The sequence below is a fragment of the Streptomyces sp. NBC_01446 genome (genome assembly GCF_026340095.1).
GTDB classification, from domain to species: Bacteria; Actinomycetota; Actinomycetes; order Streptomycetales; family Streptomycetaceae; genus Streptomyces; species Streptomyces aureus.
Genome location: NZ_JAPEPO010000001.1, coordinates 7,465,306 through 7,580,648, shown reverse-complemented (window position 1 = coordinate 7,580,648; position 115,343 = coordinate 7,465,306). Strand labels below are relative to the sequence as shown.

95 protein-coding genes and 12 pseudogenes (2 of these 107 only partly in view) are annotated in these 115,343 nt (G+C 68.6%); 56 read left to right on the top strand and 51 right to left on the bottom strand.

Features of this window, described 5'->3' with window-relative positions:
* From OG456_RS34225 to OG456_RS34205, 5 genes are all read left to right on the top strand, one after another.
* Positions 1 to 175, top strand: partial view of an ABC transporter permease gene (locus OG456_RS34225; protein WP_266567874.1) — the end only. It extends 821 nt beyond the left edge of the window; the window shows 175 of its 996 coding nt (coding positions 822-996); the start codon falls outside the window, past its left edge; its stop codon occupies positions 173 to 175.
* Positions 172 to 1,008: an ATP-binding cassette domain-containing protein gene (locus OG456_RS34220; protein WP_266567872.1), complete on the top strand. Its 837-nt coding sequence runs from the start codon at positions 172 to 174 to the stop codon at positions 1,006 to 1,008. Before OG456_RS34225 ends, OG456_RS34220 begins: the two co-directional genes overlap by 4 nt.
* Before the next feature lie 76 nt (positions 1,009 to 1,084).
* Positions 1,085 to 2,110 carry a LacI family DNA-binding transcriptional regulator gene (locus tag OG456_RS34215; RefSeq protein ID WP_266567870.1) on the top strand — a complete coding sequence of 342 codons (1,026 nt, stop codon included), beginning with the start codon at positions 1,085 to 1,087 and terminating at the stop codon, positions 2,108 to 2,110.
* A 364-nt stretch (positions 2,111 to 2,474) separates the two neighbouring features.
* Positions 2,475 to 2,903 carry an IS200/IS605 family transposase gene (gene tnpA / locus OG456_RS34210; RefSeq protein WP_266569521.1) on the top strand — a complete coding sequence of 143 codons (429 nt, stop codon included), beginning with the start codon at positions 2,475 to 2,477 and terminating at the stop codon, positions 2,901 to 2,903.
* Positions 2,900 to 4,159: a transposase gene (locus tag OG456_RS34205; RefSeq protein WP_266567868.1), complete on the top strand. Its 1,260-nt coding sequence runs from the start codon at positions 2,900 to 2,902 to the stop codon at positions 4,157 to 4,159. Before tnpA ends, OG456_RS34205 begins: the two co-directional genes overlap by 4 nt.
* Positions 4,160 to 4,230: 71 nt before the next feature.
* Here OG456_RS34205 and OG456_RS34200 read toward each other — a convergent pair whose 3' ends face one another.
* The 4 genes from OG456_RS34200 to OG456_RS34185 form a co-directional block, all read right to left on the bottom strand.
* Positions 4,231 to 4,407 (bottom strand): hypothetical protein, encoded by a 177-nt coding sequence (locus OG456_RS34200; protein WP_266567866.1) that lies wholly within the window; start codon positions 4,405 to 4,407, stop codon positions 4,231 to 4,233.
* An 83-nt stretch (positions 4,408 to 4,490) separates the two neighbouring features.
* Positions 4,491 to 4,934: a hypothetical protein gene (locus OG456_RS34195; protein ID WP_266567864.1), complete on the bottom strand. Its 444-nt coding sequence runs from the start codon at positions 4,932 to 4,934 to the stop codon at positions 4,491 to 4,493.
* 739 nt (positions 4,935 to 5,673) lie between these two features.
* On the bottom strand, positions 5,674 to 6,159 hold the full coding sequence (locus OG456_RS34190; protein WP_266567862.1) for a DUF6114 domain-containing protein: 486 nt from the start codon (positions 6,157 to 6,159) through the stop codon (positions 5,674 to 5,676).
* Positions 6,160 to 6,273: 114 nt separating this feature from the next.
* Positions 6,274 to 6,888: a DUF6230 family protein gene (locus OG456_RS34185; protein ID WP_266567860.1), complete on the bottom strand. Its 615-nt coding sequence runs from the start codon at positions 6,886 to 6,888 to the stop codon at positions 6,274 to 6,276.
* Positions 6,889 to 7,161: 273 nt separating this feature from the next.
* Between OG456_RS34185 and OG456_RS34180 the strand changes: the two genes are divergently transcribed.
* Positions 7,162 to 7,866: a MerR family transcriptional regulator gene (locus OG456_RS34180; RefSeq protein WP_266567858.1), complete on the top strand. Its 705-nt coding sequence runs from the start codon at positions 7,162 to 7,164 to the stop codon at positions 7,864 to 7,866.
* 120 nt (positions 7,867 to 7,986) lie between these two features.
* Here the strand turns inward: OG456_RS34180 and OG456_RS50560 are convergent.
* Both OG456_RS50560 and OG456_RS34175 read right to left on the bottom strand, forming a co-directional pair.
* Positions 7,987 to 8,172 (bottom strand): annotated as a pseudogene (locus tag OG456_RS50560) (IS630 family transposase); the annotation flags it as partial.
* Between the two features lie 65 nt (positions 8,173 to 8,237).
* On the bottom strand, positions 8,238 to 8,969 hold the full coding sequence (locus OG456_RS34175; RefSeq protein WP_266567856.1) for a dienelactone hydrolase family protein: 732 nt from the start codon (positions 8,967 to 8,969) through the stop codon (positions 8,238 to 8,240).
* Between the two features lie 197 nt (positions 8,970 to 9,166).
* Here OG456_RS34175 and OG456_RS34170 point away from each other — a divergent pair.
* The 6 genes and pseudogenes from OG456_RS34170 to OG456_RS34145 form a co-directional block, all read left to right on the top strand.
* Positions 9,167 to 9,741, top strand: a pseudogene (locus tag OG456_RS34170) (DUF3533 domain-containing protein); the annotation flags it as partial.
* A gap of 233 nt (positions 9,742 to 9,974) precedes the next feature.
* On the top strand, positions 9,975 to 10,544 hold the full coding sequence (locus OG456_RS34165) for a TetR/AcrR family transcriptional regulator (protein ID WP_266567854.1): 570 nt from the start codon (positions 9,975 to 9,977) through the stop codon (positions 10,542 to 10,544).
* 658 nt (positions 10,545 to 11,202) lie between these two features.
* A complete protein-coding gene (locus tag OG456_RS34160; RefSeq protein WP_266569520.1) occupies positions 11,203 to 12,018 on the top strand; it encodes an oxidoreductase in 816 nt (271 codons plus the stop codon).
* 358 nt (positions 12,019 to 12,376) lie between these two features.
* On the top strand, positions 12,377 to 13,411 hold the full coding sequence (locus OG456_RS34155; RefSeq protein WP_266567852.1) for an alpha/beta fold hydrolase: 1,035 nt from the start codon (positions 12,377 to 12,379) through the stop codon (positions 13,409 to 13,411).
* A 376-nt stretch (positions 13,412 to 13,787) separates the two neighbouring features.
* On the top strand, positions 13,788 to 14,762 hold the full coding sequence (locus OG456_RS34150) for an NmrA family NAD(P)-binding protein (protein WP_266567850.1): 975 nt from the start codon (positions 13,788 to 13,790) through the stop codon (positions 14,760 to 14,762).
* 496 nt (positions 14,763 to 15,258) lie between these two features.
* Positions 15,259 to 15,707, top strand: a pseudogene (locus tag OG456_RS34145) (integrase); the annotation flags it as partial.
* Between the two features lie 89 nt (positions 15,708 to 15,796).
* Here OG456_RS34145 and OG456_RS34140 read toward each other — a convergent pair.
* From OG456_RS34140 to OG456_RS34130, 3 genes and pseudogenes are all read right to left on the bottom strand, one after another.
* Positions 15,797 to 16,222 (bottom strand): annotated as a pseudogene (locus tag OG456_RS34140) (TetR/AcrR family transcriptional regulator); the annotation flags it as partial.
* A gap of 46 nt (positions 16,223 to 16,268) precedes the next feature.
* Positions 16,269 to 17,588 (bottom strand): transposase, encoded by a 1,320-nt coding sequence (locus OG456_RS34135; RefSeq protein WP_266567848.1) that lies wholly within the window; start codon positions 17,586 to 17,588, stop codon positions 16,269 to 16,271.
* Positions 17,589 to 17,868: 280 nt separating this feature from the next.
* Positions 17,869 to 18,006: pseudogene (locus OG456_RS34130) on the bottom strand (TetR family transcriptional regulator); the annotation flags it as partial.
* Between the two features lie 119 nt (positions 18,007 to 18,125).
* On the opposite strand from OG456_RS34130, the pseudogene OG456_RS34125 reads away from it, so the two are divergent.
* The 4 genes and pseudogenes from OG456_RS34125 to OG456_RS34110 all read left to right on the top strand — a co-directional run bounded on the left by OG456_RS34125 (position 18,126) and on the right by OG456_RS34110 (position 21,729).
* Positions 18,126 to 18,466: pseudogene (locus tag OG456_RS34125) on the top strand (hypothetical protein).
* Between the two features lie 19 nt (positions 18,467 to 18,485).
* Positions 18,486 to 19,541: an aldo/keto reductase gene (locus OG456_RS34120; protein ID WP_266567846.1), complete on the top strand. Its 1,056-nt coding sequence runs from the start codon at positions 18,486 to 18,488 to the stop codon at positions 19,539 to 19,541.
* A gap of 174 nt (positions 19,542 to 19,715) precedes the next feature.
* A complete protein-coding gene (locus tag OG456_RS34115) occupies positions 19,716 to 20,708 on the top strand; it encodes a GlxA family transcriptional regulator (RefSeq protein WP_266567844.1) in 993 nt (330 codons plus the stop codon).
* A gap of 124 nt (positions 20,709 to 20,832) precedes the next feature.
* Positions 20,833 to 21,729, top strand: coding sequence for a short-chain dehydrogenase/reductase (locus OG456_RS34110; RefSeq protein WP_266567842.1), 897 nt, complete (start codon positions 20,833 to 20,835; stop codon positions 21,727 to 21,729).
* A gap of 33 nt (positions 21,730 to 21,762) precedes the next feature.
* On the opposite strand, the gene OG456_RS34105 is transcribed toward OG456_RS34110, so the two are convergent.
* Entirely contained in the window at positions 21,763 to 22,446 is a 684-nt protein-coding gene (locus OG456_RS34105; RefSeq protein ID WP_266567840.1) for a TetR/AcrR family transcriptional regulator, read from the bottom strand.
* Between the two features lie 264 nt (positions 22,447 to 22,710).
* Between OG456_RS34105 and OG456_RS34100 the strand changes: the two genes are divergently transcribed.
* The 5 genes from OG456_RS34100 (at position 22,711) to OG456_RS34080 (ending at position 26,894) form a co-directional block, all read left to right on the top strand.
* A complete protein-coding gene (locus tag OG456_RS34100; RefSeq protein ID WP_266567838.1) occupies positions 22,711 to 23,679 on the top strand; it encodes an enoyl-CoA hydratase/isomerase family protein in 969 nt (322 codons plus the stop codon).
* A 7-nt stretch (positions 23,680 to 23,686) separates the two neighbouring features.
* Positions 23,687 to 24,610 (top strand): alpha/beta hydrolase, encoded by a 924-nt coding sequence (locus tag OG456_RS34095; RefSeq protein WP_266567836.1) that lies wholly within the window; start codon positions 23,687 to 23,689, stop codon positions 24,608 to 24,610.
* Between the two features lie 64 nt (positions 24,611 to 24,674).
* Complete coding sequence (locus OG456_RS34090; RefSeq protein WP_266567834.1) at positions 24,675 to 26,150, top strand: class I adenylate-forming enzyme family protein; 1,476 nt, start codon at positions 24,675 to 24,677, stop codon at positions 26,148 to 26,150.
* A gap of 110 nt (positions 26,151 to 26,260) precedes the next feature.
* Entirely contained in the window at positions 26,261 to 26,476 is a 216-nt protein-coding gene (locus OG456_RS34085; RefSeq protein ID WP_266567832.1) for an AraC family transcriptional regulator ligand-binding domain-containing protein, read from the top strand.
* A gap of 199 nt (positions 26,477 to 26,675) precedes the next feature.
* Positions 26,676 to 26,894 carry a CGNR zinc finger domain-containing protein gene (locus OG456_RS34080; protein WP_266567830.1) on the top strand — a complete coding sequence of 73 codons (219 nt, stop codon included), beginning with the start codon at positions 26,676 to 26,678 and terminating at the stop codon, positions 26,892 to 26,894.
* Between the two features lie 42 nt (positions 26,895 to 26,936).
* Here the strand turns inward: OG456_RS34080 and OG456_RS34075 are convergent, their stop codons facing one another.
* Positions 26,937 to 27,410 carry a helix-turn-helix domain-containing protein gene (locus OG456_RS34075; RefSeq protein WP_323136416.1) on the bottom strand — a complete coding sequence of 158 codons (474 nt, stop codon included), beginning with the start codon at positions 27,408 to 27,410 and terminating at the stop codon, positions 26,937 to 26,939.
* A gap of 161 nt (positions 27,411 to 27,571) precedes the next feature.
* On the opposite strand from OG456_RS34075, the gene OG456_RS34070 reads away from it, so the two are divergent.
* The 6 genes from OG456_RS34070 to OG456_RS34045 all read left to right on the top strand — a co-directional run bounded on the left by OG456_RS34070 (position 27,572) and on the right by OG456_RS34045 (position 35,363).
* Positions 27,572 to 28,483: an alpha/beta hydrolase gene (locus OG456_RS34070; protein WP_266567826.1), complete on the top strand. Its 912-nt coding sequence runs from the start codon at positions 27,572 to 27,574 to the stop codon at positions 28,481 to 28,483.
* A 75-nt stretch (positions 28,484 to 28,558) separates the two neighbouring features.
* Entirely contained in the window at positions 28,559 to 29,572 is a 1,014-nt protein-coding gene (locus OG456_RS34065; protein ID WP_266567824.1) for an NADP-dependent oxidoreductase, read from the top strand.
* A gap of 150 nt (positions 29,573 to 29,722) precedes the next feature.
* Complete coding sequence (locus OG456_RS34060; protein WP_266567822.1) at positions 29,723 to 31,612, top strand: propionyl-CoA synthetase; 1,890 nt, start codon at positions 29,723 to 29,725, stop codon at positions 31,610 to 31,612.
* 212 nt (positions 31,613 to 31,824) lie between these two features.
* On the top strand, positions 31,825 to 32,892 hold the full coding sequence (locus OG456_RS34055; RefSeq protein ID WP_266567820.1) for an alkene reductase: 1,068 nt from the start codon (positions 31,825 to 31,827) through the stop codon (positions 32,890 to 32,892).
* Positions 32,893 to 33,552: 660 nt separating this feature from the next.
* Positions 33,553 to 34,389, top strand: a complete 837-nt coding sequence (locus tag OG456_RS34050; RefSeq protein WP_266567818.1) for an SDR family NAD(P)-dependent oxidoreductase — start codon at positions 33,553 to 33,555, stop codon at positions 34,387 to 34,389.
* 350 nt (positions 34,390 to 34,739) lie between these two features.
* Complete coding sequence (locus OG456_RS34045) at positions 34,740 to 35,363, top strand: winged helix-turn-helix transcriptional regulator (protein WP_266567817.1); 624 nt, start codon at positions 34,740 to 34,742, stop codon at positions 35,361 to 35,363.
* A gap of 57 nt (positions 35,364 to 35,420) precedes the next feature.
* On the opposite strand, the gene OG456_RS34040 is transcribed toward OG456_RS34045, so the two are convergent.
* The 3 genes from OG456_RS34040 to OG456_RS34030 all read right to left on the bottom strand — a co-directional run bounded on the left by OG456_RS34040 (position 35,421) and on the right by OG456_RS34030 (position 39,831).
* Positions 35,421 to 36,665, bottom strand: a complete 1,245-nt coding sequence (locus OG456_RS34040; RefSeq protein ID WP_266567816.1) for an NADH:flavin oxidoreductase/NADH oxidase family protein — start codon at positions 36,663 to 36,665, stop codon at positions 35,421 to 35,423.
* Between the two features lie 93 nt (positions 36,666 to 36,758).
* Complete coding sequence (locus tag OG456_RS34035; RefSeq protein WP_266567815.1) at positions 36,759 to 38,327, bottom strand: long-chain fatty acid--CoA ligase; 1,569 nt, start codon at positions 38,325 to 38,327, stop codon at positions 36,759 to 36,761.
* A gap of 34 nt (positions 38,328 to 38,361) precedes the next feature.
* Positions 38,362 to 39,831 (bottom strand): amidase, encoded by a 1,470-nt coding sequence (locus OG456_RS34030; protein WP_266567813.1) that lies wholly within the window; start codon positions 39,829 to 39,831, stop codon positions 38,362 to 38,364.
* A 127-nt stretch (positions 39,832 to 39,958) separates the two neighbouring features.
* On the opposite strand from OG456_RS34030, the gene OG456_RS34025 reads away from it, so the two are divergent.
* Positions 39,959 to 40,531 carry a TetR/AcrR family transcriptional regulator gene (locus OG456_RS34025; protein ID WP_266567811.1) on the top strand — a complete coding sequence of 191 codons (573 nt, stop codon included), beginning with the start codon at positions 39,959 to 39,961 and terminating at the stop codon, positions 40,529 to 40,531.
* 318 nt (positions 40,532 to 40,849) lie between these two features.
* Positions 40,850 to 42,070, top strand: a complete 1,221-nt coding sequence (locus OG456_RS34020) for a transposase (protein ID WP_266567809.1) — start codon at positions 40,850 to 40,852, stop codon at positions 42,068 to 42,070.
* Between the two features lie 262 nt (positions 42,071 to 42,332).
* On the opposite strand, the gene OG456_RS34015 is transcribed toward OG456_RS34020, so the two are convergent.
* Together OG456_RS34015 and OG456_RS34010 are read right to left on the bottom strand one after the other, a co-directional pair.
* The gene (locus OG456_RS34015) at positions 42,333 to 43,199 is read right to left on the bottom strand and encodes an alpha/beta fold hydrolase (protein WP_266567807.1); all 867 of its coding nucleotides are present in this window, start codon (positions 43,197 to 43,199) and stop codon (positions 42,333 to 42,335) included.
* A gap of 524 nt (positions 43,200 to 43,723) precedes the next feature.
* Entirely contained in the window at positions 43,724 to 44,605 is an 882-nt protein-coding gene (locus OG456_RS34010) for an alpha/beta fold hydrolase (protein WP_266567805.1), read from the bottom strand.
* Between the two features lie 868 nt (positions 44,606 to 45,473).
* Here OG456_RS34010 and OG456_RS34005 point away from each other — a divergent pair.
* Complete coding sequence (locus tag OG456_RS34005; RefSeq protein WP_266567803.1) at positions 45,474 to 45,689, top strand: hypothetical protein; 216 nt, start codon at positions 45,474 to 45,476, stop codon at positions 45,687 to 45,689.
* 119 nt (positions 45,690 to 45,808) lie between these two features.
* Complete coding sequence (locus tag OG456_RS34000) at positions 45,809 to 45,997, top strand: hypothetical protein (RefSeq protein ID WP_266567801.1); 189 nt, start codon at positions 45,809 to 45,811, stop codon at positions 45,995 to 45,997.
* Positions 45,998 to 46,255: 258 nt separating this feature from the next.
* Here OG456_RS34000 and OG456_RS33995 read toward each other — a convergent pair whose 3' ends face one another.
* The 3 genes from OG456_RS33995 to OG456_RS33985 all read right to left on the bottom strand — a co-directional run bounded on the left by OG456_RS33995 (position 46,256) and on the right by OG456_RS33985 (position 50,315).
* On the bottom strand, positions 46,256 to 47,779 hold the full coding sequence (locus tag OG456_RS33995) for a nucleobase:cation symporter-2 family protein (RefSeq protein WP_266567799.1): 1,524 nt from the start codon (positions 47,777 to 47,779) through the stop codon (positions 46,256 to 46,258).
* Positions 47,776 to 49,257 carry an amidohydrolase gene (locus tag OG456_RS33990; RefSeq protein WP_266567798.1) on the bottom strand — a complete coding sequence of 494 codons (1,482 nt, stop codon included), beginning with the start codon at positions 49,255 to 49,257 and terminating at the stop codon, positions 47,776 to 47,778. Before OG456_RS33990 ends, OG456_RS33995 begins: the two co-directional genes overlap by 4 nt.
* A gap of 110 nt (positions 49,258 to 49,367) precedes the next feature.
* On the bottom strand, positions 49,368 to 50,315 hold the full coding sequence (locus tag OG456_RS33985; protein ID WP_323136415.1) for a 2OG-Fe(II) oxygenase family protein: 948 nt from the start codon (positions 50,313 to 50,315) through the stop codon (positions 49,368 to 49,370).
* A gap of 515 nt (positions 50,316 to 50,830) precedes the next feature.
* Between OG456_RS33985 and OG456_RS33980 the strand changes: the two are divergent.
* Positions 50,831 to 50,935: pseudogene (locus OG456_RS33980) on the top strand (IS5/IS1182 family transposase); the annotation flags it as partial.
* An 80-nt stretch (positions 50,936 to 51,015) separates the two neighbouring features.
* Positions 51,016 to 51,579: a hypothetical protein gene (locus tag OG456_RS33975; RefSeq protein ID WP_266569573.1), complete on the top strand. Its 564-nt coding sequence runs from the start codon at positions 51,016 to 51,018 to the stop codon at positions 51,577 to 51,579.
* On the opposite strand, the pseudogene OG456_RS33970 reads toward OG456_RS33975, so the two are convergent.
* Positions 51,561 to 52,618 (bottom strand): annotated as a pseudogene (locus OG456_RS33970) (PAS domain-containing protein); the annotation flags it as partial. The gene OG456_RS33975 and the pseudogene OG456_RS33970 sit on opposite strands and share 19 nt — an antisense overlap.
* Before the next feature lie 237 nt (positions 52,619 to 52,855).
* Here OG456_RS33970 and OG456_RS33965 point away from each other — a divergent pair.
* The 3 genes from OG456_RS33965 (at position 52,856) to OG456_RS33955 (ending at position 57,308) form a co-directional block, all read left to right on the top strand.
* Positions 52,856 to 55,327 carry a SpoIIE family protein phosphatase gene (locus tag OG456_RS33965; protein WP_266567796.1) on the top strand — a complete coding sequence of 824 codons (2,472 nt, stop codon included), beginning with the start codon at positions 52,856 to 52,858 and terminating at the stop codon, positions 55,325 to 55,327.
* 68 nt (positions 55,328 to 55,395) lie between these two features.
* Positions 55,396 to 55,830 carry an archease gene (locus OG456_RS33960; protein WP_266567794.1) on the top strand — a complete coding sequence of 145 codons (435 nt, stop codon included), beginning with the start codon at positions 55,396 to 55,398 and terminating at the stop codon, positions 55,828 to 55,830.
* Positions 55,831 to 55,883: 53 nt separating this feature from the next.
* On the top strand, positions 55,884 to 57,308 hold the full coding sequence (locus tag OG456_RS33955; RefSeq protein WP_323136372.1) for an RtcB family protein: 1,425 nt from the start codon (positions 55,884 to 55,886) through the stop codon (positions 57,306 to 57,308).
* Between the two features lie 17 nt (positions 57,309 to 57,325).
* Here OG456_RS33955 and OG456_RS33950 read toward each other — a convergent pair whose 3' ends face one another.
* The 5 genes from OG456_RS33950 to OG456_RS33930 form a co-directional block, all read right to left on the bottom strand.
* Complete coding sequence (locus OG456_RS33950; protein WP_164324575.1) at positions 57,326 to 57,487, bottom strand: hypothetical protein; 162 nt, start codon at positions 57,485 to 57,487, stop codon at positions 57,326 to 57,328.
* The gene (locus OG456_RS33945; RefSeq protein WP_266556846.1) at positions 57,484 to 58,716 is read right to left on the bottom strand and encodes an IS701 family transposase; all 1,233 of its coding nucleotides are present in this window, start codon (positions 58,714 to 58,716) and stop codon (positions 57,484 to 57,486) included. Before OG456_RS33945 ends, OG456_RS33950 begins: the two co-directional genes overlap by 4 nt.
* An 883-nt stretch (positions 58,717 to 59,599) precedes the next feature.
* Positions 59,600 to 59,923 carry a hypothetical protein gene (locus OG456_RS33940; protein WP_266567792.1) on the bottom strand — a complete coding sequence of 108 codons (324 nt, stop codon included), beginning with the start codon at positions 59,921 to 59,923 and terminating at the stop codon, positions 59,600 to 59,602.
* A gap of 38 nt (positions 59,924 to 59,961) precedes the next feature.
* Positions 59,962 to 60,618: an ATP-dependent Clp protease proteolytic subunit gene (locus tag OG456_RS33935; RefSeq protein WP_266567790.1), complete on the bottom strand. Its 657-nt coding sequence runs from the start codon at positions 60,616 to 60,618 to the stop codon at positions 59,962 to 59,964.
* A gap of 81 nt (positions 60,619 to 60,699) precedes the next feature.
* Positions 60,700 to 61,542 (bottom strand): thioesterase domain-containing protein, encoded by an 843-nt coding sequence (locus OG456_RS33930; protein WP_266567788.1) that lies wholly within the window; start codon positions 61,540 to 61,542, stop codon positions 60,700 to 60,702.
* A gap of 118 nt (positions 61,543 to 61,660) precedes the next feature.
* On the opposite strand from OG456_RS33930, the gene OG456_RS33925 reads away from it, so the two are divergent.
* Positions 61,661 to 61,948, top strand: coding sequence for a type II toxin-antitoxin system Phd/YefM family antitoxin (locus OG456_RS33925; RefSeq protein WP_266567786.1), 288 nt, complete (start codon positions 61,661 to 61,663; stop codon positions 61,946 to 61,948).
* 258 nt (positions 61,949 to 62,206) lie between these two features.
* Here the strand turns inward: OG456_RS33925 and OG456_RS33920 are convergent.
* From OG456_RS33920 to OG456_RS33895, 6 genes and pseudogenes are all read right to left on the bottom strand, one after another.
* A pseudogene (locus OG456_RS33920) lies at positions 62,207 to 63,640 on the bottom strand (glycoside hydrolase family 3 protein); the annotation flags it as partial.
* Between the two features lie 211 nt (positions 63,641 to 63,851).
* Complete coding sequence (locus tag OG456_RS33915; RefSeq protein ID WP_266567784.1) at positions 63,852 to 66,509, bottom strand: family 78 glycoside hydrolase catalytic domain; 2,658 nt, start codon at positions 66,507 to 66,509, stop codon at positions 63,852 to 63,854.
* 52 nt (positions 66,510 to 66,561) lie between these two features.
* A complete protein-coding gene (locus OG456_RS33910) occupies positions 66,562 to 68,421 on the bottom strand; it encodes a hypothetical protein (RefSeq protein ID WP_266567782.1) in 1,860 nt (619 codons plus the stop codon).
* Positions 68,422 to 68,485: 64 nt separating this feature from the next.
* Positions 68,486 to 69,385 (bottom strand): carbohydrate ABC transporter permease, encoded by a 900-nt coding sequence (locus tag OG456_RS33905; protein ID WP_266567780.1) that lies wholly within the window; start codon positions 69,383 to 69,385, stop codon positions 68,486 to 68,488.
* A gap of 2 nt (positions 69,386 to 69,387) precedes the next feature.
* The gene (locus OG456_RS33900) at positions 69,388 to 70,293 is read right to left on the bottom strand and encodes a carbohydrate ABC transporter permease (protein WP_266567778.1); all 906 of its coding nucleotides are present in this window, start codon (positions 70,291 to 70,293) and stop codon (positions 69,388 to 69,390) included.
* Positions 70,293 to 71,627, bottom strand: coding sequence for an ABC transporter substrate-binding protein (locus tag OG456_RS33895; protein ID WP_266567776.1), 1,335 nt, complete (start codon positions 71,625 to 71,627; stop codon positions 70,293 to 70,295). The genes OG456_RS33900 and OG456_RS33895 overlap by 1 nt, the downstream gene beginning before the upstream one ends.
* Positions 71,628 to 71,905: 278 nt before the next feature.
* Between OG456_RS33895 and OG456_RS33890 the strand changes: the two genes are divergently transcribed.
* From OG456_RS33890 to OG456_RS33870, 5 genes are all read left to right on the top strand, one after another.
* A complete protein-coding gene (locus tag OG456_RS33890) occupies positions 71,906 to 72,934 on the top strand; it encodes a LacI family DNA-binding transcriptional regulator (RefSeq protein ID WP_266567774.1) in 1,029 nt (342 codons plus the stop codon).
* 116 nt (positions 72,935 to 73,050) lie between these two features.
* Positions 73,051 to 75,117: a beta-galactosidase gene (locus OG456_RS33885; protein ID WP_266567772.1), complete on the top strand. Its 2,067-nt coding sequence runs from the start codon at positions 73,051 to 73,053 to the stop codon at positions 75,115 to 75,117.
* Between the two features lie 52 nt (positions 75,118 to 75,169).
* On the top strand, positions 75,170 to 76,918 hold the full coding sequence (locus tag OG456_RS33880) for a family 43 glycosylhydrolase (RefSeq protein ID WP_266567770.1): 1,749 nt from the start codon (positions 75,170 to 75,172) through the stop codon (positions 76,916 to 76,918).
* 42 nt (positions 76,919 to 76,960) lie between these two features.
* Positions 76,961 to 77,491: a DUF5060 domain-containing protein gene (locus OG456_RS33875; RefSeq protein WP_266567768.1), complete on the top strand. Its 531-nt coding sequence runs from the start codon at positions 76,961 to 76,963 to the stop codon at positions 77,489 to 77,491.
* A gap of 191 nt (positions 77,492 to 77,682) precedes the next feature.
* On the top strand, positions 77,683 to 78,309 hold the full coding sequence (locus OG456_RS33870; protein ID WP_266567766.1) for a TetR/AcrR family transcriptional regulator: 627 nt from the start codon (positions 77,683 to 77,685) through the stop codon (positions 78,307 to 78,309).
* A gap of 2 nt (positions 78,310 to 78,311) precedes the next feature.
* On the opposite strand, the gene OG456_RS33865 is transcribed toward OG456_RS33870, so the two are convergent.
* Positions 78,312 to 78,929: a TetR/AcrR family transcriptional regulator gene (locus tag OG456_RS33865; protein WP_266567764.1), complete on the bottom strand. Its 618-nt coding sequence runs from the start codon at positions 78,927 to 78,929 to the stop codon at positions 78,312 to 78,314.
* A 193-nt stretch (positions 78,930 to 79,122) separates the two neighbouring features.
* Here OG456_RS33865 and OG456_RS33860 point away from each other — a divergent pair, with 193 nt between their 5' ends.
* The 4 genes from OG456_RS33860 to OG456_RS33845 all read left to right on the top strand — a co-directional run bounded on the left by OG456_RS33860 (position 79,123) and on the right by OG456_RS33845 (position 85,277).
* Positions 79,123 to 80,313 (top strand): family 1 glycosylhydrolase, encoded by a 1,191-nt coding sequence (locus tag OG456_RS33860; protein ID WP_266567762.1) that lies wholly within the window; start codon positions 79,123 to 79,125, stop codon positions 80,311 to 80,313.
* Positions 80,314 to 80,431: 118 nt separating this feature from the next.
* On the top strand, positions 80,432 to 81,742 hold the full coding sequence (locus OG456_RS33855; protein WP_266567760.1) for an MFS transporter: 1,311 nt from the start codon (positions 80,432 to 80,434) through the stop codon (positions 81,740 to 81,742).
* A 48-nt stretch (positions 81,743 to 81,790) separates the two neighbouring features.
* A complete protein-coding gene (locus OG456_RS33850; protein ID WP_266567758.1) occupies positions 81,791 to 84,484 on the top strand; it encodes a family 78 glycoside hydrolase catalytic domain in 2,694 nt (897 codons plus the stop codon).
* Positions 84,477 to 85,277 carry an SDR family NAD(P)-dependent oxidoreductase gene (locus OG456_RS33845; RefSeq protein WP_266567756.1) on the top strand — a complete coding sequence of 267 codons (801 nt, stop codon included), beginning with the start codon at positions 84,477 to 84,479 and terminating at the stop codon, positions 85,275 to 85,277. Before OG456_RS33850 ends, OG456_RS33845 begins: the two co-directional genes overlap by 8 nt.
* 54 nt (positions 85,278 to 85,331) lie before the next feature.
* On the opposite strand, the gene OG456_RS33840 is transcribed toward OG456_RS33845, so the two are convergent.
* Entirely contained in the window at positions 85,332 to 85,721 is a 390-nt protein-coding gene (locus OG456_RS33840) for a hypothetical protein (RefSeq protein WP_266567754.1), read from the bottom strand.
* A gap of 322 nt (positions 85,722 to 86,043) precedes the next feature.
* Between OG456_RS33840 and OG456_RS33835 the strand changes: the two genes are divergently transcribed.
* Positions 86,044 to 86,427 carry a BlaI/MecI/CopY family transcriptional regulator gene (locus tag OG456_RS33835; protein WP_266567752.1) on the top strand — a complete coding sequence of 128 codons (384 nt, stop codon included), beginning with the start codon at positions 86,044 to 86,046 and terminating at the stop codon, positions 86,425 to 86,427.
* A 669-nt stretch (positions 86,428 to 87,096) separates the two neighbouring features.
* Here OG456_RS33835 and OG456_RS33830 read toward each other — a convergent pair.
* From OG456_RS33830 to OG456_RS33820, 3 genes are read right to left on the bottom strand one after another with little or no spacing between them, the layout of a single operon-like run.
* Entirely contained in the window at positions 87,097 to 88,371 is a 1,275-nt protein-coding gene (locus OG456_RS33830; RefSeq protein WP_266567750.1) for a hypothetical protein, read from the bottom strand.
* A 38-nt stretch (positions 88,372 to 88,409) separates the two neighbouring features.
* The gene (locus OG456_RS33825) at positions 88,410 to 89,678 is read right to left on the bottom strand and encodes a HAMP domain-containing sensor histidine kinase (protein WP_266567748.1); all 1,269 of its coding nucleotides are present in this window, start codon (positions 89,676 to 89,678) and stop codon (positions 88,410 to 88,412) included.
* On the bottom strand, positions 89,669 to 90,322 hold the full coding sequence (locus tag OG456_RS33820) for a response regulator transcription factor (RefSeq protein WP_266567746.1): 654 nt from the start codon (positions 90,320 to 90,322) through the stop codon (positions 89,669 to 89,671). The genes OG456_RS33825 and OG456_RS33820 overlap by 10 nt, the downstream gene beginning before the upstream one ends.
* A 147-nt stretch (positions 90,323 to 90,469) precedes the next feature.
* On the opposite strand from OG456_RS33820, the gene OG456_RS33815 reads away from it, so the two are divergent.
* The gene (locus tag OG456_RS33815; RefSeq protein ID WP_266567744.1) at positions 90,470 to 91,531 is read left to right on the top strand and encodes an MFS transporter; all 1,062 of its coding nucleotides are present in this window, start codon (positions 90,470 to 90,472) and stop codon (positions 91,529 to 91,531) included.
* A 165-nt stretch (positions 91,532 to 91,696) separates the two neighbouring features.
* Here the strand turns inward: OG456_RS33815 and OG456_RS50860 are convergent.
* Positions 91,697 to 92,122 (bottom strand): annotated as a pseudogene (locus OG456_RS50860) (hypothetical protein); the annotation flags it as partial.
* Between OG456_RS50860 and OG456_RS33810 the strand changes: the two are divergent.
* Positions 92,043 to 92,231, top strand: a pseudogene (locus OG456_RS33810) (helix-turn-helix domain-containing protein); the annotation flags it as partial. The pseudogenes OG456_RS50860 and OG456_RS33810 sit on opposite strands and share 80 nt — an antisense overlap.
* Positions 92,232 to 92,395: 164 nt before the next feature.
* Here the strand turns inward: OG456_RS33810 and OG456_RS33805 are convergent.
* Positions 92,396 to 92,773: a hypothetical protein gene (locus OG456_RS33805; RefSeq protein ID WP_266567742.1), complete on the bottom strand. Its 378-nt coding sequence runs from the start codon at positions 92,771 to 92,773 to the stop codon at positions 92,396 to 92,398.
* 116 nt (positions 92,774 to 92,889) lie between these two features.
* Positions 92,890 to 93,879: a UDP-glucose 4-epimerase GalE gene (gene galE / locus OG456_RS33800; protein WP_266567740.1), complete on the bottom strand. Its 990-nt coding sequence runs from the start codon at positions 93,877 to 93,879 to the stop codon at positions 92,890 to 92,892.
* 275 nt (positions 93,880 to 94,154) lie between these two features.
* Here galE and OG456_RS33795 point away from each other — a divergent pair, with 275 nt between their 5' ends.
* The gene (locus tag OG456_RS33795) at positions 94,155 to 96,380 is read left to right on the top strand and encodes a bifunctional glycosyltransferase family 2 protein/CDP-glycerol:glycerophosphate glycerophosphotransferase (RefSeq protein ID WP_266567738.1); all 2,226 of its coding nucleotides are present in this window, start codon (positions 94,155 to 94,157) and stop codon (positions 96,378 to 96,380) included.
* 63 nt (positions 96,381 to 96,443) lie between these two features.
* Entirely contained in the window at positions 96,444 to 98,123 is a 1,680-nt protein-coding gene (locus OG456_RS33790) for a glycosyltransferase family 2 protein (protein WP_266569518.1), read from the top strand.
* A gap of 805 nt (positions 98,124 to 98,928) precedes the next feature.
* Here the strand turns inward: OG456_RS33790 and OG456_RS33785 are convergent.
* The 7 genes from OG456_RS33785 to OG456_RS33755 form a co-directional block, all read right to left on the bottom strand.
* Positions 98,929 to 100,008 (bottom strand): NDP-sugar synthase, encoded by a 1,080-nt coding sequence (locus OG456_RS33785; protein ID WP_266567737.1) that lies wholly within the window; start codon positions 100,006 to 100,008, stop codon positions 98,929 to 98,931.
* A gap of 211 nt (positions 100,009 to 100,219) precedes the next feature.
* Complete coding sequence (locus tag OG456_RS33780) at positions 100,220 to 101,803, bottom strand: glycosyltransferase (protein WP_266567736.1); 1,584 nt, start codon at positions 101,801 to 101,803, stop codon at positions 100,220 to 100,222.
* Positions 101,804 to 101,889: 86 nt separating this feature from the next.
* A complete protein-coding gene (locus tag OG456_RS33775) occupies positions 101,890 to 102,048 on the bottom strand; it encodes a hypothetical protein (RefSeq protein WP_266567734.1) in 159 nt (52 codons plus the stop codon).
* Positions 102,049 to 102,256: 208 nt separating this feature from the next.
* On the bottom strand, positions 102,257 to 103,399 hold the full coding sequence (locus OG456_RS33770; RefSeq protein WP_266567732.1) for an acyltransferase: 1,143 nt from the start codon (positions 103,397 to 103,399) through the stop codon (positions 102,257 to 102,259).
* Between the two features lie 63 nt (positions 103,400 to 103,462).
* Positions 103,463 to 103,609, bottom strand: a complete 147-nt coding sequence (locus OG456_RS33765) for a hypothetical protein (RefSeq protein ID WP_266567730.1) — start codon at positions 103,607 to 103,609, stop codon at positions 103,463 to 103,465.
* Positions 103,610 to 104,508: 899 nt separating this feature from the next.
* Complete coding sequence (locus OG456_RS33760; RefSeq protein ID WP_266567728.1) at positions 104,509 to 105,198, bottom strand: response regulator; 690 nt, start codon at positions 105,196 to 105,198, stop codon at positions 104,509 to 104,511.
* The gene (locus OG456_RS33755) at positions 105,195 to 106,853 is read right to left on the bottom strand and encodes a sensor histidine kinase (RefSeq protein ID WP_266567726.1); all 1,659 of its coding nucleotides are present in this window, start codon (positions 106,851 to 106,853) and stop codon (positions 105,195 to 105,197) included. The genes OG456_RS33760 and OG456_RS33755 overlap by 4 nt, the downstream gene beginning before the upstream one ends.
* A gap of 308 nt (positions 106,854 to 107,161) precedes the next feature.
* Here OG456_RS33755 and OG456_RS33750 point away from each other — a divergent pair, with 308 nt between their 5' ends.
* The 3 genes from OG456_RS33750 to OG456_RS33740 are packed head-to-tail and all read left to right on the top strand — an operon-like array spanning position 107,162 to position 110,048.
* Positions 107,162 to 108,022 carry an ABC transporter ATP-binding protein gene (locus OG456_RS33750; RefSeq protein WP_266567724.1) on the top strand — a complete coding sequence of 287 codons (861 nt, stop codon included), beginning with the start codon at positions 107,162 to 107,164 and terminating at the stop codon, positions 108,020 to 108,022.
* Positions 108,019 to 108,897 carry an ABC transporter permease gene (locus OG456_RS33745; protein WP_266567722.1) on the top strand — a complete coding sequence of 293 codons (879 nt, stop codon included), beginning with the start codon at positions 108,019 to 108,021 and terminating at the stop codon, positions 108,895 to 108,897. Before OG456_RS33750 ends, OG456_RS33745 begins: the two co-directional genes overlap by 4 nt.
* A gap of 59 nt (positions 108,898 to 108,956) precedes the next feature.
* Positions 108,957 to 110,048 carry an ABC transporter substrate-binding protein gene (locus OG456_RS33740; protein ID WP_266567720.1) on the top strand — a complete coding sequence of 364 codons (1,092 nt, stop codon included), beginning with the start codon at positions 108,957 to 108,959 and terminating at the stop codon, positions 110,046 to 110,048.
* Between the two features lie 243 nt (positions 110,049 to 110,291).
* Here OG456_RS33740 and OG456_RS33735 read toward each other — a convergent pair.
* Positions 110,292 to 110,627, bottom strand: a pseudogene (locus OG456_RS33735) (LCP family protein); the annotation flags it as partial.
* A 115-nt stretch (positions 110,628 to 110,742) separates the two neighbouring features.
* Complete coding sequence (locus tag OG456_RS33730) at positions 110,743 to 111,252, bottom strand: transglycosylase SLT domain-containing protein (protein WP_266567718.1); 510 nt, start codon at positions 111,250 to 111,252, stop codon at positions 110,743 to 110,745.
* A gap of 611 nt (positions 111,253 to 111,863) precedes the next feature.
* Here OG456_RS33730 and OG456_RS33725 point away from each other — a divergent pair.
* Both OG456_RS33725 and OG456_RS33720 read left to right on the top strand, forming a co-directional pair.
* Positions 111,864 to 112,946: an IS630 family transposase gene (locus OG456_RS33725; protein ID WP_266567716.1), complete on the top strand. Its 1,083-nt coding sequence runs from the start codon at positions 111,864 to 111,866 to the stop codon at positions 112,944 to 112,946.
* A 63-nt stretch (positions 112,947 to 113,009) separates the two neighbouring features.
* Positions 113,010 to 113,777 carry a contact-dependent growth inhibition system immunity protein gene (locus tag OG456_RS33720; RefSeq protein ID WP_266567714.1) on the top strand — a complete coding sequence of 256 codons (768 nt, stop codon included), beginning with the start codon at positions 113,010 to 113,012 and terminating at the stop codon, positions 113,775 to 113,777.
* Here OG456_RS33720 and OG456_RS33715 read toward each other — a convergent pair.
* The 3 genes from OG456_RS33715 to OG456_RS33705 all read right to left on the bottom strand — a co-directional run.
* Positions 113,764 to 114,297 carry a hypothetical protein gene (locus tag OG456_RS33715; RefSeq protein ID WP_266567712.1) on the bottom strand — a complete coding sequence of 178 codons (534 nt, stop codon included), beginning with the start codon at positions 114,295 to 114,297 and terminating at the stop codon, positions 113,764 to 113,766. The two genes, OG456_RS33720 and OG456_RS33715, sit on opposite strands and share 14 nt — an antisense overlap.
* Before the next feature lie 243 nt (positions 114,298 to 114,540).
* A complete protein-coding gene (locus OG456_RS33710) occupies positions 114,541 to 114,939 on the bottom strand; it encodes a nuclear transport factor 2 family protein (protein WP_266567710.1) in 399 nt (132 codons plus the stop codon).
* Between the two features lie 16 nt (positions 114,940 to 114,955).
* A protein-coding gene (locus tag OG456_RS33705; protein WP_266567708.1) for an alpha/beta fold hydrolase crosses the window boundary here: on the bottom strand, positions 114,956 to 115,343 show its end. It continues 461 nt past the right edge of the window; the window shows 388 of its 849 coding nt (coding positions 462-849); the start codon falls outside the window, past its right edge; it ends in the stop codon at positions 114,956 to 114,958.

Sequence of the window (115,343 nt, the reverse complement as noted above, 5' to 3'; positions counted from 1 at the left end):
CTTCGGCGGCCGGGGATCAGTCCTGGGCACCTTCATCGGCGTCCTGATCGTCGGTGTCTTCCGCAACGGGCTCCAGCTGATGGGCGTCGCCTCCATCTACCAGACGCTGATCACCGGAGTCCTGGTGATCCTCGCCGTGACCGTCGACCAGATCTCCCGGAAGAGGGCCCGATGACCGCCACCAGCACCCCCACCCCCGTCCTGCAGGCCCGCGGTCTGGTCAAGCGATACGGCCACGTCACCGCCATCGACGGCGCCGACTTCGACCTGCTGCCCGGCGAGGTCCTCGCAGTCATCGGCGACAACGGAGCCGGCAAGACCAGCCTGATCAAGGCCCTCACTGGTGCGGTGGTGCCCGACGAGGGCGAGATACGCCTAAACGGCGAACCGATCCAGTTCTCCGGCCCCCAGAACGCTCGCGCCCACGGCATCGAAACCGTCTATCAGGACCTCGCCGTAGCCGCCTCCATGGACATCGCCTCCAACATGTTCCTCGGCCGCGAACTGCGCCGCCCCGGCGTCCTCGGCAGCGTCTTGCGGATGCTGGACAAGAAGCGCATGCGCCACGAGGCCGCCGAGCACATGGCCGACCTCAAGATCGGCCTGCGCTCGCTCACACAGTCGGTCGAGACCCTCTCGGGCGGGCAGCGCCAGGCCGTCGCGGTCGCGCGTTCCGTCGCCTGGGCGCGCTCCGTCGTCGTCATGGACGAACCCACCGCGGCCCTCGGAGTCAAGGAGTCCGGTCAGGTCCTCGACCTGATCCGCCGGGTCCGCGACAAGGGCATGCCCGTGGTCCTGATCAGCCACAACATGCCGCACGTATTCGAGATAGCCGACCGGATCCACGTCCACCGCCTCGGGCGGCGCGCCGCGGTGATCAAACCGTCCGACTACACCATGGCCGAGGTCGTCGCCATCATGACCGGGGCCCTCACACTCGACGCCGCCGGGGATACTGTCGTAGCGGATTCCAAGGCTGCGAAGGCCGCAGGGGTCCGCGCCAACTGACCGCACATCTAAAAGCACTCACAGGTTCCGGCCGGGCCCTCGGCCGGAACCGACGAGCAAGGGGGCCATCTCCTCCATGGCAGCGAACCGCCGCCCGACCCTGGCAGACGTCGCCCGTGAAGTGGGCGTCAGTGCCAAGACCGTCTCCCGTGTCCTCAACGAGGACGGCCCCGCCTCGGCACAGACCAGGGAACAGGTGCTCGCCGCCGTCACCAAACTCGGCTTCCAGCCGAACCTGATGGCCCGCAACATACGTGTCGGCGGCCCCGACACCACCATCGGACTGGTCATCCCCGACCTCGCCAACCCGTTCTTCGGAACCGTCGCCAGAAGCATCGAGGACACCGTCCGGGACCGCGGTCTGACGCTCCTCATGGGCTCCTCCGCGGACGACCCCGACCGCGAGCGCGCGCTGACGGACAAGTTCCTCGCCCGCCGCGTCAGCATCCTGATGGTCGTGCCGTCCGTCGGCGCCGGCCACGCCCGTCTCAAGACCCACCGTGCCACCGGCCTGCCGATCGTCTTCATCGACCGTCCGGGCTCGGGCCTGGCCACGGACAGCGTCGTCAGCTCCAACCGCGCGGGCGCTCACGACGGCGTCGCCCACCTCATCGCCCACGGTCACCAGCGCATCGGCTTCGTCGGCGACCTCCCCGCCAAGCTCTACACGCGCCGTGAACGTCTGGCTGGCTACCGCTCGGCCCTGCAGGAAGCCGATATCGACTACGACCGCTCACTCGTCGCCAACGCCCACGACCAGAAGGGGGCCGAGGCAGCGGCCGGTCAACTGCTCGACCTGGCCGATCCCCCCACGGCCCTGTTCGCCGGCAACAACATCATGGCGCTGGGGATCGTCGCCGAGCTCGCCCGGAGCGGACGCAAACACGTGGCAGTCGTCGCCTTCGACGATGTGTCACTGGCCGATGCACTCGAACCGGCCCTGACCGTCGTCGCCCAGGACCCCGAAGAAATCGGCAGAACAGCGGCGACGACGGCCCTGGCACGGCTGGACGGCGACCACTCGCGTGCCCGCACCATCACCGTTCCCACCCGATTGATCGTCCGTGGATCGGGCGAGCAGCCCGTGCCGGCCCACACCTGAACATGGCCCTGAAACGAAAGACCCAGCAACTGTGCTGGTCACACGGTGGGGACGGCCTCGCGTCGGCGGGGGCGTAGCGACGCGCGCCGACGAATCCTTCGACAGCACAGACGTCGTGGAGGTGCACGGTGTCGTACCAGTGGTTGTACGCGGCTTCGAGCTCCCGCGCCGGAGGCCGTGTCTCTACGTAGATGAGTCCTCTAGCCATCAGAACCTAGCCAGGGGACGCCCCGCTTTAGCGGGGTGGGGAATGGTTTCTGAGCCCTGCTCTGACCTCAACTGTGTGCACGGATCTGCACTGTCCACCTGAACCGCCTTTCCTGCCGCACTAGACCTGCGGCACCTGTATATTGATCGTGTGACTGTGACCAGGAAGGTTCGCCGATTCTCCGGCGGCGTGTACGACCTCGGGCTCCACGTGGTGTGGTGCCCGAAGTACCGCCGTCCGGTCCTCGGCGGCAGGGTCGCGGAACGCCTGGACGAGCTGATCCGGCAGAAGGCAGACGAGCGCGGGTGGGAGATCATCGCTCTTGAGGTGATGCCCGACCACGTGCACCTGTTCGTCAAGCACGACCCCAAATCGTCGGCCTCGTACGTCGCGAACCAGTTCAAGGGCTTCACCTCCCGCATACTTCGCTCGGAGTTCCCGCACCTGAAGTCGCGGATGCCCACGCTGTGGTCGTCGTCGTACTTCGCAGCCTCGGTCGGCGCGGTGTCGGCGGCGACGGTGGAGAAATACATCAACACCCAGTGGGAGCGCCCCTGGAAGAAGGAGAAGGAGGACGCCTCGTGATACGGGCGTACAAGTTCCTTCTTCGCCCCACGGCCCGTCAGGAAGCGTCGTTGCGCGCGATGCTCGCCGCCCACTGTTCCCTCTACAACGGCGCGCTCCAGGAGCGCCGCGACGCCTACGCGCACTCGTCCCAGACGAAGATCAAGTACGGGGACCAGTCGGCGCAGCTCAAGGACATCCGCACGTTCGACCCGGAGCGTCAGGGACGCTGGTCGTTCTCCAGCCAGCAGTCCACCTTGCGCCGGTTGAACGTGGCGTTCGTCGCGTTCTTCAAGCGGGCGCAGAAGCGCAAGGCCGCGCTTGCCCGTGGGGTGCCGAAGGACCTGGCACCGAAGGCCGGGTACCCGCGCTTCAAGGGCGTCGGGCACTTCGACACCGTCACGTTCCCGAAGGACGGCGACGGCTGCCGGTGGGATTCCACCCCGCACGACACCCAGACCCGCGTACGGCTGCAAGGCGTCGGGCATGTCCGCGTGCACCAGCACCGCCCCGTGCGGGGCCGGGTGAAGACGGTCAGCGTCAAGCGCGAGGGACGTAAGTGGTTCGTGATCATCACCTGCGACCAGGTCCCCGCCGAACCGCTCCCAGCCACCGGGGCGAACGTCGGTATCGACATGGGCATCACCCACTTCCTGACCACGTCGCAGGGCGAGCACGTTCCCAACCCGCGCTTCCTCCGGGCGTCCGCCGATGAGCTGGCAGCCGCTCAACGCGTCCTGGAAACCTTCCCGAAGAAGACCAGACGCCGCACGAAGAAGCACCGGGCCGCCGCCGGGCGGGTGGCGAAGATCCACGCGAAGATCCGGCGGCAGCGTCTCGACCACCACCACAAGCGCGCCCTCGACCTGGTCCGTGACAACGATGTGATCGGGCACGAGGCGCTGAACACGGCGGGCATGACCAAGACGCCCGCACCCAAGCCCGACCCAGACCAGGACGGCGCGTTCCTCCCGAACGGTGCCGCCGCGAAGGCCGGACTGAACAAGAGCATCCTCGACGCGAGTTGGGGGCTGTTCCTCGGAATCCTGGCGAACAAGGCTGAGAGTGCCGGTCGCCGAGTGATCCCGGTGGACGCCCGCAACACCTCCCGCACCTGCCCACCCTCCGCCGGAGGATGCGGACACGTCGCCAAGGAGAACCGCGTCACCCAAACGAAGTTCGAGTGCGTCAAGTGCGGGTTCGTAGAGAACGCCGACACCGTGGGCGCACTGAACGTCGAGCACAGGGCCGGGCTGGCCCTCTGCGCGGAGGCTTAGCCACCGACGCAGGAAGCCCGCGACTTTAGTCGTGGGTGGAGTCACGGATGTCCGTTCCTTCCGGGCCAGCCTCAGTCAGAGGTGCGCAGACCGGCGGTGAAATCGAGAATCTGCGGAGCGAGGTCGGCTGCGTGGGACTCGGCGAAGTACACGCCGCCGGCGTCGTGTTCGTACGTACGGGCCTGCGGCAGATCGGCGACAGCCCGCGCGTGGAAAAAGAACGCCGCGTCCTGTCGCCGCCCCACCAAGCGGACCATCCTACGCGCGACACCGCCGCGGTCCGGTGTCGCCATCCATGACTACGACCGGCCGTAGCCGCTCGCGCCCGGCTTCAGCGTGGCGTTCCGTACCCGTGAATCCCCGGGATGACGAGTTTTCCACCTGTCTGTCCGGCCTGGTCGATGTCGGCGTCGTTCAGGCTGAGTTGGAGTTTGAGGTCGAGCTTTCCGATCGTGTCGTAGAGCCACTCCGGCACGGTGTCGGGGGTGAGGTGCAGGCGGAGGACGGGCGGTGTGGGAATGTTTTCGACGCCGGAGAGTGTGCCTGTCAGGCTTTCGACGTACATGGTGATGTTGTCGCCCCGGAGCGTGGATGTGGAAGCGGGCGCTCCGTCGATGTGCTGGATCTGCGGGCCTGCGGGTACCGCCATCTTCAGGTCGCGGATCGTGACGGCCGCTGCGGAGAACTTGAGTACCCGCTTGGGTCCGGCGGCCGTGTTCACGGTCACCACGCCATGGAAGATGACGTCGTGGAGTTGGAGGCGGCTCCCCTTCATCTTCCATGACTCGGCGGAGAATCGGCCGGCCCGATGGTCCTCGGGGGCCTTGAGATCACCGATGTCGCAGGTGCGGCCGGGTCCCTGGGTGGACTCCGGTTGGGGCGACGGCCCGGCAGTGCGGTGGCTGGGTGCAGGTGATGCGGTCGCCATGGGCAGCTGGGGCTCGGATTGTGCTGTGGCCTTTGGCGTCGGAGCGGCCGAGCTTGGTGAGGGGCTCGCGTGGGGCGACGGGCTTTGCTGCTCGGTGTCGTCGCGGAGGAGGTGGCCGAGGATGTCCGCAAGGCCTGTCGTGGCGGAGTTTGCGCTGGTCGAGGGGGTGGCGGTCGGTGCCGGCGGCGGGCCCGCTCCGTCGTCGTCCGTGTGCTTCGGCGGCTTGACGGGCTCCCCGCTCAGGTGAGCGCTGGACGTGTGGGGATCAGCGGACGGGGTGGGGCTTGCTGGAGCGCTGGCCGCAGAGGCTGATGTCTGGTCGGGACGGGCACAGTCGACACCGCTGGTTTCAGGTCCGCCTGACTCCTGTTCGGAGACGGAGACAGGTGCGGTGGCGCTTGTATCGGCGGCAGGCAGGCGTTGGCTTCCCAGGACGAGGGCGGTCGGCAGCGCGGTCAGCGCAAGAGCTTTCCCGACCGGCAGGCGCAGGCGTGTCAGTGCGGACCTACGGGGGATGGCGTGCCGGCCTCCCGGTGGCCGGGCGAAGCCGGGTTGTGCGGCTTCGCCGCGGGTGTGGGGCGCCTGGTCAGTCATTCACCGGCCCTCCCTTCGAGCTGACGGTGGCTGACGACTCCTGTGTAGCGCCGGATACGCCCTCCGGATGTACGTCCACCGGACCCCACGCCAGAGCCAGGAGTCCGCCCGTGGCCGCGAGCAGGGTGCCGATGAGCAATCCGCCGAAATTGGAGATGGGAAGCGACAGCACGCCGAGGAAGATGGCGACGCAGCCGGCGAAGGCCCTGATGATCGGCTGGAACCAGAGGAGCCCGCCAAGGACGATCAGTGTCAGGCCGATGAGCAGGGATCCGGCCCCCGCGGTGGTGGACATCGCCACGGACAGGGCGCCCAGGGAGAGGTTGAAGTACGGGAAGTAGATGATGGGCGCAGCGGCAAGGAGTACCAGCAGGCCCGCCCAGAAGGGGCGGGTGCGCCGCCAGGCCCGGAAGTCCCGGCGAGCGCGGGTGAAGCCGCTGTCACTGTGGGGGTGCGCGGGTGCGCCGACGCTCGTCATGTGGCAGCTCCCAAATCGTGAGCGAGTCATGGTGTCCGTGAGGGGGTGGGGACGCCGCGCCCCGGACCGTCGCCGGTCGCTTCCGCGCGCTGGAGACGACGGGGCGGGGCGAGGTCAGAAGCAGTCGTGACGGCCGGCCGCGATGTTCATGTGCAGGCCCGCCAGTTCGAACGTTCCTGCAGACGTGGCCCAGACCTTCTGGTGGGCATCGATGATCTCGACCGAGTCCGCCTGCTGGGCATATCCGTTGGGGTCGACGTGGTCCTTGGGGTTGACCTGACCCTTGGTCATGGAACCAGTGGCGACACCGATGTCGACGTTCTTGAAGGTGCCGGACTTGGCCTGGAGATCGGTCATGTCGATGTACAGGTTCTTGGCCTTGACCGGCGTACCCGACCCGCCGGCCTTGAGCGACATCGTGTAGGTCCCGAGCACGGGAATGTTCACCGGGACGGACTGGCACATGTCGGTGACCGTCGCGTTTTTGATGGATGAGACGGAGACGGGCACGTGCTTGCCGTTCTTGGCTACGTCCACCGTGGCGTAGTTGGCGAATCCGGTGCCGCTCAGGGAGCCGGCCGAGACCTGGAAAGCGGAACCGGAGATGCTGAACGAAGCGGCCAGCGCGCCCTGGGCCATGGAGACGGCGACAGCCGCCGTGGCGGCCACCGTCGGCACCGCACCGACGGCGAAACGCTTCCAGTGGGTCTTGCCGATTCGCTGGGACATGAGGCGGTCCTCCGTTGTCGAGGCGTATGAGACGACCGGGTCCAGGACTGACTGGCCCGGCACGGGGCGGGGGATGAATTACGGCTGGGTTCGACCGTGGCGATGCCAGTCGGCTTCCGCAGGAGCATGTTGTCCACGCGCACAGAGGAAGCGGGCACACCGAAGAGGCACTCGATAGTGTTACTACCGAGTGCCTGATAGTGGCACTATCGAGGTCGGTGGGCAACCCCCGGTAACGCGATACTGGTGGGACAGTTGAGCGTGAGGGAGCGCATGAGGATTTCAGAGCTCAGTCGCCGGTCCGGGGTGCCGGTGGCGACCATCAAGTACTACCGACGGGAAGGGCTGCTTCCTGAGGGGCGCGCGCTGAACCCGACAGCGGTCGAGTACGGCGAGGAGCACATCCAGCGGCTCCGTCTGATCCGTTCCCTCATCCAGCTCGGCGGACTGTCCGTCGCGCGTACCCGCGAAGTCCTCGATGCCGTCGACCGTCCGCTGGATGCGTTTGAGACCCTGGGCGTCGTCCACCATGCACTCCCTGTGCCCTCCGCGGGCAAGAACGCGAAGGGCGCCAAGGACGACGCCGGGCCAGACATTGCTGTTGACGAAGCGATGTCAGACGAAGGAGCCTCCGCGAGGGTCGACGCTCTCATCAACAGCATGGGCTGGCAGATCTCCGACGAGTCGCCGCACCGCCCGGCGCTCGCCGAAAGTCTCTCAGCGCTGGGTCACCTCGGCGCCGGCTACACAGCCGACGACCTCATCCCCTACGCACGGCTCGCCACATCCACCGCGGACCTGGATTTCGCACAACTCGACGGAATCGAAGACCGCATCGCCCTCGCCGAACGAGCGGTGGTCCTCACCGTGCTGTTCGAGCCGGTCGTCAGGCTTCTGCGGCGGCTGGCCCAGGAGGACGCCAACCACCGCCGCCATCATCGCCGTACCTGCAGTCAAGGTGAGCGGCCGGCGGGCTGACCTAGACGCGGCTAGGCAGCGTCGGCACCCCGCTCACCGTATCGCCCGCGTCGCGGCAGCGCGGTGGACCACGCCCTCGGCTGCTACTGCTGCGTCAGGCAACGTTCGCCCTGTCGACGACCTCACCCGGTCCGCGCTGGCGAACGACACCTGGACGATCTGCGCCACCGGCATGCCCTGCGCGGACAGTAGGACCATCTGGGCCCGCCGCCATGTCACCACTGACCCGGTGCCTCTGCGGATGATCCGCAGCAGGCGCTGTCCCTCGTCATCGTCGATGTGTCGAACCTGAACTCTGTCGGCCACGCCGACCAGCGCGCCGATCGGGATCCGGTTCCCGATCGGCGCGTCGCGGACTACAGGCGGCGGTATCAGCCGAGGTGCCGGGCGAAGAACCTCAGCGTGCTCTCCAGCTCGAATGCCGGGGTCTCCCCGTGCTTGCCGGGGTTGGCGTGCAACGTTTTCTCGGCCGAGGCCAAGGCGTCGAACAGCGCCAAGCTCTGAACCCGCGGCACCCGCTCATCGTCCCACTGCACCAAGAACTCCACTGGGACGGTGATCCGCGCGGCGGCCTCGGCCGACGCCAGTACCCCGCCCAAGCCCAGTACCGCCGCGCGGACCCGCGGTTCGGCAGCGACGAACGGAACACCGAGTCCGCATCCCAGCGAAACCCCCCAGTAACCCACCGGGCCGGCGCCTACGTGCTCGAGTTGCTGAACCGCGTCCAGGACCGCCCGCCATTCCGGCACGGTCTGGCGGGCCACGAGCGCCTGGAAGCCGGCGATCAGCGGGGCCAACTCTTCACCGGCTTCCACGCGTGCCTGGTTCTCAGTCGCGATCCGGTCGTACTCCTCAACCTTCGGCCGGTCGCCATGGGCGGGAACGTCGACCGCCACGACGGCGAAACCGCATTCGGTCACGAAGCTGCGTGCACGAGCCAGGACGTCAGGGGCCTTCTTGTGCTGACCGCCACCGTGTCCCATCAAGACGAGCGGACGAGTGGCGACGGCACCTTCTGGCGTCCACAACACGCCAGGAATGTCGCCGAGGGTGAAGAGCTGTTCGCGGACGCCCTCGGACGACGTCTCAGATATGAAGCGCATAGCGGTTCATGCCTTTCGGGATGCCTCTGCGGGCACTCCCTAGGCCATGCGAGGGAGGGAGGCCCGACCTGTCAAAGTGTTGATCGGTCTCACCTCCTCAGTTCGCAGCAATGCACGGCGGCGGGAACGTATCACGAAGGACTCCGCTTTCGCCCGGGCAGGGATGCCGACAGGGCGAACGTTGTCTGATGCGGCACTACACCCACAACGACATGGGGCCACTGCGACTGCACCGCCCGCTGATCCGGGCGACCCGAGTAAAGACCCTCGCCATCAGTAGCACCCGCATGGCTGGCCTGCCCCTGCCGATGGGCACCCTGGTCATGGTCGGCGCAGTCGGCGTCATGGGCATGGACGCTTCCCACCCGCCGCTGCTGTGGCTGTACTCGGTGTGCACCATCACGGTCTCCGGGGACGGCGCGCTCACCCTCCTCGCCGCGTTCGGCACGCCCGGCATGCTGGTGGTCACGCTGGTCTTCATCGGGATGGCGGTGCCGACGGCCGGCGCCACTACCCCCCTTGAGGCACTCCCCGGCTTCTACCACTTCCTCGCGGAGTTCGAGCCGCTGCGGCAGATCACCGGCGGTATCCGCTCGATCCTCTACTACGACGCCCAGGCCGACGCCGGCCTGACCGGGCCTGGGTCATGATGACGGTCAGCCTTGCACTGGACGCACTCTTCAACTTCGGCATGACCGGCTGGTACGACCGCAAGGGGCTGCACCACGTCCCCGCCGAGACGAAGCCTGAGGAGACCGCCGCCCCGGCGTAGCGGAACGCGACTCACCCAGGACTGGGCCACTACTCGGAGTGGCCCCGGCGTGTGTCGCCCCGTGGGAGCAAGAAGCGCACACACCATCAGGGCTCGGCGACGGCCCCTCCCCCCAAGTCCGTCGCCGAGCCTCTGAGCGGACTTCAGGTGTCCGCCCGGCACCGGACATCGCCCCGGCATCCCCTAGAAACCGATCGGTTTTCATTTCGACCGATTCGAGTTAACCTCGCGGCATGACCACCGAAGTGAAGCCCAGCCCCAGAGAGCGGCTGCTGGAGGCAGCGGCCACACTCACCTACCGAGACGGTGTCGGCATCGGTGTCGAGGCGCTGTGCAAGGCGGCGGGAGTGTCGAAGCGCTCCATGTACCAGCTGTTCGAGAGCAAGGACGAACTGCTGGCAGCAAGCCTGAAGGAGCGTGCCTTTGCCTTCGTAGCCGGGCTCCTGCCCGGGTCGGACGATGACCGTTCACCCCGCGAGCGGATCCTGCACGTCTTCGAGCAGGTGGAATCACAGGCGGGTGCGCCCGAGTTCCGAGGCTGCCGGTACCTGGCTGTGCAGATCGAGCTCAAGGATCAGAGCCACCCTGCGAGCCGGGTGGCCCACGAGGTCAAGGCGAACCTGACGGCCTTTTTCCGTTCGGAGGCCGAACAGGGTGGCGCGAGCGACCCCGACCTGCTGGCCCGGCAGCTCAGCCTGGTCTTCGACGGCGCCAGCGCCCGCGCGGGAATCCAGGCCGACAACCTGACCGGGCTCATCGCCCCCACTGTGGCCACCCTGCTCGACGCGGCAGACATGCACTGACGCACCGTTCCTAAACAGTGTCCGGGAGTGAGCGTTGTACTCACGTCCCGGAACTGCGCGCATCCCGAACGGTTTTGGATGCGCTGGTCCCCCGCGTTCTCGTTGTCCCTGTCCGGCAACGTGCATCGTGTGCACGCTCCGGGACGGGGCGGCGGGTTTCCTCACGCCCTCGGTCACCACGATTCGCCTGCACGGTCCGATGCCCAGCACCATCACTCTGGTGATGTTGGGGCGGTGCCGTCCGTCGCCGGATCGCCCATCCTGGCCACGCCGTCATCTTGGCAGGCGCTGGCCGGTTCCCTTCGGGCGGCAAGCCACCCGAAGGGAAGCAGGCCCGCAAAGACCGGGCTCTCGTTTCAACACCACAAAATGCCGACCGCCCTGAGACGGACCTCCGGGTTGTTGCGCACACGACAACCCGCCCCGCCTTGAGCGTGACGCCGCAGGTACCGCGAAGCACCCGCGCCGCGCGGCTCCCAGCGTATGGGCGGACGTGACCGGCCCCGACAGCCGAACGCCGACCCTCTGATGACGGAATCGACCTCAGCGCAGACGGTGACGCGGCCCGGATCGGATTGACGCTTGAACTTGCGGATGGAAACCGATCGGTTTACGGTGAGGGAAACCGATCAGTTTCTCACCGAGTAAGGAATCCATGATGGCGACAAACCGGCCGGTGGCACTCGTGACGGGTGCGTCATCCGGTATCGGGAAGGAAACCGCGCTCGCGCTGGTCGCAGCGGGTTTCGACGTGGTCGGCACAAGCCGCGACACCTCACGCGTCACGCCGCTCAGTGGTGTGACGTTCCTCGACCTCGACGTGGCCAGTGATGCCTCGGTCAGCACCGCGATCCGGCAGGTGATCGAGAGGTTCGGACGGATTGACGTCCTGGTGAACAATGCCGGCATCGGCTCGATGGGCGCGGCCGAGGAAACCTCCATCGCGCAGGCCCAGGGCGTCTTCGACACCAACGTCTTCGGGGTCATGCGCATGGTGAATGAGGTCCTGCCGCACATGCGCGCCCAGGGGCGCGGGCGCATCATTAACCTCTCGTCCGTACTCGGATTCCTGCCCCAGCCGTACATGGCCGCCTACGCCGCCTCCAAGCACGCGATCGAGGGCTACACCGAGTCACTGGACCATGAGATCCGCGACCAGGGCGTCCGGGCGCTCCTCGTCCAACCCGCCTACAGCAGGACCGGATTCGAGGCCAACAGCGCGAAGCCCGACACACCTCTGGAGGTCTACGCAAAACAGCGGCACACCGTCGACCGCGTGATGGCGGAGTCGATCAGGGACGGCGACGATCCCGCCCTCGTCGCCAAGGTGATCGTCGCGGCAGCGACCGACGCGAACCCGAAGGTGCGCTATGCCGCCGGCCCTTTGGCCGGACGCGCTCGCATCCTGCACCGCGTCGCTCCCGCCCGCGCCTTCGACAAGCAGATCCGCAAGCTCAACCGGCTGGCTGGCTGACGCCCGCGCTCCATCGGACCCGCAAGAAGAAGCCGCGCATGGAGCGGCACATGACAGAGGTCCAGCTCGAGTTCGACATTCCGGCGGAGATGAGTGACAGCACCGTGCTGCGCCTGGACGCCTACTGGGCTGGCGGGACTGTGGCTGGTGTTCCTGAGCCGACTGCCGTAGGTCAAGCAGATGCCCATGAAGGCCGCCGTACGCTGATGCGCCCGTCACCGCACCGACCTCGACGGGGTCGTGAGCGGCATCACCGGGCTCGTGCAAGCCCTGGACTGCCTGGCCGCCGGCGGCTACGGCGAGTTGCCCGCCGGGCGGTTTCCCGCAACACGCACTCTCCGATTTAAGGGACATCCTCGTGGAAAGTTCGCTCACCCACCGCTTCGTCGACGTGAACGGGGTCCGGCTGCACATCGCCGAGCAGGGGCAGGGGCCGCTGGTCCTGCTGCTGCACGGCTGGCCGGAGAGCTGGTACTCCTGGCGTCACCAGTTCGGGGCGCTGGCGGCGGCCGGATACCGAGTTGTCGCCCCCGACCAGCGTGGCTATGCCCGCAGCGAACAGCCGTCGGACGTCGCCTCGTACACCCTGCTGCACCTCGTCGGCGACGTTATCGCCCTGATCGAGGAGCTCGGGGAGGAGCAGGCGGTCGTCGTGGGTCACGACTGGGGTGCACCCATTGCCTGGACCGCGGCGATGCTGCGCCCGGACAAGGTCCGCGCGGTGGCCGGGCTCAGTATTCCGCCGATTCTGCCCGGCGGGATGGTCCCGCCATCGATCACCCGCACCCAGTACGGCGAGGGTTTCTACCAGGTCTACTTCCAGCAGCCGGGAGTCGCCGACGCGGAGTTCGCCAAGGACATCCCGGACTCCTTCCGCCGCATCCTGGTCGGTGCCTCGGGCGACAACCCGCTCGGCAGGGAGCCCCGCCCGTTGGTCATACCCGAGGGTCTGGGCCTCCTGGACACCATGCCGGAGTCGCCCGCTCTCCCGGCCTGGCTGACGGAGGAGGACATTCAGGCGTACGCCGAGGACTTTGCCCTGCACGGCGAGCATGCCTTCACCGGGGCCTTCAACTGGTACCGGAACATCGAGCGCAACAACGAACTGCTCGCTCCTTTCCGGGGGCGCAGGATCGACGTCCCCGCGCTGTACGTGGTGGGAGACCGCGATATGGTCACCGCACTGCGCGGCCCGGACGGGGGCCCCTCGCTGAGCGAAATGTTGCGTGGCCAGGGCGGGTCGGACAACCCGCTGACTGCTGTCGCGCCTCAACTGCACGGCCCGGTGGTGCTGCCGGGCTGCGGGCACTGGACACAGCAGGAGCGTCCCGCCGAGGTCAACGGCGCACTCATCAACTTCCTCGCCCGCATCGACGGCTCGGCACCCCGATGACACTTCGCAGAATCCGCCTGGCCGGCACCGTCCGGCTGGAGCAGAGCCCACAGCTCACGCGGAAGCAGCCATCGAGCTCAATGACTTCGCCTTCATCGACCGGCTCCGGCGGGAAGGGCCACCCGGCCACGAGCTGCCCGGACGCGGATCATTCGGCGCTCAGGGAAGTCCTCCGCGGACCAGGAGTCCTGATCGAAACCCTGGCCTGTTGCCGCACTGAGCGACGGCATGGAAGCCAGTTCAAGAACTGCTTCCAGCGGACCACCGTGCCCCATGCACGGCACTCCTCGCACCTCAAGCAGCCCAAGACGGTCGCCGACCGTGTCCTGGGCTTTCTGAACAGCTGACTCACCCCAACCAGACAGAGGACGCACAAATGTCAGAGCACAATCCCATCCTGATCACCGGTGCTGCCGGCGAAATCGGTGGTGTGAGCCGAACCATGGTCGACATGCTGCTTGAACAAGGGCACCCGGTGCGCGCGTTCGTGCGGCAGGACGACGAACGCGCGCACTCTCTCCGCCAGGCCGGCGCCGAGGTCTTCGTCGGTGACCTGCTCAACATCGCCGACGTGACCGCCGCGCTGAAGGGCGTCCGGCGCATCTACTTCAGCATGAGCCTGTCGCCGTACTACACCGACGCCGTCAGCCTGATGGCCGCAGCGGCACGGGCTCAGGGCGACATCGAGGTCTTCGTCAACATCTCCGAGTACGAGCAGTCGTTCATGACCTTCGACAAGATGACCGCGCCGGAGGAGGAACGGCGTGCGTGGCTCGGTGGACTCATCGCCAACTGGTCGCCGCAGCAACGGGCCCACTGGATCGCCGAGCAGGTGCTGGACTGGTCCGGCGTTCCGACCGTCAACGTACGGGCGGCCATGTTCGTCGAGAACCCCATCCTGACCTGGCTGGCGCTGGAGCCGCTGAGCAACGGTGAACTGCGCCTGCCCTTCGGCCACCAGCAGCTCGCGCCCATCACGGGTTTTGACGTAGCGGAGCTGTGCGTGAAGATCCTGGTCGACCCGGCTCCGCACATCTCGAAGTCCTACGACCTCACCGGTCCGGAACTGAAGGACATGCACGGGTTCGCGGAAGACTACGCTGCCGTGCTGGGACGCCCGGTCACGTACATTCCCGAAGACGTCGAAACCTGGAACGAGACCTACGTGGACAGCGCCCTGGCTGCGCTGCCGCACACTGCGGAGCACCTCAAGACCCTCACCCGGCTGATGGGCGGCGGGGGCTACCGCGGCATCACCGACCAACTGGAAACCCTGCTCGGGCGCCCGCCGAAGACCGTGCGGTGGGCGCTGGAGAACCATCCGCGCATCCGGAAGCTGGCGTCCGCATGAACCACTGAGCGGTCCGGAGCAGCACCACACTGCCCCGCCGGAGTCCTCAGCCCGAGGAGTCCGGTGGGGTGGATCCCGAGGTGGCCGAAGTACGTCGCCGAGCTGCCTGCGGCGTGGCCTGTGAGCTGGGGGGATCGCACCGGCGTCAGGAAGCCACCTGGCGCTGAAGCGGTCGTCCACCAGACTCCCGCACCGCCGACACGTCAGCGGTGGGCGGCGCGGTTCACCCCGCCGGAACGCCCTTCGTCTGCTGAGTGCCGGCCAAGGCGGCGTTCCACGTCTTGACCACGGGCCGTCCCAGCTGCCTGGAGACCCACACGCCTGCAGTAGGCGGCGGGGCCCATCGGTTGCTGGCGCCAGGAGTCGGCGAGCACCCCGGCGTCGAAGGGGTCGCCTCCGGTGTCGTCCACGAGGCGCATGCGAACCAGCCGACCGCCTGTGGTTCGCCACGCTCTCGCACCTGACACCGCGCCACCGCTGCGCCCAGGTCTTCCCGATGACCCCGGCCACGCTGCCGGCATGGCACCGCAAACCCGTCGCGAAGAAGTGGGACTACACCCAGCGGCGCCGACCCGGACGCCCGCCCACGCCCGCCGCAGTCAAAGCCCTGGTCCTGCGCGTGGCCGCCGATAACCCGGCACGGGGACACCGGCACACCCACGGCGAACTCACCCGCCTCGGCCACAAGATCGCTGCCCCACCGTGTGGCACATCCTCAACCGGGCCGGCATCGACCCCGCCCCACGTCGTACCGGACCGACCTGGAGGCAGCTCCTCCAAGCCCAGGCCGAGCACATCGTCGCCGTCGACTTCCTGCACGTCGACACCATCCACCTCAAACGCACCTACGCCCTGGTCAGGCTCGAACACGGCACCCGCCGCGCCCACCTGCTCGGCGTCACCGCACACCCCACCAGCCCAGGGACCACCCAGGCCGCCCGCAACTTCCTCATGAACACCAAAAACCGCAAGCGCCGACGAACACGGCCGTCACTCACCCAGGCAGTGCTTCCATCCCATCGAGCACATCCCGGTCAGTCGCTCGCCGCCAAGGCCGCACGCGCCGTGGCGAGGATCTCCTCGGAGAGCGGGAAGTCCTTCGTGGCCCGGGCCAGGACGAGCGCCCCGAGCATCGTGCACAACCGGGTGATGCCCTCCACGTCCCCGTCATTGTCAGCGGCCAGCCGATCAGCGAAGCCACGGACGCCCTCCGCGTAGGCGCGGTGGGACTCACGCTCACCGGTTCCGCGCGCCATGTCGGCGGCAAGTCCGGCGACCGGGCAGCCATCCGCCGCGTTGTCGCGGTGCTCGACGGAGAGGTAGGCATCGATCAGCGCTTGCCGGGCGGCTTCTTCACGCCCCGCGTGGCGCTCGAGTGTGACTGTCCAGCGTACGGTCAGTTCGTCGAAGGCGTGGGTGGTGGCTTCGTCGATGAGCGCTTCTTTGGAGTCGAACCGTTTTTGAAGTGCTCTCCTCCCTTCGCAAGCTCAGGAAGGAGATTCCCGTCTACCTTGCGGTGGCGGGCTTGACGCCGCGGGTGCGCCTGACGACTGCCCTCCCGGCAGCCGGGATGAGCGCGTGGCCCGTCCGGTACAGGTGCAAGATGTTGCGAGCCGCGTTGTGGTCAGCGTTGCCCGACCATCCGCAGTTGGGGTTCTTGCATACGAACGTGGCCTGGTCCTGTCGGCTGCCGGGCGTGATGAAGCCACAGGCCGAGCAGCGTCGGGAGGTGTGCGGGGCGGGCACCTTGTGCAGGGTGCCGCCGTACCGGCCGGCCTTGTACGTCAGCATCGTGACCGTCCTGCCCCACGCCTCCTGGCTGATGGAGCGGTTGAGTCCGGCCTTCCGGGCGACGCCTGTCCCCGGCTCGGCGATAGTGCCCCGAGCGGACCTGACCATGTTCGTGATGGTGAGTGCTTCGACCACCATCACGCCGTACGTCCGGGCGAGGCGGGTGGTCGTCTTGTGCTGCCAGTCCTGGTGCCGGCGCGTGGCTTTTGCGCGCAACCCCCGGATCTGGTCATAGGTGCGGTGCAGGCGCCGGCTCGTGCGCTCGCCCGGCTTGCGGTGCGCCTTACGCCGGGCGGCCCGCCGCTCCAGGCGCAGGAGCTTGCTCTTTTCCATGGTGGTCAGCCACTTGTCACGGTCCGCGCTGCCATCCGGGAGGCGAGGCGCACGCCCGTGGTCCTGGTGGTTGCCGTCCGACAGGGCCAGGGGCAGGTTCACCCCGGCGTCGATTCCGACCTGTGCCCCCGGGTGGGATGCGGGCCTGGCTTCGAGACTCTGCACACGGAAGGCGATGTGCCATCCGAGTCCGTCTTTGACCAGCCGTGCCCCGGTGATCCGGGTCTCGGCGTTCGCCTTGTTGCCCACCGGGAGGTCTTTGGTCCAGCGAAAGCGGACACGGCCGGCCTTGGGAAGGTTGGCCATGCCCCAGCGGCGGTGTACTCGCTTGATCTGGAGGTCACGGCCCTGCGGGATGTCCACGCTCATCACGGACCGGAACCGGCCCTTGAAGTTCGGAGCGCTGGCGCGGCCGTCCCAGCAGTTCTTCCAGGCCTGGAAGTACGTCTTGAGGACCGCCTGCGCGGCCTGCGCAGGAAGAACGGCGAGGAAATCGACCTCTCTGCGGGCCTGGCGTATCGCAGCGTCCGCGTTCGCCAGAGTCCGCTTCTCCTTCGGCATCATCTGCCACCACGCATGCAAGCAGTTCCACACCGCGCGGGCCGCATGCGCCTGCTCATCGATAAGGAGACTCCCGGCAGGGGACAGTGCCAGTCGGGCACGGTGCCCGAACTGCCGCTTCTCCCAACCGAGTTCACCCACGACGATCACCATACTACCGGTGATCCATGCCACCACGCGATGGAAGCCGAAGCCCAACGTCAGAACCGGCCGACACGCCATCAACAACCTGCACGCCCACTTGGTGTCCGTCACCAAATACCGACGCAGGTTCAGCGACAAGATGCTGAAGCGCGGAGAACCAGAAGCACCCTGTAGGCCGGGGTGAACAGTGCCGACCCGTGCTCACCCGCGGTCAGAGCAGTCCTGAGATGGCCTTCACCCCCGGCGTAAACGCCGGAGCACTGGCCAAGATCAAAAGGTAGAAGCCGCCGTGGGTCAGGCCGGCGGCCTTCATGAGGTCGGCGACGCTGACGTGTGTGCCCTGCTCACGGAACAGCCGCGAGGCCGTGTCCACGATCCGCTCGCGGTTCTCCTGCGCCTGCGATACGCGGCCCATCGGCCACCTCCCCATTTGGATTTCGGTCACCATCTATTCTAGACTGCTTTTAGATTGCGATCACAATCTAACTTGTGGATCCGATCGCCGGGGCCGTGCGCAGGCACTGGGAGCAGGCAATGGAACTCAAGGACGCGCTCTCAGTGGTTACCGGTGCCAACCGAGGGCTGGGACGCCAGCTGGCCACCCAGCTTGTGGGCGCGGAGCGAAGGTGCACGCGGCGGCGCGCCGTCCCGAGACGGTCTGGGTGGACACCGACATGGCCGCCGTCCCCGCCCGGGGAAAGGCCGACCCCGCCGATGTGGCGGCCCAGGCCCTGGCCGGCATCGAGCAGGGCCTGCCCGAGATCCTCGCCGACGATGCCAGCCGGTACGTCAGGCAGAACCTGGCCACCGCACCGAACGCGGCGTGTCGCCGACCTCTCGGCGCCACCATCTGCCCCTCCCCCACCAATATTTGAGCAACACTGAGGAGACCTGATGCGTTACACGACCTTCGGACACAAGACAGGACTGCGCGTGTCCGAGTACGCGCTCGGCACGGCCAACTTCGGCACCGGCTGGGGTGCCGGCGCCGAGCCGGACGAGGCGCGCCGTATCTTCGACGGGTTCGCGGAAGCGGGCGGCACCTTCCTGGACACCGCGGAGACCTATCAGTTCGGCGAGTCGGAGGAGCTGACGGGAAAGTTCATCTCCGCCGACCGGGACCACTTCGTCCTGGCGACCAAGTTCACCCTCGGAGCCACGCCGCAGCCGAGCATTTCCAAGACGGGCAACAGCCGCAAGAACATGGTCGCCTCGGTCGAGGCCAGCCTGAAGCGCCTGGGTACTGACTACATCGACCTACTGTGGCTGCACTTCCCCGACGAGCTCACCCCCATCGAGGAGATCCTGCGCGGACTCGACGACCTGGTGAGCTCCGGCAAGATCCACCACGCGGCCCTGTCCAACTTCCCCGCCTGGCGCGTCTCACGCGCCGTGACCCTGGCCGACCTCAAGAACTGGGCTCCCATCGTGGGCATCCAGCACGAGTACAGCCTCGTCGAGCGGACCGCCGACCGCGAACTCCTGCCGATGGCCGAGAGCCTCGGGCTCGGCGCCGCGCTGTGGTCCCCGCTCGGCGGCGGACTGCTCACCGGCAAGTACCGCCGCAGCACCGAGGGACGCCTCAGCGATCTGGGGGTGGTCATCCACACCGAGAGCACCGACCAGAAAACCGCCGTCGTCGACACCGTCCTGGCCCTCTCCGAGGAGACCGGCGTGACGCCTGCCCAGCTGTCGGTGGCCTGGGTGCGGGAGCGCGCTGCCCGGGCCGCGACCTCGCTCGTCCCGATCATCGGGCCGCGCAACGTCACCCAACTCGACAGCTACCTGAGCGCTCTGGACGTCCAGCTGACCCCCGAGCAGTTCACCCGCCTGTCCGAAGTCAGCGCGGTCCCGCTCGGAGTTCCTCACGAGGGGATCGCCAAGTCTCTGGGCGGGATCCAGGGCGGCGACGCCAGCCGCGTCATCGCCCCGGCCACGCCGGTGGCCTGACGCGCGAAAGGGGTGGCTCCGATCCCTGCGGAAGGGATCGGAGCCACCCCCTTGCGCGCTTGCCCAGTTGGACGTTGCGGACAGCGGAGCCATCGGCGGTCAGGGAGCCGGCTGTGGTTCGAGGAAGTCGAGCGCCCTTGCCACGAACACGTCGTGGTACTGAAAGATCCCACCGTGCCCGGCATCCGGGTAGAGGGGGACGAGTTCGCTTTGCGGCAGCCGTGCGGCGAGGTCGAGTGTGTTGCGACTCGGGACCATCCGGTCGCTCTCACCGTTCGCCACCTGGGCGCCACCGACCGCCGCTACACGGTCGTCGTCGCATCGGTGGACGGTGGCCCGGTCGAGACCAACGCCGGCTTCTCGGTCTCCCCGGAACACGGCCCCGAGGCACTGGGATTGGCCGATACGGTGATCACCGCTCCCGTGGACCCCACCCGCCTCACCCGCGAACTGCCCGACGATGTCGCCGCCGCCCTGGCCCGCACCCGGCCCGGCACCCGCATCGCCTCCATCTGTACCGGCGCCTTCGTCCTCGCCGCCGCCGAGTTGCTCGACCGGCGCACCGCGACCACACACTGGGAATGCGCGCCCCTGTTCATCAGCTGGTATCCGCACATCCGCCTCGATGAAGGCGTTTTGTTCGTCGACGACGGGGATCTACTCACCTCCGCCGGGGCAGCCTCCGGCGTCGACCTGTGTCTGCACCTGATCCGAAACGACCAAGGCACCGAACTCGCCAACCACGCCGCACGCCGCTGCGTCGCCCCGCCCTATCGCGACGGCGGCCAGGCCCAGTACATCGAGCGCCCCGTCCCCGACGACCCCGGCGCCTCCACCTCCGCAACCCGCCAGTGGGCCCTCGAGCACCTCGACGAACAGCTCACGCTCCCGCAGCTGGCCGAACACGCCCACATGAGCCTGCGCACCTTCACCCGCCGCTTCCGCGACGAAGCCGGACTCCCGCCGCGGCAGTGGCTCATCAAGCAACGTCTCGACCGCGCACGCCACTTGCTCGAATCCAGCCACCTCACCGTCGACCAGATCGCCGCCGACGTCGGCTTCGCCACCCCCGCATCCCTCCGCCAGCACCTGGGCACCGAACTCGGCGTCTCCCCCCTCGCCTACCGCCGCACCTTCCAGGCCACCCACGCCGCGCGCAGCGCGTAGTACGGCGGTCTGGGAGCGCCCCGGCCGCGCACGCGGGTCCAGTCATGAGACCCAGCAGTACAACGGCAGCAGCCCATGCGCGCGATGTCTTGTGTTCCACCAATAACGAAGTTATGTTGCCGCTATGAAACGTGACTTGCTGGGCAGAAGGCTGGTTGTCACCGGAGCGGCACGTGGCATCGGCGAGAAGGTGGCACGCGTGGCCGCCGCCCGAGGCGCTCGTGTGACCCTGATCGGCCTTGAGCCCGATCGATTGCGTGACCTCGCCGATGATCTGGGCCCCACCGCTTCCTGGCGTGAGGCCGATGTGCGCGACGGCACCGCTTTGCGGTCGGCGATCGATGACGCCGCGGAGGTCATGGGAGGCATCGACCTCGTCGTCGCCAATGCCGGCGTTGTGGCCTACGGGACAGTGCGGCAGACGGACGAGGCGTCGTTCGAGCGTGTCCTGGACATCAACCTCAACGGCGTCTTCCGCACCCTCAAGTACGCGACACCCCACCTGGAGCGCAGCCGGGGCCACGTACTGGTCATGGCGTCCGCGCTGTCCTTCATGCCGCTGGCCGCCATGTCCTCGTACGGCGCGAGCAAGGCCGCGACCGAGCTGCTCGCCCTGACCTACCGCCAAGAAGTGGCGCACCTCGGGGTCACGGTCGGCCTTGTTCACCCGTCCTGGATCGACACGGACCTCGTCCGGGGCGCCGAGGCGGACCTCCCCTCGTTCCAGGCGCTGCGCCGACGGTTGCCCTATCCGGGCAACGTCACCACGAGCTCCGACCGGGCGGCTGCTGCGGTCGTCAACGGCCTCGCGCGCCGACGCAGCCGTGTATATGTCCCGCGCGCAGTTGTCGTGGCCAACTGGGCGAAGGCGGCGCTCAATTCGCCGTTGGCATGGCCCTGGGCGAGGCGCTTCGCGGCCCGGGCGGTTCCGTCTCTCGAACGGGAGGTCGCGGCGCTGGGGAGGCAGGACCAAATCACGCCAGGTGCCGATGCCCCCGCCGCGGAGAACAGGTCGTCCTAGTGGCGCATGGGGCAGCGGCCGGCCTCCCGGCTTTCACTGGCCGTGAACGATCGAGTCGTAAAGGCGCGCGCCGGCCTCGTGCGAGGCCTCAGCACGTTCCCGGCTGTCGCCAAGGCCGACAGAGAAATTCACGCCCAACGGCAGCAGCACCTGCACCACCGCGTCATCGAACTCAACGAAATGCTCGGCCAACTCGAGGGTGATGTAGCCGTGGACCACACTCCACAACTGAGCAGCTATGGCCTCGGGTTCCTGCCGCTCGACCCTGCCGGAGCCCACGAGGCGTTCACAGGCTGCGGCGATATGAGCGTGGGCTTCTCGGAACGCCGGCGAATGCCCACTCAATCGAAGGTCCGCGTCCGACAGCGGCCGGTAGGTGGCGCGAGTGGACAGCCCGAACATCAGGTCGTACAAGTGAGGGTTTTCGCGGGCCACTCGACGACAGGTCAGGGCCATGGCAAAGAGATCCGCGATCGGATCCTCCGTCACCGGGACCTGGGCAAACGCCCTGCCGAGCTCCTTGAACCCACGGTCGGCAACAGCTCGCATCAGCTCGGGGACGCCGCCGAAGTGGCTGTAGACCACCATCGTCGAGAGTCCGCTCGCGGTCGCCACCGTTCGCGCCTTGATGCCCGAAGGCCCCTGCTCGGCCAGCAGACCGATTGCGGCCTGCACCAGCCGCTCCGGCGCGTCATCGAGTCTCGCTCGCCCTGACATGTCTCTCACGCCTTTACCGTTGACACGCACTGAATAACTTGGTTATGTAACCAGTCACGGCAATAGTACACATCACGAGTGACTTGCCGACTCGGACACAGGCGCTCGTCCCTGGACACCCCATCACGCGCTGTCCCAGTTTCCTGCCGCCTGCACGGACAGAGCCCGCCGGGGCGATCCCCACCTCATCGCTGCGACACGCGTCCGTGGCTGTCCCCCATGCAATTCCCACTCCCCCATGAACTCAGCACGGGAGCAGAATCCATGCCATACAAAGACAAGGGCCATTTCGAGATCGAAGATCGCGGAGCCGTCCTCATCGTCCACATCGACGGCGGCCCGCACCAGGTGTTCGGCCTCGACATCGCCAACCAGCTGGACAAGTTGGTGGACCGGGTCGACCGAGATCCGGGCATCCGTGCCGTCGTCTTCACCGGGGCGCATCCCGAGCGGTTCGTCAGCCATGCCGCGGTCCGGTGGCTGCAGGAAGAGGGCGCCGCCAGCCCCACGGTGGGCCGGCGTGGCGCCTCCGCCGTGGCACGTGTGGCCAGAGGCGTGGACAGGGCAAGGGTCCCCGGGCGAGTAGTGGACAGGACCCCGATGCGGGGCGCAGGCCAACTCGACCGCCTCCATGCCACGTTCCTGCGGATGAACGCCAGCGGAGTCGTCTTCGTCGCCGCCCTCAACGGTTCGGCGCTCGGCCTCGGCGCGGAATTCGCCTGGGCCTGCGACCTGCGCGTCATGGCGGACGGTGACTTCTTCATCGGCCAGCCGGAGATCCTCCTCGGCATCATCCCGGGCGGTGGCGGCACCCAGCGCCTGACCCGCCTGATCGGCACCCACAGGTCACTGGTCGCCATCCTCGAGGGCAAGCCGTTCACGCCCGAGGAGGCACTCGCCAACGGGGCCGTCGACGAGGTCGTCCCGCAGGACGAGGTCGTCACAAGGGCGGTCGAACTCGCCGAGCACCTCGGCGCCCGCTCCAAAGGGACCGTGGCGGCTGCCAAGAGGGCGGTGTACTTCGGCGGCTCGATGTCGCTGACGGAAGGGCTGCACGTCGAGCGCACCGAGTTCTTCGCCCGCGTCATGTCACCGGAGAGTCAGGAACTCATGCTCGACTACACGGCGACGACCGAGGCCACCGGCGAGCTCCCGCTCTACAACCCGAAAACGTACGCACAGGCGCTTGCCTCGGGCAGTGTGCCGGGGCGCCGCTCGACGAACGGGCGGTGAGCCGGCGATGACCACTCCCCGGTCCGTCACCCGTCACGACGTCACCTTCCCCGCCGGCGACAACAGCTGTGCCGGATGGCTCTACCTCCCCACAGGTGTCGCCTCCCCGCCCGGCGTCATTCTCGGGCACGGCCTCGGAGCCACCCGCGAGATGCGGCTGGACGCCTTCGCCGAACGTTTCGCACAGGCCGGCATCGCCGCCCTCGCCTTCACCTACCGGCACTTCGGCGACAGCGGCGGCCACCCCCGCCAGCTCCTGTCGATCAAGCGTCAACTCGCCGACTGGGACGCCGCAATCGCCTACGTCAAGTCCCGCCATGACGTCGACCGCGCCCGCGTCGCGGTGTGGGGCAGTTCCTTCGGCGGCGGTCACGCCATCGCCGTCGCCGCACGCCATCCCGAACTGCGCGCGGCCGTGGCCCAGTGCCCGTTCACCGACGGTCTCGCCTCCGCGCTGGCGCTGGGCCCGGTCGCCTCGCTCAGGATGACCCCTGTGCTCGCCCGGGATCTGGCGACCAGGGTGCGCGGCAAGGCGCCCGCGATGGTTCCCATCGCCGCCTCCCCCGGTTCACCGGCCCTCATGAACGCTCCGGACGCACTGCCCGGATACGAGGCGCTGCAGCCGCCGGGGACGACATTCCGCAACGAGGTGGCGGCACGGGTCATCCCCACCATCGCCGCCTACCGTCCCGGGCGTGCGGCGAAGAAGGTCACCATGCCGATCCTCTTCTGTGTCAGCGACACCGACTCCGTCACACCTCCCGCCCAGACCCTCCGCTACGCGCGCACCGCGCCCCGGGGAGAGATCAAGAGGTACGGCGCCGGCCACTTCGACTTCTACACCGGCGAGACCTTCGAGGAACTGGTACGCGACCAGACCGAGTTCCTCACCCGCCAGTTGAACCCATCGCCCGCCACGTCGGCTCCCTGACCCGGACCACCGAACGGATCGCAGCACACCGAGATCGCATCACCCCGAGACAGGTACGCTCACCATGAATTTCGCTTCTCTTCCCGACCGCCGCGCCGATCTCAACCCCCATGGGTCCGCCGTCGCGGACGGCCGCCAGTCGCTCACCAACGCTCAGCTCCTGCACCGCGTCCGAGCGGCGGCCCGTCACCTCAAGGACCTCGGGATCGGTCCCGGTGATGTCGTGGCCCTCAAACTGACGAACCGCGTCGAGTTCGTACTGCTGCTGTTCGCCGCCTGGCGGCTCGGCGCCACCATCACGCCGGTCAATCCGAGCATGACCGATGTCGAGGTCGTTCGACAGCTCGACGACTCCGGAGCACGCCTGCTGGTGGTTGAGAACGAAGCGGCCGTCGTCGCGAACAGCGTGGCCACGCTCGCCGTCGGCGAACTGTCCGAAGAAGCAGTAGAGCCGAACCAAGCACCGCATCTGAACTCGTCCGCGCTGGCTCTCCTCATCTACACCAGCGGCACGACCGGGGTGCCGAAGGGCGTGATGCTCGACCACGCCAACATCGACGCCATGGCGGAGATGGGGCGCGAGTCGCTGGAGGTCGGGCCGGCCGACCGCTGTCTGCTGATCCTGCCGCTTTTCCACGTCAACGGCATCGTGGTCAGCATCCTGACACCGCTGCTCGCCGGTGCCAGTGTCGTCATCGCAGGCCGCCGCTTCGATCCCCAGAGCTTCTTCGACCTCGTCGAGCAGGAGCGCCCCACCTTCTTCAGCGCCGTGCCTACGATCTACAGCATGCTCGCGGCGCTCCCGGAGGATGTGCAGCCCGACACGTCGTCCCTGCGGTTCGCGGTCTGTGGTGCGGCACCTGCCTCCGCCGAGTTGCTGACCCGGTTCGAGGCGCGGTACGGGTTTCCGCTCATCGAGGGGTACGGGCTGTCCGAAGGAACCTGCGGCTCCACCATCAACCCCGTCGCGGGCCCTCGCCGCGCCGGAACCGTGGGGCTTCCCTTCCCGGGACAGGAGGTCCGGATCGTCGACGCCGACGGCGTCGAGGTGGCGCCCGGCATGGACGGTGAGGTCGTCGTCCGGGGCGCCAATGTCATGCGGGGCTATCTCGGCAGGCCGGGCGAAACGGCCCGCGTCATCGTCGATGGCTGGTTGCACACGGGAGACGTGGGCCACCTCGACGCCGACGGTTATCTGACCCTGGTCGGACGCTCGAAAGACATGATCATCCGAGGCGGCGAGAATATCTACCCCAAGGAGATCGAGGACGTACTCGCAGGCGACCCGTCGGTGCTTGAGGCTGCCGTCATCGGCGCACCCGACGAAAAGTGGGGAGAAGTGGTCGTCGCCTACGTCCAGCCACGACCGGGCGTAACCGTCGATCCGACGGCGCTCACAGCACTCTGCGCGGGCAGCCTCACCGGCTACAAGCGGCCCACCTCGTACATCGTGGTGGAAGCCATCCCGAAGAACGCGGTCGGCAAAATCGACAAGGCCTCGTTGCGGGCTGCCCACGCCGCGGCCTCTGCCAGGTCGTGATCGACGCGGATGACGCCGCGACCGTGTCAACTACTGCCGCCTGATCCGGGGTCTTGCGGTTCTCAATGTCGCCGAGCTGGTGTCCAGCTTCGGAGGCGACCCCGACGCCCGTGCGCTCGCACGGCATCGAGCCCCCGGCCGCGGGTGACTACGACACGTTCCTCCCGTACGCCTCGGTGGCCGCCGTGATCGGAGACGCGGCGCAGGAGCTCGACTGCCCCGACTTCGGGATGCGACTGGCGCGCAAGCAGGGCATCCAGATGCTGGGCCCGATCGCGGCCTGCTCGCACCAAGCGCCTCGGAACCCGCCACTGCCGCCGTCCTGACGTCGGGCCGACGGCTGCGCGAGGCGGTCGACCGGGCCGTACTGGCGGTCACCGACGGCCGACTGCCCGCATCCGGCGACGTCACGCTGCTCAACCGATCGGCAGCTGCGGCCCCCAGGCCCGCCCTGCACTCGCCATCGCCGACGGGCGCCTGGATCCGGCCGGCACCACGAGCCGCGCCGCCGACCCCACGGCTGCGATGGCGCTCATCGCCCAGGACGCCGTCGACCTTCTCCTGTCCGCCGATATCCGGCGCGTACGCGTACGCGTCTGCGGCGCGGACCACTGCTCCCTGCGCTTTTCCTGGGCCCCCCTGCGCACAACCGCCGCTGGCTCCATGTCCCGCTGCGGCAACCGTGCCAAGGTCCGCCTCCACCAGGCGCGAGCCAGACGGAGCGGGCGCAAGCCGGAAGGCTGACCGGGGAGTTCGCGTCGTTCGCCTGGCTCGACCGCGCTCAGCTCACTCGGCCGGCTTCATACGAAACGCAGGGCCGGGGACGCTCTCGACGTCCTCCGCCTGCACAGGGTGGCCTCGTTCGCAGCGGATCTGGGCGTCGACGGGCGCGCCGCATCCGCGGTGCCGCGCCAGAACGGCCGGGCCCTCCGGATCGGCGCGGTAACGGTCACCCCATTGCAGGAGCCCCATCACGGCTGGCACCAGATCCATACCCTTGCGCGTGATCACATACTTCGGGCGGCTTCGCGAGCCGGGCTCCTTGTAGGTCTCGGTGGCGAGGATCCCTTCCTCCACGAGCATGCGAAGTCGCGTCGCGAGGAGGTTGCGAGGACAGCCGAGCACGCGTTCGAAGTCGCTGAAGCGGGACGAGCCATACCAGACCTCGCGAAGGATCAAGATCGTCCACTTCTCTCCCACTATCTCAAGGGTCCGGGCGATCGAGCAGTTCGAGGTGTCCCGATCGAGGCGAGCGTTCATGCCGGTGCCTTCAAGAACTTCGGTCCAAGCATCCATGGAAGCGATCCTAACCGAACCTAAGTTTACTTTTCTATACTCAGCGCGTAGCGTCGTTACCAGGACATCAACCCAGCCGCGCGTCAGAGACGGTGTGCGGCAATCACCTGAGAAGGAGCGCCACCATGGGAGTCAGTCCAGAAGCGCAGCAGTTCGCACAGTTCCTCGAAGGCGTGAGCGCGAAGTCGTCGACACCGGGCCTCGACCTGGCCGTCGTCCGCGACATCGTCGACTCCAACCACAAGGCGTCGACCGAGCCGGAAGGCGTCACCTACGCAGAGGTCGACGCGGGCGGCGTCCCCGCCCTCTGGGCCATCCCCCAGGACGCCGATCCCGACAAGGCACTGCTCCACTTCCACTTCGGCGGGTCGGTCACCGCCTCGATGCACTCGGACCGCAAGGCCGCGGGGCACATCGCGAAGGCGGCAGGAGCCCGCTCGCTCGTCGTGGACTTCCGCCTGGCGCCCGAGCACCCCTACCCGGCGCAGCTCGACGACGCCGAGACGGCCTACCGCTGGCTGCTCTCGCAGGGCTACGAACCGCACAACATCGGCAGCACCGGCCACTCCATCGGCGGGACCCTCGCGGTCATGCTGCCGCTGCGCCTGCTCGCCAAGGGGGAGGCCACCCCGGGCGCGATCGTCAGCGTCTCGCCGTGGACCGACCTCACCATCCAAAACCCTTCGGTCGACGAGAACGAAGACAACGACAAGATGCCCAGCAGGAACACCCTCGAACTCTTCCGAGGAGCCTGGCTGCAGGACCCCGCCGTGGACTTCACCGACCCCAGGATCAGCATCGCGAAGGCCGACCTGACCGGCCTGCCGCCCACCGCCGTCCACTACGGCGAGTACGAGACCCTCGCCGACGACGGCGCCGAACTCGCCCGCCGGCTCGCCGACTTCAAAATCACTTCCGAGGTCCACCCGCTGCCCGAAGGACAGCACTCGTTCGTCCTGGGTGCGGGGCGCGTGCCCGAGGTGAACCGGGCCATCCAGCAGATGGGCCAGTGGCTCCGCCAGCACCTCGGCAACTGATCAGAACAGTTACCCGAACAAACGCACCCATCGTGAAGAAAACACTGAAAAAGATCACGCGGAAGGCTGGCTGACATGAAGGCATTCGTCGTCGAAAAGTACGGCAAGGACGGCGCACGAGTCGCAGAGGTAGCCGAGCCCACCGTCGGGGGCCGTGACGTGCTGGTCAAAGTGAGCGCCACCAGTATCAACCCGCTGGACAAGATGGTCCGCAACGGGGAGTTCAAGCAGCTCCTGAAGTACAAGACTCCGTTCGTGCTCGGCCATGACGTGGCCGGGGTCGTGACGCAGGTCGGCTCCGCCGTACGCGGCTTCAGCGTCGGCGACGAGGTGTACGCCCGTCCGCGCGACCTGCGGATCGGAGGCTTCGCGGAGTTCATCGCGATCGACCAGGACGACGTCGCGCCCAAGCCGGCCTCGCTGACCCTCCAGGAGGCAGCCGCAGTGCCGCTGGTGGCTTTGGCGGCCTGGCAGGTTCTCGTCGACCGTGCCCACGTCAAGCCAGGCCAGAAGGTGCTCATCCACGCCGGCGCCGGCGGCCTCGGGTCGACGGTCATCCAGCTCGCCAAGCACCTCGGCGCCACCGTGGCGACGACCGCCCGCGCCGATTCCGAGAAGTTGGTCAGGAGCCTCGGCGCCGACGTGGTCGTCGACTACACCAAGGAGGACTTCTCGAAGGTGCTGTCCGGCTACGACCTGGTGCTGGACTCCGTGGGCGGGGCGAACCTGGAGAAGTCGCTGACCGTGCTGAAGCCCGGCGGCCTGGCCATCAGTGTCGTCGGCCCGCCGGACGCCGGGTTCGCCAAGCAGCTCGGCGCCCCCTCGTTCATGGGTGCGGTCATGAACATTCTCAGTCGCAAGGTCCGCAAGCAGGCCAAGTCGCTGGGCGTCCGGTACGAGTTCTTCTTCATGCAGGCCAACGGCTCACAGCTGCGCAAGCTCGGGGCTCTCTACGACAGTGGGAAGCTCCGCCCTGTCATCGATCGGACCTTCCCGTTCGGCCAGACCCTCGAGGCGATGGCGTACGTCGAGCAGGGCCGCACCAAGGCCGGCAAGGTCGTGGTGGCGATGGTGCCCGACAACGGCTGAAACCAGCCCGGCCGCGGGCCTGCCTGTGACCGGGCGGTTGGTCTCCGGCATTCTGCCTGTCCGTGTCGGCCATCACGAGATGTTCATGCCCGACAGCGTGCTGTACGCCGTCACACCCCACGGTCCCTGGATGCCACAAGGAGTTGTGCGATGGGAATGTACGAGGATGCCTTCCGTGCCAGTACCGAAGACCCGGAGAACTTCTGGCTGACGGCGGCGGAGGGCATCGACTGGGATGTCACTCCGCAACGCGCCCTGGACTCCTCGGGCGCCCCCTTCTACCGCTGGTTTCCCGATGGGCGGCTCAACGTCTGTTTCAACGCCGTCGACCGGCACGTCGAAGCCGGCCGGGGCGAACAGCCCGCGCTCATCTACGACTCCCCCGTGACCGACACCCGGCGCACCTACACCTACGCCCAGCTGAGGGATGAGGTGGCGACCTTCGCCGGGGCGCTCGCGCAGCTCGGCGTGGGGCACGGTGACCGGGTGGTGATCTACATGCCGATGGTTGCCGAGGCAGTCATCGCGATGCTGGCCTGCGCACGTATCGGCGCGGTCCACTCGGTCGTCTTCGGCGGATTCGCTCCGCGTGAACTCGCCCTCCGTATCGACGACGCAGCCCCCAAGGTGGTCGTCTCCGCCTCCTGCGGCATCGAGGGCAACCGTGTCATCGCGTACAAGCCACTGCTCGACCGGGCGATCGAACTCACAGTCCACAAGCCGGAAAAGTCTGTGATCCTGCAACGCCCGCAGGAGCCAGCCGAGTTGGGCCCCGACGACCTCGATTGGTCCGACCTGGTCGCCGCCGCATCGCCGGCCGACTGCGTTCCCGTCGCTGCCACCGATCCCCTCTACGTCCTTTACACCTCCGGAACGACCGGAAAGCCCAAGGGAGTTGTGCGCGACTGCGGCGGCTACGCGGTGGCCCTGCACTGGTCGATGGACGCCGTGTACGACGTGGGCCCTGGCGAGGCGATGTTCACCGGTTCCGACGTCGGCTGGGTCGTCGGGCATTCGTACATCGTCTACGCGCCCCTGCTGGCCGGTGCCACGACCATCCTGTACGAGGGAAAGCCCGTCGGTACGCCCGACGCGGGCCAGTTCTGGCGCGTTGCCGACGAGTACCGGGTCAAGACGATGTTCACGGCACCCACTGCCTTCAGGGCCATCCGCAAGGAGGACCCGAAGGGCGCGCTCGCCGCCGACTACGACCTGTCCCACCTGCGCTACCTCTTCCTCGCGGGCGAGCGCCTCGACCCCGAGACCTATCACTGGGCGAGCGCTCTCCTGGGCGTCCCGGTGATCGACCACTGGTGGCAGACCGAGACCGGCTGGCCCATCGTCGCCAACCCGGTCGGCATCGAAGCCGCCCCCCTCAAGCCCGGCTCCCCCACCCTCCCACTGCCGGGCTGGGACGTCCGCGTCGTCGATGCCTCGGGCAGGCCAGCACCACTGGGCGTCGACGGTGCGATCGTCGTGAAACTCCCCCTGCCACCCGGTGCACTGCCCACCCTCTGGAATGACGACAACCGCTATATCTCCTCCTACCTCTCCGCTTACGACGGCTACTACCTCACCGGCGACAGCGGACACATCGACGATGATGGCTACGTCTTCGTCATGGGCCGCACTGACGACGTCATCAACGTCGCCGGACACCGCCTGTCGACCGGCAGCATGGAAGAGGCCCTGGCCGCCCATCCCGATGTCGCCGAATGCGCCGTCATCGGCGTTGCCGACGCCCTTAAGGGACAGGTGCCGCGTGGCTTCGTCGTCCTGAAGGCCGGCACCGGCCGCGACCCGAGAAAGGTCGAGGCCGAACTCGTCCAGCTCGTCCGCGAGCGCATCGGCGCCGTCGCTTCCCTCAAGGACGTCGCGGTCGTGGCCGCCCTGCCCAAGACCCGCTCCGGCAAGATTCTCCGCAGGACGATGCGCGGCATCGCCGACGGCCGCGACGAACCCATCCCCTCCACGGTGGACGACCCCCGCGTCATCGACGTCCTGCGTCCTGTTCTCCGCCGCGCCGGGCACAACCCGTGACCGGCTGACACGACCCGTCCAATGGTGGGCGAAGCAAGGCGACCACCGACTCCGTGCAGCGCGGCCCTCGACCGGGTGTCGGTCCACATCGGAACGAGCCGCTGCCGCCGGGAGCCCTGGCCTTACGGGAGTTGGCCGTTCGCGGAGTGCACCAACACGGCGTCCAAGCCCACCCTTGCGCAATCCACACCGATCACCTGAGGAAATCACCCATGATCAGTGCCCTTTGGCACCCGACCGTCGCCGGGGACATCCCCCTTCCGCACCGGCTCGCGATGGCCCCTCTGACTCGCAACCGGTCCACCCCGGAAGGGGTACCGACCGAGCTGAACGCCGAGTACTACGCCCAGCGCGCCTCGAACGCCCTCATCATCACAGAAGGTACGCAGCCCTCCGCCGACGGGCAGGGCTACCTGCTGACGCCTGGCATCTACACCGAAGAGCACATCGCTGGGTGGCGCAAGGTCACCGATGCCGTGCACGGGGCCGGTGGACGGATCGTCATCCAACTGGGGCACGCCGGACGGATCTCCCATCCCGACAACACTCCCCACCGGCGGCAGCCGGTGGCCCCCTCCGCGATCAGGGCCGCGGGCGTCATCATCACCGCATCCGGGCCCCAGGAACTACCTCTGCCCCGTGAGCTGTCCACCGAGGAGGTCACCTCGACGGTCGACGACTTCCGCCGCGCCGCTGCGGCGGCCATAGCGGCCGGCGCCGACGGGGTCGAAATCCACGGAGCCAACGGCTATCTGGTGCACCAGTTCCTCTCCACCAACACCAATCAGCGCACCGACCGCTACGGCGGCTCCATCGAGAACCGCATCCGCTTCGTCGTGGAGGTCGCCACGGCCGTGGCCGACGAGATCGGCGCCGGCCGCACCGGCTTGCGGCTCTCGCCCGGCAACCCTTTCGCGATCAACGACGTCGTGGAGAGCGACACTCACGAGCTCTACCCGGAGCTCGTCCGCGCCCTCGCCTCGCTCAACCTCGCTTACCTGCACCTCGCCCACGGCGGCGACGAGGAACTGCTCGCCACTCTCCGCAGGTTGTGGCCGAACACGCTGATCCTCAACCGGGCCGGCACCGACATCCCCACCCGCGCCAAGGACGTCGAAGACGGTCTGGCGGACGTCATCACCGTCGGCTCCATGACGCTCGCCAACCCCGACCTGGTCGAGCGCATACGCGCCGGCGCGCCGCTCAACTCCCCCGACCCCGCGACCTTCTACGGCGGCGGCGCGGCCGGTTACACCGACTACCCCGCCCACGCCGCCTGACGAAGCCCCCGGAAGCCGAGGAAATCTCTGACTTCGGGCGCCTCGGCCTGACTACGGCGCACGTCGCCGGCGACCGCAAATGGTGCGGGTCGCCTCGACGTGCGCCGTAGTCGTTCCACATCACACACCCTGGAGTTCCGGCAAGGTCAAGGGCGTCTTTGGCGCGTCGAGCGCCATCACGCGGCAACACAGACGCTATACATTTCATATAGTGCTTGCTAGCGTTCTGCTTCATGACGCAGGCGCCGCCGGGCGGGCATCGGGCGTGGCGCGCTGACGATTCGTGACGCCCACGTCATCTCACAGGACCGAGAGAGCGTCCGGGGTAGCCGCCCTCGCGTTCAGGGCATCAGCACTGCAGTCCCCGCATCGGAGCAGCGAACCGCAACCCGGTCGCTGCGGGATTTGCGGATGCCCACAGCCAGGCGGTTGACGGAAACATCGACGGAGCCCTCCGACGTATTCGCGGATCTCGCCGCGGCCGCGTGTCTCCGAGCGTCGTCGTGCGTGTTTGGCACATGGTTCCTGGTTCGTCGCCTCTGCCTCGAGCCAGGCAGGCCGGAGAACGTGAACTCCCTTCGCCCGGACCCGAATTCGGACTCGCCGCACTGAACGTCGACGCGGGCTAACCATCCCCATGACTGAAGACGAGGCATCCGCATGACCACATACGAACTCGACGGCAAGGTCGTACTCATCACCGGCGGCACCGGCGGACTCGGCAGCGCGACGGCTCGGGCTCTCATCTCCCGCGGTGCGCAGGTGGGAATCATAGATCTGCATCCCCAGACGCCGGAAATCGCCGCACGCATCGCACCGTCCGGCGTGGTCGGCATCACGGCAGACGTCTGCGACGCCGACGCACTCCATGATGCCGTCGGCCTCATCTGCGAGCGGTTCGGCCGGGTCGACATCGCGATCGCGAATGCCGGCATCATGGGGCACGGTTCCACATTCCGCACCATGTCCGCACCCGCGGCCGGCAAAGTGCTGGCCGTGAACATCAACGGTGTCATCAACACCGTGAACGCAGCCATGAAGCAGATCATCGCCAACCAGGGTCAGATCGTATTGATCAGTTCGGTATTCGCCTTCCTCACCGGCACGGGGGCCATTGCCTACGCAATGAGCAAGGCTGCTGTTGAGCAGCTCGGACGGGGGCTGCGAGTGGAGCTCGCCCACCACGGCGCCTCTGCGACCACCGCGTACTTCTCGCTGATCCAGACGGACATGATCAGGCAGGGCGTCGACGAGGATCCGACCATCGCCGAGCTTTTGTCGAGGACCGCACCTCGCGCCCTGCTCAAGCGCATCGAGCCGGACAAGGCGGCACATGCCATCGCGGATGCCATTGAGCATCGATCACCCCGCGTGATCCGGCCGGCTCGCTGGACGCCGCTGTCCGTGCTGCGCGGGGTCATCAACCCGGCAATTGACGCGCGGATGGCACGTGACGCCAAGGTGCGCGCCCTTCTGCGCAAGCTCGAAGCGCGCTGAGCCGGGCGGCTGTCCGGCCAGGTCGCGGCGCGGGCTTGCACATCTCGCGCAGTCCGCTAACCACGTCTTTGGGAAGCGTCGCGCCTAGCCTGGGCGCGGCGGACGCCGCTCGCCATGAGATCAGACACCATCGAGTTCGGCGCGTTGGCCCGCGCCGAACTCGGAGGATGCCGGCGGCCATCCGCTTTCGCGGAGCGAACGGCAGCGGTGTGTTACACCGCGTCCATCGTGTGACCCTCGCGTTGGCCCGGCGTGCGGGCAAGGCGGCCGCCCCCTCGGGGCGCGCCAGTAGGGTGGATCACATGGGAGCGCTACGCACATACGGGCAGGCCTGTCCGCTGGCCGCAGCCATGGACGTCCTCGGTGAGCGTTGGACCGTCCTCATCCTGCGAGAACTCCTGCTGGGCCCGAAGAGGTTCACGCAGATCCTCGGCCGCATGCCCTCCATCGGGCCGAATCGTCTCACTGACCGGCTTCGAACCCTGCACGCGATTGGCGCCATCTCCAAGTCCGAATCGGCAACGGAGTACGCCCTGACCGAGTTCGGCGAAGGGCTCAGAGTCCCCATCATCGGGCTCGGGCTTTGGGGCCTGCCTCTGATGAGCGATGGCGTGGATCCCTTGACTGCCCGCGCGGACATGGTCGCTCTGTGCATGACAGTGGCGACCAGCCCCCGTCGCCTGGCTGGCCTTGCTCTTGAGTGCGACGTCGACGCCGGCGCCGGCGAACGGTTCTCCATGACCGTCAGCGAAGGAGCGCTCCTGGTCCGGTCCAGACCGTCAACCTCGTCAGCACCCACGACCGTGGCCTGCGACGCGGGAACGTTCATCGCGCTGTCGCTCGGGACACAAAAGCCGTCCGCCGCCTGCGAATCCGGTCGGCTCGCGATCGACGGCGATGTCGAGGCGGTCGGTCGCCTCTTCGATGCCTTCGCCGACGCAGCCCAAAGGCACACGGCAGCCCAGTCGGCGTGATCCGGGCATTTCGGAGCCGACTGGGCTGCACGCGGCGAACGTGAGATCGCGTGAGCCTCAGGCGCCGCGCTTGCGGCGGAAGGACGTGCTGCCGTTTCGTCGCACCATCGAGACAGTGGCGGCAAGACGCCCGCGACCCAGGTCGGGTTCGAGGCCGGCGCCCAGCCGGTGCAGTTGGTCCGCGTGCCAGCTGAGGTCGAGCACACCGTCAAGTGCCTTGAGGTCGGCGATCTTGCCGAGCACACGGCGCATGCCGTAGCGCATCTGGTGTGCGACGACTGCCTCGGCGCGACGCGTGAGGAGGACGTCCGCGGCGTCAGGCGTCGTGGCGGTGGGCCGGCCGATCCCGACGACGTCGCACTCTCCCGTGGCGACGGCGTCCTCCATCGCGTCACGGGAACGGAAGCCCCCCGTGACCGCCAGCGGAATGTCGCCCACCAGGCCGCGCACCGTGCGGGCGTACTCCAGAAAGTAGGCTTCGCGGGCGCGCGTCGACGCCGCGGCGGAGCCGTTCATCGCCGGCGACTCGTAGCTGCCGCCGCTGACCTCGATCAGGTCGAGCCCTTCCTTCGCCAGTGCCGCGACGACTGCGCGGGACTCCCCCTCGGTGAAGCCACCGCGCTGGAAGTCGGCCGAATTGAGCTTGACGGCGACGGCGAAGCCGGGGCACACCCGTGACCGGATGCGGCGCACGATCTCGAGGAGGAAGCGCATCCGGCGCTCAGGGTCGCCACCCCACTCGTCGTCGCGCCGGTTCGACAGCGGCGAAAGGAACTGCGAGACCAGGTAGCCATGGGCTCCGTGTACCTGAACCCCGGCGAAGCCGGCCGCCTCGCACACCTCCGCCGCGGTCGCGAACCGCTCGACGATGTCCTCGATCTCCACAGACGTCAGCTCGCGGGGCTTGGTGGCGCCCGGCAGGTTGAGCGCGACCGGGCTGGGCGCGACCGGTGTGTGCCCGAGTGCGAGCATGTTGGACTGGCGGCCCGGGTGGTTGAGCTGCACCCAGGTCGGAATGCCGGCGTCCTTGGTCGTCGCGGCCCATCGGGTGAGTGCTGCGAGATCGCGGTCGTCCTCTATGACGATGTTGCCCGGCTCGCCGAGCTGGGTGCGGTCGACCATGACGTTGCCGGTGATGATCAATCCGTACCCGCCCCGGCTCCAGGTCCGGTAGAGCTGTTCCAGGCGATGGTCCGGGGCGTTGCGCTTGTCGGCGAGAGCCTCGCTCAACGCGGACTTCATGATCCGGTTCGGCAGCACTTGACCGTTGGGCAGAGTCAGATGGTCGGGCAGGGAGCTCATGGGTTGTCCTTCTGTGGGGATGGGTGTGTTGGCATGGCACGTCGATATGACCGAGGCGCTCGGTCGCCTCAGCCATGACAACGTCCGGCGTACTCAGGCGAGTTCGCGTTTGAGGATCTTGCCGGTGGAGGTCACGGGCAGTTCGTCGACGAATTGGACGACGCGCGGGTACTTGTACGCGGCGAGGCGCTCCTTCGCCCAGGCGGCCAGCTCTTCCTCGGTCGTGCCGCTCCCGGTTTTCTTCACCACGACGGCTTTGATCTCCTCACCGTGGGAGGCGTGCGGTACCCCGATGACGGCGACCAGCGAGACGGCGGGGTGCTCCATGAGCACTTCCTCGATCTCGCGCGGGTAGACGTTGAAGCCGCCACGGATGATCATGTCTTTGGACCGGTCGACGATGTAGTAGAAGCCGTCCTCGTCCTTACGGGCTAGGTCGCCGGAGCGGAACCAGCCCTCCTTGATCACTTCGTCCGTGGCCTCGGGCCGTCTGTAGTAGCCCTTCATGACGTTGTGTCCCTTGATCGCAATCTCCCCGATCTCGCCGGGACCGTCCTTGACCGCGGACCAGTCGTCGCGGATGAGCTTCATCTCCACGCCCGGGATCGGCACCCCGATCGACCCGACGCGGGGCTCCTCCCCGAACCGGGAGAAGAAAGCGATCGGGGAGGTCTCGGACAGTCCGTATCCCTCGAGGATCGTGACGCCGAAGCGGTCCTTGAACTGCTTGTGGATCTCGGCCGGAAGCGCTGCACCACCGGCCACCGCCACACGAAGATTCGCGGCCAGGCGGGCGACGTCGACCGTGTCGTCGAGTGCCGCGAGAAGACCCCAGTACATCGTCGGAACGCCGGCGAAGAACGTCACGTCATGGGTGAGCATCAGACGCAGGGTCGCCCGCGCCTCGAACCTCGGCTGCATCACGATCGTGCCACCGAAGGCGAAGGCGCCGTTTTGGATCACGGTCTGGCCGAAGGCATGGAACAGCGGCAAGGCGCACAAGTAGGTGTCGGGGCGCTCGGGATCGGCGGCGAACAGGTCGATGCCGGTGAGCGCGTTGTCGTACACGTTGCGGTGACGCAGCTCCGCACCCTTGGGCCGACCTGTCGTGCCGGAGGTGTAGAGGACCACCGCGGTGTCGTCCTCGTCGCGTTCGACTGTCCGGAACGTCTCGGGCTGCTCGGCGACGACCGCGGCGTACGACTGAGGCGTCCCGTCCCCAGTCCACGGCGCGCCACCGCCCTCGATCAGGAAGAACTCGGTACAGCCCTCGGCCGCCCGGAACCCCTCCCATGCGGCCTGCCCGATCGGCAGCTCCGGCGTACCCGCGAAGGCGAAGTACGCCTTCGCGTCGGAGTCGGTGAGGTGATAGGCGACCTCGCGGGCCTTCAACAGCACGTTCAGCGGCACGACCGCCGCCCCGGCCTTGAGGATGCCGAAGTAGATGCTGGAGAAGTGGGGAAGGTTGGGGCAGGACAGGGCGACCTTGTCACCCGGCCGAATGCCTCGGCCGACGAGCAGGTTCGCGACCCGGTTGGCCGCGGCGTCGAGGGCGCTGTACGTGATCCGGTCGTCACCGAAGACGATCGCGATGCGCTCCGGGAATCGGGACGCGGAGTCCGTCAGCAGTCGGGACACGTTGCGGCTCGGGCTGAGCATCATTGCTCTCCTGGTTCTGGGGGTGTGGGCAGTCCGTCTAGCGGAAGGCCGGAGGCGGCACGAAGCCCTCCACTTCCCGGCCCAGCAGTGCGGCGAACTCGATGGTGGTGAGATCGCCCCCGCCGGGGCCCATGGCCTGCAGACCGATGGGCAGTCCGCTCCTGCCTCTGCGCACCGGGATGGTCGTCGCCGGACTGCCCGAGATGTTGGCTACGGCGTTCCACTTGACCTGGTCCCAGTAAGGACGTCGCACACCCTCGACCTCGTAAGACCGCCCGAACCGGTCGATCAGCTTGTTGTGGTGGGCGGGGGCGGCCGTCGGGGCTACGGGCATGAGCACGATGTCGAAGTCCTGGAAGAACTCGAACCACCGCTGCCGGAGCTCGTTGCGCATCGTGTGGGCCTTCAGCCACTGGTAGTGGGACTGGAAGGTTCCCCGCAGGGCGGGACCCGCGTCGCCGCGCGGATTCTGGACGAGCCGGGCCAACAGGGCGGCGTTAGGGGCAGGGGTGAGACCGGTGCGGTCGTAGGTGAAGGCGCCGTAGACCAACGGCAGGAACGCCTGCTGGTTCGTCGCGATGTCGGCGGGGAGGCCAGCCGGTTGGACTACGACCTTGGCACCGGCCGACCGCAGCACGGTGAGTACGTCGTCCACGGCTCCCGCGACGTCGCTGTCGACCGGGCACGACGGGTCCTCGCTCCAGACGGCGACCCGGAAGTCGGCGAGCCTGGTCGCGCGCGGCGGTGCGAGCGTGTAGCTGAAGCCGTCGTCGTAGTCGGCGGTCCCGACCGTCGCCTGCAGGATCGGGACGAGGTCGCGTGCGTCGCGGACCTGCGCGCCGCCGCAGGCCATGTCGGCCTCTGTCCACCGTCCCGCGCCGGGACCGTTGGGAACATGCCCGATGAGGGGAATCGACCGCCAGGTCGACTTGTGCCCGTACAGGCCGGTGTAGTGGGAGGGGATCCTGGTCGATCCGCCGATCTCCGAGCCGAAGTCGAATGCGGCGAGGCCCGCGGCGGTGGCGACGGCGCCGCCCCCGGCGGACCCGCCCGAGGTGCGGGTCGTGTCCCACGGGTTCGACGAGGGACCGAACACCGGGTTGTCGGCCTGGACGTCCTGGTTGCCGGGCGGCATGTTGCTCTTGCCCATGATCACGGCGCCCGCCGAACGCAGCCGCTTGACAGCCTCGGCATCCTGTTCGGGCACGTGGTCCCGGAGGTCCCTGCGTCCGCAGACGGTGTGCATCCCGGCTGTCTCGAAGCTGTCCTTGACCGTGATCGGCACACCGTGGAGGGGCCCGAGGTCCTGCCCCGCCGCTCGTGCGGCGTCCGCCGCCCTGGCCTCCCGGCGGGCTCGCTCGGCATCGACGGTGATCACGGCGTTCAGTGCCGTGTTGTGGGTGGCGATTCGCTCGAGGTAGAGCTCGACGAGCCCCTGGCTCGAGACCTCTCCCGAGGCCAGCGCGCGCAACTGTTCCACGGCGGATCGGAAGGCGACGTCACTCACGGCATGCCTCATCCCTGACGGTGGCGGATCGACGGGAATTACCTGTCGATCATAATATTACGTGCGACAGACCATAGACTAGGATGGGATGCCAGGCAACGGCCCCGCGGAGCGAATGGAGGAACCTGTGGCGCGCTACGCCAAGGAGCACAAGCAGGTGACGCGGCAGCGGATCATCGAGAGGGCCGGCCAGCGGTTCAAGCAGGACGGCATAGACGGCGCCGGCATCTCCACGCTGATGTCGGACGCCGGGCTTACCAACGGTGCGTTCTACGCCCACTTCTCATCCAAGGACGACCTCGTCTCCAACGTCGTCGCGCAGGAACTGCGCACGCAGGCCGAGAGATACGGCACGCTGCGACCGGGACGCCCGGGACTCGAGGACCTCGTTCGCGAGTACCTGTCGCACGAGCACAGAGACCACCCCGACGTCGGATGCCCCTCCGCCGCCCTCCTCAACGAGATCAGCCGCTGTGGAGGCGCGACCAAGCAGGCCTACGCAGAAGGGGCACGGGCCATCCTGGACGAGATCGCCGCCCGGCTGAGCCCGGAGGATCCGCAGTCCGCACGGGGTAGAGCCCTAGGGCTCTTCACCATGATCGTGGGGACGATGCAACTGGCCCGGGCGCTCTCAGATCAAAAGCTCTCCGACGAGGTCCTCGAGCAGGGAATTGAGAACGCTCTCGCGTTCTTGCATTGAGGAGCACGGTCAACTCGCAACGGGGCGGGCACCCGCCGCCGCGCCATCCGTGAGGAAGTCGACCGAGAGCGGCGGCGGTCTCGTTCGCCCGAGCGGGCGGTGAACCGCCCGCTCTCGTCGTCACTGAGAAAGTCTTCACCGGGTTCCTCCGAGGATGCCCGGCCTTCAGGCCGGGGAGGAGTCGGAGTCCTGCGGGGCAGGACAGGAAGTAGGGGTTTCGCCCCCAGGGCGAAAGACCGTCCACCGCGTGTCGGGGTGAGCGTGCCGACAGCGGTCAAGAACTCTCGACTGTCAGTCCTCCCGGGTAGGTTCGGGTGTATGACGAGTGGAGCGATCACGCAGGGGGCCGGGCATGCCCGGTACACCTTTCGTGTGCGCCTGTCGGCCACGGCCCGGCGCGCGCTCGACGCCGAGTGGGATCGCTGCCGGTGGCTGTGGAACGAGTGCGTGGCCAAGTCCAGGCAGGTCCACGCGCAGAGCAGAGCGGGCGGCGAGAAGCTGACGTGCGGTCCGGCCCAGCTCGACAAGCTGCTGACCGAGGCCCGCAAAGTGACGCCGTGGCTGGCTCAGGGCGCGTCCGTGCCGCAGCAGCAGGTGATCCGCGACTTCACCAAGTCGAGGGCGAAGGCGCTGAAGGACATCAAGGACCGGCTTGCGCAGCACCGTCGGGCGGGGATGCCCCACTTCAAGCGCAAGCGGGACGCCAAGCCGGGCATGAACTACACGAAGCGCGGTTTCCGGCTTAAGGACGGCCGCGTGCACCTCGCGGGCGGGATCGTGCTGAGCGTGGTGTGGTCGCGGGACCTTCCGGCCGACCCGTCGAGCGTGCGCGTGTACCAGGACACGCTTGGGCATTGGTACGTGTCCTTCGTCGCTCCCGCGCAGAGCGAACCGCTGCCCGCCACCGGGCGGGTTCTCGGGGTGGACTGGGGTGTGAAGGAGACGGCCACCACCACGGATGACGCCTACGACCTCCCGCATGCCGGGCACGGCAAGCGGGCCGCGCAGCGGCTCGCGAAGTACCAGCGGATGATGGCCCGGCGCCGGCGCCCGAAAGGGCAGCCCGCATCCAAGGGTTATCGGAAGGCGCAGGCACAGGCCGCCAAGGTGCACAAGAAGATCGCGAGGCAGCGTGAGGACACCGGCCGCAAGTGGGCCACGTCCGTGATGCGCGGCCATGACGGGGTTGCGGTGGAGGACTTCCGGCCGAAGTTCCTCGCGAAGACCACGATGGCCCGCACAGCGGCCGACGCCGCCATCGCCGCGACGAAGCGCGCCCTGGTCGAGATGGGCCGCAAACACGCACGGGACGTCCGTCTCGTGCACCCGGCGCACACCACGATGGAATGTGCGCAGTGCGCAGCGAGAACCAAGCACGCACTCCCTCTCTCGATGAGAACGTATGCCTGCACCGTGTGCGGAGCCGTGTCCCCCCGGGACAAGAACTCCGCCCGCGTGATGCTGGTCCGGGCAGGTTGGAACCCGGACGGTGCTGAGGGCGCAAGACCACCTGAGCCGCCGGCTCGGGTGGCGGCCTGAGCCGTAAATCCCCGCTCAGCCCTGGAGGGTGGAGAATCTCCTCCCTTCAGGGAGGGGAGCCTTCAACCTCATCCCGGAGGAAGGGCTGGGCTGAAGGGATCCCTTATGACTGCCGCGTAAACGCGGGGCCGCCTGGCCACCAAGCGACGCTCGGTATCGGCCCTTTGCACATTGCCGTTCGCCAGGCGACCCGGACGCCACAGTTCGGCGAGTTCGCACGGGGCTTCACGGCCCTCAAACGCCCTCAACTCACGGACACCTACTACCGCTCAAGGAACTCGAGAGCTGTCTCCACGAACTGCCCGTGGTACTGGAAGATGCCGCCGTGGCCGGCGTCGGGGTAGATCGACAACTCGCCGTTCGGCACCCGGCGAGCCAGGTCGACCGAGTTCTTCGTCGGCACCATCCGGTCGCTCTCACCGTTGGCGACGAGGACGGGCTGGTGGATGACAGAGAGATCGTGAGGCCGCTCCGTACCCCAGCGGCGAATGGCCTTGAGCTGGGCGCTGTACGAGGTGAGGGAGATCGCCTTGTCCCGGCCATCGGTGCGCTCCTTCAGGCGGGCCAGGAACTCCTTACCGCCTCGGCGCCCGTTGGCAGTGCGGGTGAAGAAGAGGAACTGCTTCGGGTCCTGGAGGGTGAGCAGACCTCGGACAGTGTCGAAGTGGGACAACCTCGTCACGTTCTTGATCCCCTCGCCCCCAGCAGGCCCCGTGCCCGTGAGGACCAACTTGCGGACGAGCTGCGGTTCGGTCTGCGCGATCACCTGGGCGATCATGCCGCCCATCGAGAAACCGTGGAGGTCGACATACTCGAACCCGAGCGCCCGGATGAAGGTGATCGCGTCCTTCGCCATTGCCTGGATGGTGCGCGGCGTCGAGCCGCTGGAAGCGCCAACGCCCCTGTTGTCGAATGTGATGACCCGGCGTCTGGCGGCGATGCCGTCGACAACCCGGGGGTCCCAGTTGTCGAGGACTGCGGCGAGGTGGGTCAGAAATACCACCGGGACACCGGACTGAGGACCGAGCTCGCGGTAGGCGAAGGTCACTCCCCCAGCCGTGATGGTCCGCGTAGGTGCGTTCTGGTACGACGTCACGCCGCCGCCTCGTGTTCCTTGTGCGTCATTCACGGCCGTGTCCTTCTGGGTGTGGGGGGACGATTCTGTGAGCGGCGTGCGCCAGCCCCTTCCAAGAGGCTGAGGGCCCGGATCAGCCCCTGCGCCGCCCACCTGCGGATGCAATCTGCGGGGCCGGCAGTCGGAGACTGCGGGAAGCGGGCCCCCTACTCGGAGCCTCTACCTGTCTCACCGATAATTAAAGTATGACCGTACTTCCATGTGGACGCAAGGCGGCGGAAAGAGGTCGGATACACCAAGCGCGCCCGCCAGCCGGACAACGTTGCCGCGTTGTTCCTGATGGCTGAGCGCGGTGCGCCAGGGCCTGGTCGAAGCCGCACGATGATCACGGCCGGGAAGATCGACGGATCTGCCCCACGAGGTCACGGCGCCGTGAGGCAGGGACCGTTGGCCGATCGCGTTGGTTACCTCCAACAGACAAGGCAGGCGCCGCCTCACCTAGACGCGAGGTGACGCCTGCACCGATCGGGCTCCCACGTCGACGGGTGCCGGCGGTTCGGCCGGCCTGGCCGGCTTGGTCAGGCGGCGAGGAAGGTGGCCACCTGAGTGGCGAACTCCTCGGCGTGCTGGAAGAGGAAGGCGTGGCCCGCGTCGCTGTAAAGGACGAGGGTGGCGTTCTCGAGGTGCTGGACGGCGACGTACGAGGCGTAGGCGGGGATCATCACGTCGTGCAGACCGTTGGCGTACAGGACGGGCTGCTTGATGGACTCCAGCTCTGCCTTCACCTGGTCGAACGGAACTTCCAGGAGCTTGCCGACCGCGGTGAGCATGCCCAGCGCCGCCTCCTCGGAGATCGCGGGGCCGCCGGCGGCGAGCCGGGTCGAGACATGACCGAAGTGCTCCTGCCCGGAGGCTCGGGCCGCGTCCGTCTCGGGGTAGAAGAGATACAGCACGTCGTCCGTGTCAGCATCGGGCTTGGCCATGATGCCCAGGACCTTCTCGCTCATGTCCGGCGCTCCCGGCACCCAGCCGGCCGGGCCGCTGCCTGCCACGATGAGCTTGCGCACCAGCTCGGGGCGTCGCACGGCCACACGCTGGGCCACGATGCCGCCCAGGGACCAACCGAGGAGGTCGGCCTGCGCGAGGCCGAGCGCCTCGATGAATTCAATGGCGCCCTCGGCGAAGCCGTCGAGGGAGTCACGCGGCTCGCCGTTGGTGTAGCCAACACCGACGTTGTCGAACACGATCACATCGTGGTCGGTGGCCAGGTAGTCGAGGAACTCCGGGTCCCACCAGTCGATGGTGCCGCGGAAGCGGTTCAGCAGGACCAGCGGGACTCCGCCCCGCGGACCCATCCGCCGGTAGGTAAATGTCGCCGAGGGACCCTCGACCTCAACGTCCTTGGCTTCGTCCGCCAGATACGTGCTCATGATGTCCTTCTCCTGCTGGTTGATAGGCATGGTCTTTCGCGGCTCCGCTCTCGCGCACCGCGCCGAAAATGTTGCTGTCGAAGACGCCACCTGCCCGACAGCCGGCGCCCGATGAACCGACACCGGTGCTGTCGACCACTCCGTCGATCCACCGAGCCGCTCGATCACGGCGGCTGCCGATGCGGCGCCAGTGACGTCGAGGAAGTCGGCCGTCGGGAAACGACTCGTCCCGATCACCTCGAAATTCGCCTGGCCGGCCTCCAGGACGGGCCGCGCCCCCGACGTATTGAATTATGATCGTAATGTTAAGCGGCAGGGAGCGACGAACGCAAGAGAATCCTCACGACAGGCTGGGTCGTTCTCACCCCTCAACGCCAAGATGGAGCACGTGAGCCTGGTGCTGGGCGTTCGCTGACGAAGGCGCCCGGGGCACACATCTCACGAGACCAATGCGGCGCGCTCCTCCCGCACCGGCGTGCGGAGGTCACGAGAGAGCGGCGACAGGCGGATAGGGACAGGCGGGAGCGCGGTAGCGCTCCAGCGGGAACGTTGCGCGGGCGGGCGGCGACTGAAGGCGGCAGCGAGCTGGACGACGAACGGAGTGGGGCCCGAAGGCTTCGGCGGCTCGACGGGGGCGAGCTGGGGCGAGTTGTGCCAGCCGGTGGTTCCGGTCTCTCCTGTAGCACGCAATGGTGTCGGCGCGACGAAGGAGGCCGTCCCGGCAGAAATCAGAAGCTTCGGCCGCGTGCGGTGAAGTTGGCCCGCACGCGGCGCTCCTCAAGCCAGCCCCGGCCCGCAGCGTCACGACCTTCGGTATGAGTCCAGCGGTCGCCGCTGACAATTCGACCTGCCATGGCGCCACCCACCGCCATTCCTCTCCCCTGGGTTCCGCCGGGCGGTGTTCGCCACCAGCCGCAATGCCGCGGGCCGCTACCTCGCCGACGTCGTCCTCGGCACGACCCAGGCGCCGACCGGCTCCTACGTCGACCGCAGCCGCGTGGACCGCTCGTCGGAGGAGTCCTACGACCCACGGCGCGAAGGCGAGCTCTGGGAGGCCGCCGAACGGCTCACCGAGGCGTCGCTGTCAGGGCAGAAGCGCTCTCAGATGACGTGATGAGCGGTTCACCCCCACAGACCGAGCAGCGACCGAATGGCCCGACTGGAGCAGTGAAACGCAACCCCTGATGATCAAGGTTGTCGAAGCCTTCGATCACGAACAGGGGTCGCGTTCGCGTGCAATCCTCCCTGCTCGATGTTCTCCAGCGCCACCGCGGGGACGTCGACCTGTCTGCCGATCTGTCCGAACTCGCCTCGCTGTCCGACGTGTTGTCCCGGACCCCTGATCCGCGACGGGTGCGGGGTCGCCGCTACCGGCTGGGCTCGCTGCTCGACCTCGGTCCGGAAGCGGGCGGGCACGTCTGACCGCCGCGAGGCGGCGGTCAGGCCGGTGTCCGTCAGTCGAGGGCGCGGCGGCGTGACACGCACATGGACCGGTCGCCGGCCTTCCAGAGCGCGCGGGGGGCGAGCGGGGTCCCCCGCACGGCACCGGCCGGGCGTTTTCCGCTGGGTCGCCCAACGCACCGTCCGGAACCGTCCGTCCGGTCGGCCCCGTTCCCCGTGCGGTGATTTCCAGGGGGCTGGGGCTGGCGCGCTGTCGGGGCCCGTCGGGTCCCGACCGCGTCACCTCGCTTCGGCCGTGACCGTCGGCTCCTGCCGGGGGCTGCGCCTCCGCCCGACGTGGTGGAAGAACAGGTTGAGGACCACCGCGGCGAGCGTGCCCAGCATGATCCCGCTCTCGAACAGGATCTGCAGCTGCCGGGTCGGCATGTGCTCGGCGAACTGCGGATACGCGGTGGGCAGGAAGCCGATGCCGAGGCTCGCGGCGACGAGCACCGTGTTGCGCGCCTCTGAGAGGTCGGCCTTGACGAGGATCTGCATGCCTACCACGACGATCGTGGAGAACAGTACGAGGGTGGCGCCGCCGAGGACGGCCGGCGGCATGGCCGCAACCACCGCCCCCACCTTGGGAACGAGGCCGAGGAGCAGCATCATCACGCCGCTCGCCGCGACGATCCAGCGTGAGGTCACGCGGGTGAGGCGCAGCAGGCCGACGTTCTGGCTGTAGACGGTGGTGGGGAAGGAGTTGAGCAGTCCGGACGCCACCGTGGCCAGGCCGTCGGCGCGCAGGGCGCGGCTCATGTCGCGTTCGTCCACAACGCGTCCGGCGATCTCCCCGATGGCGAAGAACTGCCCGACCGACTCCACGGCGATGATCACCATGACGAGGACGATCGCCAGAACCGCCATGACGTCGAAGCGGGGCATGCCGTAGTGCAGTGGCGGCTGTATCCCGAACCAGGCGGCGTCGCCGATGCCGGAGAAGTCGGCCCGCCCGGTCAGCGCCGCGACCACCGTGCCCGCCGCCAGGCCGAGCAGGATCGCGACGGAGGTGACGAAACCCTTGCCGAACCGGTAGAGGACGACGATCACGGCGAGGGTGACGGCAGCGAGGCCGAGTTGGACCGGGGCACCGAAACCGGCCGCGTCCGGGCTGCCACCGCCCACCTGCCGGGCGGCCACCGCCATCAGGGTCACGCCGACGATGGTCACGATGGTGCCGGTGACCAGGGGCGGGAAGAACCGCACGAGACGCCCGAAGACCGGCGCGACCAGGAAGAGTACAAGCCCAGCCACGATCACCGCGCCGAACACGGTCGGCAGCCCGGCGCGTGCTCCGCCCGCCGCCACGCCGACCGAGACGAGGGACGGAACGGCCGCCGTCGACATGCCCTGCACGACGGGCAGCCGGATGCCCACGCCGGGCAGGCCCACGGTCTGCAGCAGTGTGGCCACACCGCAGGCGACGAGAGCGGTGTTGACCAGCGAGGCGGTGTCCGCCGCGGACAGGCCTATGCCCTGGGCGACCAGGAGCGGCATGACCACGGCGCCCGCGTAGAACGCCAGGACGTGCTGGAGGCCGAGCGCGAGGAGCCGCCACCACACGGGCACGGCGTCGACGGCGTCGCCGCCGGAAGCCGGGCCCGCATCCGCATCCGCATCCGCGCCGCAGCGCCCGTCGGTGGTGCTCGTGTGCCGCGCCCCGGCTGCATGCGGGGTACGGGTGCCCGGCGAATCCGTCGGCCCCTTCTCGTCGGCCGCGTGCGTGGCCGGAGTACCGCCCGGTGCGTGCGTCGTGTCCGTCATGACGTCCCCTCCAGTCGTCCTGTCCTGTGCCGCCACGGTGTGGTGAGCGTGCCGAAGCCGGCGCGCTCCACCAGGCGGTGCGCCCGTTCGCGGGTCCTTGCGCTCAGCTCTTCCTCGTCGATGCCGGGGCAGTGGCCGTCCTCGTAGACGACCCGGCCGCCGACCAGCGTCATCACCACGTCGCCCGCGCGGGCCGAGTACACCAGTGCCGACACGGCCCGGTGCACGGGCTGCACCGCCACGCCGGTGAGGTCCACGACAGCCAGGTCCGCCAGGGCGCCGGGGCGTAGGACGCCGGCGTCCGGGACACCCGCGTACCGGGCACCGTCGCGGGTGGCCGCCTGCAGGACGTCCTCGCAGCGCGCCCCGGCCGGGTCGAGGGTGGCCAGGCGCTGCGCGAACAACGCCTGCTTCATTGCCTCGAACATGTCCTGCCGACCGCCGGCGCTCGGCCCGTCCGTGCCGAGTGCCACCACCGCGCCGGCCTCGCGCAGCGGACGCCAGGGCATCGTGCCGGAGGCCAAGTAGGCGTTGGAGCAGGGATTGTGGGCGACGTTGGCGCCGGCCGCGCCGATCGCCGCCGTCTCCTCATCGTCGAGCCACACGGCGTGGGCGAGGGTCGCACTCCCGTCGAGCAGGCCCTCGCGTGCCAGCCAGGTCACCGGGCGTACGCCGTGGGTGTCCAGGTAGCTCTGGGGGTCCTTGGCGCCCTCACTGCAGTGGGTGTGCCACCGGGTCCCGTGCTCCCTGGCGAGGGCGACCGCGCCGCGGACCAGGTCCTGGTCGGCGTAGGAGAGGTTGAGCGGGCCCGGCCAGACGCGGACGCGGGCGTCGGGGCCGCGGGCCGCCATGCACTGACGGGTCAGGTCCAGTTCCTCGGCGGTTCCGTACTGGTAGAGCGCGTCGGGCAGGCCACGCGCGTCCGCCACCTTGGTGCGGTCGCCGAGCATGCCCCGGGCGACCGCGCCGCGCAGCCCCACCTCCTCGATGGTGTCGGCGACGGCCAGAACGGTCTCGGGGTCGCTGGGCGCGTAGTGGTGGTCGACGACGGTGGTGATGCCGGCGCGGGCCGCCTCGACCGCGCTCAACCGGACGGCGGTCTGGGCGTCCTCCGCGTCGAGATGTATGGCGTAGGGCCACATGAACTGGTTGAGCCAGGGCCAGATCGACTCGCCGTCACCGATGCCGCGGGCGAGGGACTGGAAGAGGTGGGTGTGGGCATCGGTGAAGCCGGGCACGATCGCCCGGCCCCGGCAGTCGACGGTACGGCGCGGCTGCCAGCGGGCGTCGACCTCCTGGGCCGGGCCGACGTCGACGATCCGGTCGCCGTCGACGGCCACCGAGCCGACGGTGTATACGGTGCGCTCGTCGTCCACGGTGACGACCTCGGCGCCGGACAGGAGGAGAGCACAGGGGCGCGGTCCGGGCTGTTGTTCGGGAAGCGGTCCGGGCTGTTGTTCGCGCAGTGGTTCGGGCATGGGAGTACCCCGCTTTCGGTCCGGGGGTGGGCGACCGCCGCCGCGGCCCACGCGCATCGACGCGGGCGCGGCGGCCGGCCGCCGGAGGCAGAACGGCGGAGGAGGCGGGGTCAGCCGCCGAAATTGGCGGCGATGCGCTGCCGCAGGTAGTCCTCGGCCGTGATCGGGGCGTGCCGCCCGTCCGGCGAGCTGATCACGGCGTCCCGGTCGGCCTGGGCGAAGTAGGCGATCGAGTAACGCGGTCCATGGTCGCCATCGGGCGCGGGCGGGGCGACGCGGTGGAAGTTGGACAGCAACCGGTCGCCGCTCCATCGCATCAGCATGTCCCCGATGTTGCAGGTGATCAGGTCGGAACTGGCCGGCACCGGGGTCCAGGCCCGGGTGTCGGCCTCGCTGCCGGGGCACACCTGCAGACCGTCCTGGCCGTCCCGCTGGAAGAGCAGGGTCAGGCAGTCGAAGTCGGTGTGGGCCCCGGCCCGCCAGGCACCGTCGGAACGTCCGCGGGCCTCCTCGGGGACGGCGTAGTAGTGCAGCAGGCGCAGCGTGCTCTGGTGAGCCGGGCTTGCCGGGTCGTGCCGTTCGGCGAAGAAGTCCCGCGCGAGACCGAGGCGTTCGGCAAAGCAGGACAGGACCTGCATGGCGAGAGCGTGGCAGCGCGCCTCGAAGCCCAGGAGCGTGTCGCGGAAGCCGGCCAGTTCGTCCTCGTCCGGCCACAGGCCCGGCATGTGCGGGCGGGTGAGCTGGTAGGACTCCTTCTCGTCGGGCGTGCCGGTGGAGGGGCGCACCTGACTGCGGTACTCCCAGCCGGCGTTGAGGTCCTTCTTCAGCGCCTGCCCGCGCTTGGTCTCTTCCGGAAGCGCGAAGTAGGCCTCGGCGGCGGCGAACGCGGCATCGGTCTCGACGCCGGTGAGGCCGTGGCCGGACAACTGGAAGAAGCCGGTCTCCGTGGCGGCCTGCCACAGCTCGTCGGTGATCTCGGCGCGGCGGCGGTCGAAGTCCGTCAGGTCGACGACCTTGATTTCCCGCGCCTCGGTCGCGGTGCCCGCGGCCCGGCCCATGAGCCGCTCCCGGTCGAGTTCCGCTTCCGCGTTCGGGACGGCCGGTGCGTAGTGATTGGTGGGCAACGTGGTTCTCCCTGTTCGGGGTGGCCCGGGCTGTGCCGGGCGCACGGGGGGAACGAAGCGCGGTCACCGCCCCCGACGCTTCCACCGGCCCGCTCGCGGCGGACCGGGCACGCTCGCGCCCGGCCGTACTGCCGGACGCGACGTGAGCTGGCAGCCCTCGGGCATTTCCCGGCCCGTTGGGTGCTGCGCGATGCCTGGAAGTCTTGCCGCCGGTTGTTACGGGGCCGCTACGCCGGGTGTCGCTCGCGTAACGGTCTCCCGCACACCGCACCCGCGGCGTACGTCGCCCAAGCGGCCATACAGCAAGTTGCCTCGAACGTCACGGCTGGAACGGATGGCCTCCGACCACGTCCCAGGGGCAGTGGTACCGCGCCCGAGTGGCCCGGAACACCCCCGGGGGTTCCGCGGTGCGCAGGGGGCGCCGACGGGCCACGACGTCCTTCGCCGGAGGAGACGGCCCTCAACTGGAGCCCGTGCTGGGGCAGGTGTCCGTGCCCCGCACCGGGGTCGGACGGCCCCGCGCCCGGCCCGACCACGTCCTGGCTGACAAGGCCTGCGCCGGAGCCGGCTCAGCGTGGCGTTGCTTGAGCAGGGAGGAACGCGCACCTCACCCTTTTCCGCTATCCGGCCGTATGTGCCGCAGGCCGCGGAGGCGGACCCTGGCTCCCGCGCCAAGAAGTTCGTGGATGTCTACGACCAGGGCGGCCGCACCCCGGCCGAGGTCCGCGCCGCGCTCCTGACGGACCACGTCTTCGGGCTCCCCGCAGCCCGCGGCGCCCCGGCCCACGCCGCCGCGGGCGGCAACGCTCATCTGCTCCTGATCGGGCGCGCAGAGGGCGCACCCGCCGTGCACGGCACCGAGATGTACGCCCTGGTCGGCCAGGAGAAGCCCGTGATCCTGTCCCCGGTGTACGCCGTCACCCGCCGCCTGCTCTCGCTGCCCGCGATGCTGCTGCCGCGTGATGTCTCCAAGGACTCCGAGTCGCTGGTGCTGCGACACGAGAACGCGGTCCTGCGCCGCCACGTCCCGCGCATGCGCTACGAACCAGCCCACCGCCTGTGGTTCGCCAGCCATGCCGGCAGCGTGGCAGAGGTCACCGGGAAGACCTGGGCCCAGCGGTGGCGCGGTGTCAGGTGGGAGAGACCCCGGCCGGCCGCACCCGCAGTGCCAGGAAGTGCGAGCGCAACGGCGAGGTAGGAATGGACGCCGGCGCGGGCCAGAAGCGAGGTGGCCTCGGCGTTACGGGCGATGCGCGGCAGATCGTGGTCGCCGACATGGCTCACCAGGATTGGCCGACGGGTGTGGGCGCACAGGGTGACCAGCGGTCACCCTGTGCGTCGCGAGGTCACTGGGCGGGTCGGCGGCGCGCGGTGCCACGGTGGGGTGGGCCGCCTTGAGTGCAAGGGCGTGGAAGAGCTCCGGGCCGTCGCCGTGTCTGCGTGCGCGGCAGGCCAGGGCGGAGTCCAGGATGTCCACGGCGACCACGTCGGCGAGTTCGGGGGTGGCGATTTCGGCCAGTTCCTGGGCGGTCTGCTCCACCTCCAAGGTGGTTCCCACGCGGGTGGAGGCGTCGGCGATGAGGGCCAGGCGTCGTCGGGCCTGGTCGGCCTGGGCAGCCACACGGTGCCGCTCGGTGACGTCGACGACCGAGGTGGCCGCTCCCAGGACCCGCCCGCCGGGGTCCTCCAGTCGGTAGAGGGAGAGGGACCAGGCGTGCTCGTGGTCGGGGACGGCCCACGTGGTACTGGTCGAGCAGCGGAGTGCCGGTGGCGAGCACCTGACGTAGCGCGGACTCGATGGTGTCGACGTCAGGGAAGAACAGGGTCGTTCTCAGACCGCGGCCGATGTGGTCTTCGGCGGGGATGCCGTCGATACGCTCCAGAGCCGGGTTGACCAGGAGATAGTGCAGGTCGGGGTCCATGAGGGCGATGCCGATCGGTGACTGGCTGATCAACCGCTCACACAGCGCCAGGTCGGTCTCGACGCGCTGGAGCAGGTTGTGGTCGGCTGCGATGCCCAGAGCGTGGAGACCTCCGCGATCGTCCAGGAGCCGCATGTTCCGGAACTCCGTCAGCCGGATGCTGCCGTCCTTGTGACGGATGGGGAAGGTACCGGCCCATCCGGCCGGTCTCCAGCACCTCCGCGAACAGGCGCGCGACAGCCTGCAGGTGCTCGGGATGGATGAACAGCCGTGCCGCGTACTGCCGAGGGCCTCTTCCGAGGTGTAGCCGAAGATCGGCTGCCATCCCAGACCTCCTTGGCCAGCCGGCAGGCCGTGCCCACCCGCATCAGCATCACCGCGCGCTCGGGGTACCGACCACCTGCACTTCCATGTTGCCCCCGGGCCAGCGCCTTGCCCAATGCGTGGTGCTCGTCGGCGGCGGAGGGCCGCGCTGGGCCCGGCCACCCTCTCGCCGGGATCGTGCACATCGGGCGGAGTAGCAGGAACATGGTCGTGTAGGGGATGAGGCCCATGGCTTCTGCGCGAAACGGTTCCGATGCGCCGACGCCCGCGGGACCGCTCGATCACTTCGACGCGTCCACCGACGCGGCCGGGGTGGTGTCCACGGACGGCGTCGTGGTCGGCTGGACCCGGGGCGCCGAAGAACTCCTCGGCCGCCCGGCACGAGAGGTGGTCGGCGGCTCGGCCGCGCGTCTGCTGGCGATGCCCGGAGACCCGGCACGGGTGGCCGGCATCGCGGAGCGATGCCGCGGCGGCATGGGGTGGAGCGGTCTCATCCCTGTACGACACCGCGACGGCAGCAGCATCGACGTCGATCTGCGTGTCTCCGCGTCCTTCCGTGTCGGCTCGGACGAGTGCTTCCTGATCTCGGCACGGGAGCGGAAGCAGCACTGGACGGTGAGCCAGTCCGTCCTCGACGGCTTCCAGACCCGCTCGCCGGTCGGCATGGCCGTGATGGATACGGACCTGCGCTACGTGTGGCTGAACGACACCCTGGAACGCTTCGGCGGTGTGCCCCGAGAGGAGCGGCTGGGTCGTCGGCTGAGCGACCTGTTTCCCGGGCTGCAGGCGGACACCATCGAGGGACTGATGCGCAAGGTCCTGACGACCGGCGTCCCGGTGACCGACTACGAGTACGCGGGATGGAGTTGGGCCGATCCACACCGCCAACACGCCTACTCCACGTCCTTCTTCCCCCTGCTGGACGCCGACAACTCCGTCACGGGCGTCGGCTACATGGTCTCGGACGTCACCGAGCGGTGGAACGCCCGCCAGCTTCTGTCGCTGGTCAACGAAGCGGGAACCAGGATCGGCAGGACTCTCGACGTCATGGAGACGGCTCAGGAACTCGCCGACTTCGCCGTTCCCTACTTCGCCGACTTCGTCATCGTCGATCTCCTGGAGCCCGTCCTCAGCACCGAGGGGCACGGAGCGTGGCTGACCGATGCGGGACCGGCCTCCGCCACGCCGGTGCTGCGCCGTGCCGGAATGAGCTCGGTACGAGAGGGCTGCCCGGAGGCCGTGGCGCGGATCGGAGAGAGGGCGGACTTCCTGCCCCCGCCGCACGACGCGGATCTGCTCATCAACGGCGAGCCGATCCTCATCCCGGTCCTCGCCCCCTCCGAGGACCTGTGGGTCGCCGAACAGTCCGAGAGGGCGGCAAAAATCCGCGAGTTCGGACTGCACTCCCTCATCTGCGTGCCGATGCGGGCCCGGAACGCCCCCCTGGGCCTCACCACGTTCGTACGTTCGCTCAATACCATCTCATTCCAGCCCGACGACGTCTTGCTGGCACAGGATCTGGTGGCACGAGCGGCGCTGTGCGTCGACAACGCCCGCCGATACACCAGGGAACACACCGCAGCGGTCACTCTTCAGCGCAGTCTGCTGCCCCATGCCCTTACGGGAGGAACGGCACTGGAGGTGGCCTCCTCGTACCTGCCGGCGGACCCGACCGACGGGGTCGGCGGTGACTGGTTCGACGTGATCCCGCTGTCCGGCGCTCGTGTGGCCCTCGTCGTCGGCGATGTGGTGGGTCACGGCATCACCGCGGCGGCTGCCATGGGCCGAATACGCACCGCGGTGCAGACACTCGCGGACATGGAATTGCCCCCCGACGAACTGCTGGCCCATCTCGACGACCTCGTACTCCGGTTGAGCGAGGAGCAGCCCGTCGGCGAGGGGGCCGAGGCGGCCAACCGGAGTTCGACCGCCTTCCTCGGAGCGACCTGCCTGTACGCCGTCTACGATCCGGTCACCAGGCGCTGCACGATGGCCCGGGCCGGACATCCGCCACCCGTCGTCGTCGCACCCGACGGGCACGTCTCCTTCCCGGAACCCCCCGCCGGCCCTCCGCTCGGACTGGGCGGCGTGGCGTTCGAGGCCACCGAGATCGAACTCGCCGAGAACAGCCTGCTCGGTCTCTACACCAACGGCCTCATCGAGGGAGTCGACCACGACATGGAGCTGGGCATGACCCGGCTCGGCGACGTGCTGGCCCAGCCGGACTGCGACCTCGCTGGCCTGTGCACGTCCGCGGTACAGCACCTCGTGCCCGTGCCTCAACCCGACGACATCGCCCTCCTCCTGACACGCACGCACTCCCTGGGTGCCGACCACGTCGTCTCATGGGACGTTCCCGTGGACCCCGCCGCCGTCGCCGATGCCCGAGCCCGGGCGACTCGCCAGGTGGCAGCCTGGGGTCTCGGGGAACTGGCCATGACCACGGAACTCATCGTGAGCGAGCTCGTCACCAACGCGATTCGCTACGCCGAACCGCCCATACGCCTGCGGCTCCTCCGCGACGCCCGCCTGTCCTGCGAGGTCGCCGACGGAAGCAGCACCGCTCCGCGGCTGAGACATGCGCGAAGCACGGACGAAGGCGGCCGCGGTCTCTTCCTGGTGGCCCAGCTCGCCCATCGCTGGGGTGCCCGGTACACGAAGGGCGGAAAGATCATCTGGGCTGAACAGGAAATCCCGTGAAGAACGCAAGGAGAGACATGCCGTGCCGGGACGTGAGTCCGCCCGACCGACCGGATCTCCGGACGCCCATGACCACCGGGCCCGGGCATTCTCCACACGGTCATCGCAGTGTTCCGCACACCGGCGATCTGCGCGTCGAAGCCTGGGCACCGACCCGCGAGGAGTGCATCGCCGAGGCAGTGCGGGGCATGGTCGGCAGCTTCGCCGACCTGCCCTCCGATGCCTCCTGCGTGGCGCGGGAGTGTGTGGTGGCGGCCGGAGACGACGGCCGGCTCCTGGTCGTCGTCCTTGAGGAGGTCATCTACCGCATGGACGCTGCGGGCGAACTCCCTGTTGACGTCACAGTGACGCCGGAACCCGGTGACGTACGCGTGCGATTCACGATGGCCGACAGCTCGACGGCCACGCAGACCGGTGCCGTACCCAAGGCCGTCGCGCTGCACGGGCTGCGACTGGCTCAGGACGCGCACGGGTGGGCGTGCCAAGTGACGCTCGATGTGTGATGTCCGTCCCGGCGTCCCGCGCCGGAACATCTCGCCGAGGAGGCCGAACCGACATGGACATCCGGATCGTGACAGACGGACCTTGGCGGTTCCGCATCGAACAGATCGGCGCCATGCGCGTACCCGGAGTCGTCCTCGCTCCACGGGAGCTGCTGCCGGACGAGTCCGGCGACCAGGCCCTTCAGCAGGTGGCACATGTGGCCACGCTCCCCGGTATCGTCCGCGCCTCGTACGCCATGCCCGACATCCACTGGGGTTACGGCTTCCCCATCGGCGGCGTGGCCGCCACCGAAGTCGCGGGTGGCGGCGTCATCTCGCCGGGCGGGGTGGGCTTCGACATCTCGTGCGGGGTACGCCTGCTCACCGCGCACGTCGACCGCACTGCCCTGCTGCACAGACTGCCCGCGCTGATGGACCGGCTGGACGGGCTGATCCCACGCGGGCTCGGGCGCGGCGGACTGTGGCACCTGACGGGTCGGCCGCAGCTGCAAGAAATCCTGCTTGGCGGCGCCCGGTACGCGGTCGAGCAGGGCCACGGGGTGGCACGTGACCTGGAGCGGTGCGAGGACTACGGAGCCGTCGGCGACGCCGATCCCACCCAGGTCGGCGAACGCGCGCTGGACCGCGGCGCCGGGCAGGTCGGCAGCCTGGGCTCAGCCAATCACTTCCTGGAGATCCAGGCGGTCGACACCGTCTACGACGAGGCATGCGCGCGGGCATTCGGCCTGTGCCCCGGCCTGGTGTGCGTCATGATCCACTGCGGCTCGCGCGGTCTGGGCCACCAGATCTGCTCCGACCACGTGCGGGCCATGGACGCCGTGATGCGGCGCTACGGCATCGATGTACCCGACCCGCAACTGGCCTGCGCACCCGTCGACTCGGCCGAAGGCCGCGCCTACCTGGGCGCGATGGCCGCCGCCGCGAACTACGCCCGCGCCAACCGCCAGCTGCTCGCCGACGCCGCCAGCCGTGCCTTCCTGCAGCTGACCGGCTCGGGCCTGGACCTGCTCTACGACGTCTCGCACAACCTGGCCAAGCTGGAAACCCACCCCCATGACGGTGCCCGGGCGCTGCTGTGCGTCCATCGCAAGGGCGCCACCCGAGCCCTGCCGCCGGGCCACGCCGACTTGCCGGACGCCCTGCGCCGCTTCGGCCAGCCGGTGTTCGTGCCCGGCACGATGGGTACCGCCTCGTACGTCATGACCGGCAGCACCGGCAACCGGGCGTTCGACTCCTGCTGCCACGGCGCGGGCCGCGTTTGGAGCCGGCACCGTGCCCACCGCGAGACGTCGGTCCGGCAGCTGCGCCACGAGCTGGCCGGTGCTGGGGTCGCGGTGCGCCCCGCTTCCTGGCGCAGCGTGATCGAGGAAGCGCCCGAGGCGTACAAGGACGTCGACGCCGTTGTCCGGGCAAGCGAACACAACGACTTGGGCCGCCTTGTCGCACGCTTGGTGCCGCTGGGCGTGCTCAAGGGCTAGTACTACAGCCGGTGGTCTTACGGTGAGTGAGCGCGGGCGGTTCGGGTGCGGTAGTGGCTGGTTCGGGCTCGGGTCTGGTGGCGGGTGCGCCAGCGGTGCCAGTGCATGGCCAGCCAGGTCCGGGCGGTGCGGGCGGGAGCGAGGACGATCCGGTCGTACAGGCGGCGGATCTCGTTCACGGTCGGGGGTCGGGAGTCATCGGTGGGGCGGGTATGAGCCGGCTCCGGACGGTGACGAGGAAGGCCATGGCGAGCATGCACACGGTGGTGTGCCGGTACCACGAGCACCATTTGCGTACCTCGTGCTCGTCCAGCCCCACCTGTCCCTTGGCGACCTGGAACGACTCCTCCACCATCCAGCGCTGTCCGGCGGCGACGACCATCTCGGCCAGGGTTGTGTCCAGGTGGGTGTGGCACAGGAAGTAGGCGATCTCCCGGACGAGTTCGCCGGTCTTCTTGTCCTTCTTGTTGGGCACGATCGAGCGGCGGATCAGCAGATGCCGCTCGAAGTCCCCTTCAGTGGTGGCGAGTTGGACGGTGGCCCAGTCGTACTCGCGCGGGCCCTTGGCGCCGTCCGCGCAGGGCCGGCGCTCGAAGGCGTCCTCGGGTACCAGCGCCCACAGCTCGCGGGCCTGCCGGGTGCGCCCGTCGGGCAGCGGCAGCACCTCATCTTTCGGGACGGCGAGCACGTAGCGGACGTGGTGTTCCTCCAGCCAGGCGCGCAGCGCCCGGCACTGCCCGTATGCCTCGTCGGCCAGGAAGTAGGTGAACGGCACCGAGGCCGCCAGCGCGCGCTCCAGCATCCGCCGGGCCAGCTCCGGTTTGGTGACCACCGCGCTCGCGCGTTCGGGCGGGATGCCCTGCTCGGCGCAGCGGCGTTCGTGCTCCACGGTGGTGCCGGCCCAGTTCCTGCCGAGGTAGAGCTCGGCGTCGATCAGAGTGCGACCCCGGCGGGATCCGTACGACAGGTGCACGCTGACCTGGGCATTCTCGACCCTGCCCGCAGTTCCGGTGTACTGCCGCTGGACACCGGCGGTCTTGGTGCCCTTCTTGATGTCGCCGGTCTCGTCCGCGATCAGCACCGCGTCGTCGTCGGCCAGGGCGTCGACCGCGACGGCGCGGACCCGGTCGCGCAGTTCGTCCGCATCCCACGCGGCCTTGGCCAAAAAGCCCTGCAGCCGGTCCGGGTTGGGGTGGCCGGCCGCCTCCGCGAGCTGCCACAGGTTCTTGCGCGGCACCTCGCTCAGCAGCCCACGCACCATCGCCCGCAGGTTCTCCCGGGAGGCCGGACGCGCAAACACATCGTCTACCGAGGCACACAACGCCTCCAGCTCCCCCTCAAGCTCCCGCACTTGGCCCTCGGCCAGCTCGTCCGTCCGCACCACACCAAGCGACAGTTTCAACCCCACGAACGGAGCAACGAGCCAACCATCGTCACGCCACGTGAACCACCGGCTGTAGTACTAGCAGAGGGCCGCCTCGCACATGGCCGACAGGCGGGTCGCAGCTCGCCGTCTGAGAAGCGCACGGCATCGCACTCCACCGGCGCAGCGCCCAGTGCGGTGGCGACCGCGTCAGCCGGTGTCCTGTGCGCAGTACCGGCCACGACACGAACGCATCGTGATCCACCTGTGGAGCGAACCGTCCGGTCCAGATGTGCGGGTGAGGATGTGGTCGACCGCCAGCGGGAGTCCCGCAGCGGATCTCCCGGCCTCCATGCCCCAAGATCACCAGGACCCCCGCCACTGGCCAGGCGCGTCGCATTCTTCGCACGCGTGCTGAGTGGTCCACCTGCACGCAGCGGACCGGACACCTAGCAACGGTGTCCGGCAGCCCAGGACGCGGTGTGGCTACTCCACATACCTCAACCAGCGCCCGCTGATGAAGAGGTTCCGCACCACCATCGGCACGCCGGGGGTCCCAACGACCACCTGACTGCGTACAAACTCGATCAGTCGGCCGTCGCTGGCACTGCCGCCTGCCAGACGCCGGTTCGAGATTGCCTCCGGCCGTGACCAGCAGCTGGGCGGCCCCGGGCCCTTGACAGCGAGGTCACCACCGACAACCCCGGTCTGCGGGCCGCCCACGGCGTCGGCGCCGCCTCGGGTACAGTCAAGATCTTTTTGAAGATTCCAGGCCTGGAGACCGAATGGCCGTTATTTCCCGGTATCGACATGAATTCGGCCGCAAGGGACCGAATTATGGGCAGCACGAAGACGCCGATGGCGAATGGAGGCATCGACGTCTATGTGCGGGAGAGCCGGAAGGGGCGGTCAGAAAGAAGAAAGCGGATCAGGGAGAAGTATCGGGAAATTTTTCGTCCCCGGGCGGGCCGAGACGGTGCAGGAGGCGGTCGCCCTCGAGACATTCCAGGGCTTTGGCCATCGTGCGTGCATGGATCTCTTTCTCATGACGCTCGAACATGAGGGAAAGAGCATCGCGCAGTTCCCGTGCCTCGGAGACGAGCGCCTGCGCCGCCCTGAGCGCCGTGTACGTACCCGTCGTCTGGGCCGGGTTGGCACCGCCCAGGCGTTTTAGTACGGCCACGTAGGCATCCACCACCTGGCTCTCCGCCTCGGTGAGGGCCGGGATCCGGGGACCTTCCGGGAACATCATGGACTGACCACCCCCTTCGTGTTCGTCGACTGTCGGGCTCAGGCCCCGAGCTGGCTGGAGCGGGGCGTGACGACCTGGTCCACGAGTCCGTACTTGAGGGCCTGCTCGGCCGTGAGAATCTTGTCCCGCTCGATGTCCTCGCGGACCTTCTCCAGCGGCGTGGAGGAGTGCCTGGCGAGCATCTCCTCCATCTGGGTCCTGATGCGCAAAATTTCAGTCGCCTGGATCTCCAGGTCGGAAATCTGAGAGCGGCCCGTTTCCGTGTACGGCTGGTGAATCAGAACCCGTGCGTGGGGCAGGGCCATACGCTTTCCGGGAGTGCCGGCCGCCAGAAGAACGGCCGCACCGGAAGCGGCCTGTCCCAGGCACACCGTCTGGATGTCGGGCTTCACGTACTGCATGGTGTCGTAAATGGCCGTCAGCGCGGTGAAGGAGCCGCCCGGGCTGTTGATGTAGATGGAAATGTCCCGGTCGGGGTCCATCGACTCCAGGCACACCAGCTGGGCCATGATGTCGTTGGCCGATGCGTCGTCGAGTTGTACGCCGAGGAAAATGATGCGCTCTTCGAAGAGCTTGGCGTAGGGGTCGTACTCACGGACTCCCTGCGAGGTGCGCTCGACGAAGCGCGGAACCACATAACGCCCCTCGGCATGGGGGAGCTGGGCGGCCGGGCGGGAAGCGGAGCTGAAATTCACGTTGTTCTCCTCCTGATGGGCCACACGAGAGGCCTGTTAATGAATGCAGTGAAGGGATGACTTGCAATACGCCGAGCGCCCTTACGGCAAGAATTGCTTGGAGGACGGTCCCCGGGAGGAGTGATCTGCGGCATCCTGCGGCGACGCTGTCCACACTTCGACCGCGCGGTCGATGATGCGAGCGACCTCGGCGAGCCGGCCCTCGTCCATCAGCGTGTAGTGCGTCCCCGGGGCTTGGACGACGGGTACGGAACGGCCCACGAGCGCGGACCAGCCGAGGCAGTCGGAGGCCGCGTTCCATCCGGTCTCGTCCCGTGCCCGGACCATCAGCAGCGGTGCGGCACACGGACGGGCCTGCCAGCCGTCGTCGAAGATCCCTTGGTGCCAGGCGTAGACGTCCCAGAATGGGCGTAGGTCCGCACCCGTCAGACCGGGGGTGTCACTCGCCACGGCGATCAACTCCGCGGCGTGGTCGAGCAGTCCGTCGACCGAACGGGCGTCGGTCTTGGACATGTCGATCCCGAAGAGCCCGCCGATCTCCGTCGCGCGATCGGTCGACCGGCCACCCAGGACCTCATGGGTCGCACTGTCCAGGAGGATCACACCGGCAGGGGCCCGGCCCTGCCCCTCGCTGAGACGCGCCATCTCCACGGCCACCGGCCCGCTGAAGGACCACCCGACGAAGATCGGCGTCGAGCGGGAATCGGCGGCCTGGAACTCCGCGAGGTAGGTCGCCGCGATCCCCTCGATGGAGCGCGGGCGGCCGGGGTCTATGCCGGGTGCCTGGAAAGCGTAGACGGAGCAGTCCGAACCGAGGTGCGGCTGCAGGGAGCGGAACGACGCGGCCGAGCCGCTCGCCGGATGGATGAAGACCAGCGCGTGCCGCCCGTTGGACTCCTTCAGGCGGACCAGGTTCCCCCGCACTTCAAACAACTCCCCTTTCAGTGGGTCACGTGCGCAGACGCCGGACAGGTGTCGTGTGATCACCTCGCCGAACGCCCCAGCGAACTGTACAGGACGTACGGAATGTAGGGTGTGCCGCATGGCCCATGAGATTCGTGTGACGCAAGCCCGGTCCGAGCTGGCGGAGCTGATCAACCGCGTGGTCTACGGCGGGGAACACGTCGTTCTGACCCGCCACGGCAAGCCGCTCGTCGCTCTCGTGTCGGCTGCCGACCTGGAGCTACTTGAATCAGCGGCACAGGAGCCGGACAAGGTGATCGGCACGGTGTCCGTCGTCATGGACGCCCCGTCCCATTACAGCGAGCCGAACAGGTTCGGCTTGGTCGCCGAGCACGGAAGCCCGCACGAGACTTACCGGCCCCACTGAGCTCGCCCTGCTCACGACCCTGTGCTCCTGACTCGGGTTCACCGGATGCGAAGACTCGCTCCAGCGCGTCAATCCCGCCCGGATGCGTACGTGGCGTCGCCGTGCACGGCTCGCTTCGCCGCACGCCTGCCGACACCGCTCGGCACCAGACCGTTCCCCATCCTCGTCCGTAAGGACCGATGATCTGAGGTTCCCGAGGGGCTTGCCGGTCTCGGCGAGCAGCTCCATCAAGCGTTCCTGGTCGCCGGGGAGCGCGGGGTGGGCTGTCGACTGGTTCTCCCCGGCCGTGTTGTTGCCGAGCCATCCGGTGCGCTCGCCGAGCACGGCGATCACGACGTCGGCGTCGGCCACCGCCGCTGCGACCGCTTCGGTGGTGAGCGCCGCCGGGTCGGCGAGGAATCCGCCGAGGGGCACATGGCGGACCGCCTCGTCGTACCTCTTGAGGGCTGCGACGACGTTCTCCATCTCCGGGTGGAGTGCGCGCGTCGTCTCCTCGAAGTGCGGCTCGATGGCGGGCATCGGCACGTTGAAGACGTCCGTGAAGAGCATCGAGGACGGATCGACTCCGGGCACCTGTCCGGTGATCAGAGCCTGTGTGCCCAGGAGCATCTCCCGGCTCGCGGTCGAGGTGTAGGCGCCGAAGTGGATCCGCAGCTCGTCCGCGGCCGGGCCGACGACGACCACTCGCTGCGCTTGCGGGGCCAGCGGGAGTGTGCCGTCGTTGGACAGCAGGACACCGGCACGGTCGGCGATGTCGCGGCGCAGAGCCGCGCCCTTTCCGGGGTCGGGGGCGGCGACGACGGGCGGGGGGCCGAAGCTGGGGATGAGTCCGACGCGTGCCTTGGCCCGCAGGACGCGGTGCACGGCCTGGTCGACGGCCTTCTCCTCGAGGCGCCCGGACTCCACTTCGGTGACGAGTTGCTCGTAGATCTTTCCGTGCGGAAGGTCCACGTCGATGCCCGCCGTCAGCGACTGGACAGCGGCCTGCCCGGGCGTGGTGGCGGTGTGGAAGGCCTGGACCAGCATGGGCAGGGCGTCGTAGTCGCTCACCACGAGCCCGCCGAAGCCGAGTTCGCCGCGCAGCAGGTCGCTGAAGAGCCAGCGGTCCGTGACGGCCGGGATGCCGTCGATCTCGTTGTAGGAGTTCATGACGACGTCGAGGCCGGCCTCGGTGATGTCGCGCCGGAACGGGAGGGCGTACTCGTCGACGAGCGCGCGGCGGCCCAGCTGGGTGACGGCCTTGTTCAGCCCGCCTTCGGAGGCGCCGTACCCGAGGAAGTACTTGCCCGTGGCCAGCACTCCGGTCTCGCCGTCGGCCCCCTGCATGCCGGTGACGAACGCGACCGCGAAGCGCGCGACCAGCTCCGGGTCCTCCCCGTAGGACTCGTGCACGCGGCCCCAGCGGGGATCCCGTGCGAGATCCATGAGAGGTGAAAGGGCCAACTGCATTCCCGCGTCGCATAGATGGGCCGCGCTCACGGCGGCCGCGCGTCGCACGAGATCCGGCTGCCAGGTCGCGGCCTGGGCCCAGGCCGTCGGGAACTGGGCGCCGGAGGCGTGCATGAATCCGTTGACGGCCTCGTTGTGGATCACCGCGCCGATCCCGAACGGCGACACCTCCCGTACCGCCTCCTGTACTGCGGCGACAGCCGAGCGCAGGCTGTCCGCGTCGTGGCCGAGGAACCACGCCATCGCGAGGTGGCCCACTCCGTGCGGCCGCAGCTCGGCCAGCTTGGTCGGATCGGTCTCGGGCCCCTTCCCCTCCGGTATGGGCTTCTTGCGATCGGTCAGGTGCATGACGCTCAGGCCGGTCAGCTGGCGACCTTCTGCTCCAGCGTCAGCCGGGACACCAGCTTCCCGACCGCGTCGTCGCTGTGCAGGACGGACATGTGTGCTCCCTGGTTCAGAGGTTCGTTTGCCAGGCGCTGCGGCCCGGGCCGACCGTCAGTTGCTCACCGTCGGGCAGGACGACGGTGGCGGTGGATGTGGGCGGGACCTCGACGGTGAGGTCCAACTCCCCGTCCTGGATGCGCCATTCGACGGCGATGGTGCCGCGCGGGCTGTCGAAGGTGCCGCGCGCCCAGCCGACCGACGAGTGCGGTACGGGCGCGACGACGAACTGCTCCCAGGCCACGGACCCTTCGGCCTGGCGCAGCCCAAGGGTGTGGGTGTGCAGGAAGTGAATAACGGCGCCCTTGCTGTAGTGGTTGAGCGATTCGTGCGCGTCGCCGTGCTCGTCGACGCCGTCCCACTCCTCCCAGATGGTGGTGGCGCCGCGGTCGAGCATGCCGAGCCAGGACGGCGAGGTGCGCTGGAGCAGGACTTCGTACGCCAGGTCGGTGTGACCGGTGTCGGCGAGGGCGGGCAGCAGGTCGGCGGTGGAGAGGAAGCCGGTGCCCAGGTGGGTTCCGGCCTCGCGGATCAGGTCGGCCAGGCGCCCGGCGACCGCGTCCCGCATCTTCTCGGGGGCGAGGCCGAGCGACAGTGCACGGACGTAGCTCGCCTGGGTGTCGACCGTGGTGCGGCCGGTGTCGTCGAGGAACTCCGTACGCCAGGCCTCCTTGATCCGTTCCGCGAGGCGTGCGTACCGGGCGGCCGCGTCCTCGCGGCCCAGGACCCCGGCGATCGCGGCCAGGGTGGCGGTGGAGCGGTAGAGGAAGGCGGTGCCCACCTCGCCCTTGTCGGCCGCCGTCCAGTCCTGTTCCGGTGCGACGATCGAGCCGTCGGCGGCGCGGCGCTTCGGTTCGCACCACTCCCCCCAGTGGAAGGAGCCGTCCCAGATGAACTCCTCGTGCGGGAGGGGTTCCGCGGACCTGGCCACCCGGGAGGGGTGCCGGGCCGTCCGCGCGGTGGCCAGGGCCCATTCGACCCAGCGGACCATCGCGTCCCAGTTCTCGTCGAGGCCGCGGCGGTCGCCGTACGTCTCGTACAGGAGCCACGGTACGAGGACGACGGCGTCGCCCCAGCCGGCGGAGCCCGTCATGCTGTCGAGGCGCTGGTCGGTGCGGAGCTTGATGCGCCGCCCGTCGGGCGAGAAGTTGGCGATGCGTCCGTCGTCGAGCTGGTCGTCGCGGACCGAGCGCAGCCATTTGCGGCTGAAGCCGTGGATGTCGTAGAGGCGGGTGGCGGTGGGCGCGAAGACCTGGTAGTCGCCGGTCCAGCCGATGCGCTCGCGGGTCGGGCAGTCGGTGGGTACGTCGACGGCGTTGCCCCGGAAGCTCCAACGGGCCACGTTGTACAGGCGGTTGAGGTCCTCGTTGCCGCAGGCGAAGGTGCTGGTGGGCCGCAGGTCGGTGTGGACGACCCGCATGGTGAGGCTCGACGTGTTCAGGGGTGCGTCGCCGCGCTCCAAGCGGGCGTAGCGGAATCCGTGCACGGTGTGCCGGGGCTCGAAGACCTCGCCTTGGGTGCCGGAGGAGACGACCTCGTCGTGCTGGACGAAGACGGTCACCGGGTCGCCGGGGCGCTGACAGTCGAGGTGGGTAGTGGTCAGGTCACCGGTCGAGGGGTCGACGTGCTCTCCGTAGTCGATCGCGGTGCGGGTGCCGGCCGGGCCGAGGTCGGCGAGGGTGATCCAGCCGGAGGCGTTCTGGCCGAAGTCGGCGATCCAGGCGCCGCTCTGCAGCCGGGTGAGCGAGAGGGCGGAGCGGTCCTCGATGCGGCGTACGGGCGGAGCCGGGGACCAGTCGACCGGGGGTGCGCTCACGGCGTCGACGAGGACGGGGCTTCGTTCGGTGACCGGGGTGAGGAAGTCGGTGATCTGTCCGTCCATCAGGTCGGCGCGGGTGACAGGGCCGGGGGCGGACGTCCATGGCTCGCCGGTGCGGATCACTTCGCGTGTTCCGTCGGCCAGTTCGAGGTGCAGCTCCGCGCGGGCGGCGAGCAGGTCTCCCCAGCCCGCTGGTTTGCGGAAGGCGCCGACCTGGCCGCGGTACCAGCCGTCGGACAGCACGATCTCGAGGGTGTTGACGCCGGTGCGGACGGACGAGGTGACATCGGCCGCCTGCGCGTAAAGGGTTCGGTCGTACGAGGTCGAGCCGGGCGCGAGTTCGGCGGTGCCCACGCGCTCGCCGTTCACGAATGCCTCGTACACCCCGAGAGCCGTGGAGTACAGGCGTGCCCGCACCACCTCGGAGGTGTCGAAGGCGGCGCTCAGGGTGTGCGCCGGCCGCGTGCCGGGCGGGAGATGAGAGGCCCGCTGATCGTCGGCCGGGGTGATCCAGGAGGCCTTCCAGTCGCCATCAAGCAGCCCGGCCTCGAAGGCGTGCCAGGAACTCCACGCCGACGACTGTGTCGCGGTGCTGGGTCGCACCCGCCAGCGCACCCGCTCGCCACTGCGCAGCGCACGCACCGGCCAGTCGACCAGCAAGTGGCCGGTGACGAGGGCGTGTTGCTGCGGCTGCCCGTCGACGTGGATCTGCAGTTCGTACTCTTCGCCCGCCGCCGCGGTGTTCCGCGGCGGCTTCCAGGAGAGGCGAGGGCGGCTGCCGGACACCGGAAACCGGTCGCCGCCGCTGTCGATCGCCAACTCGTAGGGGATTTCAGGGGTGTTGTGCGTCATCCGGTTCGTTTCCTCCGGTGTCCGGATCTGGATCCGCTGGGATCCGCCTGGTTCAGTGGCCGTTGGCCGGCTGCGCGTAGGTGGTGCCGTCGATGGTCGTGGTGAGTGTGCCGACCGCCTGGAAGTCGTTGCCGAGCATCACGGACGGGCCGAGGGTGAACCCGTCGGAGCCGGTCTGCTTGGTTCCGGTGTGCTTGCCGGACAGCTTCAGGTCCTCGGTCCAGGTGAGGCAGGCGAACTCCGAGGCCGTGCCCGGTGTGCAGCCGAGCGCCGTGTTGGCCTTCCGCTCGACCTTCTCCGTGCCGTTGATGATGTTCGTGCCGTCGTCGCTGTAGTTGCTGTAGGCGACGGCGACGCTCAGCGGCTGGGTGCCGGTGCTGTTGTTGGTGATCTGTATGGTGGCCGTACCCTGGGCCTTGCCCTGCATCGTGTACGTGGCGGCCGGGATCGCCTTCGCCGCTGCCGGAGGATTGTCCGGGTCGTAGGGTGTGCCCCAGGTCTTGTCGGACACCGGTGCGGGCGTCACGGGCGCGGTGGGCTTGAAGTCAGGGAAGCGGGCGATCATCAGGCGGCTGTTACGGCCGCCGGGTTCGGTCGAGTCGGCACAGCGGTGCGGGGTCGGGTTGGCGCCGCAGGCCAGGTTCTCGGTGTAGACGACGGCGGTGCTGTCGGCGAGCCAGGCCGGGTCGGCGGCCATATTCCAGTTCCGGTCGGACCCGGCATTGATCTGGAATCCGTCACCGGTCTTCGGGTCGACGAGCCAGGGCGAGAAGTAGCGGCGGTTGCCCTCGTTGCGGATCCCCGCGATGTACGGGGCGGTGCCTCCGTGCGCGGTGAGTGCCGGGATGCCCGGCATGCCGGAGATGAAGTCGAGGCGGCCTGAGCCCTTGACCTCTTCGGCGAGCAGCCACTTGCCGTTGGGCGATGCCGCCATCGGGTCGGTGTAGTGGGCGTTCCGGGTGATGGGCTGGGAGGCGCCGGTGGCCAGGTCGGTGGCCCAGGCGTCCATGCTGTCGGAGTTCGCGCTCTGGATGCCGAGGATGCCCCGCCCGTCGGCGGTGAAGCCGCGCGGTTCGCCGATCATTCCGGCCTGGTTGAAGCGCAGTTGGTTGCCCTTCTCGACGACCAGGGGCTGGTACGCGGCCGAGGGGTTGGCGAGGGCCGAGACGCCCACCAGCTCGTAGCGGCCCTTCTCTTTGTCGTAGCTGATCCGGCCGACGTACCCGGTCTCCGTGAGTGCCCGATAGTCAAGGACGTCCCACACCAAATGCACGCCGTCGTTGCTCAGCCGCCATTCCCGGCCGTTGTTGATGCCGGAGCTGTCGGCCTTGAAGAGCGGCTTGTCGTTCCAGTAGATGGGGGTGATCTTGGTGTTGGCGGGGGTGCAGCGCGGGTCGGTGACCGCGTACTCGGTACCGTTCGCGCCGCACGACAGGATGCCGTTGCCCACCAGGACGCGCTTGCGGTCGGGCAGCTCGTTCGCGGGCGGGTAGACGAACTGGCTCGTCTCGATCTCAGACCCGTAGGCCACCCCGCAGGTGACGCACTTCCACGCCTCACCGTTCGGGAAGGTGCTGCCGTCGGTGCGGACCACCAGGACCTGGTTGCCGCTGTAGACGCTCGCCGGGCCGGACTCCGGTGCTCCGGCATAGGTGAGGCCGAGGAACACGTACTTCGAGCTCCTGGCGGGGCCCGGGGTCCCGATGCCGCTCCAGTCGGCCGAGACACAGCCGGTGGGATGGGTGCAGACGCCGTCTTGCGGGACGGTCGGCGGCACCGGCAACTCACTTATACTGACCCGCGGTTGAGCGGTGCCCGACGTGTCCACGGCCGTGGACACCTGGGCGCTGGGCAGGGCCGCTTCGAGCGCCAGTACGGCGGCCGCGCTTCCTCTGAGGAGGATGGAACGCACACTCCGAACTCTCATGATCTTGGCAGCTTCCTGACTGGTCGGTGCGGGGTCATTTGAGACGTGGTCACTTGAGCGCTCCCGCCGAGAGGCCGCTGATGATGTGGCGCTGCGCGATCGCGTAGAAGACGACGATCGGCAGTACCGCGATGAGCGACGCGGCGAGCAGGATCTGTTGTTGCGGGGTGTCCGCGGACATGAAGTTGGTGAGGCCGCGTTGTACGGGCATGAGCGAGCTGTCGTTGAACAGCACCAGGCCCATGAGGTACTCGTTCCAGACGCCCATGGCCTGGATGACGGCCACCGCGATCAGCCCGGGCCTGGCCAGCGGCAGGATGATCCGCCAGAAGGTTGTGAACAGGTTGGCGCCGTCGATGGCGGCGGCCTCTTCCAGTTCCTTGGGCTGGCTGGCGAAGAACCCGCGCATGATCAGGATGGAGATCGGCAGCCCGCCCGCGATGAGGACGAGGATGTAGCCCATACGGGTGTTGGCGAGCCCGAGCGTGATCAGCAGTTTGTACTGGGCGATGAACGACGCCGGCAGCGGGATGATCATGATGACGAGGATCGCGCCCACGATGGCGCCCCGGCCGGGGAACTCGATGCGGGCGAGGGCGTACCCGGCGAGGCTCGCGATGACCAGGATCCCGAGGACCGCGGCCGTGGTGTAGAGGAGGCTGTTGGGCAGGTACTGGCTGAAGCCTCCTTCGTTCCAGGCGGTGGCGAAGTTGCCCCATTCGAAGGGGTGGGGAATGAAGTCGGTGCCCTTGTACAGCTGCTTGCCGCTCTGCAGGGAGCCGCTGAGCACCCAGAGCACCGGCACAAGAGCCTCGAGTGCTCCCGCGATCAGCAGGGCGTACAGGGCTATGCGCGGCAGACGGCCGACGCGGCGTTTCGCCTTCGACGATGTCGGTTCCGGCATCGACGGCGTATCGGACTCCCGTGCGGGGTCGAGAAGCGTGTTCATCGTCAACGTCCCTTCTCCGTCCGGGAGTCGGTGCTTCCGCCGAGCCGGCGGGAGACCCACAGCTGGACGCAGGCCAGGGCGACCAGGCACAGCCCGAAGATGACGGACATCGCCGCCGCACGGCCGTACTCGCTGTACTGGAAGGCCTGTTGGTAGATGTGCAGGGTCGGGACCTCGGTGTGCCCGGCGGGGCCGCCGTTGGTCAGCACCTGGACCGTGCCGAAGATCTGCAGTCCGCTCAGCAGGGTCAGCACGCTCACGATGCCGGTGACGTGGGACATCCCGGGCCAGGTGACGTAGCGGAACTGGGACCAGCCTCGGGCGCCGTCCAGTGACGAGGCCTCGTACAGTTCCTTGGGCACGTCCTGTCGGCCGGCCAGGAAGAGGATGAAGCCGAAGCCCCAGTGGTACCAGACGAACACGGCGGCGACCGCTATCACTGCTGTCTTGGGGTCCCCCAGCCAGTTGTGCTGCAGACCGTCGAGGCCGACCGTTTTGAGCATCTGGTTGACGATCCCGATGTTGGGGTCGAGGAACCACGAGAACATCACGCCGACCACCACCGTGGAGAACACGCCGGGCAGGTAGTAGACGGTGCGGAAGAACGCCGACCCGCGGCGGGCCCGGTGCACGGCGAGCGCCATCACCATCGACACCGCGTTGGCGACGATCAGGCCGACCACGCCGTACAGGACGGCGTTCTTCATCGAGCCCCAGAACTGGGTGTCGTCCAGTACATACCTGTAGTTGTCGAGCCCGACGAACGGCGAGTCCAGGCTCACCCCGTCCCAGGACTGGAAGCTCAGCAGAATGCCCTGCACGAACGGGACCACCGTGAACAAGGCGATCATGGCCAGTGCCGGCGCCAGGAAGAGCCAGGCAGCCAGTACACGACTGCGGCGCCGCACTACGCGCTCTTCTGCGCCGCGTCGAGGTCACCGAGGACCTGGTCGACCGAGCGTTCCTTGAGGACGAGGGCCTGAGTGCCCTTCTGCAGGGCGGTGTTGACCTGCTCCAGGATCTGGTTCTGGACGAGCTGGATGTCGGAGATCTTCGCGGCGATGCCGGTCAGCTGCTGGGGGATGGTCTTCGACGACACGGCCTGGGCCGAGGGGATCAGCGGGACGCCCTCGGCCCAGGCCTGCTGCTGGTCCGGCGCGGTCAGCCACTTGAGGAACTTCAGCGCCTTGTCCGCGTTCTTGCTGCGCGGGTTGACTGCGGCGCCCTTGGCCGCGCCGCCGACCAGGCGCGGCGTCTGGGTGCCGTCGTCGGCCTTGGGCAGCGGGAAGGAACGGAAGTCGGTGAAGTCGGGTGCCGTCGCGCGGGCCACACCGACCGCCGAGGTGCCGTCGAAGATGGCCGCTACACCCTGGGTGTTGAAGAAGGCCTTCTCCACGGTCGGGTTGTCGCCGTTCCCGTTCGGAATCGACCCGTTGTAGATCACGCCGGCGTCCCGCAGGTCGACGACGAGCTGCAGGGTCTTGCGCCAGCCCTCGCTCTTCCAGCTGTTCTTGCCGACGAAGGTGGCGTTCAGCTCCTCGTCGGACATGTAGTTGGACCCGTAGGACTGGATCAGCTGGTTGGACAGGCTCGTCGCGAACCAGAAGGGGCCCTTGCCCGTCTTCTTGATCTTCCGCAGCTGGTCGATGAACTCGCTCATGGTGGCGGGCGCCTGGTCCGGGTTCAGCCCGGCGCCCTTGTACATCGCGGCGTTGACAAAGACTCCCAGGGCCGGGGTCTCCCAGTGCGCGCTGTAGGTGCCCGGCTTCACATGCTGCGGATTGTCCGCCCCGAACGTCGTCGTCTTGAGCGTGGCGGGGCGGAAGGTGTCGCCCCAGCTGCCCTTCAGCTGGTCGGTCAGGTTCATGGCCCAGCCGGCCTTGTAGTAGGGCGCCATGGAGTGGCCGTCGACCACCGAGTAGATGTCCGGCATGTTGCGGGCCTGGGAGCTCGACTGGAGCTTGGTCAGGAAGTCGGCGGGACCGACATCGTCGATCTTGATCTTCACGCCGGTCTGCTTCGTGTACTGCTGGGCCAGCTTCTTCAGCGTCGCGGCCTGGCCACGCGACTGGTTCATGAACACGATCTCCTTGCCGCCGCCGGAGCCGCCCGAGTCGCCGGAGCCGCAGGCCGCCAGCGTCGCGGTGGCCAGGCCGGCACCTACAGCTCCGAGGAGGCCGCGCCGGGAGAGTCCGCTGGAAGAGGTCGGCTGCGTCGGGCCCGCCGTGTGGAATCGCGTCATTTTGGGTCTGTCCCTTTGAGTGAGTGGCGAAGACGTCGCGCGAAGAACCGCCGGCCACAGAGGTCCGAAAAGAAGTGACCTTGGTGCTCGAAATAATTTTCTGCCGGTCGCGCTGGCGGTGAACGCTAGAACCGCACCACCCGTCCGTCAATCCCTTCCGCATGGTTAATTTTCCAGTGCAGCAACGGTCTTGACCTGGAGGGTTAACGAAAATATTTTCGGTGCTACGGTGCTGCGCAACGCGGGCCGCTGACCCGCCACTTGCCCCTGGGAGAGCTATGGCATCCGAGCCCCAACGCGTCACCCTTGCGCAGGTCGCCGAGTCCGCCGGCGTCTCGGTCGCCACCGTCTCCAAGGTCATCAACGGCCGCCCCGACGTGGCCAAGGAGACGCGCGACAAGGTCCTGGATCTCCTGCGGGACCACAACTACGGCGGCTATAGGGACGATCTGCGCTCGCATCCCACCGTGGAGCTGTTCTTCGGTTTCGAGCGGCTGAGCATCTACCACACCGAGATCATCCAGAGCGTGGTGGACGCCGGGGCCCGTGAGGGCATCGCCGTGGTGGTGGGCCGGCGCGGCGACCACGATCCGACGACCGATGCCATCGCCTGGGCCCGCGGCCTCGCCGCCGCGGGACGACGCGCCGTCATCGCCGTTACGGCGAACTCCTTGCCGACACCGGCCCGTGAGGCCCTCGCCCGGTACCGGATGCCGCTGGTGCTGCTCGACCCGGAGGTGCTGCCCGACCACTCGATCGTCAGCGTCGGCGTCACCAATTTCTCCGGCGGCCACACCGCGGCCGCACATCTCCTCTCCCTGGGCCACCGCCGTATCGCCTACCTCGGCGGCACCGAGCGCGCCGGCTCCAATCAGGCACGGCTGCACGGCTTCCGCAGCGCGATGGAGGCGGCCGGTGCGCCGGTGGCACCCGAACTGGTCCGGCACGCCGGCACGTTCCACGCCGCCGAGGGCGTGGAGCACGGGGGACGGCTGCTGGCGCAGGACCCCGCGCCCACCGCGGTGTTCGCCGCCTCCGACGAACTGGCCGCCGGGGTCATCGAGGCCGCCCGGCGGCGCGGGCTGCGCGTGCCGGAGGACCTGAGCGTCGTCGGTTTCGACAACACGCCCCTCGCCGAGGTGACGTCCCCGCCGCTGACCACGATCCACGGCCCCGTCCGCGAGATGGGCGCCGTGGCTCTGCGCACCGCCCTCCAGATGGCCGCCGAGGAGAAGATCGACTCCCACCACGTGGAACTGGCCACGCAGTTGGTCGTACGAGACTCCACCCGGCCCCCGCGCGACTGATCCGGGCAGCCGCGAGGCCCACCACCACCCACCGCCTGTCGAAGCCCCTGCCGCTGCCGGGGGCTTCGGTGGCATGCCGTTACACGCCAGGGCACCATCCGATACGAAGGAAAGTCATGTTCCAGCCACCCGACAGGGTCCTGTTCGGCGCCGCCTACTACCACGAGTACCAGCCCTACGAACGCCTGAAGGACGACCTCGACCTCATGGCCGAGGCCCACTTCAACCTCATCCGCGTCGGCGAGTCGGTGTGGTCGACCTGGGAGCCCGACAACGGACACTTCGAACTCGACTGGCTCGAGCCGGTGTTGGACGCCGCACACGAACGCGGCATGGCCGTCGTCCTCGGCACCCCGACCTACGCGATACCCCCGTGGCTCGCCCGCCAGTACCCCGAGATCGCCGGGGAGCGAGGCACCGGAGAGCGCATCGGCTGGGGCTCGCGGCAGGAAGTGGACTACACCCACCCGGCGTTCCGCTTCCACGCCGAGCGCGTCATCCGCAAGATCGTGGCCCGGTACGCCGATCACCCCGCCGTCATCGGGTTCCAGGTCGACAACGAGCCCGGCCTGGAGCTGTTCCACAACCACGGCGTCTTCCAGCGTTTCGTCGACCATCTGCGCCACACGTACGGCGACGTGGAGACCCTCAACCGCGAGTGGGGCCTGACCTATTGGTCGCACCGCCTGTCGACGTGGGCCGACCTGTGGAGGCCCGACGGCAACAGCCAGCCGCAGTACGACCTGGCCTGGCGCCGCTTCCAGGCCGAGCTCACCACCGAGTTCATCGACTGGCAGGCCGGGATCGTACGCGAGTACGCGAGCCCCGAGCAGTTCGTCACCACGTGCATCGCCTACGACCGCCCCGGAATCGAGGACGACGCACTCACCCGCGGCCTCGACGTCGCCGCGGGCAACCCGTACTACGCGATGCAGGACTCCCTCGCGCTACCGGACACGCGCCCCTCGCACGAGGCCACGATGTCCAACGACGGAACGTGGGCCCTCTACCGCATCGCCGACCGCATCTTCGCCTCCCGACAGGAACCGTTCCTGGTCACCGAGACCAACGCCCAGAGCGTCGGCCCCTCCTGGCGCAACCAGTCCGCCTACGACGGCCAGTGGCGCCAAGCGGCCTGGGCCCTGATCGCGCGGGGCGCCTCGATGATCGAGTACTGGCACTGGCACACCCTGCACTTCGGCACCGAGACCTACGTGGGCGGCATCCTCCCGCACAGCGGCCGGCCGGGCCGCATCTACCGCGAACTGGCCTCACTGGGCGCCGAGTTGGAGTCGGCCGGCGAACTGGTCGCCTCCCTCACCCCGGACGCGGACGTCGCGTTCCTATTCTCATTGCCCAGCAAGTGGGCGCTGCAGGCCAAGCCCGCACTGGCCAAGCCGGGCGGCGCGCCGGACCAGCGCTCGTACGAGACCGTCTTCGACGCCTTCTACCGCGGCGCGTTCGACGCGGGTCTGCAGGCCCGCCTGGTCCATCCCGACCAGCTCGGCACTGTCGACCTGCCCCCGCTGCTCGTCGTCCCGGCCTACTACGCCGCGGACGACGCGACCCTCGACCGGCTGCTCGCCTACGCGCACTCCGGCGGGCATCTGGTGATCGGCCCGCGCACCGGTTACGCGGACCCCCAGGCGCGGGCCCGCACCGACGTCCAGCCGGCCCGGCTGTCCGGGGCCGCGGGAGTCTCGTACGACGAATTCACCAATCTGGACACGCCAGTTGAAGTGCACGGCAGCGCCGAACTCCCGCTGCCGCCCGGAGCTCGGGCCCTGCACTGGACGGATGCCCTCGTCCCGGACGGGGCGGACGTGCTGGCCGCCTACGACGACCCGCACCTCGGGCGCTGGCCCGCCGCCACCACCCGACAGCACGGCGCCGGGCGCATCACGTACGTCGGCACGGTGCCCGACCCCGCCTTCGGCGAGGCCCTGTTCAACTGGGCAGCGCCAGACGGCATCGGGGGCCGCCCCCACCCGAGTGTCACGGCGTCCTCGGCCACCGCACGTGACGGCCGCCGCGTCCGCTTCCTGCACAACTGGTCGTGGGACCCGGTGTCCGTTCCACTTCCCGATGCCGCGCAGGACGTCCTCGCCCACGTCTCCTACGAGGCCGGCCAGTCGGTCGAGCTCGGCCCATGGGACGTGAAGGTGTTCACCGACCGCGACTGACCCGGCCCGCCGCACTCACTGTCCACTGTCACTCACTGCAGGAGACCTCTCGATGCGCTCTGCCCAGCGCGTGCTCTGCAATCCCCTCGATCTCCCCTACCGCTACCAGGACATCCGCATGGGCGACGGCACGCGTCGGTCCGTACACCGGGAAGCAGCGGACCCCTCCATCGTTCTGTTCCAGGGCCGCTTCTACATGTTCGTCTCGATGTCGGCGGGCTTCTGGCACTCGGCCGACCTCGTGGAGTGGGAGTACCGCCCCACCTCGAAGCTGCCCGCCCTCGACTACGCGCCGGACGTCCGGGAGGTCGACGGGGCGCTGTACATCAGCGCGTCGAGGAAGACGGACAACTGCCCCTTCTTCCGCAGCATCGACCCGCTCGCCGACGACTTCACCGAAGTCACGCCCGGCACCTTCCCCTTCTGGGACCCGAACCTCTTCCAGGACGACGACGGCGACGTCTACCTCTACTGGGGGTGCGACAACAAGACGCCCCTCTACGGGGTGCGGTTGTCGGCGGCCTTCGAGCAGATCGGCGAGCCGACGCCCCTGTTCCGGTCCGATGTCTCGACTCACGGCTGGGAGCAGGTCGGTGAGGACTACCTCTCCACTCCGGCCCACCCGGACCAGGATGCCGCCCTCGTCCGGCTCCAGGGCAAGCCGTATATCGAGGGCGCGTGGATGACCAAGCACGATGGCACCTACTACCTGCAGTACGCGGCGCCCGCCACGCAGTTCAACACCTACGCCGACGGCTACTACACGGCGCCGTCCCCGCTGGGCCCGTTCACGTACTCCCTCGACAGTCCCTTCTCCTCGAAGCCGGGCGGCTTCATCACCGGGGCGGGACACGGCAGCACGTTCCAGGATCGGCACGGCAACTGGTGGCACACGTCGACCATGCGGATCTCGGTGAACGACGACTTCGAGCGGCGCGTCGGGATCTTCCCCGCCGGCTTCGACGACGACGGCGTGCTGTTCTGCAACCAGAACTTCGCCGACTACCCGATGGCCGTTCCGGACGGGCCGTTCGACGCGTGGACGCCGCCGCCCTGGATGCTGCTGTCGTACAAGGCGGATGCCGTCGCCTCGTCCTCGGCGCCCGGCCACGGTCCGGAGCATTCCGTGAACGAGGACATCCGCACCTGGTGGGCGGCCGGGACGCGGGCACGGGGCGAGTCGCTGACCCTCGACCTCGGCGAGAGCAAGACGGTGCACGCGCTCCAGGTCAACCTGGCCGATCACCAGCTGGGCGACAGCGCCCCCGACGTCCCCGAGGGAGCGGACTGGAACCGTCACATCTGGCGCGGCATCTTCCCCACCCATGAGCCTGCGCAGACCGCGGTGGAGGTCTCCGAGGACGGGCGACAGTGGACCGTCGTGCGCGATTCCCGGGGCACGGACACCGATGCCCCGCACGCCTTCCTCCTACTCGACACACCGTTGCGGGCCCGGTTCGTCCGGGTCACCGGCGGTCGCATGCCGTTCGGCGGCGTCTTTGCGCTGAGCGGTGTCCGGGTCTTCGGCACGGGCGACGGCGCGGCTCCGCACGCGGTGAGCGCTCGGGCCCGCCGGATCGACGGCCGCACCGCCGCGGTCGAGTGGGACGCCGTCGCCGGGGCCACCGGCTACAACGTCCGGTACGGCCGCGATCCGGAGAAGCTGTACCACAGCTGGCTGGTGCACGAGCGGACGTCGCTCGACCTGCGCTCGCTCAACGCCGACGCGACGTACTGGGTGGCGGTGGACGCCTTCGGTGAAGGGGGCATCACGCCCGGGGAGACCGTGCCCGTGGAGTGATCGCGCTCGCCCGCCGCACCGCTGTTCGACCGTAAGGCTCCTATGCGTCACGACGAACACTGCGCTCAGTGGGACGAGTTCGAGATCGAGCTCGACGGCCCCTCCCACGGCAATCCGTTCACCGATGTCGAACTCGCCGCGGTGTTCAGCGACGGGCGGCGCGAGGTGCGCGCGGGTGGCTTCTACGACGGCGACGGAACGTACCGGATCCGGTTCATGCCCGACGCCGAGGGCCCGTGGACCTTCGTCACGTCCTCCACGGCACGGTCGCTCGACGGGGTCTCCGGTCGGTTCGCGGTCGGGCCGCCGACGCCGGAACGCCACGGACCGGTGCGGGTGGCCGACCGGCATCACTTCGCGTACGCCGACGGCACGCGGTACGTGCCGCTCGGCACCACCGCGTACGCCTGGACGCACCAGGCGGAACACCTACGGACCGCGACCCGGCGCACCCTGGCCTCCAGCGGCTTCAACAAGGTGCGGATGTGTCTGCTGCCCGAGGCGTACGCGTACAACACGGACGAGTCGGAGTTGTATCCCTTTCCTGGCTCCCCCGCGACCGCGTCGGCGTGACGGAGAGCACCAGCGTCCGCGTACAGCTCCCGGGTCGTCCCTATATGGCGGTGCGTCTGTCCCGGCTGCCCGACGACACCGAGGCGGGTACCTTGCGCTCTCGATGACCACCGTTCAGACTCCCTGCAGGCGGCCAAATGCCGACCCTTGGAAGGTTTTCGGGGTGGGCGAGCAGGGAGAGGTAGCACACAGTGACGGAGCCCAAGCCCCGAGGCCCGTACGCGAAGTCGGCGGCGCGGCGGGCGGAGATCGTCCGGGCGGCGCGCGACAGCTTCGCCGAGAACGGGTTCACGAAGGCGTCGCTCCGGGACATCGCCGTGCGGGCCGGCATCACCCATGCCGGGCTGCTGCACCACTTCCGCAGCAAGGACGAGCTGCTCGCGGCCGTGCTCGCCGAGCGCGACGAGGCGGAGTGGCAGCTCGGCATGACGAACGTCTCGGGCATGGATGAACTCGCGCCCTATCTCGGCACGTTGTTGCGCCATCACCAAAAGGCCCCCGAGTTGATGCGCCTGTGGATCGAGCTGGCGGCGGCCGCCTCACGCCCGGAGCATCCGGCACACGCCTACTTCGTCCAGCGCTACGACAAGAGCCGCGAGAGCTACACCCAGGGCATGCGGGGCCAGGCCGACCACGGCGCACTGCACGAAGGCCTCGACCCCGATCACGCGGCCACCCTGCTCCAAGCCGTGCTGAACGGCCTGCAGTTGCAGTGGCTGCTCGACCAGGACCTCGACATCGTCGGGCCGATGCTGGCTTTCATGCGACTGGTGTTTCCCGAGGGCGCTCAGGAGGACGGGGCACATACCGCCTCCTGACGTCAGGCGTCGTCTTCTTCGGGCTCGGGCCCGATCACCGCCCGCATGAAGATCTCCAGCAGGCGCAGCGCGTCCTGTGACGGGTCGAGCAGGGTCTGGATCCGCAACCCGTCCATCATCGCGAGCACCATCACCACCTTCTCGTCCGCGGTCACCTCGGGGCTGTCGTACGCCGTGCGCAGACTGCTGGTGCGGAACCGGGTGCGCATCCGCTCGCGCCGCTTGGCGAAGAAGTCGTGTGCCGGGTGGTCGGGGCTGGTCGCGGCGACGGCAAGCGCCATCCAGTTGCGCTGGTAGTCCGGGTCGGCAAACTCGTCGGCGAGGACCGCGCTGAGCACCGCGGGACCGGCTGTCCCCAAGGCAATGATCCGGGCAGCCTGCTCCTCCTCGTCCGCCTCACGCTGCGTGAGGGCGGCGAGGAGCAGTTCCTCCTTGCCCGCGAAATGGCGCAGCAGCGCGGCGTGCGTGACCCCGGCGCGGGCGGCGATGTCGCGCAGCGAGGCCCGCTCGAAGCCGTGCTCGGCGAAGCTCGCCAGGGCCGCCCGGACGATCTGCAGCCGCCGGGCCGGCGTGGTGGCGTACTGCCCCCGGCGGCCGGTGCCGGTGCTCGACGAACTCATGATGCCTCCTGCGCCGTTGACCCGTGCCCACTGATTCGTACCAGGGTCTTGCTCTCTGCCGCTGCCCGGGAGTTTAATCTCGCACGAAAAGTAGCCAAGGTGGTTACATTCCAATCGGCGCCCGCACGGCACTGGACTTCGGCACTTCAGGCCCGCCCTTCTTCTTCCTCCTCCCTTTCTCAAGGACCACTTCATGGACAAGTCGACCTTCCTCTGGGGCGCCGCCACCGCCCCGCACCAGATCGAGGGCAACAACGTCAACAGCGACTGGTGGGCCCGCGAGGGCCAGATGCCCGGCATGGAGCGCAGCGGCGACGCCGTCGACAGCTACCACCGCTACGAGGAGGACATGCGCCTGCTCGCGGACGCCGGACTCACCGCCTACCGCTTCGGTGTCGAGTGGGCCCGTGTGGAGCCGGTTCCCGGACACTTCTCCCGCGCCGCCCTCGCCCACTACCGGCGCATGATCGACACCGCACTGGGGCACGGTCTCACGCCCGTGATCACCCTGCACCACTTCACGAATCCGCGCTGGTTCGCCGAGGAGGGCGGCTGGCTCGGAGAGCGGGCCGTCGACCGGTTCGTCTCGTACGTCGAGCAGGTCACCGGCATCCTCGACGACGTGCCGTACGTCGTCACCATGAACGAGCCCAACATGCTGGCGATGATGCTCACCATCGAGCGACAGATGCGGGAGCACCCCACCGACAGCTGGCAGAGCCCGACCGTGGACAACGACTCACGCCCCACGCTGCCCGCGCCGGACCCGGAGATCGGTGCCGCGCTCGTCAAGGCGCACCACGCCGTCCGCGACATCGTGCGGGCCAGCACCGGCGCGGCGGTCGGCTGGAGTGTGGCCAACCGCGCGTTCGCCGCGCGCGCCGGCGCCGAGGAGAAGCGGCGCGAGCTGGAGCACATCTGGGAGGACCTGTACCTGGAGGCCGCGCGCGGTGACGACTTCGTCGGTGTCCAGTCGTACTCGAGCCAGTGGGTCGGCACGGACGGCATCGAGCCGCACCCGCCGCACCCCGACAACACTTTGGTCGGCACCGCCTACCGGCCCGACGCGCTCGGCATGGCGGTGCGCCACACCTGGGACGTGACAGGCGGCGTCCCGATCCTCGTCACCGAGAACGGCATCGCGACCGCCGACGACCAGCGCCGCGTCACCTACACCGGCGAAGCGCTGCGCCACCTCTTCGCGGCGGCCGACGACGGCATCGACATACGCGGCTATCTGCACTGGAGCGCGCTCGACAACTACGAGTGGGGGCACTGGAAGCCGACGTTCGGTCTGATCGCAGTGGACCGGGAGACGTTCACGCGCACCCCGAAGCCGAGCCTCGCATGGCTCGGCGAGGTCGCGCGCCGCGGCCGCCCCTGACATCTCCCCCGCCCGGTCAACACCCCGTGAGCACCCCACAGTTCATGCACCTGATGCACCACACCTCTCGCACGTCCCACATCGCACACCCTCGTACCCCTTTGACAACGGAGTCACCGTGCAGGACGAGACACCCCTGTCCGGCAGCCGCACCGGCCCCGCCACGGCCCTCGAGCCGCCCACCCCCGCCACCGGCCCGCACCGGGTCGGGCGTGGCTACCTGATCTGGATGGTCGCCGCCAACTTCGGCGTCTCCATGGCCTACGTCCTCCCCCTGACGTACACCCTGGCCCTGCGCATCGATCAGCTCGCGCCGGGCCGGGAGGAGGTGCTCGGCTACGTCACCGGCATAGCCCAGGCCGTCTACCTCGTCGCAAGCCCGCTGCTCGGCACCTGGAGCGACCGGACGCGCAGCCCCTTCGGCCGTCGGCAGCCGTTCCTGATCGGCGGCAGCGTCCTCGGCTTGCTGGCGCTCACCGCCATCTCCCTCGCCCCGAACCTGCTTCTGATCGGGGCCGGTTGGATCGTCGCGATGCTCGGCTGGGCGAGCGCCTCCCAGGCGATCCTCACCCTCCAGGCCGACCGCGTCCCCGAGGAGCAGCGCGGCAAGGTCTCCGGGCTCACCGCGGTCACCGGGCAGATCGGCCCGGTCGTCGGCATCGGCCTCGCCGCGGTCCTGCCGGGCACACTCCTCGTCTTCGTCGTGCCCGGTGTGCTGGGTCTGGCCCTCGCGATGACGTTCGCGGTGCGCGGCGCCGAGCCCGACTCCCCTACGACCACCAGGGCGGCTGAGCCGGTGTCGCTCAGGAGGATCCTGGCGAGCTACGTCTTCAACCCGCGCAAGCACCCCGACTTCGGCTGGAACTGGCTCGGCCGGTTCGTCTTCTTCATGGGGCTGTACTTCAACACCACCTTCAGCACCTTCTTCTACTCGCAGCGCCTCGACCTTCCGGTGAAGGAGGTCGCGGGGGCGGTCGCCACGGTCGGCATGGTGGGCATCGTCGCCGCCATGGCCGGGGCGGTCGGCGGCGGGTTCCTCTCCGACAAGCTGGGCCGCAGACGGCTGTTCACGATGATCGGCGCGCTGTTGTTCATCTGCGGCGCGGTCGTGGAGGCGTTCGCGTACTCCTTCCCGATGCTGTTCGTCGGCTCGGTACTGATGCAGCTGGCCATCGCCGTCTTCTCCTCGGTCGACCAGGCGATCGCCATGGCGGTCCTGCCGGACCGCGCCGAGGCCGGCCGCTACATGGCGATGGTCGCCTTCTCACAGAAGATCCCCAGCGCCCTCGCCCCGCTGGTGGCACCGGTCATCATCGCCCTGAGCACGACGGGCGACACCAAGAACTACACCGCGCTCTATCTGACGGGCGCCGTCTTCGCCCTGGTGGGCGGCCTGTTGATCGTGACGCGCGTGCGGTCGGTCCGCTGAGCCGCACGCCCCAGCACCCTTGTGAACGGTTCGGAGAGAACGAATTCCATGGACGCAGATGCTCCGGTGAACCTGAGCACGGACGGGCCCGCCGTCCGCGACGCCCAACCCCGCCTGTCCTGGCAACTGCCCGCGGGCCGGCCGGCGCAGGACGGCTACGAACTCCGGGCGCACGTGAACGGCATCGCCCTGCCCCCGGCCGGCGGCACCTCGCCACGCCACCTGTTCGTGCCGTGGCCGTGGCACCCGCTCACCAGCAGGGACCGGGTCAGCTGGCAGGTGCGTACGCGTGCGGGCGACGCCGTTTCCCCCTGGTCGGTGCCCCACGACTTCGAAGTGGGGCTGCTCGCCCCCGACTGGACGTCGTCCCGCTGGATCTCCCCACCCGAGGCGGAACCCGGTTCCGTGCACGCGCTGAGCAGCTCCGTCGTCGTCGATGAGGATCGGCCGTGGGCCAGGGCGCGGCTGTACGCGACCGCCCTCGGCGTGTACGAGGTGTTCCTCAACGGCCGCCGGGTCGGTGATACCGAACTCGCGCCCGGCTCCACGTCGTACGCCGAGACGCTCCACGCCCAGGCCGAGGACATCGCCGCGTACCTGCGGCCGGGGCCCAACTCCCTTGAGATCGTGCTGTCGGACGGCTGGTACCGGGGCAAGACGGGTGCCTGGCGCCGGCCGGCGCGATGGGGCACGCAGACGGCCGCCCGTCTGGAGGTGCACATCGACTACGACGACGGAACGTGGTCGACTTTCGGCACCGGGCCCGCATGGGTGTCACGGCCGAGCACGATCGTCCGGGCCGATCTGATGGACGGGCAGACCACTGACTTCCGCCCGTCCGCCGATCCCCCAACCTCCGTTCATCTGCTCGCAGTTGAGGCACTCCACGTCGACTGGTCCCCGGCCCCGCCCGTACGCCGGATCGAGAGCATCGCGCCGGTCGGCGTGACACGGACGCCGGACGGCGCCTGCGTCGTGGACTTCGGACAGAACGCCTCGGGCCGCATACGCCTGACGGATCTCGGCCCGGCCGGTACGCGCACCGTCATCGAGCACGGCGAACACACAGACACAGGGGGGGACTTGACGACTGGGCACCTCAACAGTTCCCGTCCGGGCGAACCCCCGGTTCCGTTCGTGCAGCGCGACGAGGTCGTCTCCGACGGATCGACCAGCGCCGCATTCGAACCGCGGCACACCGTCCATGGGTTCCGCTACGCCAAGGTCCGGCGCGACGGACTCGACGCCGCCACTCTCGCGCAGGCGATCTCGATGCAGGTCGTCCACACCGACCTGCGCCCCACCGGCGCCTTCGCCTGCAGCGACCCCGACCTGACGCGCCTGCATGACGCGGCGCGCTGGAGTTTCCGCTCCAACGCCGTCGACGTGCCCACCGACTGCCCCACCCGCGAGCGGCTCGGCTGGACCGGCGACTATCAGGTCTTCGTCTCGACCGCCGTGCGCCTCTTCGACGTGGACGGGTTCTCCCGCAAGTGGCTGCGCTCCGTGCGCGACGACCAGCTGCCCGACGGGCGGATCGTGAACTCCTCCCCCGACCCGAACCACCTCAAGATGCACCCCGACCCCATGGTCGACCACATCACCGGGTCCGCCGGCTGGGGCGACGCGATCGTCCACGTGCCCTGGGTACTTCACGAGACGTACGGCGACGACGTGGTCCTCGCGGAGAACTGGGACGCGATGGTGCGCTGGGTGGAGTTCGCGCTCGACGCGGCCCGCACCAAGCGGCACCCGTCCCGTGTCGAGCGCTCCCTAGTACCTCTTCCGCACGAGGAGTTCGTGTGGGACGGCACGTTCCACTGGGGCGAGTGGTGCGAGCCGAAGCGACGCGCGGCGGACGGCTCGCTCATCGATCCGGTCGCGTCCGATCCCATGGGGTGGTTCATGGCCGACAAGGGTGAGGTCGGGACCGCATACCTCTACCGCTCCGTACGCATGGTCGCCTCAATCGCCACGGTGCTCGGCAAGGATGAAGAGGCCCGCCGATACGGCGAGTTGGCAGGGCGAGTGCGGGAGGCCTGGCGGACGGAGTTCCTCGACGCCGACGGCCGCACCGCCGCCGGAACGCAGGCCTCGTACGTACGAGCGCTCGCCTTCCGTCTGGTGCCGGAGCACTTGCGTGACACCGTGGCCGCCCATCTGGTGGACCTGGTCCATGCGGCGGACGACCACCTCACCACAGGGTTCCTGTCCACCGCCGATCTGCTTCCGGTGCTCGCCGACTCAGGGCACGCCGATGTCGCGTACACCGTCCTGACGCAGCGCACCTCGCCGTCCTGGCTGGGCATGCTCGACCGGGGCGCGACCACGATCTGGGAGGACTGGGACGGTGTCGACGCCGACGGTCGTGCCACCGCCTCCCTGAACCACTACAGCAAGGGCGCCGTCGTCCGCTTCCTGCACACCCACACGCTCGGCCTGCGGCAGGCGCCGGGGTCGGTCGCCTGGGAGACGTTCGTCGTGTCGCCCGTGCCGGGAGCCGGACTGACCTGGGCGTCCGGTTCGTTCGACGGCCCGCAGGGCGTGATCACAGTCAAGTGGTCCATCTCAGCGGGCATCTTCCGTCTCGACGTGGACGTGCCCGCCGGGTCGACCGCGACGCTGGCCCTGCCGGACGGCACACACATCACCGCCGGGCCCGGCCCCGTACACGCCGAATGCGCACATCCCAGCCCCAACCCCAACCTCGACTCGAAGGACGTGTCTCATGCCCATGCCTGACGTTTCCGCCGCTTCCCTCTCCGAGCTGATCAGCCTGCGCGAGCGCCGCGTCGTCGTCACCGGCGGCGGCCGTGGTCTCGGCAAGGCGATCGCCGCCCGGCTCGCCGAGGCCGGCGCCCGCCTGCTCCTCGGCGACATCGACGCCGAACTCGCCAAGGTCACGGCCGCCGAACTCGCCGACCGCCACGGCACCGACGTCGTCGGCGTCGAGATGGACGTCACCGACTCCGACGACGTACGGGAAGCGGCGGATCTCGCCGCGACGCGCTGGGGCGGGCTCGACGGGTGGGTCAACAACGCGGGCGTCTTCCCGAGCGTGTCGATCGCGGACCTGGACGACGCGACGTGGGACCAGGTTTTCGCGGTCAACGCGCGCGGCACCCTGGCCGGTACCCGCGAGGCCGCCCGGGTCATGAGCGAGGGCGGCGTCATCGTGAACGTGTGCTCCACCGCGGGTTTCCGCGGCAGCGCGCCCGGCCTCGCCGCGTACGTCGGTTCCAAGCACGCGGTGCGCGGCCTCACCCGGCAGAGCGCTCTGGAGCTGGCGCCACAGGGCATCCGCGTGCTCGCCGTCGCGCCCAGTTACGTACCGACCGAGGGCAACCGACTGGCCGTCGCGGCAGCGGGCGACCCGGACCTCACGGCCGATGACGTGGCCCTGATGATGCCCAGCCCGATCGACCGCGCCGGCACACCCGACGACATCGCCCGCGTCGTCTTCTTCTGCGTCAGCGACCTGTCGATGTTCATGACCGGCAGCACGCTGCTCGCCGACGGCGGCACGACAGCCTGACCTGGACGGGTGATGCCGCACGTCGCGGCGGTCCTAACAAGCCGCCGCCAAGGCTCACTTGGGGAACGAGGCCAACGTACGAGCGACTTCTCGACGTAGCTCGTCCATGCCGACATCGGGGCCGAGGACCATGCGCCGAAGCTGCGGCATGGCGACGCTCCAGCCCGTCAGGGCCAGCGTGGTGAGCAGGAGGGCGACCACCATGGACGTCGTGGTGTGTCCGGAGGGCATGGCCCAACCACCGGCCTTAGCCGCCCAGTCCTCGGCTGGCGGGCGCGGCCTTGCCAGCGCCGAGGCCGGGGCGATACGCGGAAGCCGCGCCGAGAGCAGAGCGAGTGCCCCCGCTAGGGCGCCGGGCCAGAACGCGGCACGTTGGGTGAGCGCTCCGGCCAGTGCCGCCAACACGTAGGCGGGTACTCCGCTGCCCGTCACGGTGATTGCCACGGCCGCTTGCCTCGCCCAAGCGGGACGATGGCCAAGCACCCACTGGTGCGCGGCGGTGTCCAGAGGGAAGGGCGAGGCCCGCGCTGCAACCGCCGCGACCAGGGCTCCGAGCGCAACAGCGCAGACGACCTCGATGATCGCAGCAGGCCACCACGGCATGCCCTTGTGCCGAGGGCTGTGGGCAGGGGAAGGGGGCATCAGGCAACCTGTGAGCGGGGCCGCCGCTCTCAGCACATGGCGGCGGGGCTGGACGGACACAATATCTTCTATTCGCGAATAGAAGATATTGGCGACTGTAGACCCCGAAGTCGGGAGGTCGGCATTGGGTGCCCAGGAGCCCGTTCTCGGGGCAGGTGGCAGGCGCCGGGCCAACGGCGCGCTGGAGGCCGAAATTCTCGGCTTGCTGCACTCCGCCGAACGCGCGCTGACACCTGGGGACGTGGCTGAACGCCTGATGGCGCCGCTTGCCCACACCACTCTGGCCACCACGCTCGCCCGGCTGAAAGGCCGCGGAATTCTCGAGCGAACGCCTCTGGGTCGAAGTTACGCTTACAGGCCTGTCACCGACGAGTCAGGGCTGACCGCGAGGCACATGCACCAAGTGACGGATGCAGGCACCGACCGCGCCTCGGTGCTGACCCACTTCGTGGACGAGCTGTCCGACGACGAAGACCTGCTGCGCCGCCTTCTGGGCAGCGACGGCTAGCGGAGACGCACACCCAGGCACCTGGCCGTCTACCTGGTTGCTGCTTCCCACGCTGGCCGGAGTGAACGCGGGCACGCTGGCCCGCCGCCTCGAACTGCGGCTGGCGACATGGCTGCTGACAGCAGCCGGACTGATCCTCGCCGCGTCCAGCACCGTGGCCCTCGGCGCGCTCGGACTCACTCACGCCGCACGTCTTCGCGCTCTCGGACGCCTTCCTGGCTCTGCTCACCCGCGTCCCCGAGGTCCCCTCGCCGACGCCCAGATCCCTCGCGACCTGTGCGATCGGTTTCCCGTCTCCATCACGTTTCGGACCGCACCTTCACGGAACTCCGGCTCGAACTTTCGACGCAGCTCTGCCATGACTCAACTTCCCCATCAGTCACAGTCTTCACGCTACGAGGGGAGAGACAGGGTGGCGAAGTGGTGTGGGCGTGGGCGGTTCCCACCGAGATGCCGAAGCCGGCCGCGATCTCGGGGCGGTCGAAGCCATTGACGCCGGCTTCGACCGCTCCACGAGAGTCTGCGGACACGCCCGGGCTGCCATAAGCGGCCCCGGCCGCCTGCGCTGTCCGCGGCTCGTCGGCGTGTGCCGAGGCGGCGCGGTTCTCGGCGCAGCCCGGCACACCGAGCCCGACGGCCGGGTGGGCTGGCCGGGCGCTGTGCGGTCTGTCAGCCCATGTCCGTCAGGAGGGCGGTCAGTTCGTTCTCCTGCTGCGCAGGCGACATCGGCGGGTTCGAATGATCGATGCCGAAGGTCTTGAGCACCTTGTCCATCTGGGCGTCGATGGAGGTCCAGCCGGTCTGGTCCAGCGGCTGCAGCGAGCCCTCGTCGGCATCCCACAGGTCACGCAGTGACTGGGCGGCCGCGTGGGCGCCGGTCGCGTTCCCCGAGCGTGCGTCCTTGAGCGAAGTGGAGGCGAGGGTCTTCAGCGCTGCGACCTTCGCGGGCGGGAACTTCTTCACCGCCTGGCCGGGAGCCATCTGGACGGCGGAGGTGTTGTCGGTCTCCGGCGCCGGGCCGACGTGCGGCTGACCGTGGGCCCAGACCAGCAGGCCCGCGGTGGCGACGGCCAGCACTCCGAAGCCGGCAAGCGCGGTGCGCTCCTTGCGCGGGTCGCCGGTGGCGTGTGCGGCGTGGGTCGCCTCGTGGGTCTCGGTCACATCCGAGCGCGTCACCGTCAGGTAGACCACCGTCGCCAGGATCAGGCCGAGGAAGATCAGGCTGGTGGTGAACGTGCCCAGCGCGATACCGGTCGGTTCGCCCGGGCCCTGGGCGACCTTGGGGGAGGCGAACCAGTCGCCGATGTTCGCGCCCAGCGGGCGGGTCAGGATGTAGGCGAGCCAGAAGGACAGCACCGGGTTCGCGCCGAACCGCCACAGCGCCGTGATCGCCGCGATGAGGCCGAGCGGCAGCAACACAGAGACGCCCGGGCTCCAGCCGGTCAGCTCCAGGGTCCAGTCGCCGGTCGCGGTGCCGAGCGCGAAGGTGACCAGGACGGTCAGCCAGTAGAACGACTCCCGCGAGAGCGTGGTGACCGAGTGGATCGACAGCGTGCGCTCACGCAGCCACCACACGCCGAAGACCACCGCGAGCAGCACCGAGAAGACCGCGGAACTGATCCACAGCGGCACGTTCAGCTGGTCGGTCAGGATGTCGGTGTACAGGGTGCCCGTGACGCTGACAACGACCACGGTCAGCCAGTAGGGGAACGGGACGTACCGCTTCAGCCGCAGCTGGACGGCCAGGACCACGACGAAAATCGCGGTGAAGATCCAGGCCGTGTTCACCAGGCCGACGCCCAGCTTCATGTTGATCCAGTCGGCGAAGCTCTCACCCACGGTCGTGCAAAGGATCTTGATCACCCAGAACCAGATGGTGACCTCGGGAACCTTGTTGAGCATGAGGCGCCCGCTGCGCGTGCGTGCTTCCGTTGTCGTTGTCATGCGGGGAGGTTTACGCGGGGAACCTGCAAGCAACCTGACTACGTGGCCGCACGCGCGGCTGGAAGTGTCACCTCGACGTGACCGCGGCCGTCCGCGATCGCGCGGACCTCCACACCGGCCGAGGCGGCGATGCGCCGGACCACCGGCAGCCCCAGCCCGTACCCGCCGCCGCCGGTCACACCCGCTTCAAAGACCCGGTCGACCTCTGCGGGATCGAACCCGGGGCCATCGTCCAGGACATCGACCACGATTGCCTCGCCCTGGATGCGCGCGGTGATCCACACACGCGACTGCGCATGCCGCAGGCCGTTGTCCAGCAGGGGCGACAGCAGCGACACGGCGACGTCGGCCGCCATGGCAACCTCGGCCTTCGCGGGAAAGGCGACCTCGACCGCGCGGCCAGCGATCGCCTGCAACGCGGCGGAGCGGAGATCGCACCGGGTACCAGCGTCTGTCCGTGCGCGCGCGGCGCGCAGAATCGTCGTGATCGCCGCATTGAGGCGGTCGACCTCGCTCAGCACCGCCTCCGGCGCCACCGGCTCGCCGGACAGCTGCGCCAGCTGCGCCTCGGCCCGCAGGACCGTGAGCGGTGTCCGCAGTTCGTGGGCGATCTCGTCGGTGAGCCGGCGCTCGTCCGCCAGTGCGTTGTCGACGCGCTCCAGGAGGTTGTCCAGGGTCCGCCCCAGTTCCCCGAACTCGTCGCGGGGGGCTCCGAGGTTGAAGCGGCGCCCGGGTTCGTGATGGCCCCAGTCGTCGGCGAGGGCGGCCATCTCCTGGACGACCCGCAGCGCGCGGCGCACTGCGAGGTGTGCGACACCGCCGGCCAGGAGGATTGCGAGGCCGCCCAGGATCAGCGACAAGGTCAGACTGTGCTGCTCGGATGTCTCGTAGGGCGTGAGGTCCACGCGGACGATCACCATGACGTGGTGGCCGTCGATCGGGACCTGCCGCGCGTACAGGAGGTAGGTGTCGACGGCGGCGGTTTGCGATCGCCGTGAGCCTGCGAGCGCCTCGACGCGCTCGACCATGCTTGCCGGTACGTTCCCGTCGATCAGGTGGCCGTCGGCATATACCCAGGCGACCTCGTCCAGCGCCTCGCTGCTGTTCTCCGTCAGTACGACACGGCCGCCCACAGTGGTGACGTTCGCCGCGACCGCCTCGGCGCGGGTACGCGCCAGATCGTGCGCGTCGGCGTCCGTGACCCCGCTCAGCAGCACGTGCGAGAGCACGACCAGTATCGCGACCACGGCGGTGGCGATCAGCACAGTGAGCGCGACGGCCCTCCTGCGGAATCCCGTCACTGCCATCGGTAGCCCACGCCGCGGACGGTCGCCAGACGCTCGGCCACACCCAGCGGACCGAGCTTGGTCCGCAGCCGGCGCACGAAGGAGTCGAGGGTGTTGTCGCTGACCTGCGCTCCGTGTGGCCAGCCGGCAGCGATGAGGGCGTGGCGGCGTACCGCGTCGCCCTGGGAGGCGATCAGGCGGCCCAGTAGCCGGAACTCGGTCGGGGTCAGGCTCTGGCTCACCGAGTCGTGGGTCACCACGTGCTTCGCCGGATCGAGGACGACCTCGCGCGGTGAGGGTGACACGGTGGCCCGGCGCAGCAGCGCTCGGACGCGGACCAGCAGTTCCGGGATGTCGAAGGGTTTGGTCATGTAGTCGTCGGCGCCGGCCTCGAAGCCGCCCACCTTGTGATGCAGGCCGTCCAAGGCGGTGAGCATCAACACCGGTGCGTCGACGCCGCGAGCCCGCAGGGCCAGGCAGACGTCGCGGCCGTCGGCGTCCGGGAGTCCGAGATCCAGGACGACCAGATGGGGCGCCGGTGCGAGCTGCCGCAGCAGGCTGTCGGCCGTGGCGGCGACGGAGATGGTGTGGCCGTCGTGCTCCAGGGCGCGCTTGAGGACGCCGCGGACCGCCGCGTCGTCTTCGCACACCATGATGAAAGCCACGTGCTGACCCTAGATACTTCCGTCCCAGTTCTCCATCTGCCCTGATCAGCCGCCTGACGGTCGGGACCGGGCCAGTCCCTTTGGCGGGTTTCGCGGCGGCCAGCCCGCTCTGCGGCGCGGCCGGCGCCTTCCCCCCTCTCCTCCTCCATGCCCGCGGTGGTCCTGGGCCGGGTCCTGCAGGGCGGTTTGGGCGCGCTCGTGACGGCGGCGGCGCTCGCCATGGTGGCCACCGGTTTCACCGGACCGAGGGAACGCGTCAGGACTTTCGGGGTCTACGCCGTGGTCAGCGTCGGTGGTCCGGTGCTGGGGCTGCTCACGGGTGGGTCCCTGCCCGCGTGCCCGATTCTGGGCTTTAACCTGGTCTTCGCTCTGGTCGCCCTGGTGGCGTCCGCTTGCTGCCGCACGACGCCCCGGTGGACCGCACCGACACCGACGCCGGTACCCCCTTCGACCTGCCTGCCAGGTGCGCTGCTCGGCTCCCTCGGGCCAGCCGCCCTCACCTTCGGCCCCACCCGGGTCCAGTGGTGGACCGACTGGGGCGACCAGCGGGTGGTCGGCGCGCTCGCTATCGGCCTCGACCTGCTCACCTTGCTGTGGCGGCAGAGCCAGACATCGAGCCCGCTACTGTCGCTGTACGTCCATAGGGACCGCAGCCGCCTCGGTGGCTTCCTGACCATGGCCCTCACTGGCGCCGGCATCCTCTGCCTGATGCCACCCCTGGCCCAGATAATGGGCTACGGAACCGCCAACCCCACGGATCAGTGCGGCATTCCGTTATTGCCCATACTCGCCGCGATCGTCACCGGCTCCACCCTGATCGCACCCCGCCTGCTCGCGCGCGCCGTGCCGCCTCGCCGTCTCATCGTGGCGGGCTCCCTAGTCACGCTGCTCGGACTGGCCCCGGTTGTCATCGCCATCGGCGCCGAGGCCCCGTACATGCTCCTGCTGCCCTGCGTGGTCCTGGCAGGCCTCGTCTTCACACCGCTCTTCGCTGGCGCGACCATCGGCGTCGTCCCCCGGCACTCCGGAGCGACGGCGGGCGCCCTGATCACGGCCCAATCTATCGGCCAGGGCCTCGGCACGGCGGTGTACAGCAGCCTCAACGGCCCGCCCTGCTGGGCGGTCCTCTGCCTCCTCCTCGCAGGCCTGACCGCGGGCCTGATGAGGACGACCGGGACGTCCAACTCCCTCGCGTTGTCCGGGGGTTAGGCCGCTGGTACCGGCTCCCTTCGAGGTCTGGAGGATCTGGTCGGGGTGCGGGCCGTAGGCCAGGACGACCTGTCCGTTGGGCTGCTGCGGTTGTCCGGTGATCCTGTGGGTCGGGGCCGGCAACAGGTCGAGCGGGTGACGCCGGATGTGCCAGGTCTCGCAGGCGACCAACACGGTGAGCACTGCCGCCAGCGTCACCGAACCCCACAGCGTGCCCAGCCCGAGTCCTCCCTGGCTGACGGGTTTGGTGATCGAATCACCGGCGGCGGCACTCAATGGGCGCGTCAGGACGAATGCCAGCCAGAACAACACCATGCTGTTGATGCTGGTCAGGTAGTGGGCGGCCAGCAGCAGCAGCATTATTCCGGCGATGACGAAGAAGGCGTTGCGGAATCCCAGTCCGGTGCCGTGGGCCAGCCAGTCCCCGCTGGCGGTGCCGAGGGTGTTGGATACCAGGATCGCGATCCAGTAGAGGGCCTCGCCCTTACGGGTGGCGATTTTCTCGACGTCGTCCGTCTCCCGTGAGACCTTGATGGCCGACGTCTGGGACGAGAACTGGTTCGGCTCCACCAAAACCCTCGACGTCACCATGGCCAGCCTGCGCCGCCGCCTCACCGAGGCCACCCACACCGCCTCCCGCCCGGCCCTCCTCCCCCGCATCACCACACTCAGGGGACACGGCTACCGCCTGGAGAGCTGACGCGCGAAGCCAGCAGCCGAGGCCGCCGCCCGCCGGGCAACAAGATCGATCTTGTTTACGACAACATCCGAGCTGCGCCTGACCCCTCCGCTGCGCGCCTTCAGCACCACGAACGCCGACCGGCTCACCCCAGCAAGATCGTCAGCAGCCGCAAACGAGGGGTGTCACGTCCGGCGACGTGCGGCGGGGTCGCGTTCAGCAATGTGTCGGGCGACCGCGTCGACGCCGGGGCGGGCGTACCGCTCCAGGGAGCGGACGGAGGCGTGGCGGGAGCGGGCCAGCAGCATGGGGGTGGAGGTGCCGCGCTCGGCGCCATCCGTCAGAGCACTGTGGCGGAGCCGGTGCAGCGTGAAGCCCTCCAGGTGGGCGATGTCCTCCGGGCTGGCGAGGGGGGGTTGGGGCCAGCAGCCGCGTGGCGTACTCGAAGATCTCCTCTGCCCGGCGTAGGACAGACGGCCCCGGTCGCCGCGGCGGACGAGCGCCCAAAGACGGGCGAACAGCTCGGCGGACGCACCACACGTCGTAGGACACCGCTCCGACACCGCTCCGACCTTGAGAACAAGCTGAGGGCTCTGCCCGCGGTCCGTCGTGCTCTTGGACAGTCTGCCTCCGGCGCCCGACGGGCGGTATACGGCACCGGCACCGCCGCGCCCGGCCGTCAAACTCCACCGTGGCGGAGGCGCCAACCCGCCCACGCCGAGGCGATCATCTCGTCGACATCGTGCCGCGCGGACCACCCCAGTTCCTTGACGATCAGATCCGCGGAGGCGACGACCCGCGCGGGGTCGCCGGGTCGCCGGGGCTCGGTCTTCGGGAGAAGGCCGGCGCGGCCCGTGTGGGCGCGGATGCGGTCGACCATCTCGGCGACGGAGACCCCTTCACCGCGGCCGATGTTCACTGTCAGGTCCCCCGCAGAACCGGCCGCGCAGGCCGTGGCGAGACGGCGCGCGGCGGCGAGGTGGGCGGAGGCGACGTCCTGGACGTGGATGAAGTCGCGTACGCACGTGCCGTCGGGGGTGGCGTAGTCGTCACCGAAGATCCGCGGAGACTCTCCCGCGTCCAACTTTTCGAAGACCATCGGAACCAGGTTGAAGACGCCGACGTCGGCGAGCTCGGGCGCGGCCGCCCCGGCCACGTTGAAGTAGCGCAGGCAGACCGTGTTGATGCCGTACGCCGCACCGGCCGCGCGGACCAGCCACTCGCCGGCGAGCTTTGTCTCGCCGTACGGATTGATCGGCCCGCAGGGAGTGTCCTCCGTGACGAGGTCCACATCCGGCATGCCGTACACCGCCGCGGAAGAGGAGAAGACGAAGTGCTGGACGCCCGCCGCCGCGCAGGCGCCCAGCAGGACCTCCAAGCCCTGCACGTTCTCCCGGTAGTAGAAGAGCGGCTGCGCGACCGACTCGGGAACCTGCTTCTTCGCGGCGAGGTGGACGACACCGGTCACGCCGTGCTCCGTGATGGCCGCATCAAGCGCCGCGCGGTCCAGCGTGGAGCCCTTCACCAGCGGTATTTCCCGCGGCAACCGCTCGGGGATGCCGGTGGAGAGGTCGTCGAAGACGACCACCCGCTCTCCGGCTTCCGCCATGGCACGCGCGACGTGCGCCCCGATGTAGCCCGCTCCGCCTGTGATCAACCACGTCGTCATGAGCGCCACCCTAACGACGGGGAGCGACACAGTCCGAAGCCGCGTGACGTCGCTCGTTGATCTCCTGTCTTTCGCTTCCCTTTTTCTTTCCTCTCTCTCACCTGGTCTTTGTGGGGTGGTGCGTAGCGTGTTCAGGACGGTGTGCGCCGCGCGGCATACAGGTGTGCCCATCGGCAAAGCGGCCGCAGGATTTCAGTACTTGAACATTCGAGACTCTCATTGCCCCTCGCAACACCACCCGTATTGGTCCCGTCGTCATCAGGAAAAGTCACTTCATGACTATGTTCAGCGTCATCGTCACCGCCCTCAATGCGCAGGGCTACCTCCGGGAGTGTCTCGAGAGCGCCCTGAACGGGGCGGGTGCTGACACCGAGGTCGAAGTCGTCGTCGTCGACAACGCCTCGACAGACGCCAGCAGAGCCATCATCGACGAGTACGCCGAACGGGACGAGCGGGTGCGGGCCGTGTGCCTGCCACGTCGGCTGCCGGCCGGTGCCGCGCGGGTGGCCGGAGCCCAGATGGCCGGCGGCGACTACGTGTTGTTCCTGGAGGGGCACGACTCCCTCATGCCGGATGCGCTAATGGCGCTGGCCCGCCGCGCCGAAGACACCGAACGGCCCGACGTGATCGTCTTCGACCACGTCCGTTCGACCTGGTCCAACTCTTCGATCGGCAGCGGCGACGGGCGGTTGTTCATGGCCCCCGGCAGCGGGGTCTTCACTATCGAGGCGCGGCAGAAGACGCTGAACCTGACGCCGACGATCGCCAATCGCGTATTGCGCACCGACTTCTACGCCGCGCACCAGGAGTTGTTCGGCCAGGACGAGTACACCGAGGTGCTCCCGGCGATCGGCTCGTTGCTCGCCGCCGAACGGATCGCGATCACCGAGGCGGTGCTGGTGCGCCGTAATGCGCGCGAGGTACCGCTGGGCGAGGAAGGACACTACAACCTCTTCCGACAGTACGAGGCGCTGTGGAAGCTGCTCGGCTCCGGGCCCGCGATGACCGAGGCCGCTCGGATCGTCTTCAGCGGCATGGTCCGCCGCTACCTGAAGGTGCTCACCCTGACGGGGATATCCGACCGGGATCAGGCGGAGTTCTTCCACTGCGCCTCCGCGCACTTCCTGCGCTACAAGCCCGCCGACTACCAGCGGCCCGCCAACCTCAACGGCGTGCGCCACGCCATGCTGGAGCACGACTCCTACTCCGGCTACCGAGCATTGCAGCTCGCCAACCGCAAGCGCCGCAGCGTCCGCACCCTCGCAGCCAAGGCGAAGAAGAAGGCCGCCGAGGTGGCGAAGGAGGGCGCGTACCGCGAGCAGTTGCGCCATCCGATCGAGGAGGACCTCGCCGTCTTCTCCGCTTACTGGGACCGCGGCTTCACCTGCAACCCCGGCGCGATCTCCGCCAAGCTCGGCGAACTCGCCCCGCAGATGCGCCAGGTGTGGGTGGTCCGGCGCGACGACGTGCCGCTGGTTCCCGCCGGGATCGACTACGTGGTGCCCGGCTCACGCAGGTACTGGAGCGTGCTGGCACGTGCCAAGTACCTGGTCAACAACGTCAACTTCCCTGACTCGGTGATCAAGCGACCGGGCCAGATCCATGTGCAGACCCACCACGGCACGCCGCTGAAGCGGATGGGCACCGACCAGATCCCGTACCCGGCCACCTCGCGTGGCGTGGACTACGAGGCGTTGCTGGAGCGGTGCGCCCGCTGGGACTACAGCGTCTCCGCCAACCGGCATTCCACCGAGACCTGGTCGCGTGCGTACCCAGTACCGTTCACCTCGCTCGACTACGGCTACCCGCGCAACGACCTCTACTACACCGCGACCGCCAAGGACGTGCTGCGCATCCGCGAGCGGCTCGGCATCGCGCCCGGCAGGAAGGCACTGCTGTACGCGCCGACGCACCGGGACTACGAGGCCGCCTGGACTCCGCGGCTCGACCTGGAGCGGTTGGCGAAGACCCTCGGTCACGATTTCGTCCTGCTGGTGCGCGGCCACTACTTCTACGACCGCGGCCTCTCCCCGCTGCAGGAGCTGCACCGGCGCGAACTGATCATTGACGTCTCCAGGTACGACTCCGTCGAGGAGTTGGGCCTTGCATCCGACGCGCTGATCACCGACTACTCCTCGGTGATGTTCGACTACGCCAACCTGGACCGCCCGATCGTGGTCTTCGCCGACGACTGGGTGACCTATTCCGCCACCCGTGGCGTCTACTTCGACCTCACCGAGCAAGCCCCCGGCGCGGTCGCCCTGAGCCAGGACGATATCGAGCGGTTCTTCCTGGACGGCGGCTGGCGGGACGAGGCCACAGCGGCCAAGCGGGCCGAATTCCGGCGCAGATTCTGCGAGTTCGACGACGGGCATGCCGCCGAGCGGGTCGCGCGCCATGTCTTCCTCGGGCAGGAGGCTGTCCCGCCGGTCATTCCGCTCGACCAGCGCGTGCCTGCCCCGACCCCCGAGTCGGCCGCCGCCTCGTACCCGTCCGCATAGGTGACGCCCGTGACCAGCTTCGCCCACGACTCCACTCACCGAGCATTTCCCACCGGAGGATCCATGGCCAAGGCGGCCCCCGACGTCACCGTCACAGTGATCGTGTACAACGACGCCGAACGACTGCCGCGCGCGGTGGAGTCATTGCGCCGCCAGAGCCTGCGCAACATCGAAATCATCATCAGTGACGACCATTCCACTGACAACACCCCTGACGTGGCACGGGCATTGGCGGCTCAGGACGACCGCATCATCTACCACCGCCTGCCGCAGAACAGCGGTGGGTGCAGCGCCCCGCGCAACGCGGCGATGGAGATCGCCAGGGCGCCGTACCTGATGTTCCTCGACAGCGACGACACACTCCCCGAGCGGGCCTGCGAGATCCTGCTGGAGGCGCTGAGTGCCGACAGTGAGGTCGACTTCGCGATGGGTGCCGTCGAGCGGGTCCGCACCGACACCGGGACTCTTTCCTACTGGCACCCGCACCTGTTCGAGCGCACACGCACGGTGCGTGGCATCCGACGCGAGCCCAGCGTGCTGTTTGAGCACCTGTCGACCAACAAGATGTACCGCCGGGAGTTCATCGACCGGCACACGCTGCGCTTCCCGCTCGGCATCCATTACGAGGACCAGCTGTTCTCGGCGCAGGCGTACTGCCTCGCCCGCGCCTTCACCATCGTCCCGGACCCGGTCTACAGCTGGTACATCTCACCGTTCGAGGCCACTGACGCGCTGTCCATCTCCAACCAGCGCCACCGCATCGAGAATGTCCGCGACCGGGTCGATGTCGCGAGGCTCATCGACGACTTCCTGGTCGACAGCGGTCACCAGGAGATCAAGCCCGACAAGGACTTCAAGTTCCTCAGGCACGACCTGCGGATGTACACCGGCGACCTGCCGTACCGCACGCACGACTGGATCAAGCAGTTCAGCGACGAAGTCTCGCCGTACCTCGACACGCTCGCCCCCGAGGCGTTCCAACGCCTGCCGCGAGACCAGCGGGTCGTCATCCAGCTCGTGCGCGAAGGGCGGTTCGAGGAGGCGCAGCTAGCAGCGCGCGGCATGGACCGGGCGGCCGGACCGCGTGAAGTCACGGAGGACGCCGCAGGGCGCGTCTACTGGGGTTCGGTGATCCCTGCCGACCCGGATTCCGCCCGCGAGCTGGAGATCACCGATCTGGCCCCGCGTATCCGGCCGTTCCGCAACGCCCTGGTGCGACACGAGATCACCCGGGTCACGCCGGCCTCCGGCTCCCGCATCACCCTGGACGTGCGCACCTACGACCCGGGAAACCAGTTGCCGATGGGCTCGGTCGTAGCGACGATCCACCTCGCGCCCGCGAGAAAGCGACTCAGCACCTCCTTCCGGCTCGACCCGGTCCACCCGGGGCTCTTCGAGGGCACCGTCACCATCGATCTCGGTGCAGTCTCATTTCCGCTGCAAGGCTTCTCCGGGGTGCGCCATCCCGTGCTCACCATCTCCCAGCACCGTCAGAAGAACACCGGCGTGCTGCTCGCCCCGCTGAACTTTCCCCGGCTGAGCAAGAAGGTCACCCACCGCCGCGGCATGGCCGAACACCACGTCACCGTCGAGCCCGAGGGCCACGGCGGCGGCCGTCTCAAGATCACATGGGAGCGCGCGGGACTGCTGGCGAAGGCGGAACCGCACCTGCCCACGCTGCGCAAAGCCGCGGGACCCGGCCTGCGCCAAGCGCGCGGTGTGATCCGCGGTCTGGTGAAATAGCAGCCGGTCACTTCCCGTTGTGATCACCAGCAGCAGACCCAGGCACGGTGATGACGTGCCGCTTCCCGCCGTCGAACCCGTGCGAGGCGGTGGGACAGGACTCTCTCGTGCCGCCTCGGCGACGCCCTCGAGCTCCGCTGCATGCGAGAGGCTGGGGGCGTCGTACGACGTCTCAGGAGTCGCGGACCCGGAGCAGGACCTCGCCACTACGGCTGGTTGCGACCTGCCGGACCTCGGGGTTCTTTGGGGAGAGCCCGTTGCCCGGGGTGTACTGGATCACCCAGCGACGTGACATTGGCGCAGCAGCGCCAGACGTTCGGGACGCAAGTTCTTCTTGGCGAAGTAGCACTTAAAGAGCGATTTGTCCCGCCAGGGCTGTTTGGCGTCGATTGGTAGATCGAGTCAGTGTGGGGCCTGTGGGGCGGGTGCGTCTGATGCGGAGCCAGGGACTCGTGTCGTCGTCCGGCGTCCCCGTTTCCTTCGGTTCACTCCTGTCTGATCCCAACGCGCCTCCGGCTGACCTCGTTTGCGCCCTGGGGAGGCGGTCTGCTCGACGGTAATACCGACACATGACGCGACACCGCTCGTATCCCAGCATCTCCGACAACGTCGGCGGCATGCACCTGATGTTCCACATAGCCGCCACCAACCCTCGCGTGACCAAGCGTGGGCCGACACCGGCTACGTCCACAGCGTGGGGAGCGCGAGGACGGCGCAAGGCTGCGACCGCATCGTCAAAGTCCGGTTTCGCCAACACTCTCACTCAAGTGTCTTCCCTTCTCTCGGGTCGGTTGGGTATCTGCCGTCAGGAGTTCGACGAGAAGCGGATAGCGGCGTCCGGAATCGACGCGCGGCCCCTCACACGCACTCCGGCGAGCAGTTCGTTGTCCCCGCCGATCTCGGCCTGGTCTCCGATCACGGCGTTCTCCAGCACTGTGCGCGGGCCGATGCGCGCTCCCGAACCGACCAGGCTGGAGCGTACGTACGCACCCGCCTCAATCCGTGCACCGTCGAGCACGATCGAACCTTCGACCACCGCGTCGGCAGCGATGTGCGCCCCCGCGCCGACCACCGTGCCGCCGAAGAGCTTGGCGCCGTCGTCGACGTGTGCCCCCGGCATCATCAGGTACTCGCCCACCCGGCCGGACAGCACCGGGGAGGGGACAACTCCGCGCACCAGGTCGGCGGATGCCTGGATCAGCGCCTCAGGCCGGCCCAGGTCGAGCCAGTACGTCTGGTCGACCACCCCGTGCAGCAGAGCCCCGGAGGCGAGCAGCCCGGGGAAGGTCTCGCGCTCCACCGAGACCGGCCGGCCGGCCGGGATGGTGGCAATGACCGAGTGACGGAATACGTAGCACCCGGCGTTGACCTGGTCGGTGACGATCTCCTCGGGGCGATCGGGCTTCTCGGTGAAAGCCAGCACACGCCCGGCTGCGTCGGTCGGGACCAGGCCGAACGCACTGGGGTCCTCGACCCGGGTGAGGTGGAGCGTGACGTCGGCGCGCGCGGCGCGGTGCTGCTCCACCAGAGCGGCGATGTCGAGCCCGGTGAGGATGTCGCCGTTGAAGACCAGCACCGGCTCCTCGGGGCCGCAGCTCAGCGCCGTGGCGGCGTTGCGGATCGCGCCGCCGGTGCCAAGCGGTTCAGTCTCGTGCACGTACGTGATGCGAAGGCCGAAGTCCGCGCCGTCACCGAAGTACGGCTCGAAGACCTCGGCCAGGTAGGAGGTGGCGAGCACCACATGGCCGACGCCCGCGGCCCGCGCCCGGCCGAGCTGGTGTGCAAGGAAGGGCACCCCGGCGGTCGGGACCATCGGCTTCGGCGTGTGTTCCGTGACCGGGTGCAGGCGGGACCCCTTCCCGCCGACCAAGAGGATGGCTTCCATTGACTATCACCTGTCTTGCGAAGATTTCGGAGTGCTCGGGGGGTTGACGGAAGGTGCGGTGCTGCGCGCCATGACGGATCAGCGCGGGAAACGGCCGCGTAAGGGATGCCGGTTTGCCGGTGGGCCGCCACCCCGCACTGAGAAAGCAGGCTCTGCCGCAGCGGGAACTTGTGCCTCCGCGGCCATGCGCTGGCGACGCGTACCGCGTGGGCTACCGGAACCGCCGGATCAGCCTGCGGGCTCGCCCTCCGGTGAGGCGGCCCAGCCCACGGGCACTGTCCACCACACGTAGCCTGAGGGCCGATCCCGGCGTCACGTGTACCTGCACGAACAGTGGGCGTCCCAGACGTACGACGGCCCGGCGGCATGCCTGCTCGGCCCCCGCGGCGCGCACCTCGGCCTGCACGGCCTCGCCCCCGGCACACCGCACTTCGGCCGTGATGCCCCAGGCCATCAGGTCCGCCGGACCGGTCAGTTCACTGGTCCGCAGCCGCGCCTCCGCGGCCCAGCCCTCTTCGCCCGGGACCAACGGAACCTCGCTGACGCGATCGGCACGCGTCCCGGACCGCTCCCGAAAGACGACGCGTACGGTCTGCGGGGCGACGGTGGCAAGCCTGCCGTACAGGTCATGCACCCGCAGGGTGAGCCGGGTGACCCGACCTGTCGTCACCCGCCCGTCGATCGCTATCGGCAGTTCGCGGGGGGCCAGTTCGTCGAGTCCTTCCAGGGGAACGGACGCCGGGCCCGGCCCGAACACGGGCGTGGAGCCGTCGGTGCTGTACGGCGGCGCCAGGCGCGGCGGCCGGGCCGCCAGCTCCACCAGGCGGCCGATCTCCGCGGGCTCGGGCAGTGCCTCCACAACGCGGCCGAGCCACTGGGAAGGCACACGTGCGGCGGCGTACCCGGCGGCGCCGAAGGTCCTGAGATATCCACCGGTCACCTTCCACCAGTTCTCCTGATACTCCCTGCTACGCAGTGGCAGCTCTCTTGTGTACATGGCCACGTCGTAGTCAAGAAACTTGCCTTGCGCGGCGGCCACCAGATCCGGGTGTCCGGCCGTCCGCAAAACCTCCACGGCCTGCCGGTGGGCAGCCACCCGGTGCTCCCAGTTGGAGATCACCGCGCGGCGCAGGGAGATGGACAGACTCGGCGCCTGCCTGCGGACGTGCCAGACGTAAACCGGGGTGTCCACGATCGCGAGCCGCGGCTGCGCGGCGTAGAGCCGGGCGGTGAAGACGAAGTCCTCGTAGTGGAAGGCACCACCCGGAAACCTGACGTTGTGCTCGGCGAGAAAATCCCGGCGGTAGAGCTTGTTCACCGACAGCGTGTCCCACAGGAGCCCAGGCTGCTGTCCGATCCCTTCGAGTACCTGACCCGGCAGTTCAGCGCCGGCAGACCGGTCGAAGAGCTGGGGCTGCCACCCCGCGGTCCGGCCGTCGGGCAGTTCACGGCGCAGGCACTGGCCCGCCACGACATCGGCGTCATGAGCGTCCGCGGCCGCCAGCAGCGCGTCGACGGCACCGGGCGGGAATGTGTCGTCGCTGTCGAGGAACATCACGTACTCGGAACGTGCAGTAGCCATGCCGTCGTTGCGCGGGGTTCCACAGCCGCCGCTGTTGCGCTCCCTTGACAGCACCCGCACCCGGTCGTCGTCGGCGAAGGCGAGCAATGCGCCCCGGGTCCCGTCGACCGACGCGTCGTCGACGACGATGACCTCGGCCACCGTCTCTCCCTGAGCGAGCGCCGAACGCACCGCGTCAGGTATGTGCTCCGCGTCGTTGTAAACGATCACCACGACACTGACGCGCCCGGTGGTCGCGCATGCTCGGCCGGACCGGTTCCGTACGGGGACCTCAGCGCCACGCGCTGTGCTGTCGCGCATCACGATGAAACCGCCGAGTGAGCTGCGAGGCTGATGTCGGTGCTGATCGCGCCGTTGGCGCCGAGGGCGTGGCGCGGCTGGAAATCGAGCTTCATGCGGACCCCGGGGTCGAGTGAATGCGAGACCTCGTGGCCGGACAGGGCGACGTCATACGCCAACGGTCCGCCGGTACTCGCCAGGACTCCCCCGAGCCTTGCGTCGCGATGTAAGAGGAGGGCGCGAAATAAACTAGAGCGCGGTGGGAACGCGACCGCGTGGCATGCAGGCGTCGGAACCAGCCCGCGCAACGAGCTGCCGGCGTGGCTGTCCGTGGCGCGGGCCCAGTTGAATGCCGCCCGTCCCTGGCTCAGTTGCGAGCGCGCGCGGTCAGCGGCGGCGGGCGGTCTCCAGAAAACGGCGCAGCCGCCTGTCCACCGGCTTCTCCACCCATCGGGCCACCGCGTGGGACAGCGCCAGCAACACCACCAGCAGCGCGATCAGCAGCGGCCACCGCGGAACGTCGTGGCGAAACGCCCGGATCGCGGTGTACCCGATCTCGTCGTGGAGCACGTACAGCGGGTACGTCATAGCGCCCGCCGTGCTGAGCCAGCGCACGTCGAGGCGGGCGAGCGGGCCGATGACACAGAGCACGAGCAGCGTCAGCAGCACGGTGAAGACCGCGACCGAGCCGAACCAGGAGACGTGCCAGCCCAGGGCGTTGGAGGTCCACGTGGAGCGGCGGGCCAGCTCGTGGACCTCGACCAGCCAGGAGAAGCCGAAGACTGCCCATGTCTCGGCACGCGAACCGAAGCGACGGATGAGATACAGGCAGACGCCCATGATGAACGGCTGGCTGTACGACGGCTCGAAAACCGCGTCCCACGACGCGGAGCCAGAGAGCTCTGCCGGGATCGACACCAGCGTCCACGCCAGGCAGAACAACAGCACCCGCCGGTACGTCGCGCCGAAGAGGAGCACCACTGCGAACAGCAGGTAGAACCGTATCTCCGACCACAGCGTCCAGTACACGCCGCTGACCTCGGAAACTCCCAGGGGTCTTTCGAGCATGGTCAGGTTGACCAGAACAGCCCGGTGCGACTTCGGCTCGTTCACGGTGGGAGACAGGGTGAGCACGGCCGTGGTGGCCAGCACGCCCAGCCAGTACGCCGGATAAAGGCGCGATATGCGAGAGGCAGCAAACTGGCGCATAGTACGGCCCCACCCCGACAAGCAGATCGCGAACCCGCTGACGGCGAAGAAGATCTCAACGCCGAGGTACCCGTACTGCGCGAGGTGGTGCGCTGCCGGGAACACCTTGGTGGTGGGCATCCCCCAGGCGCCCCGTGTGCTCCCGGCGCCGGAGGCGACGAAGTGGTATGCGACCACCAGCAAAGCGGCGACCAGGCGAAGCCCGTCCACCGCGAACAGGCGGCGGCCGACCGGAGAAACACACTCCGGTGGGTCGAGATAGCGGTGCAGGCGCCGGGTGATGCGGGCGGGCGGTGCGTGGCGGTAGTCCGCTGTACTCATACGCGAGCTGTGCTCTTCTCCTCGACTGCGTCGTGCTCGTTACCACCGTGTTCCTCGCCATGCCTACTCGAAGTAGGCCCTCAGCGTCTCGAAGAGGGACGTCTCAGCGTCGTCGTCCGGATCCTCATTCTCTGGCAGTGAATCTGTCAGGTCGCTCAGTGCGTCGTCGGACTCGTCACCGTCACGTGTGATGGACGTCAGCCTGCTCATGTTCCCCTTCGGGGCAGCTTCCACGGCATGCGGCTCACCCCGACGTACCGCTCGGGGGCACACGGGCGCGGCAACCGGTCCCTGGGAGCTGCAGACGGAACCAGCGCGCCGCGCGCCGCGCGCCGCGAGCAGGAAACGGCGAGACGGCAGCCGTCAACACGCTGACGAACGGAGGTAAGCCGACGCCGTGGTGACAGTGAGAGTCGAGTGAGAAGCGTCGGTCCCGTTGTCGGCAACGCTGCACGACCGTGCTCACGCTCACGGTCGTGCAGGCCACGGCCCCGGTCAGCTGGTGCCTCGCAATGCGGATCACCGGCGGCACGAACTGGCAGGACCAGTCCGCGGCCCGGACGAGGTGGGCCGGCGCGGCGTGCTTCCGACGACATGCTGGGCAGGCCGGCCCGCGCCGAGGCGAGCTGAGGCTGCCGGCCGGCACGCAGGGCACGAGCTGCGCACCCCGCTCACCTCATCACGGACGAACATCGCCCTGCTCCGCCGACCGGACGAGCTGTCGACACAGGCCAGACCGGAACTCAACTGGTTCGGTCGCCGCCTGCCCGGCGTAGTTCTCTTCGAACTCGATGAGGCTCAGGCAGCCGAGTCGTTGCTGGACGCGTCGGCTGTCCTAGAAGCCGTCGCTGGCCCTGTTGCCCAATTTGTTTATGCTGCTAGTCAACTTGAACTCGTGATGTCGAAGGACCCCTACCTGACCGCTGGGTATCGGGCGCCCGCCGGAACACGGCCTTCGTCTGATAGGGCGCCGGATCGGCGACGGCGCCGGCGTTCAGGTCGAGCGCGCGCAAGGTGCGCGGGGTGACGAGGGCGGCGTTCGCGAATGCGTCGCGGTCGCCGGTCGTGGCTTCGGCCTCGTGGAGGCCGCTCGGATGCCTGTCGCATCGTCAGTTCTGAATGCGGTAGCGGTGTTCGGGGCGGCCGTTGGTGCCGTAGCGGAGTTCGAGGCGGACCGTGCCCTCCTTGACGAGGTAGGACAGGTAGCGCTGGGCCGTGGCGCGGGAGACGCCGGTCGCCTCGGCCGCATCGGCGGCCGACAGGGCGCTGTCGGCGGTTCGCAGGGCCTGGTGGATCGTGGTGAGGGTGGGCGCGGAGTGGCCTTTGGCCGGGATCCGGGGGATGGCCGGTGGGCGGGCGGCGCTGAACAGGGCGTCCACGTCGGCCTGGTCGGCTGTGGTCGTCCGGCTGAGGGCGTCGACGCGGTCGTGGAGCTGACGGTAGGCGTTGAGCCGTTCGGCGAGGTCGGCGGAGCCGAACGGTTTCACCAGGTAGCCGACCGCACCGAGTTTCATCGCGGCACGGACGGAAGTGATGTCGTGGTCGGCGGTGATCATGAGGGCGTCGGGGCGGGTGTCGTCCTGGTCCTGGCTGAGCCGGCGCAGGATGTCGAGTCCGCTGCCGTCGGGAAGGAAGATGTCGAGCAACAGCAGGTCCGGGTGCAGGGTGCGGACCGCTGCCAGCGCTTCGGCCAGATTCGCCGCCTCGCCGACCACCTCGAAGCCCTGGATCCGGCGTACGTAGTCGCTGTGGATGTGGCTGACGCGGAAGTCGTCGTCCACCACGAGGGTGCGGATCATCGGCGGTCGCCTCCCTCCGCCAGCGCGGCCGTGAGCAGTGCGGCCTGCGATGACGGTGACGTGTCCGGCTGCGGCAGCAGGGCCGTGAATACCGCGCCCGGGCCTTCGCTGACCGTGATGGTGCCGCCGTGCCGCTGCACCAGCCGGTGGACCAGGGCCAGTCCCAGGCCGCGGCGTGCGGTGTCCCGTTCGGGGCGGGTGGACCAGCCGTCCTCGAAGATCGACTGGGCGGTTCCCGCATCGATGCCGGGGCCGTTGTCCGCCACCCGGACGGCGATCAGCTCGTCGCCTTCGGCCAGTGTCAGCCGGATCCTGCGTCCCCCGCTGGCGGGTGGCGCCTCGGCCGTCGCTTCGATGGCGTTGTCGAGCAGGTTGCCCACGATGGTCAGCAGGCGCCGCAGATGTGGCGGGTCGTCGCCGAGTGCGGAGTCATCGGTGAGGGAGATGCGAACCCCGCGTTCGGCAGCGACAGTGGTCTTGGCGACGATGAGCCCGACCATCTGCGGGTTGCCGATGTGCCGGCGCACGGCCTCGGTCAGGGCCTGCCCAGAGCGGGCCGTATCGATGGCGAACTCGTATGCGGACTCGTGTTCGCCGATGTCCAGCAGCCCGGCCACGGTGTGCATCCGGTTGGTGAACTCGTGCTGCTGGGCCCGCAGGGCGTCGGTCAGTCCGCGTACGGAGTCGAGTTCGCGCAGCAGGCCGATCAGCTCGGTGCGGTCGCGGACGGTGACCACGGCGCCCAGTTCACGGCCGTGCAGGGCGACCGGCATGCGGTTGACGACGAGGCAGTGGTCGTCGGTCAGGACGCTGACGTCGGTGCCGGTCAGGGTGCCGTCCAGGGCGCGGCGCAGTCGGCCGTCCGGCAGCACCTCCTCCAGCCGGTGGCCGAGCGCGCTGCCGAGGCCGAGCAGTCGCCTGGCTTCGTCGTTCACGACGGTGATCCTGCCGTCGGGGGCGAAGGCGACGACGCCTTCCCGGATGCCGTGCAGCATTGCCTCTCGGTCCTGCAGCAGGCCGGCGATCTCCTCCAGCTCCAGGCCGAACGTGGTTCGTTTCAGCCGCCGTGCCAGCAGGTAGGCCGCTGCAGCGCCGATCGCGGTGGCGATCGCGGCGTACAGCGCGAAGGTGGGCAGCTCGTGCCACAGCTCGCCGAGCACGTCGTGTTCCGGGAGACCCACGGACACCTCGCCGGCCAACGCCCCGGAAGGCCCGTACAGCGGGACCTTGCCGTTGGCCGACCGTCCGGTCGCACCCTGGTCGGTGCCGACGTGCGGGCGGCCGTCCTTCACCACCACCGGTTCGGCCACCGGGTCGCCGATCAGGTCCGGTATGGGGTGCGAGTGCCGTATACCGCGCAGGTCGATCACGACCACGTACGAGGCCCCGGACGCCCGGCGGATCCGTTCGGCGACCGTCTGCACCACGTCACCGCCGCCCCCGTCCTCCATTGCCTGCTTGACCTGCGGCTCCGCGGCCATGGTCCGGGCGATGTCCAGGGCCCGCTGCTCGTAGGAGCGGTCGAGTTCGGCCCGCTGCGCGAAGGCGAACAGGACGTAGCCGATCAGTCCGGTCAGCGCGAGGATGACCAGCTGGTTGGCGAAGATCCGGGTGGAAAGCCTGCGATTTCCTCCGCGGTCTGTCCGGAATCGCATGGGTATCACGGGTGCCTCTTCGTTCCTGTGGTGCGAGGTGCCGGGCCGGCCACGCTGGATGCCCGGGTGGCGTGATTGTGCCTCATGGCCGGGACGCTGCCCACACCCCGTTCGCTGAGCAAAACGAGCAGAAGCCCGCCTTACGCAACCATCGCGAGATAGCTCGGAAACGTCGACGTCATACGTGGCTGCCTCTAGCGTCTGCCTTCCTAGATCTGAGAGGCCCCGGGAATTCTCCCGAGGGGGCTCCCGAGAGGGCTCCCGAGGCAGTCGAGGAAATCCGAGAAACAGAAAGGAAGCGGCCCCACATGGCTTCGCGAAATGATGTCGCGACGAGCCCGGGCGCCGGTGCGGCGGACCAAGCGAACGCGCGCATCGAGATCTCCGGACTCACCAAGCGATTCCTGACACCTGCCGGAGAGGTATTCACAGCGCTGCAAGGCGTTTCGTTCACCGTGGAGCCGGGCCAGTTCTGCGCCGTGGTGGGCCCCACCGGCTGCGGCAAGTCGACCACGCTGGGCCTGGTGTCCGGTCTCGACCGGCCCAGCGAAGGCTCCGTCAAGGTCGGTGGCCGCGAGGTGGACGGCATCACCGACGGCGTCAGCTTCATGTTCCAGACCGACGCGCTCCTGCCGTGGAAGACCGTTCTCGGCAACGTGCTGATGGGCCCCGTCTTCCGTGGGGTGCCCAAGCAGCAGGCACAGGCTTCGGCGCGTGACTGGCTGCGCCGGGTCGGCCTCACCGGATTCGAGGACCGTTACCCCCACCAGCTGTCAGGCGGTATGCGCAAGCGCGTGGCGATGGCCGCGGCCCTGATCAACGAACCCAAGATCCTGATCATGGACGAGCCGTTCGGCGCCCTCGACGTGCAGACCAAGGCGATCATGTCGACCGAGCTGCTGAGCCTGTGGGAGCAGATCCGCCCCACCGTCCTTTTCATCACCCACGATCTGGACGAGGCGGTGGCACTGGCCGATCGGGTGGTCGTGATGACGTCCAGCCCCGGCTCGGTCAAGGAGGTCTTCGACATCGACCTGCCCCGCCCGCGCGGCTCGGTCCAGGAGATCCGCTTCCAGCCCCGTTTCATCGAACTCCAGCACCAGATCTGGGACACGTTGCGCGAAGAGGTGGAGCGCGCCTACGCACTCACCGCAGGAGGCAAGGAATGAGTACGACGTCCACCGTTTCGGCGGTGCCCGCGGCCGATGGCGGCAAGGGTCCGGTCGTGAGTGACGCGCAGCGGGCCGCGCGGCGTCGTGTCGCCCGGGTGTGGGCGGGCCGTATCGGTCTCGCGGCCTTCGTGATCGGCGGCTGGCAGGCGTTCACCAGCTGGGGCATTGTCGACCCGTTCTTCTTCGGTCAGCCGTCGGGCATCTGGCAACGGCTGATCGATCTCTTCCAGCACGGCACCCAGTTCGGCTCCTTCTACCAGAACATCTGGACGACCATCCAGGAGGCGCTCGCCGGCTTCGCCGTGGGTTCTCTCACCGGGATCGTGTTCGGTGTCGCGCTCGGGCAGAGCCGCTACCTCTCCGACGTGCTCGGTCCCTACATCAAGATGGTCAACGCGATCCCGCGCATCGTTCTCGGCTCGATCTTCATCGTCGCCTTCGGTATCGGTGTCACCCCGAAGATCCTGCTGGCCGCTGTACTGGTGTTCTTCATCGTCTTCTTCAACGCTTACCAGGGCGTCCGCGAGGTCGACCGCAACGTTCTCGCCAACGTCAAGGTGCTCGGCGCCTCCCGGATGCAGACCACCCGGCACGTCATCCTGCCCTCGGCACTGACGTGGATCATCGCCAGCCTGCACAGTGCCTTCGGCTTCGCCATCGTCGGCGCGCTCGTCGGCGAGGTGCTCGGTGCGCAGAGCGGGCTCGGTCTGGTCATCAAGACCGCGCAGAACAACTTCGACCCCAACGGCGTGTTCGCCACGATGCTCGTCATCGCGGTGATCGTGCTCGGCGCGGAGTGGCTGATCGGCAAGCTCGAACACCGGCTGCTGTCCTGGCGCCCGCCGGCCCCGTCCGAGGCGAACGCTCTCTGACTCCCGTCTGTCCCCTCTTCACCACCCTTCCCGTGTTTCCGAAAGGTGCAGGCCCCGCCATGCTCAAGAGAACCCTCACCGCAGCGATCATCACCGTCCTTGCCCTCGGCACCGCGACCGCGTGTTCCAGCAACTCCGGCAAATCCAGCGCCAGCAACGCCGGTTCCGGCGGCACCCCGACCGTCAAGCTCATGGTCGGCGGCATCGACAAGCAGATCTACCTGCCCTACGAACTCGCCGAGAACCTCGGCTTCTACAAGAAGTACGGCGTCAAGGTCGAGCTGAGCACCGAGCAGAACGGCGGTGTCGGAGCCGAGGAGGCCATGGCCTCGGGCCAGGTGGACATGGCCGGCGCCTGGTACAACCACACGATCGAGTTCCAGGCGAAAGGCAAGGCGGTCGAGGACGTCGTCCAGTTGTCGGGGGCGCCCGGCGAGCGGGAGATGTGTACCAAGAAGAGCGGCGTGAAATCGGCTGCCGACTTCAAGGGCAAGACACTCGGCGTCACCGACCTGGGCTCGGGCACGGACACCCTCACCCAGTTCATGGCGGCGGCGAAGGGCGTCAAGACCAACCAGTTCCACCGGCTCGCGGTCGGTGCTGGCTCCACGGCCGTCGCCGCGCTGCAGAACGGCAAGGCCGACTGCGTCATGACGACGCAGCCGACGGTCGCCGCGATCGAGAAGAAGGGGGTCGGCACCTCTGCCGTCGACCTGGCCACCACGGACGGCGCCAAGTCGGCGCTCGGAGGGGCGTTCCCTGGCGCGAGCGTGCTCGCCCGCACCGACTGGGTGAACTCGCACAAGGACTCGGTGCAGAGGGTCGTCGACGCGCTCGTGGCCACCATGCACTGGATCAACAAGCACAGCGCTGCCCAGATCGCCGACAAGCTGCCGGCGTCGTACGTACAGAACCAGCTGGTCACCAAGGCCGACTACATAAAGGCGCTGGACGAGGACAAGGGCCAGTTCCTGCCGGACGGGATCATGCCGGCGGGAGGCCCGAAGACCTCTCTGGCCACCGAGAAACTGGTCGGGACCGTCACCACGTCAGTGGACTTCAGTAAGACGTTCACCAACGAGTTCGCGCTCAACGCCAACAAGAAGGAGGGCTTCACCACCACCACGGCCCCGGCCGGTGCCGACGGCTGACCCAACCGCGCTCACGGTGCCGCCCGGGCGAACGAAGCCCGGGCGGCAAGCGCCTGTTGCAGGGCGCTTCAGCTGAGTTGTGCCTCAGCGAAAGGCGGCGACCCAGTCGTTGAAGGGGCTCGGAGCGCGGCCGGGTGAGATCAGTTGCGGAGCTCGCCGCTGTAGAAGTGCCGATGGTCGCCGTGGTGGCCGGCCGAGAGGGGACAGCGCCGTAGGCCTTCGGGCTGCCGGATGAGGCAGATGCACGTCGATCGATTCGGCGCGGTGGATCAGTGCCTTGATGAAAGTCTGCTGGAGCTGGATCCGCCCCAGGTCGCTGCCGTCGCCGACGGCGTGCCTGGTCCGCACGAGCGCCAGGGCCTGTTCACCCTTGAGGGTGTGCTTGCCGGCTCTCAGGGACAGGTGACTGCCGGCGTCCTTGATGGCCCGGTGGGTGCTGATGTCGACACCACCGAGCTCGTCGACGAACTTCTTGAAGCCCTTGAAGTCGACCTCGAGATAGTGGTCCATGCGGACGCCCGACATCTTCTCCACCGTCTTCACGGTGCAGGCGGGACCGCCCACTTGGTACGCCGCGTTGCGTCGGCTGAGGGCGCGTGCCCTTCGTCTCCGCTGTGGTGCGGCATGGGCGCTGCCCTCCGTTCGAGGGTTTGAGGTGTGCCGTGGATCAGTTACGGCGTGTGGTGACGACGGCTCAGTACGCGGAGTTGACGTTGTCGATGGAGCCGTAGCGGTCGGCGGCGTAGTTGGCGGCCGCGGTGATGTTGGCGACCGGGTCCGTCAGGCTCTGGGAGGTGCCGGCGACGTGGTAGGCGTTGAAGGTCGGCTGGATGACCTGGAGCAGGCCCTTGGACGGGGTGCCCTTGACCGCGTTCACGTCAGTGCCGTTCACGGCGTTCGGGTTGCCGGAGGACTCACGCATGATGTTGCGGTGCAGACCCTCGTAGGAGCCGGGGATGCCCTTGGCCTTCATGATCGCGAGGGCCTGATTGATCCAGGCGTCGACCTTGTTCCCGTCGGTGCCCTTCTGGGCCGACACCGAGTGAGCTGCCTTCGGCGCCGCGGCGGGCTCGGCGGCCTGCGCGGGGGACGGGGCGAAGGTCAGTGCGGCGCCCGCGAGACCGGCGGCGGCCAGGACCGTGACGGTGGTGCGCTTGAAGCGGGTGGGGCGGGCGACAGCGGCGATCGGGGTGGAGAAGGTCATACGGGATCTACCTCTTCATGCTCGGGGGACATCGTGCGGCGCTGGGCCGGTGCGGTGGCACCTGGAGCGGAATGGGATCCGCGTCCTGACCCGGGGGCGGAGCGAGCGACTTCGCTCGTGCTCCGACCCGCTCTCCGGGACGACAGCCATAGTTAGCGATGCCCGAGAGGGGGCGCAAGGATGTGACGTACTACCCCACTACGGAGGAATGTCCGAAATGACCGAATAGAGCGTTTCCCGTGGGCCTCTGAAAGCCCCCACCGGCTACTACCATCTTTAGTATGTGATCTGGCTCCTATGGGGTGCTTCACAGGCCCGGCCCCCTCCGCGTTACCCACGTCACGCGTTCAGCCCGGTTCAGAGGTGAGGATCATGCCCTCGGAGGGCGACTTCCTTACAGGCTCTGACAAAAGCTGTTGATCATGCGACTGTCGGCTTGTCGGGTCGTTGGTCTGTTCACGGAGAAACGTCAGTCGCGGCCGAGGTTCGTGTCGGACGAACTGTGGTCGCTCATCGAACCGTCGCCTGTCCCCGAGCACCGACTAGTGTCTCGTGATTCCGTCAGCGTTACTTGATCTTGTGTGGCAGGGTCTCTTGGTGTGGAGCTCTCCGTGGAACAGGCCGCCGAGTTGCGGGAGTTGGTGAACAGTCGGGACGTTCCTGCGGACATAGCAACGCGGGGCCGGATCGTGCTGTGGTCGAGTGAGGGGCGTCGGCGCAAGGACATTGCCGAGCTGCTCGGGGTGTCGCTGCCGACCGTGGACCGCTGGAAGATCCGCTATGTCGAGCAGGGCCTGGCCGGGCTGGAAGGTGAGCGTCCCGGCGGCCCACGGGAACAGGTGCCGGCGCGGGTGCGGGCCCGGGTGATTGCGCTGACGCGCATGACGCCGCCGGACGGCACGGGGCTTTCGCACTGGTCCACACGGGAGTTGGCGAAGTACCTGGAGCGGACCGAGAACCTCACCGTGTCCTGGCACTACATCGCGCGCGTCTGGCGGGAGGAAAGCCTGAAGCCGCACCGGTTGGGCACCTTCAAGATTTCCAAAGACCCTGCGTTCGCGGAGAAAGTGGCCGATGTGATCGGCCTGTATCTGGCACCGCCGGGCGGCGCGGTAGTCCTCTCGATCGACGAGAAGACGCAGATCCAGGCTCTGGACCGAACCCAGCCGGTACTGCCGGTCTCCTTCGCCGCGAGCGAGCAGCGCACCGCCGACTACGTCCGGCACGGCACCACGAACCTGTTCGCCGCCCTGAACGTGACCACCGGCGAAGTGCTCGGCGAGTGCAAGCCGACCCGGAACGGCAAGGACTTCCTGGCCTTCTTGAAGAAGGCGGTGAAACCGCACGCCGGGAAGGACATCCACGTCGTCCTGGACAACCTCTCGACGCACACCACACCCGAGGTCAAGGAGTGGCTGGTCAAGAACCCGCACGTCCACTTCCATTTCACTCCCGTCGGCTCCTCGTGGCTGAACCAGATCGAGATCTGGTTCGGAATCCTGACCCGGCAATCCATCCGCCGCGGCACGTTCTCCAGCGTCAACGTCCTGATCAAACAGATCCGCGACTACATCAACTCCTGGAACACGACGGCGAAACCGTTCACCTGGACCGCGACCTCCAGCGAGGTCCTCGGGAAGGTCCGACTCGCCGCGACCAACGTGAGGAAACTCGTCAATAACAACTCGAACTGACATGAACAGGATCACGAGACACTAGCTACCAAGGACCGGCCCGCGACCCAACCCGAAGGCTTCTTGGACCACATTCGATTCCCCGAAGTCCACGACCTGCTCCACGCCTACGCCTCAGCCGGATACGTCTTCACGGACACACCGCAAGCGGCGGGCGACGCCCTCCAGTCCTACATCCGCCAGGCCGTCCGCACCCCCGGCCTGCTGGACACCGTCATCGCCGAGATCGACGACCTGCTGACCGTCGACCTCGTCAGCGACGAGATCGCTGACGAGGTCGACACCCTCCCCCACATCAAGCCGTCCGCCGATCGCACCGTCGAGCAGTGCCTTGCCCTTGCCCGGGACCATCTCGACCGGATCCGGCGCGGCGGTGACTACGAGCATGCGGAGAATCCCCGCACGGACCGGGAGTGGGCCAAGCCGTTCCCCGAACTCCAGGCGCTACTGGGCGGGTACTTCCATCAGGACTTCTCGCGGTTCTACGCATGCCATCGAGCGGCCCTGGACGACTACCTCGACGCCAACGGCCCGGAGACGATCGGCGAGGCAGCCAAGGAAATCGGCTCGTTCCTCACCTCAGTCGAGGACGACAGCGAACTTGACCAGGCGGCACAGATCCTGGGACTCCAGGTCTACCCGCCGGAGGATGTCCCGCTGCGCCGCTGGCTCCAAGACATCCAGGGCACCCCTCAGCACCACCCGCGTTCGCAGCCAATTCGAATCTCGTATTCTCCGCCACGGCTGACCAGCCGAAACGGAGGCTCCGACCGCACAGCGGCCGTAGCCTCCATCGTTCGCCGGTTGCAGTTCCCGGCTACCGCCCATTGAGGTCGGCCCGGCACACGTTGCAGTACATGGCGGCGTTCTGTCCGTAGCGCCGCATCAGTTGGCCGCAGCCGGCGCACAGCCCGAGCTCCCACGGCGGGCATCCCAGCGCGGCGGAAGCGGCAGCGCGCTCTACGGTGGTGATCCGCATCGGATCGAGGGAGCGCTGGACCGGCATGCGGGGAAGCGCGAAGCCGCCGGCCGGCTGGTCGAGATCCCGGATGGGCCGGCCGTCGCTGACGAACCAGCCCTCCTCCCCGGCTCGGCAGGTGCGGTCGATCTCCCGCTCGGCGAAGGTGATCACGTCGTCCTCGTCCTCGGCCGGGGCCGTAGGGAGAGGCGTCTTCTCCCCGATGAGTTCCTGCCACAGCGCGCGGTCGTCGGCCGAGACCCACATGTGCCGGCCGGCGCGGCCGTTTCCTCGGTTGGGCACGTAGACCGGGACGCTCTCGCCCGTAGCGCTCTGCAGGACCAGATCCTCGATGTGGACGGCCTCCCGCTGCGGGAGGCACAGGGCGGGCACGAACCAGTCCGCGTGAATCGCCCCACAGTGACCGGCGCCTTCGCTGACGAGTCAGTGACGCTCGCCGCTCGGTACGCACTTCCAGACCTCGAGGTCCCGATAGCCGCCGCGGATCACCATCTCGGGTCGTGACGGAAGCCCTGACGCCATTTGGCGAACGGTCGCCGAGCTCCGTGTCCGGCCGGCAGTGTGGGCGCCCTCGACTCCAGGGCCCGGGTACTCGCGGCGGGCCCCGGAATGAGGTCACATCACAGTGTCGGTCTGAAGCGGCCCCGCGGTGATGCGGAGCGTCCGGACACGGACCGGCTCTTCCCGGTCGAGGTAGAAGATGTGCATGAACGGGGCTCGCACCACCTGGTCCGGGCTGCTCTTCTTGGCCATCGTCGCCTCGCCGCGCAGCAGGCGGACGCCGTCGCCCGCGGCCCAGAACTCCAGGACCTCGTGCTTGATGATCAGCGGCTCGTCGATCTTGACGAAGAACGCCTTGATGGCATCGGCACCCTGAATGCGCTCGGTACCGAAGAACATCTCGGTGCCCTCGGTCAGCGGCGCGAAGCCCTCGCCGAACTCCAGGGTGTCGATGGCATCCATGAACTTAAGGACCCAGCCGGGCACGGCCGTCGCTTGTGCGTTGTTTTCCATGGCGATGGACTCCCGGTCAGACCGTGGCGGGCAGGGCGGCAAGGAAGGTATCGATCTCGGCATTGACGCCATCGGGGTTCTCCCGGGCGGCGAGGTGGGCGGTGTGCTGGAGCACCCGGAAGGTGCTGCCCTCGATGGCGTCCGCCATTTTCCGCACCACGTGCACAGGGAACTGGCTGTCCTCCTCGCCGGCGATGATCAGGACGGGCACGTTCCTGATGGTGTTCAGGCGGCAATGCTCGTCCATGCGGCCTATGAGGATGCTGCGCAGCGCCCACGCCACCGACTTCGGGTCGTCCCGCAACACGAACTTGGTGAACTCCGTGAATTCCGGGTTAGTGGCCTCGGCAGTAGGCCCGGCGAAGGCGGCGCGGGCGGCCTTGGCGGCCAGCGGCGGCATCTTC

Coding starts and splice junctions, on each gene's coding strand:
- OG456_RS34220 (WP_266567872.1), top strand. CDS start 172: ATGACCGCCACCAGCACCCCCACCCCCGTCCTGCAGGCCCGCGGTCTG.
- OG456_RS34215 (WP_266567870.1), top strand. CDS start 1,085: ATGGCAGCGAACCGCCGCCCGACCCTGGCAGACGTCGCCCGTGAAGTG.
- OG456_RS34195 (WP_266567864.1), bottom strand. CDS start 4,934: ATGAAGGGGAGCCGCCTCCAACTCCACGACGTCATCTTCCATGGCGTG.
- OG456_RS34190 (WP_266567862.1), bottom strand. CDS start 6,159: ATGACGAGCGTCGGCGCACCCGCGCACCCCCACAGTGACAGCGGCTTC.
- OG456_RS34185 (WP_266567860.1), bottom strand. CDS start 6,888: ATGTCCCAGCGAATCGGCAAGACCCACTGGAAGCGTTTCGCCGTCGGT.
- OG456_RS34180 (WP_266567858.1), top strand. CDS start 7,162: ATGAGGATTTCAGAGCTCAGTCGCCGGTCCGGGGTGCCGGTGGCGACC.
- OG456_RS34175 (WP_266567856.1), bottom strand. CDS start 8,969: ATGCGCTTCATATCTGAGACGTCGTCCGAGGGCGTCCGCGAACAGCTC.
- OG456_RS34165 (WP_266567854.1), top strand. CDS start 9,975: ATGACCACCGAAGTGAAGCCCAGCCCCAGAGAGCGGCTGCTGGAGGCA.
- OG456_RS34160 (WP_266569520.1), top strand. CDS start 11,203: ATGGCGACAAACCGGCCGGTGGCACTCGTGACGGGTGCGTCATCCGGT.
- OG456_RS34150 (WP_266567850.1), top strand. CDS start 13,788: ATGTCAGAGCACAATCCCATCCTGATCACCGGTGCTGCCGGCGAAATC.
- OG456_RS34120 (WP_266567846.1), top strand. CDS start 18,486: ATGCGTTACACGACCTTCGGACACAAGACAGGACTGCGCGTGTCCGAG.
- OG456_RS34110 (WP_266567842.1), top strand. CDS start 20,833: ATGAAACGTGACTTGCTGGGCAGAAGGCTGGTTGTCACCGGAGCGGCA.
- OG456_RS34105 (WP_266567840.1), bottom strand. CDS start 22,446: ATGTCAGGGCGAGCGAGACTCGATGACGCGCCGGAGCGGCTGGTGCAG.
- OG456_RS34100 (WP_266567838.1), top strand. CDS start 22,711: ATGCCATACAAAGACAAGGGCCATTTCGAGATCGAAGATCGCGGAGCC.
- OG456_RS34095 (WP_266567836.1), top strand. CDS start 23,687: ATGACCACTCCCCGGTCCGTCACCCGTCACGACGTCACCTTCCCCGCC.
- OG456_RS34090 (WP_266567834.1), top strand. CDS start 24,675: ATGAATTTCGCTTCTCTTCCCGACCGCCGCGCCGATCTCAACCCCCAT.
- OG456_RS34080 (WP_266567830.1), top strand. CDS start 26,676: ATGGCGCTCATCGCCCAGGACGCCGTCGACCTTCTCCTGTCCGCCGAT.
- OG456_RS34075 (WP_323136416.1), bottom strand. CDS start 27,410: ATGAACGCTCGCCTCGATCGGGACACCTCGAACTGCTCGATCGCCCGG.
- OG456_RS34070 (WP_266567826.1), top strand. CDS start 27,572: ATGGGAGTCAGTCCAGAAGCGCAGCAGTTCGCACAGTTCCTCGAAGGC.
- OG456_RS34065 (WP_266567824.1), top strand. CDS start 28,559: ATGAAGGCATTCGTCGTCGAAAAGTACGGCAAGGACGGCGCACGAGTC.
- OG456_RS34060 (WP_266567822.1), top strand. CDS start 29,723: ATGGGAATGTACGAGGATGCCTTCCGTGCCAGTACCGAAGACCCGGAG.
- OG456_RS34055 (WP_266567820.1), top strand. CDS start 31,825: ATGATCAGTGCCCTTTGGCACCCGACCGTCGCCGGGGACATCCCCCTT.
- OG456_RS34050 (WP_266567818.1), top strand. CDS start 33,553: ATGACCACATACGAACTCGACGGCAAGGTCGTACTCATCACCGGCGGC.
- OG456_RS34045 (WP_266567817.1), top strand. CDS start 34,740: ATGGACGTCCTCGGTGAGCGTTGGACCGTCCTCATCCTGCGAGAACTC.
- OG456_RS34040 (WP_266567816.1), bottom strand. CDS start 36,665: ATGAGCTCCCTGCCCGACCATCTGACTCTGCCCAACGGTCAAGTGCTG.
- OG456_RS34035 (WP_266567815.1), bottom strand. CDS start 38,327: ATGATGCTCAGCCCGAGCCGCAACGTGTCCCGACTGCTGACGGACTCC.
- OG456_RS34020 (WP_266567809.1), top strand. CDS start 40,850: ATGACGAGTGGAGCGATCACGCAGGGGGCCGGGCATGCCCGGTACACC.
- OG456_RS34010 (WP_266567805.1), bottom strand. CDS start 44,605: ATGCCTATCAACCAGCAGGAGAAGGACATCATGAGCACGTATCTGGCG.
- OG456_RS33995 (WP_266567799.1), bottom strand. CDS start 47,779: ATGACGGACACGACGCACGCACCGGGCGGTACTCCGGCCACGCACGCG.
- OG456_RS33990 (WP_266567798.1), bottom strand. CDS start 49,257: ATGCCCGAACCACTGCGCGAACAACAGCCCGGACCGCTTCCCGAACAA.
- OG456_RS33985 (WP_323136415.1), bottom strand. CDS start 50,315: ATGGGCCGGGCCGCGGGCACCGCGACCGAGGCGCGGGAAATCAAGGTC.
- OG456_RS33965 (WP_266567796.1), top strand. CDS start 52,856: ATGGCTTCTGCGCGAAACGGTTCCGATGCGCCGACGCCCGCGGGACCG.
- OG456_RS33960 (WP_266567794.1), top strand. CDS start 55,396: ATGACCACCGGGCCCGGGCATTCTCCACACGGTCATCGCAGTGTTCCG.
- OG456_RS33955 (WP_323136372.1), top strand. CDS start 55,884: ATGGACATCCGGATCGTGACAGACGGACCTTGGCGGTTCCGCATCGAA.
- OG456_RS33940 (WP_266567792.1), bottom strand. CDS start 59,923: ATGATGTTCCCGGAAGGTCCCCGGATCCCGGCCCTCACCGAGGCGGAG.
- OG456_RS33925 (WP_266567786.1), top strand. CDS start 61,661: ATGGCCCATGAGATTCGTGTGACGCAAGCCCGGTCCGAGCTGGCGGAG.
- OG456_RS33915 (WP_266567784.1), bottom strand. CDS start 66,509: ATGACGCACAACACCCCTGAAATCCCCTACGAGTTGGCGATCGACAGC.
- OG456_RS33905 (WP_266567780.1), bottom strand. CDS start 69,385: ATGAACACGCTTCTCGACCCCGCACGGGAGTCCGATACGCCGTCGATG.
- OG456_RS33895 (WP_266567776.1), bottom strand. CDS start 71,627: ATGACGCGATTCCACACGGCGGGCCCGACGCAGCCGACCTCTTCCAGC.
- OG456_RS33890 (WP_266567774.1), top strand. CDS start 71,906: ATGGCATCCGAGCCCCAACGCGTCACCCTTGCGCAGGTCGCCGAGTCC.
- OG456_RS33885 (WP_266567772.1), top strand. CDS start 73,051: ATGTTCCAGCCACCCGACAGGGTCCTGTTCGGCGCCGCCTACTACCAC.
- OG456_RS33880 (WP_266567770.1), top strand. CDS start 75,170: ATGCGCTCTGCCCAGCGCGTGCTCTGCAATCCCCTCGATCTCCCCTAC.
- OG456_RS33875 (WP_266567768.1), top strand. CDS start 76,961: ATGCGTCACGACGAACACTGCGCTCAGTGGGACGAGTTCGAGATCGAG.
- OG456_RS33865 (WP_266567764.1), bottom strand. CDS start 78,929: ATGAGTTCGTCGAGCACCGGCACCGGCCGCCGGGGGCAGTACGCCACC.
- OG456_RS33860 (WP_266567762.1), top strand. CDS start 79,123: ATGGACAAGTCGACCTTCCTCTGGGGCGCCGCCACCGCCCCGCACCAG.
- OG456_RS33850 (WP_266567758.1), top strand. CDS start 81,791: ATGGACGCAGATGCTCCGGTGAACCTGAGCACGGACGGGCCCGCCGTC.
- OG456_RS33845 (WP_266567756.1), top strand. CDS start 84,477: ATGCCTGACGTTTCCGCCGCTTCCCTCTCCGAGCTGATCAGCCTGCGC.
- OG456_RS33830 (WP_266567750.1), bottom strand. CDS start 88,371: ATGACAACGACAACGGAAGCACGCACGCGCAGCGGGCGCCTCATGCTC.
- OG456_RS33825 (WP_266567748.1), bottom strand. CDS start 89,678: ATGGCAGTGACGGGATTCCGCAGGAGGGCCGTCGCGCTCACTGTGCTG.
- OG456_RS33815 (WP_266567744.1), top strand. CDS start 90,470: ATGCCCGCGGTGGTCCTGGGCCGGGTCCTGCAGGGCGGTTTGGGCGCG.
- galE (WP_266567740.1), bottom strand. CDS start 93,879: ATGACGACGTGGTTGATCACAGGCGGAGCGGGCTACATCGGGGCGCAC.
- OG456_RS33795 (WP_266567738.1), top strand. CDS start 94,155: ATGACTATGTTCAGCGTCATCGTCACCGCCCTCAATGCGCAGGGCTAC.
- OG456_RS33790 (WP_266569518.1), top strand. CDS start 96,444: ATGGCCAAGGCGGCCCCCGACGTCACCGTCACAGTGATCGTGTACAAC.
- OG456_RS33785 (WP_266567737.1), bottom strand. CDS start 100,008: ATGGAAGCCATCCTCTTGGTCGGCGGGAAGGGGTCCCGCCTGCACCCG.
- OG456_RS33770 (WP_266567732.1), bottom strand. CDS start 103,399: ATGAGTACAGCGGACTACCGCCACGCACCGCCCGCCCGCATCACCCGG.
- OG456_RS33765 (WP_266567730.1), bottom strand. CDS start 103,609: ATGAGCAGGCTGACGTCCATCACACGTGACGGTGACGAGTCCGACGAC.
- OG456_RS33760 (WP_266567728.1), bottom strand. CDS start 105,198: ATGATCCGCACCCTCGTGGTGGACGACGACTTCCGCGTCAGCCACATC.
- OG456_RS33755 (WP_266567726.1), bottom strand. CDS start 106,853: ATGCGATTCCGGACAGACCGCGGAGGAAATCGCAGGCTTTCCACCCGG.
- OG456_RS33750 (WP_266567724.1), top strand. CDS start 107,162: ATGGCTTCGCGAAATGATGTCGCGACGAGCCCGGGCGCCGGTGCGGCG.
- OG456_RS33745 (WP_266567722.1), top strand. CDS start 108,019: ATGAGTACGACGTCCACCGTTTCGGCGGTGCCCGCGGCCGATGGCGGC.
- OG456_RS33740 (WP_266567720.1), top strand. CDS start 108,957: ATGCTCAAGAGAACCCTCACCGCAGCGATCATCACCGTCCTTGCCCTC.
- OG456_RS33730 (WP_266567718.1), bottom strand. CDS start 111,252: ATGACCTTCTCCACCCCGATCGCCGCTGTCGCCCGCCCCACCCGCTTC.
- OG456_RS33710 (WP_266567710.1), bottom strand. CDS start 114,939: ATGGAAAACAACGCACAAGCGACGGCCGTGCCCGGCTGGGTCCTTAAG.